Annotated in this window: 73 protein-coding genes, 3 tRNA genes and 2 pseudogenes; 11 read left to right on the top strand and 67 right to left on the bottom strand. The window is 40.0% G+C overall.

All coding sequences use genetic code 11. The annotated features are described in order from the left end of the window. The first annotated feature begins 73 nt into the window (after positions 1 to 73). Positions 74 to 1507 (top strand): transposase, encoded by a 1434-nt coding sequence (locus M1381_11385; GenBank protein ID MCL4479674.1) that lies wholly within the window; start codon positions 74 to 76, stop codon positions 1505 to 1507. Between the two features lie 262 nt (positions 1508 to 1769). On the opposite strand, the gene M1381_11380 is transcribed toward M1381_11385, so the two are convergent. The 7 genes from M1381_11380 to M1381_11350 all read right to left on the bottom strand — a co-directional run bounded on the left by M1381_11380 (position 1770) and on the right by M1381_11350 (position 12387). After that, on the bottom strand, positions 1770 to 2501 hold the full coding sequence (locus M1381_11380; GenBank protein MCL4479673.1) for a M48 family metallopeptidase: 732 nt from the start codon (positions 2499 to 2501) through the stop codon (positions 1770 to 1772). 2 nt (positions 2502 to 2503) lie between these two features. Further along, entirely contained in the window at positions 2504 to 5536 is a 3033-nt protein-coding gene (locus M1381_11375; GenBank protein MCL4479672.1) for a type I restriction endonuclease subunit R, read from the bottom strand. 4 nt (positions 5537 to 5540) lie between these two features. Then, positions 5541 to 6833: a restriction endonuclease subunit S gene (locus M1381_11370; GenBank protein ID MCL4479671.1), complete on the bottom strand. Its 1293-nt coding sequence runs from the start codon at positions 6831 to 6833 to the stop codon at positions 5541 to 5543. Continuing rightward, complete coding sequence (locus M1381_11365) at positions 6826 to 7884, bottom strand: hypothetical protein (GenBank protein MCL4479670.1); 1059 nt, start codon at positions 7882 to 7884, stop codon at positions 6826 to 6828. Before M1381_11365 ends, M1381_11370 begins: the two co-directional genes overlap by 8 nt. Next, the gene (locus M1381_11360) at positions 7865 to 8464 is read right to left on the bottom strand and encodes a hypothetical protein (protein MCL4479669.1); all 600 of its coding nucleotides are present in this window, start codon (positions 8462 to 8464) and stop codon (positions 7865 to 7867) included. The genes M1381_11365 and M1381_11360 overlap by 20 nt, the downstream gene beginning before the upstream one ends. Before the next feature lie 3 nt (positions 8465 to 8467). Continuing rightward, complete coding sequence (locus M1381_11355; GenBank protein MCL4479668.1) at positions 8468 to 9952, bottom strand: type I restriction-modification system subunit M; 1485 nt, start codon at positions 9950 to 9952, stop codon at positions 8468 to 8470. Positions 9953 to 10332: 380 nt separating this feature from the next. Then, entirely contained in the window at positions 10333 to 12387 is a 2055-nt protein-coding gene (locus tag M1381_11350) for a phospholipase D family protein (protein ID MCL4479667.1), read from the bottom strand. A 590-nt stretch (positions 12388 to 12977) separates the two neighbouring features. Here M1381_11350 and M1381_11345 point away from each other — a divergent pair. The 7 genes from M1381_11345 (at position 12978) to M1381_11315 (ending at position 17968) form a co-directional block, all read left to right on the top strand. After that, positions 12978 to 13238 (top strand): MarR family transcriptional regulator, encoded by a 261-nt coding sequence (locus tag M1381_11345; protein ID MCL4479666.1) that lies wholly within the window; start codon positions 12978 to 12980, stop codon positions 13236 to 13238. Between the two features lie 249 nt (positions 13239 to 13487). Further along, complete coding sequence (locus M1381_11340; GenBank protein MCL4479665.1) at positions 13488 to 14513, top strand: hypothetical protein; 1026 nt, start codon at positions 13488 to 13490, stop codon at positions 14511 to 14513. 158 nt (positions 14514 to 14671) lie between these two features. Next, positions 14672 to 14890: a helix-turn-helix domain-containing protein gene (locus M1381_11335; protein MCL4479664.1), complete on the top strand. Its 219-nt coding sequence runs from the start codon at positions 14672 to 14674 to the stop codon at positions 14888 to 14890. 84 nt (positions 14891 to 14974) lie between these two features. Next, positions 14975 to 15148 (top strand): hypothetical protein, encoded by a 174-nt coding sequence (locus tag M1381_11330; protein MCL4479663.1) that lies wholly within the window; start codon positions 14975 to 14977, stop codon positions 15146 to 15148. A gap of 72 nt (positions 15149 to 15220) precedes the next feature. After that, a complete protein-coding gene (locus tag M1381_11325) occupies positions 15221 to 16369 on the top strand; it encodes a hypothetical protein (GenBank protein MCL4479662.1) in 1149 nt (382 codons plus the stop codon). Next, positions 16354 to 16641: a hypothetical protein gene (locus M1381_11320; GenBank protein ID MCL4479661.1), complete on the top strand. Its 288-nt coding sequence runs from the start codon at positions 16354 to 16356 to the stop codon at positions 16639 to 16641. Before M1381_11325 ends, M1381_11320 begins: the two co-directional genes overlap by 16 nt. A gap of 256 nt (positions 16642 to 16897) precedes the next feature. Then, complete coding sequence (locus M1381_11315) at positions 16898 to 17968, top strand: tyrosine-type recombinase/integrase (GenBank protein MCL4479660.1); 1071 nt, start codon at positions 16898 to 16900, stop codon at positions 17966 to 17968. A gap of 17 nt (positions 17969 to 17985) precedes the next feature. Here M1381_11315 and M1381_11310 read toward each other — a convergent pair. The 18 genes and pseudogenes from M1381_11310 to M1381_11225 form a co-directional block, all read right to left on the bottom strand. Continuing rightward, positions 17986 to 18056: transfer RNA gene (locus tag M1381_11310), tRNA-Cys, on the bottom strand. A 117-nt stretch (positions 18057 to 18173) separates the two neighbouring features. Beyond that, positions 18174 to 18245: transfer RNA gene (locus tag M1381_11305), tRNA-Gly, on the bottom strand. Positions 18246 to 18349: 104 nt separating this feature from the next. Further along, the gene (locus tag M1381_11300; protein ID MCL4479659.1) at positions 18350 to 18580 is read right to left on the bottom strand and encodes a sulfurtransferase TusA family protein; all 231 of its coding nucleotides are present in this window, start codon (positions 18578 to 18580) and stop codon (positions 18350 to 18352) included. A 9-nt stretch (positions 18581 to 18589) separates the two neighbouring features. Then, positions 18590 to 19063 carry a DsrE/DsrF/DrsH-like family protein gene (locus M1381_11295; protein MCL4479658.1) on the bottom strand — a complete coding sequence of 158 codons (474 nt, stop codon included), beginning with the start codon at positions 19061 to 19063 and terminating at the stop codon, positions 18590 to 18592. 12 nt (positions 19064 to 19075) lie between these two features. After that, positions 19076 to 19762: a phosphoadenylyl-sulfate reductase gene (locus tag M1381_11290; protein MCL4479657.1), complete on the bottom strand. Its 687-nt coding sequence runs from the start codon at positions 19760 to 19762 to the stop codon at positions 19076 to 19078. Between the two features lie 27 nt (positions 19763 to 19789). Beyond that, positions 19790 to 21172 (bottom strand): DASS family sodium-coupled anion symporter, encoded by a 1383-nt coding sequence (locus tag M1381_11285; GenBank protein MCL4479656.1) that lies wholly within the window; start codon positions 21170 to 21172, stop codon positions 19790 to 19792. Further along, entirely contained in the window at positions 21169 to 22362 is a 1194-nt protein-coding gene (locus M1381_11280) for a radical SAM protein (GenBank protein MCL4479655.1), read from the bottom strand. Before M1381_11280 ends, M1381_11285 begins: the two co-directional genes overlap by 4 nt. Before the next feature lies 1 nt (position 22363). Continuing rightward, positions 22364 to 22675 carry a hypothetical protein gene (locus tag M1381_11275; GenBank protein ID MCL4479654.1) on the bottom strand — a complete coding sequence of 104 codons (312 nt, stop codon included), beginning with the start codon at positions 22673 to 22675 and terminating at the stop codon, positions 22364 to 22366. Further along, on the bottom strand, positions 22672 to 22971 hold the full coding sequence (locus tag M1381_11270; protein ID MCL4479653.1) for a DsrE family protein: 300 nt from the start codon (positions 22969 to 22971) through the stop codon (positions 22672 to 22674). The genes M1381_11275 and M1381_11270 overlap by 4 nt, the downstream gene beginning before the upstream one ends. Further along, the gene (moeB, locus tag M1381_11265) at positions 22968 to 23765 is read right to left on the bottom strand and encodes a molybdopterin-synthase adenylyltransferase MoeB (GenBank protein MCL4479652.1); all 798 of its coding nucleotides are present in this window, start codon (positions 23763 to 23765) and stop codon (positions 22968 to 22970) included. Before moeB ends, M1381_11270 begins: the two co-directional genes overlap by 4 nt. Positions 23766 to 23767: 2 nt before the next feature. Continuing rightward, positions 23768 to 23950 (bottom strand): NIL domain-containing protein, encoded by a 183-nt coding sequence (locus tag M1381_11260; GenBank protein ID MCL4479651.1) that lies wholly within the window; start codon positions 23948 to 23950, stop codon positions 23768 to 23770. Between the two features lie 69 nt (positions 23951 to 24019). Further along, positions 24020 to 24292: pseudogene (locus tag M1381_11255) on the bottom strand (MoaD/ThiS family protein). Positions 24293 to 24305: 13 nt separating this feature from the next. Further along, positions 24306 to 24713 (bottom strand): M67 family metallopeptidase, encoded by a 408-nt coding sequence (locus M1381_11250; GenBank protein ID MCL4479650.1) that lies wholly within the window; start codon positions 24711 to 24713, stop codon positions 24306 to 24308. Beyond that, positions 24710 to 25651: a cysteine synthase family protein gene (locus M1381_11245; GenBank protein ID MCL4479649.1), complete on the bottom strand. Its 942-nt coding sequence runs from the start codon at positions 25649 to 25651 to the stop codon at positions 24710 to 24712. Before M1381_11245 ends, M1381_11250 begins: the two co-directional genes overlap by 4 nt. A 4-nt stretch (positions 25652 to 25655) precedes the next feature. Continuing rightward, entirely contained in the window at positions 25656 to 26903 is a 1248-nt protein-coding gene (locus tag M1381_11240) for a threonine synthase (GenBank protein MCL4479648.1), read from the bottom strand. Between the two features lie 430 nt (positions 26904 to 27333). Next, a complete protein-coding gene (locus M1381_11235) occupies positions 27334 to 28179 on the bottom strand; it encodes a hypothetical protein (GenBank protein MCL4479647.1) in 846 nt (281 codons plus the stop codon). A gap of 23 nt (positions 28180 to 28202) precedes the next feature. Then, positions 28203 to 28727 (bottom strand): adenine phosphoribosyltransferase, encoded by a 525-nt coding sequence (locus tag M1381_11230; GenBank protein MCL4479646.1) that lies wholly within the window; start codon positions 28725 to 28727, stop codon positions 28203 to 28205. An 81-nt stretch (positions 28728 to 28808) separates the two neighbouring features. After that, a tRNA-Ser gene (locus M1381_11225) sits at positions 28809 to 28897 on the bottom strand. A gap of 89 nt (positions 28898 to 28986) precedes the next feature. Between M1381_11225 and M1381_11220 the strand changes: the two genes are divergently transcribed. Next, positions 28987 to 30165, top strand: coding sequence for a class I SAM-dependent rRNA methyltransferase (locus M1381_11220; GenBank protein ID MCL4479645.1), 1179 nt, complete (start codon positions 28987 to 28989; stop codon positions 30163 to 30165). An 83-nt stretch (positions 30166 to 30248) separates the two neighbouring features. Here the strand turns inward: M1381_11220 and M1381_11215 are convergent, their stop codons facing one another. The 5 genes and pseudogenes from M1381_11215 to M1381_11195 form a co-directional block, all read right to left on the bottom strand. Next, positions 30249 to 31967 (bottom strand): dihydroxy-acid dehydratase, encoded by a 1719-nt coding sequence (locus M1381_11215; GenBank protein MCL4479644.1) that lies wholly within the window; start codon positions 31965 to 31967, stop codon positions 30249 to 30251. 231 nt (positions 31968 to 32198) lie between these two features. Then, positions 32199 to 32522, bottom strand: a pseudogene (locus tag M1381_11210) (single-stranded DNA-binding protein). A gap of 16 nt (positions 32523 to 32538) precedes the next feature. Beyond that, positions 32539 to 33363, bottom strand: a complete 825-nt coding sequence (gene uppP / locus M1381_11205; protein MCL4479643.1) for an undecaprenyl-diphosphatase UppP — start codon at positions 33361 to 33363, stop codon at positions 32539 to 32541. A 166-nt stretch (positions 33364 to 33529) separates the two neighbouring features. Further along, positions 33530 to 35107: a DHA2 family efflux MFS transporter permease subunit gene (locus tag M1381_11200; GenBank protein MCL4479642.1), complete on the bottom strand. Its 1578-nt coding sequence runs from the start codon at positions 35105 to 35107 to the stop codon at positions 33530 to 33532. Positions 35108 to 35946: 839 nt separating this feature from the next. Continuing rightward, a complete protein-coding gene (locus M1381_11195) occupies positions 35947 to 37044 on the bottom strand; it encodes an MBL fold metallo-hydrolase (GenBank protein MCL4479641.1) in 1098 nt (365 codons plus the stop codon). Between the two features lie 233 nt (positions 37045 to 37277). On the opposite strand from M1381_11195, the gene M1381_11190 reads away from it, so the two are divergent. Next, positions 37278 to 39062: a long-chain fatty acid--CoA ligase gene (locus M1381_11190; protein ID MCL4479640.1), complete on the top strand. Its 1785-nt coding sequence runs from the start codon at positions 37278 to 37280 to the stop codon at positions 39060 to 39062. 67 nt (positions 39063 to 39129) lie between these two features. On the opposite strand, the gene M1381_11185 is transcribed toward M1381_11190, so the two are convergent. From M1381_11185 to M1381_11085, 21 genes are all read right to left on the bottom strand, one after another. Beyond that, positions 39130 to 39942, bottom strand: coding sequence for a tetratricopeptide repeat protein (locus tag M1381_11185; protein MCL4479639.1), 813 nt, complete (start codon positions 39940 to 39942; stop codon positions 39130 to 39132). Between the two features lie 21 nt (positions 39943 to 39963). Continuing rightward, on the bottom strand, positions 39964 to 42417 hold the full coding sequence (gene gyrA, locus M1381_11180; protein MCL4479638.1) for a DNA gyrase subunit A: 2454 nt from the start codon (positions 42415 to 42417) through the stop codon (positions 39964 to 39966). 35 nt (positions 42418 to 42452) lie between these two features. After that, the gene (locus M1381_11175; protein ID MCL4479637.1) at positions 42453 to 43418 is read right to left on the bottom strand and encodes a polyprenyl synthetase family protein; all 966 of its coding nucleotides are present in this window, start codon (positions 43416 to 43418) and stop codon (positions 42453 to 42455) included. A 1-nt stretch (position 43419) separates the two neighbouring features. Beyond that, positions 43420 to 43728, bottom strand: coding sequence for a DUF3467 domain-containing protein (locus M1381_11170; GenBank protein MCL4479636.1), 309 nt, complete (start codon positions 43726 to 43728; stop codon positions 43420 to 43422). Positions 43729 to 43922: 194 nt separating this feature from the next. Beyond that, the gene (purM, locus tag M1381_11165) at positions 43923 to 44954 is read right to left on the bottom strand and encodes a phosphoribosylformylglycinamidine cyclo-ligase (GenBank protein ID MCL4479635.1); all 1032 of its coding nucleotides are present in this window, start codon (positions 44952 to 44954) and stop codon (positions 43923 to 43925) included. A 4-nt stretch (positions 44955 to 44958) separates the two neighbouring features. Beyond that, positions 44959 to 46110, bottom strand: a complete 1152-nt coding sequence (ftsZ, locus tag M1381_11160; protein MCL4479634.1) for a cell division protein FtsZ — start codon at positions 46108 to 46110, stop codon at positions 44959 to 44961. Between the two features lies 1 nt (position 46111). Beyond that, a complete protein-coding gene (ftsA, locus tag M1381_11155) occupies positions 46112 to 47356 on the bottom strand; it encodes a cell division protein FtsA (protein MCL4479633.1) in 1245 nt (414 codons plus the stop codon). Beyond that, entirely contained in the window at positions 47340 to 48218 is an 879-nt protein-coding gene (locus tag M1381_11150; GenBank protein MCL4479632.1) for an FtsQ-type POTRA domain-containing protein, read from the bottom strand. The genes ftsA and M1381_11150 overlap by 17 nt, the downstream gene beginning before the upstream one ends. After that, a complete protein-coding gene (locus tag M1381_11145) occupies positions 48215 to 49156 on the bottom strand; it encodes a D-alanine--D-alanine ligase (protein MCL4479631.1) in 942 nt (313 codons plus the stop codon). Before M1381_11145 ends, M1381_11150 begins: the two co-directional genes overlap by 4 nt. Further along, entirely contained in the window at positions 49153 to 50073 is a 921-nt protein-coding gene (murB, locus tag M1381_11140; GenBank protein MCL4479630.1) for a UDP-N-acetylmuramate dehydrogenase, read from the bottom strand. The genes M1381_11145 and murB overlap by 4 nt, the downstream gene beginning before the upstream one ends. Continuing rightward, positions 50066 to 51442 (bottom strand): UDP-N-acetylmuramate--L-alanine ligase, encoded by a 1377-nt coding sequence (murC, locus tag M1381_11135; GenBank protein ID MCL4479629.1) that lies wholly within the window; start codon positions 51440 to 51442, stop codon positions 50066 to 50068. The genes murB and murC overlap by 8 nt, the downstream gene beginning before the upstream one ends. A 1-nt stretch (position 51443) precedes the next feature. Beyond that, positions 51444 to 52514 carry an undecaprenyldiphospho-muramoylpentapeptide beta-N-acetylglucosaminyltransferase gene (murG, locus tag M1381_11130; protein ID MCL4479628.1) on the bottom strand — a complete coding sequence of 357 codons (1071 nt, stop codon included), beginning with the start codon at positions 52512 to 52514 and terminating at the stop codon, positions 51444 to 51446. Further along, the gene (gene ftsW, locus M1381_11125; GenBank protein MCL4479627.1) at positions 52486 to 53604 is read right to left on the bottom strand and encodes a putative lipid II flippase FtsW; all 1119 of its coding nucleotides are present in this window, start codon (positions 53602 to 53604) and stop codon (positions 52486 to 52488) included. Before ftsW ends, murG begins: the two co-directional genes overlap by 29 nt. Continuing rightward, positions 53591 to 54958 carry a UDP-N-acetylmuramoyl-L-alanine--D-glutamate ligase gene (gene murD / locus M1381_11120; protein ID MCL4479626.1) on the bottom strand — a complete coding sequence of 456 codons (1368 nt, stop codon included), beginning with the start codon at positions 54956 to 54958 and terminating at the stop codon, positions 53591 to 53593. Before murD ends, ftsW begins: the two co-directional genes overlap by 14 nt. A gap of 3 nt (positions 54959 to 54961) precedes the next feature. After that, on the bottom strand, positions 54962 to 56038 hold the full coding sequence (gene mraY / locus M1381_11115; protein MCL4479625.1) for a phospho-N-acetylmuramoyl-pentapeptide-transferase: 1077 nt from the start codon (positions 56036 to 56038) through the stop codon (positions 54962 to 54964). Then, positions 56031 to 57431, bottom strand: coding sequence for a UDP-N-acetylmuramoyl-tripeptide--D-alanyl-D-alanine ligase (locus tag M1381_11110; protein ID MCL4479624.1), 1401 nt, complete (start codon positions 57429 to 57431; stop codon positions 56031 to 56033). Before M1381_11110 ends, mraY begins: the two co-directional genes overlap by 8 nt. Beyond that, positions 57428 to 58933: a UDP-N-acetylmuramoyl-L-alanyl-D-glutamate--2,6-diaminopimelate ligase gene (locus tag M1381_11105; GenBank protein ID MCL4479623.1), complete on the bottom strand. Its 1506-nt coding sequence runs from the start codon at positions 58931 to 58933 to the stop codon at positions 57428 to 57430. The genes M1381_11110 and M1381_11105 overlap by 4 nt, the downstream gene beginning before the upstream one ends. Beyond that, entirely contained in the window at positions 58923 to 60893 is a 1971-nt protein-coding gene (locus M1381_11100) for a transpeptidase family protein (protein ID MCL4479622.1), read from the bottom strand. The genes M1381_11105 and M1381_11100 overlap by 11 nt, the downstream gene beginning before the upstream one ends. Position 60894: 1 nt before the next feature. Further along, positions 60895 to 61221, bottom strand: coding sequence for a cell division protein FtsL (locus M1381_11095; protein MCL4479621.1), 327 nt, complete (start codon positions 61219 to 61221; stop codon positions 60895 to 60897). 9 nt (positions 61222 to 61230) lie between these two features. Continuing rightward, the gene (gene rsmH / locus M1381_11090; protein ID MCL4479620.1) at positions 61231 to 62073 is read right to left on the bottom strand and encodes a 16S rRNA (cytosine(1402)-N(4))-methyltransferase RsmH; all 843 of its coding nucleotides are present in this window, start codon (positions 62071 to 62073) and stop codon (positions 61231 to 61233) included. A 39-nt stretch (positions 62074 to 62112) separates the two neighbouring features. Next, the gene (locus tag M1381_11085; GenBank protein ID MCL4479619.1) at positions 62113 to 62556 is read right to left on the bottom strand and encodes a division/cell wall cluster transcriptional repressor MraZ; all 444 of its coding nucleotides are present in this window, start codon (positions 62554 to 62556) and stop codon (positions 62113 to 62115) included. 307 nt (positions 62557 to 62863) lie between these two features. Here M1381_11085 and M1381_11080 point away from each other — a divergent pair, with 307 nt between their 5' ends. Further along, a complete protein-coding gene (locus tag M1381_11080) occupies positions 62864 to 64684 on the top strand; it encodes an acyl-CoA dehydrogenase family protein (protein ID MCL4479618.1) in 1821 nt (606 codons plus the stop codon). A gap of 137 nt (positions 64685 to 64821) precedes the next feature. On the opposite strand, the gene M1381_11075 is transcribed toward M1381_11080, so the two are convergent. The 16 genes from M1381_11075 to M1381_11000 form a co-directional block, all read right to left on the bottom strand. Then, positions 64822 to 65634: a tetratricopeptide repeat protein gene (locus M1381_11075; GenBank protein ID MCL4479617.1), complete on the bottom strand. Its 813-nt coding sequence runs from the start codon at positions 65632 to 65634 to the stop codon at positions 64822 to 64824. A gap of 56 nt (positions 65635 to 65690) precedes the next feature. After that, positions 65691 to 67010: a Tol-Pal system beta propeller repeat protein TolB gene (tolB, locus tag M1381_11070; protein ID MCL4479616.1), complete on the bottom strand. Its 1320-nt coding sequence runs from the start codon at positions 67008 to 67010 to the stop codon at positions 65691 to 65693. Next, positions 67007 to 67756 (bottom strand): TonB family protein, encoded by a 750-nt coding sequence (locus M1381_11065; protein MCL4479615.1) that lies wholly within the window; start codon positions 67754 to 67756, stop codon positions 67007 to 67009. Before M1381_11065 ends, tolB begins: the two co-directional genes overlap by 4 nt. Continuing rightward, on the bottom strand, positions 67756 to 68160 hold the full coding sequence (tolR, locus tag M1381_11060) for a protein TolR (protein MCL4479614.1): 405 nt from the start codon (positions 68158 to 68160) through the stop codon (positions 67756 to 67758). The genes M1381_11065 and tolR overlap by 1 nt, the downstream gene beginning before the upstream one ends. Then, positions 68150 to 68875, bottom strand: coding sequence for a protein TolQ (gene tolQ / locus M1381_11055; GenBank protein ID MCL4479613.1), 726 nt, complete (start codon positions 68873 to 68875; stop codon positions 68150 to 68152). The genes tolR and tolQ overlap by 11 nt, the downstream gene beginning before the upstream one ends. 68 nt (positions 68876 to 68943) lie before the next feature. Beyond that, positions 68944 to 69474 (bottom strand): OmpA family protein, encoded by a 531-nt coding sequence (locus M1381_11050; GenBank protein MCL4479612.1) that lies wholly within the window; start codon positions 69472 to 69474, stop codon positions 68944 to 68946. A 969-nt stretch (positions 69475 to 70443) separates the two neighbouring features. After that, on the bottom strand, positions 70444 to 70644 hold the full coding sequence (locus M1381_11045; protein ID MCL4479611.1) for a hypothetical protein: 201 nt from the start codon (positions 70642 to 70644) through the stop codon (positions 70444 to 70446). A gap of 24 nt (positions 70645 to 70668) precedes the next feature. Next, on the bottom strand, positions 70669 to 71034 hold the full coding sequence (locus M1381_11040) for a hypothetical protein (protein ID MCL4479610.1): 366 nt from the start codon (positions 71032 to 71034) through the stop codon (positions 70669 to 70671). 17 nt (positions 71035 to 71051) lie between these two features. Beyond that, on the bottom strand, positions 71052 to 71552 hold the full coding sequence (locus M1381_11035) for a hypothetical protein (GenBank protein ID MCL4479609.1): 501 nt from the start codon (positions 71550 to 71552) through the stop codon (positions 71052 to 71054). Positions 71553 to 71566: 14 nt separating this feature from the next. After that, entirely contained in the window at positions 71567 to 72304 is a 738-nt protein-coding gene (locus M1381_11030) for an RHS domain-containing protein (protein ID MCL4479608.1), read from the bottom strand. Between the two features lie 279 nt (positions 72305 to 72583). Continuing rightward, positions 72584 to 75094 (bottom strand): RHS domain-containing protein, encoded by a 2511-nt coding sequence (locus M1381_11025; protein MCL4479607.1) that lies wholly within the window; start codon positions 75092 to 75094, stop codon positions 72584 to 72586. 120 nt (positions 75095 to 75214) lie between these two features. Then, positions 75215 to 76840 (bottom strand): methylmalonyl-CoA mutase family protein, encoded by a 1626-nt coding sequence (locus M1381_11020; protein MCL4479606.1) that lies wholly within the window; start codon positions 76838 to 76840, stop codon positions 75215 to 75217. Next, entirely contained in the window at positions 76830 to 77357 is a 528-nt protein-coding gene (gene cobO, locus M1381_11015) for a cob(I)yrinic acid a,c-diamide adenosyltransferase (GenBank protein ID MCL4479605.1), read from the bottom strand. Before cobO ends, M1381_11020 begins: the two co-directional genes overlap by 11 nt. A gap of 123 nt (positions 77358 to 77480) precedes the next feature. After that, entirely contained in the window at positions 77481 to 78815 is a 1335-nt protein-coding gene (locus M1381_11010) for a leucyl aminopeptidase (GenBank protein ID MCL4479604.1), read from the bottom strand. Between the two features lie 21 nt (positions 78816 to 78836). Further along, positions 78837 to 79058 carry a hypothetical protein gene (locus M1381_11005; GenBank protein MCL4479603.1) on the bottom strand — a complete coding sequence of 74 codons (222 nt, stop codon included), beginning with the start codon at positions 79056 to 79058 and terminating at the stop codon, positions 78837 to 78839. A gap of 97 nt (positions 79059 to 79155) precedes the next feature. Further along, positions 79156 to 81651 (bottom strand): PQQ-binding-like beta-propeller repeat protein, encoded by a 2496-nt coding sequence (locus M1381_11000; protein ID MCL4479602.1) that lies wholly within the window; start codon positions 81649 to 81651, stop codon positions 79156 to 79158. Between the last annotated feature and the right edge of the window lie 155 nt (positions 81652 to 81806).

The following is an 81806-nucleotide window of genomic DNA, read 5'->3' as shown; positions in this document are numbered from 1 at the left end:
ATTCACAGGAGGCATGATGTTAGGAGAGAAACAAAAGACAGAACCAATGTTTTACCATATCAAGGTAGAGGAAATGATCCCAGAGAATCATTTGTTACGACTTGTAGAGAAGTATGTAGATTCTGGTTTTATAAGAGATAAGGTAAAGCACTTGTATAGTCAGACTGGCCGTCCCTCCATAGACCCGGAGATATTACTAAGAATGCTTCTGGTAGGATATTTATACGGGATCAATTCTGAGCGGCGATTATGCGAGGAAGTAAATATGCATATAGGGTACCGATGGTTTGTAGGATTAAATCTCGACGACAAGGTACCAGACCACTCGACGTTTTCAAAGAACCGGCATGATAGATTTTCAGAGGGCAAAGTATTTCAAGAGATATTTGATGAGATAGTACGGCAGTGTATAACACAGGGGTTATTAACGGGGAGGCACCTTACCGTAGACAGCACGAACATAAAAGCGAATGCATCGATCAAGAGCCTTGAGCCGGTCGTGGTGGAGATGAAGCCTAAGGAATACATAGAGAAGCTTGAGAAGGAGAACCCTGTAGAAGAAAAGCCATGGGAACCCGGATATGGGAAAGCGAACCGGGGCGAGGCGATAAGCAACGATACTCACCGATCGCATACGGATCCTGATGCACGGCTTGCGAGGAAAACGTCTATGGGGGCAACGGAATTGAGCCATGCAGCTACCTATGTCATGGACAGTAAGAGCAGGATAATAATAGGGACCGATATCGGCAAGCCTGATAAGAATACGGACTGCAAGAATGCTCTTCGTCAGATACAAAGAATAAAAGATACCTACGGCATAAAGCCACAGACTCTTGGAGCAGATAAAGGGTACTGTGCCGGGGAGTTTATAGATGCTGTTCTGAAGGAGCATATACAGCCCCATATACCGATAGTAAACAACCGAAGCCGAAATGAGAAAGGAATTTATCCGATAGAGAGATTCAATTTTGATAAACAGCGTAACATATTTCTATGTCCCGAAGGGAAAGAAATGAAGTATTGGGGGATACACAAACACAGCAGGCAGCATGTCTACCGTGCAAGCAGGAAAGATTGTAAGCTGTGTGTAAAGAAAGCAGAATGCACGAGAGACCGGGCGCGGTCAGTGAGTTATCATCTCTACGAAGATTCCATAAATGCAGCGAAGCAATTAAACAAAACCATAGAATACCGGATATCCCAGCGGATGAGGAAGCGGATCGAAGAATTGTTCGGCGAGGCAAAAGAGTTTATGGGACTGAGGAGGGCTAAGTTTCGAGGCGCTGAATTTGTTAGAGAACAGATATTAATGACTGCTGCAGCACAGAATATTAAGAGAATGGTTAAAATGCTCTCAAGGAGATGGCCTCAAAAGGAAGGAATGGAGGTAAAAAAGCCCTTTCTTTCATCTCCGATGATTGGATTAGCGGATTTATTTTGCCGGTTAACCCAAAATATTAACAGAATGCAATTTGATGGATTAAATTGCTTCGAAAATACTTAGTTTTTCAACAGCCTGTCAAGTGCTGACCCCTAGTTTACCTATCAGCTGAATACCTGAGTCAAGTGTGTAGCCCTACCCCCAATTCTTTCTAGGCGTGCAGATAGTAGCTTCAGAAGCAGTTATGCTACATAAATGAGGCCAATTTGGCAAAATAACTCCGCCTCAGCCATGCTTATTCCTTTGTAAATTCTCTGCAAAATAAAACTATGTATCTTACGCTCGATTCTCGAGATTAAAAGCTCGGGGGATTTCTGGCTATTCTCTAAAACATCAAAGCGATTTTAATACCGTTTTCTCTAAGCCAGTTACGGCTGTTCTCATAATCCGGCAGAATGGATTTTACAGTCCTCCAGAATTGCGTAGAATGGTCATGCACTTTAAGATGGCAAAGCTCATGTACCACAATGTATTCAAAGACCGATACCGGCATGGCTGAAAGACGCCAGTTGAATCTTAAAATCCCTGTTTTTGAACAGCTTGCCCATCTGCTTGTCTGATCAACCACCTTTATTTTTATTGGTAAAACATTCAGATAGGGGGCATACTTTTTTATGAGAATATTGAGCTTTTTTTCTGTGTGACCGGTATACCAGTTCCGGATGGCTTCTTGCATAATTTCTCTTTGTTCTTTGCCCGCCTGCCAGTCAACAAAAATAACTAATCTTTTCCCTTCAATCTTAAAACGGGACTTATGGAGTTCAGGTACTTTAACAATTTTAAGTCGAAAATTGTGCCCGTGTAAGGGAAAAGTCTCGCCATTTTTAAATTCTTTGGGTGGATATTTCCGTGCCATTTCGAGGAAATATTTTCGTTTATCAAGTACCCACTCAACCTTATTCCTTACAAACCTGCGGACAACAGTAGTCTTGACATACGAAGGGGCTGTTACTGCAACACTCCCATTCCTGCTAATCCTGAGAGCGATCGTTTTCCTTCGCTGTGATATGCGAAGCGAAAAATGCAGCGCATTTCCTTTGTGGATTATATAGGGCATATCTACCGTTTCACCCACTTCTGGGCGAGTTCCATAAACTCTGTAGTCAAATGCTGCAGGTCTTTATCTTTACAGCCTTTTGTACGCAAGAGACGCTTTGCCTCACGGCGCATCTCTTTCTGTATATCGTCCCTTTCTGTCCATTCGACGACAGCTCGCTCCTCTATTATTCTTATGATATCCTTTGCAAGTGAGGCCATTTCTTCGTCCGTTTTAAGAGGGATTTCTTCTTGGTACTTTCTGAGCAAGCCAAAGAAAGCAAATTCCTTACTTCCCTCGAGCCCGTATTTACGTGCATTTGCGTCTTTTTTTTTCTCGTCTTCTTTGATCTGCATTAAAGAACGTAGGAGCTCGGCATCGTCTTTTCTGTCTTTTTTCTGACTTTCTATTAATTCTTCAAGCTGCTTCTGGAGAGACTCGTAATATGCCGGATCTTCTGCTGCATGTGAATTAATTGTATCACGTATTGCATATTCCAAATGGATCGCCTTTGCCTTATCACTACCCTTAGATTGAATTTTTTCTGCGAAGTCACTGGAACTGATAGTCAATGGTTCCAATAAATTCTCCATTCCTTCGGTAACTATATGAGCATGGATGAGTGCCTCAATCCTGCGACTCAAATCTTCCATGCGCAAGCTCTCATCGCGATAAAGATTCCTTGCCCCTTCTCTTATTACACCAAGGAACTTAAAATCCCTTATATACACACCTACCCTCACATCGGGCATTAAAAAGTCCATGCTCCTGGCAAATGCGCGATAAACGCTGTCAAACTCACTGCGCATCTTTTTGTTCCTCAAAATATCCATGCATTCCTGTATGATTTCCTTTGGATCTCCTTCGAAGGATATGCCCGAAAAAATTTCCATTAATGTTTTATGATATTCTTTCAGTTTCTCGAGTTCTCTCTCAACATCATCAGTGTCAAGAAATCCAACAAGATCTTCGGCATTATACATTTCAAGAGCCTTTAAGAGTCCTGTTCCAATACCTATATAATCCACAACAAGCCCGAAATTTTTCCTTGGATATGGCCTGTCAGTCCGTGCCACAGCCTGAAGCAGGTTGTGTTCCCTGAGACGGCTGTCCAGATACATCGCCTGGAGAACAGGTGCATCGAATCCCGCAAGCAGTTTGTCGCAGACGATTAAAAATGAAAGCGGATCAGCAGGATCCTTGAATCGCCCTTTCAGGGCAACTTCATCTTTATCCGTAAGAAAATATTTTTCTTTCCATTCATCTGGATCATCCTGGTCATTTATAGTCATGACTACTGCCGATATAGCAGGATCAATAAGGCGATCCAGTGCAGTCTTATATTTATCAACTGCCGCACGGGTTTCAGCCACAATCATTGCTTTAAAGCCGTTTGGCTTAATGGCCTGATTATAGTGTTCTATAATATCCAATGCGATCCTTTCTATCCGTTGAGGTGCAGAAGTCAGGGCATCGGGATTAGCATATTGCCTTTTAATGGATGCAAGCTCTTTCTTCGTTTTTTCGGGGAACAGAGCAGATAATAATGCATCAATAGATGAGCCTACTATACGCAGTGCTGCCATTCGGCTCATGTATTTTATAGGCACGGTAGCCTTGTCCTGCTCGGATTGGTATATACTGTACCTGTCCAAATATCGTTCCCCTATCGGGCTGAAAACCTTATACGTATTCCTGTATCGTTTATCCAGAGGTGTCCCGGTAAAAGCAAAGATTGCCGCGTTAGGAAGAGCTTTCCCTAAATTGAGAGCAAAACTCCCGTACTGGGTCCTGTGGGCTTCATCCGTCAGAACAATGATATTCTTTGCGGTTGAAAGAGGCTTTTCCGGCATTGTCCTAAATTTCTGGACAGTGGTCATAATAGTGCGTCCAACGCCCTCTGATAGCATACGGTAGAGTTCCCTTGAATTCTCTGCCTGGATTGTATTTGGGAAGCCACAATCACGGAACGTATCGGAGATTTGCCCGTCCAGATCCTTCCTGTCCGTTACGACAAGAAAATAAGGATTCTTAAGTCTGGCTTCATCCCTTCTGAGTTTCAGTGCAGCAAAGAGCATTGTAAGGGACTTTCCGGATCCCTGCCAGTGCCAGATTATCCCTTTCTTTTCCTTTTCATGAGTAACCCTGTCGACGATTTTCTGGACGGCAATGAACTGCTGATAGCGGGCAATCTTCTTCCCAATCTTGCCGTTATCTGTATCAAAAACGATGAAGTTCCTGATTATATCAAGAAGGTTCTGCTTCTTAAGAAGCGCTGCAATCATAACATCCTGGGATGCCGGAGTCAGAGAAAGATCATTTTTATTTATCAACTTCAGTTCAAGCATCTCTTTCACTATAGGGTGGTCATTTAGTATCGGTAATTTCTCATCTGGTTTTGCTTTCCACTCATGGAAGTTTTCCTGTTTTGCTCCGACAACTCCATATTGGGCTCCGAACAAGTTGACGCCGATTAAGATTTGATTGGTCCGGAACAAAGCGGGGATTTCTTTTTGATAGCGTACCAATTGATCCAGTGCATCCATTACCCCCGTCTCCCGGGCAACAGGACTTTTGCATTCTATAACAACAAGGGGTATTCCGTTCACAAAGATAACGATGTCTGGACGATCAAAAACCTCATGTCCCTTTATCCAGAACTGATTGACCGCAAGAAACTCGTTTCTTTCCGGGTTATCGAAATCAATAAATCTGACAGTAAGTCCCCGCCTGCCGTCTCCCGTTTCCTGCTCTATTGAGATATTAGAAATAAGCTCATGGTGAAATATTTTATTTTCCTCCAGAAGACCGGTACCCTGTATATTCGTCACATGACGGATGGCCTTATCTATAGTTCCTTCAGAAGCATCCGGATTAAATTCAATAAGCTTAGTCCTCAGTCGGCTGACCAGAACAACATCCCTCCGCGACGAACGTTCGGAATCCTCTGTCTCCTGCGGATCAAACTGCTCCCCGCGAATAAAGAGGTATCCCATTCTTTTCAACTGCTCGATTGCCGGCTTTTCCGAAAGTGTGTCTTCGTTAAATGGAGCCATAAAATTAAACCCGCACCTTCCCTGTCAGAAGTACCTGCATGAGGGCTGTTTTTATCTGCTCTAATTGGTGTTTATGCTTTTCCTCATGGGATATCTCATCATCAATAGTTGAAAGAATCTCAGTGATTTTTTTCTGCTCCTGGATTGTTGGGACCGGGATCATAAAATCTTCTAAATCACTTCGAAGAATGCCATTGATTGAAGTACCTTGGTGTGCAGCTTTGAGCTGTGGCACGTAGTAGTTTAGTATCCAGAACAAGAATCTTGGAATTACTAACTCATCATTTGAAATTATCCCAGTTATATCCTGGCTGATAGCTATGTCATATGAGGCCATAGCCAGTTTTCCTACGCCTGTCCTTGTTACAACCAGTATTGTTCCTTGAGGCACCACATTTGTGTTGCTATTTGCAACAGCCTCTTTTGTTATATGCCGTCTAATGTTTGTCACTTTTTGATCAGAGAAATCGGCACCTGTAATCCATGGAATATTGCCATGCCAATATTTTTCAGTATTTGTGTCCGGTGTACCTCCATTAATTATTTTCTTTGCTAAAGATTTAATATTTCTAATTTCCCAGTCTTTTGGTATCCTGCCAATCTCCGTTTCTTTAAAATCTTGAGTTTTTAATCGTCCTTTTTGAATTCCCTTTGTAAAAAGAATCTGCATTAAGCCCTTTTTTAGTTCTTTGGTCTTTTCAATAACAGCATCTGTCTTATCAATGGCATCATCCACTGCTGAGAGAATCTTTGCGATCAATCTCTGCTCTTTTAAGGGAGGGATTGGAATTTCAATATTCTCAAGATTAGTTCTACTAATGCGTGTTCTGGTTGTCCCCGACGAATAATTATTAACCAGAGCAAACCACTTAGAACTATTAAGATAGTAAGTCAAAAAACGTCGATCGTATTTATCGGGATCTGGACGCCAAATAGTAACATCAACTGCAGTTATACTTTGGTAATTTAATTCTGGCAGTTGACATGCTCGTCCAATTGGATCTGGCATGCGGGATATTAAAATATCTCCTGGCTGTAAAATGCTGCAATTCAATTTGTTGGCACTTTCTTCGGAAATAAATCGCATTGACTTATTAAGAAATTTGCCCACGCCTATATCCGCAATTTGCAACAAGCGAACACCAGATTTTGAATAATCCTTATTTAAAATCCAGTCACCGTCTGTTGCAATTCCAACTTTGCCTAATTGCTTTGCTTCCCAATCCACCGGAATTTCCCCTGCCGGTGTTTTTTTGAATTTCTGCTCCATGCGGAGGGTGGAGATCTGGTTACTCATGTGCGACTCCGAAAATATTGCCTAAAAATATAAGGGCTGTTTTCTGGTGCAGATCCGGCGGTAGTCCCATGGTCGGGATCCTCGGGATGTCATGTCCGCTTCGGGAGAATTCCTGGGCAATAATCTCAAGGCTGTCCTGAAGTCTTGAGCTCTTCATATAGTCTGATTCTGTTCCGAATGCCATTTCATCAACCGCCTTCCATGCAACCGATAAGGCTGAGAAGACAGCAATCCAATTGAGCCATTTAGGCGGAGTTGTCTCATCGATATTCAGTGAAGCGAGAAAATCCCACCATTTCCTGTGAGATACCCAGTATTCTACTTTCCTGCCCCTGCTTCTTGTCAATACCAAACCGGATCTCGACAGGTCTAATAAAGTCTGATGTATGCCGAGCCAGAAAAGGCCTACAGCATCGGCAATCTCCCTGGGGCGTGCCCCTTCGTGGGTCAAAAGATACAGGAGGGATTCGGACTTGGCTCCAATTCCAAAAATAGATCTTAAAAGAAAGCGCAGGTTGGCGCTGGCATTGACAGGCACTTCTTTTGCTTCTTTTTGTATGTGGATTTTGGGGCGGTTTATGGAAAATAATAAAAAATCAGGCTCTATCTTATCTCCGATAGCCAATGGATGGGGCTTTCCCGATCTCTCTTTAAAGAGCGGCTCTATGGAATCTGCTGCTGACTGTTTTTTGTATATGCCGGCACAGAATTGTGTAATGTTATGCCACTTCCGCTTATTTCCCTTGGACAAAACGTATTGAAACGCAGCCCCTACTATTTGCACGGTCTTTCTATCCTGTTTCTCAAGGATTCTTTTCAGTCTCGCCATATCAAGCCATTGTCCGTTTACCAATAACCATGCAAGGATTTCGTCAAACAGCCTGGGCTCATAGCGTCCAATCTCCAGAGAAAAGACGAGTAAAGGCTCGGGATCAATGACCCAGTCATCTTCTGCACCTGATTCACCAAGCACGCCCAGTGCAGACCACTGCCTCCAGAGAAAGGTAAGAATACGTTCAAGAAGGGCTTCTCTAAATTCTATCGGCAACATTCTTATACCCCATTTCAATAAGCATATCTTTGAGTGCGTTTCTGTAGCCCCCGGAAACATCATGAGTCATGCTCCAGCGCGCTGCATTTTCAAGCTCTTCTGCAGTAGGCTTTAAAGCAATAATATCTTGATAATGTTTGCCGCCCTGATCCACAGCAGCGTAGAGTTTAAAATGAATCTGATCGTAACGACTGATGAAGCGTACTGTAAGATACTTGCCGTACTTAAGTGTTTCTGCACGGTTCAGAACACCTTCCGGAAGTCCGAGATCCAGAGCAGATGTAGGTCCGGAATTGATCCATCCGTCCTTCAATTGAAAATCCCTTTCTACTTTCTTAGCTGCATCAACTAGGTTCTGCGGCAAAGGTTGTGCAGTCTCAAGTGTTAGTCTATCGGAAGAATTGTGCGAAACTATGGCAACCACATCAACATCTTTCGTTGTTCTCGTTACAAGTCCCAGGGCATGCAGCGCAGATCCGCCGCACACTAATATGTCAATGTGACCTTTATTAATAGCGGACAGTTGTTCCCCGAGGGCATTCAAAACCAGATCGATGTCTTCTTTGTTTTTAAATTCCATAATTTATATCTTATAGCCCAAATCTTTCAGATAGTTTTCAACCTTTTCCTCTGCCGATGCCCGTTCCCTTCTGAGTTTGGCAAGCTTATCGATGGCCTGCTGAACATCTATAGGTGACTCCTGTTCTGTAATGTCTATGTACCTCGGGATATTGAGGTTATAGTCGTTGCGCCGGATTTCATCCAGCGAAGCAGAACGGCAATATTTATCTATAACAGCATAGGAACGGTATGCACTGACTATTTTTTCGATATCCTCCTGTCTGAGCTTGTTCTGCTTTTTACCCTGAAGAAAGTCCCGCGCTCCATATAAAAAGAATACCTTGCCCTTATTATGAGCAGATTTCTTTTTGTTGATAATGAAGAGACATGCCGGAATGCTTGCCCCATAAAAAAGATTGGGCGGAAGGCCTATCACTGCCTCAACGATGTCTTCTTCCAAAATACCTTTCCTGATCTTGCCTTCTGCCCCACCTCGGAAAAGCGCCCCGTGGGGCAGAATTACACCGGCTTTGCCAGAAGGTTTGAGAATGGAAATCATGTGCTGAACAAAAGCGTAATCTCCGTAGCTCTTTGGCGGGATACCATACTTAAATCTTCCGAAAGGGTCGTTTCCTGCCATTTCGATACCCCAGTTTTTGAGTGAGAATGGAGGATTTGCTATGACAGTGTCGTACTCCATCAATTTACCTTTTTGTAACAACTTGGGTTCGCGTATGGTGTCCCCTTTTTCTATTCGTGCACCGGCAATACCGTGCAAAAGCATGTTCATCTTGCATATAGCCCATGTGCCTATGTTCCTCTCCTGGCCGTGAAGAACTATATTTTTATAATTTTGATGGACAGACTTCAGATGATAAACCGTTTGTACAAGCATACCTCCAGAGCCGCATGCGGGATCACACACATACATGCCCTCCTGAGGGTCAAGGATTTCAACCAAAAGGGAGACGATTTCTTTGGGTGTATAAAATTCTCCGCCTTTCTTGCCGGCGTCGTCTGCAAATTGGTCTATGAGATATTCATAAGCCCTGCCCAAAATATCCGGCTCTGATAAATCTTCATTGCGCAAGCTGATTTTTGAGAAGTGTAAAATTAGTTTGGAGAGTGTGGTGTCCGACAGTCTGTCCTTATCGTTGAAATCGGTAGCGGAAAGAACCCCTTCCAGAACACGATTGTGTTCTTCCAGAAGATCATTGGCTTTGTTGATGGCATCTCCAAGATTGTGAGTCAGCGTTGTAAGGTATTTCCATTGGGCCTTTGGAGGAACGAAGAATTCATGCTCATCCGGTTCTTCGTAGGCTATCTTTTTATTCTTCGTTTCTTTTAAAAGCCTATCCGCTTCTTCTTGAAAAACATCTGAAAGCCGCTTTAAGAACAGCAAACCAAAGATATAATTTTTATAGTCAGAGGCATCTATACTACCCCTCAAAATATTAGCTGATTCCCACAAATGGCTTTCTAACGTATCCAAGTCTAATTTTGGCATATAAAAAAGTCCTCTCCTTCTTATTAAATATTGTCCAGCTCTTTCCTAAAAAAAGGATAATCAATAAGAATATAAATGTCAAGTATATTACGATATTATAGTATTACATTATTATAAGATATAGTATAACTATCCTTTATAAACAGTTATTGATTACTAAATGTCTTGTAGCTTTCATTTTGACCAATGGTTTCTGGTTTCTTTCAAACCGCTCTATGTGTTCGGATACTGCTTGGAAATCTAGGGACAACCTCCATATTATTGAGAATGGGTTGTTCTTAATAAGTTTATTTCAGTTTGTAAGGAATATTTCTATGGGACGCTATTTTCATCACTCTTGAAAGACTTATCCGCATTTTATTGCAATTGTGGTCATTTTACTAATCCTTTGCACTTATCAATTTACCCAAAATTCTTTTTAATAACCCATCTCCCTCTCTCACTCCGATAAACTTGAAAAACTCTTTTTTATCAAGTCTCAACATCAATCCACTGTTGTCTTTCAGTACACCCGAAACAAGATATTCTGTGTATTGTTTTATTTGGACAGGTTGCTTAAAAACAGCATTATTATCTAATAATATTTCATTGTTATTATTTACTGCAAAATATTGTTTTTTACTGTTGTACAAGTCCCGCCACCGATTACTCCCCCGTTCATAATAACCGTCTACTTTATCTTCGTTGTACCAATCATAAGGATGTTGACCTATCTCATTAAACCACTCTTTAAAAATATTTCGCCCGTAGTATAAAAAATCATTGTTTCTGAATTCAAAGTTTATTGGTTCATTTCTGATTTTTTGAATCATTTTCCATGAGAAATCCTTAAACAAGTCGTCATTTAATTCGTTTATAACCTTACTTTTATGATTCTCTGCCTCTGCCTTCTTATCAGTGCCGAACTGTGTCTCCAATTTGATGTTATAAACCCTTCGCAACAATCTCTCCGCAATGCTATCGACATCTTCGTTTGTAGTCATGATAACAGCAGGATATTTGCGTTCTTTTGAATCACCTAACGTATTACTTACATGTATAATAAATTCCTGTCCTCTCCCCGTGTTTACAGAACCTTTTCTGCTGAAGAAATCCTTCGGAACTTCATCAATTAAAACAGGGTATAAATCTTCATAATTAAGTCGCTTCTTAATTTTGAAACCATTATCTTTAGGATAATCATCAACTTCTTTATAATTTCCCAGCAGCATATTGATTATATGTAATAACGATGTTTTCCCTGTCCTGGATGCACCTGAGATGATCAAAAATATCGGTATATCTGCCTTGACCTCTTTGCCCTTTCTTATCTCGGAGTATTCTTCCCGCATTTTCCATATAAAAGGAGACATAAAGGCATATAGTATGATCTCAAACACTCTTTTTTTGTTCTTGACCTTCTCTTCATTACTGCCTTTTACAAATCTGGCATAGGCATCTATTACCTTATTTAACTTGGCTATTTCCTGGATCAGTTTCTCTTTGTCCAATGCCTTGGACACCGGCATTGCAGAGCCATCACGGTCTTTTACAATAAGAACATGATCCTCATCTTTATAGAAAAGCTCTTTCTCATTTGTAGTGTGTGCCGGAGTAACAGGCTCTGTTGAATCTATGTATCTTTTTACAATGATGTCCCTGACCTCTTTGTTCAATCCACTCCTTGGTTGTTTGAATTCGTAGCCCTGCTCAGTCTTCTTTGAAAGAGCTTTGAAAAGTTGTACCTTGTTTTCTACCTCTTTTACCTTATAGTCTATTTCTTTTTTTTCTTCCTCTATGCTTTGGTGTATAAAATCAGCATCGGAATGCAATAAATTACCCGCATCTTCCTGAACAATGTTGATTCCTGTTTCCTCATCGATGATAATAGGGAGACCCATCCTAAACTTTTCCTTTATCCTTTCAGGTATATAGTCAATGGTATTTCGATATATTTCTTTATATCTTTTCTCATAAGCATCACATACCTCGGAACTATCAGAGCGATCATAAACGATCAATTCTTCAAACTGCCTATTCTCGTGGAGAGCACTTTGTGTGAAATTAGCAGATCCTATGATAACACGCCCTACTCTACCATCCGGGCCTTTCAATAAATAAAGCTTTGAATGGATGGCATTGTCCTTTGCATAGCGTATATTGATGTTTCCGCTTGCTACCCTTTTCTTGATCTCAAGATCGAGTTTCTGAAAAAATTCTGCTCCTTCTATTGGATCAAATTTTAAAGCTGGCCCGCCCTTGTCTATACCTATAATAAGCTCTACACGCTGAAAGTTTTTCGCAAATTCAAAAAAGAATCCTGGGCTGGAGACATAGGTTATTCCATTGAATTCCTCATAATCCGAAGAACAGAAAATATCTTCCCATTTCCCGGAAAACTCCTTGCCTTTATAAACTATATTTAAGTATTTTATAGGGAAAAGATTATCCTCCATAATAAATCCCTCTTACTTACGTAACGGTAAAGATAGCTGGTTTCTTTTAAACCGTTGAATCAGGCTTGATAATGGTTTTTTGAGAAGCTTATTTCCCATAGAAAGTTCTTTATCAGATCACAACGGATTTTTCTATAAAAATGAAGAGCCCCTTTCCCGGATGGGTACTTTATTCTCTTTATCTTATAATTAACGACCGCACCCTATTTACTCAATCTGATTCAATTTCAATGTAAGGAATGTTCCGTATTTAATTATCAAGTAATCACGTTATCCAATATCGTTGCTGAACATCGTTATTACGTTTCATAACGAAATTTCATGTAAGGAATATTCGATAATATCATTATCGAATATCGTTTCGGATTCCGATAAATCAGTAGATGATTCCGATGTGGATCGATAACAACAAAAAACCGAGAAAATCAATGACTTATACTCAGCATACTATATAACGCCCGATATTGATCATAATAGCGGGAATATCAACATGAGCTATCGAAGGTAATTTCAATGTAAGGAATATTCATATTATTTCAATAGTTGACTATTGCAAATTACCGATTACCTTTGGGGCGAGGTTAAGTATTATGTGGGAACAGCCTTACAATACATATCAAATTTTAGAGGTGCTTGCTGACAACGATCAAGATAGAATGACCGTAAACGAGCTTTCTGATGCGCTCGACATGTCTATTCAACAAACAAGCAGGGCAGTAAACAACCTATTTCGCTATCACTGGCTATATCGCAAGCGGATACCCTGTAATCACCATGCCAAAGGCTGGGTGTATGGGTATCAGATTAATTTCAGAGGCAAGGAATACCTGGATTATAAAAGAGGACTTTGATTACTTTGTTTATTATGAATTATTGCGGAATAGCTATTTCCATAACAGACATTATGGAAGGTGGTTTCTCTCAGTAAAACCTTGCCACTAATGTAGATTAGCGGTTAGCGGCTTCAGAATCTATTACTTTGTCATTTACTTTGTCATTAACGATATGATATATTTCACATTGAATAATAAGCAACGTTGGGGGGATAAAATCTTTATACTATGCAAGAATAAATTTCTATAAGGACAACAAAAAGAAATATGGGTAGGCATAGACCGGCTGATATAGAACAGTATTTAGGCAAGCGATATAACCATCTTGATAGCCAAGCAGTGAAAAATCTTGCTATGTGGGCAGGCATCAAAAGTGATGACAAACTAAAAGAGTATATGAAGAACAGCATTGAAGAAATTTATAGGCTTTATAATTTAATATTCTATTCCATGCATAAAGCACCGAGTTTTAAAAATAGACGTTCAGTAATACAAGAGATAGAAAACGACTTTAATACCGCAATCGGGAAACTCAGAAGATACCCGCAGTATATTTATTTACCCCTTTTTTCTGATTGGGAACAAAAATGGCAGGATGATTTAAACACACTAAAAAAAATAACCGATACAATAGCTAATGCCAAGAAGCGATTTACGCCTGATAAAACATTATTGAATGAAAAATTAAAAGAGGTAGAGAATCAGATAAAGAATGACGACGGATTGGATAAAAAACGATTGGAAAGATTACACGACTTCAAATCTACTATTGAATTTATGCTGAAGAAAGGTGAGCTACCAGACAACAAAGTTGACAAGAATAAGGCAATCAGAGGCGCCATTGTTGATTTGGTATTTCTCTTCATTGCGATCCAATTATTTAAATCTTTCAAAACAGAAAGTATTTTCTGTTCATTACATTTCAGATTGAACTTTAAAAATAATCAGTTTTTTGAAGTTGCAGGCGTAACAGAAATTTCACCATCGACAAGCAATAATCGCGATACTAACAATATAAACGAAATCACAAAGAAAAATCTGCTTGAGTTCATGCGGGCCGCCTTAAAATATGGGATTAATGCAGAGACTAAGCCCTACGGGGTTAAATCAATAAATGATATGCACCAAATAGAACCAAGGTTTGTGAAAAGACATTTACAGAATAAATTTTCTTTACAGCGGAGCTATACCACGACCTTGGTTTCCTCGTTAAACAAGCCTTTTCGTGCCCCGTATCTCTTTTTGGATAACAAATTCATGGATTCTTTGTTGCACTACATAAAAAAACAATAATATCTTACAGTTACCATCATTTTCATAATCCCTAATCACTACATAGAATCTCCCTTTTAAAATAAAAAACACTCCTGCCATGTGAGTACATAAATGTGTACCCGCATAGCGTGTTTCCCATCGAATCAGAATTAGGTTCAATGTGAGGTGATAATACGATGGAAACAAAAAAGTTATTACGTCCGAAGGAACTGGCGGCTATGCTGGGTATCAGCATAGCGAGTGTTTATGGGTTGTCCGAAAGGAATCTCATCCCCCACCTGAAAATATCCAAGTGTTTACGCTTCGACGGGGATTCTGTCCTCGACTGGTTCAAAAACGGCGGTTTTGAAAAAGCTAAAAGAGACGCACTACAGGGTAAACATGCCACTCATTGAGAACATGGATATTTTACGGCTTATTACTGCTTTCTATTTATTATTGGAAGCAAATCGAAGTTTAAGCAAAGGCGGGTGACAAGTATGGACAGATCGAAAATAAACAAAAACCCTGAGTCGGAAGCCGCCCCAGAAAAAGAAACAACTAAGAAAACTTATACGCCTGAAGAATTGCAAAAGGCGTACCGGGACGGCTTCAACGACGGTTTCTCAAAGGCGGATGAACTCTACAGCGAAGATGAGGAGCCTGAAGAATGAACGGTTCGGGGGTATGGAAGGCAAGTACACAGTACCCGCCTTCTTTTTCAAACAAGCGAACTTTTATAAAGCATGGGTAATTTAGAATTAGTAAAAAGAGATCATATTTATCTTCTCGACTGGGAAGCGGCTAAAACCGCCATAGCAAAATGCACCCAGCTTGATGAAGTAAAAGACATACGTGACCGCATGGAGGCATTAAGAGCGTATGCAAAACAAGCCAGAGAAGGCTTAGAGGTACAGAACAGCATTGCCGAAATCAAGCTCCGAGCGGAACGGCGGATCGGAGAGTTGTCAAGAGCGCTGCCAACACATGAGCATAGATTAAATCAGGCGGGACACGATGACCCGCCTGTCACAACAAAAACAGAGGCCCTTAAAGATATTGGCATAGCAAGAAGGATCGCTTGCCGTTATGAAGCCATTGCCGACATACCGGAAAATGCATTTGAAGAAGCAATCAAAACAGTCAAAAACCACAATCAGGAACTCACAACTGCAGGCATGTATGAGACAGCCAGAAAATTACATCATCAAAAACAAATTGAACAACAAAAAGAAAGACTAAGAGAAATTCCTGTGAGCGATTATGTCCCTGTATTGAAACATGGCGATTTCAGAGAACTTATAAAGGCCTTACCGGATAATTCCATTGACCTTATTTTAACGGATCCGCCCTACGGGAAAGGCTATATTCACTTATTATACGATCTTGCAAAGGAAGCACGGCGGGTATTAAAGACAGGCAGATTTTTGATATTCTATTACGGCAATCTGTATTTACTGAAAGCAACGGATTCTATGTTGCAGTATTTGGAATACTACTACAGCGGCTTTTTGTATCATAAAGGCGCAATAAAACCGGATTTCTCGGTCAACATGTGGACTCGAGGCAAACCGATACTGTTCTTCTTTAAGCCTCCATTAAAAAAGCAGGACACATGGATTGAGAATGTCTTTATAAGTGGGGCCCCAAATAAAATTCTTCATGCATGGGGACAATCGGAACCGACCTTCATCAAACTGATAGAGGCATTCACCAGGCCCGGGGACACGGTACTCGATCCCATGATGGGCGGAGGTACAACCGTATCCGCCTGTGTAAAAACAAAGCGTAAATCAATAGGGTTTGAGATTGATAAAAAATATTTTGAAATAGTCCAGGCATTGTATGGCAAGGCATCATCAAACAAAGGAGCTAAAGCATGGGTAAAATCATAGGTCAAAAAGAGTATGGAAAATTTAAGAGCGGACAACCCTTGAGCTACAAGGAAGCGATCCTGGCACAATGCTATGTTTGCAATGGACAAGAGGACAGTGCTGCGGATTGCCAAGCAGGGAATAGCTGCCCGCTGTATCAGTTTCAGCCGTATAACCCAAACCGCAAAAAATTGGCGAAAAGCGCACCTACAAACCTATCTGAAAAAGAGAAGGCGGAATGGGGACAGCGTATGAAGGCGGTAAGGCAGCAAAAAAAGGAATCTATAACTTAATCCGGTCAATGTATCGGAAATTTTAAGGGCATGAAAAAGCAAAATACGTGAATTGGTATGTCAAGCATGAACAGGCATAAAATAAAAGCTTTTTAAAAACGTTGTTTTCTATATCACGTTACGGAATACATCGCACATAATAACAAAAGATATAAGTCCGTATTACATGGTAGAAAGTGGTTGCATACCCCTGATAAGTGCGGTAGGGGGGACATGCACGGAATTAACCACTTTCAACGTCTCGAAAGGAGGTTAAATGAGTTTATTTAAAAGAGGCGGCAAGTGGTACGTAAGATTAAGATACAATGGCAGAGATGCATGGCAATCAACCGGCACGGACAACAAAAGGCTTGCAGAGCAAAGAGAGGCACAGCTAAAGCTTGAAATGGCACAGGAAAGATTTGGGCTAAAAGATGAAGGGAGCAAACGGAGTTTTGAGGAGCTTGCAAAAAAGTATGCAAGGGAGGATGGAATGCAAAAGGCAGCCAAAACCCAGTTAAGAGACAAGATAAGCCTGCAGCATTTGTTGCCGGTATTTGCAAACAAATACCTGAACCAGATCACCCCAAACATGATAAACGATTACAAGGTCATGCGGAGAAGTGAGAAGGCATCAGCATCTTCTATCAACAAAGAATTGGCTCTTGCAAAGCACCTTTATTATGTTGCAATAAGGCAATTTGGCTGGATTGCACATAATCCCTTTATGCAAGTACCGCTGGAGAAGATGCCCCCTGGACGGGTGAAGTATCTTCAAGAAGATGAGTATAGCAGACTGTGTGTAGCTTGTGATGAGCAGCTACGCCCTATCGTGGTTCTGGCGGTCAATACCGGCCTGAGATTGGACAACATCACGAGTCTTGTATGGCAGCAGATTAACTTTAAAAATGGGACAATAGTGGTCGAGCATACAAAAAATCATGAACGCCTCGGCGTCCCAATGAATCAAACAGTGAAGAACCTGCTGTCAGGGTTAAACAGGGTCAGGCGTATAGATACCCCGTATGTATTCTACACCCCGGCAGGCGCAAAACTGTGCAATACACTCGTGAGCAGACGGTTTAAACAAGCGAGCAAGAGGGCAGGCTTGGAAGATTTCCGGTTCCACGACTTACGGCATCACTTCGCATCTATGCTGGTTCAGCATGGCGTTGACAGATATGTGGTGCAGCGTTTACTCGGACATAAGACAGCAGCAATGACGGAGCGGTATGCGCATCTGGCACCCAATAATCTGAGAGGTGGTGTAGAAGTTTTGGATAAGGTTGGCGATGTTGTAGCAAAAACGGTAGCAGGGCAAATAGAGGGAGGGCACGAAAGTGTCTAACTCCTTGAAAAATCAAAAGGCGGCATCCGGATTTGAACCGGAGATAACGGTTTTGCAGACCGCTGCCTTACCACTTGGCTATGCCGCCATAAACCCCGTTAGAAAGGGATGCTGCTCCGAACCACGAACTTGCTATGAAGATTTGAGCTCTATCATAGTATTTCCACCATACATGGCGGGCTTTCTAACGGAGTAAATATATAAAAGCGGGCGATGGGATTTGAACCCACGACTTTCGCCTTGGCAAGGCGACGTTCTACCACTGAACTACACCCGCATAACTTTATATTTCTCTACAAATAAAATCTATAAAAGTCAAGACCTAATGATATATAGGTTTAATACGTAATTAGATACTACTGTCTCTATTGCATTTTTGGGCTAACTGGATTTTTTCAAATGCACAATAATCTTATCATCCTGATCTACAATATCAATAAGTTCATGACCGGTCATGGTGCACCAGTTTTTTATATCTTCTTTTATACCGGGATCCGTAGCAAGGATCTCAAGTGTTTCCCCTGCTTTAATTTCCTTTACTGCCTGAGCAGTCCTAAGTATCGGCAGAGGGCATAAAAGCCCTGTTGTATCTATTGTCTTATCTATCTTCATGTATTCCTCCTATATAAATAGATTGATCTTCGATTCCTGCGCCTCTTTGATATAGGTTATAACGCCTGCAAACTCATCAACGTCATCCACAAGATCTTCCTTGGCAATCCCCATCATGCCCATTGTAATTGTGCATGCTATAACCTTTACACCGAGTTGTTTTGATATTGTGTAAAGTTCTTTTACACTCGGCATTTTGTATCTCTTCATCAGCTTTTTCATCATCCACGTTCCAAGCCCAAACATATTGAATCTTGACATAGGCAGGTTTTCTGTTCCGCCCTTATTCATCCACGTGAGCATCTTCTGCATTATGCCCTTTGCATTAGCGCCAATCTTATCCTTCCTAAGCACATTAAGTCCCCAGAAAGTAAATAGCATTGTAACATCCATACCTGATGATGCAGCACCTATTGCGATGTTAAATGCTGCAATGACCTTATCCATATCGCCTGAGAGCACGATTATTGATGCTTTGTTCATATTACCTCCTTTTTATACGTGCAAACCGCATTCTTTCTTTTCAAACCCTTTCCACCTACCTGATCTTGGATCTTCGCCGGCTTTAATCGGAGCTGTGCACGGCTCACAGCCTATACTCGGATAGCCCTTATCATGAAGAGGGTTGTAGGGGATGCCGTGACCCATAACATAGCCCAGTACATCCTTGGCTGTCCACCTGACGAGAGGATTGAATTTCACTATACCAAATTTATCATCCCACTCTACTGTCTTTGCGTTCGCCCTTGTTGGTGCCTGCTCTCTTCTGATGCCTGTAACCCATGCCTTAACAGTTGCAAGTTTTCTCTTCAACGGCTCCACCTTTCTTATCTTACAGCAAAGATCAGGATTCTTCTTCCACAATTCCGGTCCGTACTTATCTGCCTGTTCTTCAAGCGACATAAGTGCCTTTACACATTCAAACTTTATGCCATATCTTTTTTTGAGTCTTTCTATAAGCTCATAAGTCTCTTTGAAGAAAACCCCGGTATCCAGATAAAAGATATTCGTATCAGGGGCCACCTTTGCGATCATATCAACAATACAAACATCTTCCATACCAAAGCTGCATGCAAAAGCGATGTCTTTATTAAACTCATTTATCGCATACGCAATGAGTTCCTCCTGGGACCTCTCCTCAAATTCATTAGCTATTTGCCCTATTTGCTCTTTCTTTATCATGTTACGTCTTCCTCCTTTTATATTATATCAGATTTTCCCATATCCAAGCACGGGATAGTAAAATTCCACTGCCAGGAATAGAATAATAATTGATATGAAAAGCATTATGAATCCTGGTAAAGCGAGTTCCTTAAGCTTTATAGCACCCGAGGAATAGGCGATCATGTTTCCAGGTGAGCTAAACGGGAATATAAATGCCATACCAGAGGCAAGTCCAATACCTATACCCATTATTACAGGATTTATACCAAGTCTTTCAGACATGCCTATGCCTACGGGCAGCAGTGCGGCAACAACTGCTGAATGGCTGACAAATTCAGTCATGATTACGGCTATAAAAAAAAGCCCTATTGTTGTGGAGATAACACCGGGAAATATCAAAGAGCTGTACGTCCCAAGCCATGCGGCTGCACCGGTTTTATTAAGCGCAAAACCTATGGATATTGCACTGCCATACATTATTATAATAGACCAATCTATACGTCTGGTAAGGTCTTCAACCTTTAATATGCCAAATACAAACAGCATAATTATGGCAATCAGCCCTATACCGGCAAGGCCTACCGAAGTGCCGTATAAAATCCATCCTGTAACTGTAAGTATAACAATACCAAGCATGATAATCTCTTCAAATCTTATAATACCGGGCGGGTTACCAAGCTCTATTGCAGGTTTGTTTTCATCTTTAAAAAAGAGCGAGATTATCCAGTAGCCTATTATAAGTAAGATAAGTGCTACAGGGAATGCAGCCTCGCTCCATTGTAAAAAGCTTATATCAATACCTTTCGTTGCTTTAAGTATAGCTATGGTAAGAGGGCCTCTTGCACCGCCAAGTAATGTTGCCAATCCACCTATCTGGGTTCCCCACATCACGCTCACGAGTTCTGATTTTTTATAACCTGTACCCGACTCGAGTACAATTGGAATAAGCATCGCAGCAACAGCATATTCCGGCATAAGCATAGAAAGAACAGCGCTCATAATATACAACCGAGCTTTCAACGGCAGCCTTCCTTTCAAAGAGATAAACCAGAGAGTGATGCGCCTTGCAACACCCGTTTTTCTCATACCTGCTGCAATTGCAAATGCAGAAAGTATGAAAAATACGGGCTCTGTAAAGAACATTTGATAAACCTCTTCCGGCCGTAATGCCTTGCTTATTACAAGGAGGACTATGCCTGTAAAACCTGTTATTGCAGGCGGTATAATATTCGTGATCCATAATATCACACATAAAAAGAATATACCAAGCGTATCATGTGCGTTATTTGATAAACCTGTAATATCCGGATGCCGTTCCCACAAGAGTAATAAACCAATTACAATAAAGAACACTGCAGGCTTATATAATTTTTGAAATAGTATAATAGAGATATGTCTTTTATCTATTAGATACTTTTGCTGTGTCATAATTCTTTAACCCTGAGTGATCTTCTTATGCGAAGCATGCCTGCTCTTATACTATCTATAGCAGTTGATCCTTCTACCATAAGAGCCATTCTGTTCTTTAGATCATTTCTGCAATTAAATATGCTTGCCTCTAATGGAGTAATGGCAAAACCAAGATGCTTGGTCCACGTAAATGGGATCTTGTTTTTACGCATAGAGCAGTAAAGAGATGTGTAAACAGGCAGTATTTCTTCAATCGATAGGTTTACAAAATACTTCATCATACTCTTATTTACAGGTCTGAATACAGAGAGTATTGGCACAACTCCTATTGAAGTAAGATACTGAATGCCTGTTATGGTTGACTCTACAGGCTCTATACCAAGAATAAGATGTGTTAATACAGTGCCTTGCGGGTATATGCCTGTTGCGTACTTAAGTGCATTAAAATACCTTTCCCTGCCATTATCTTTTGCCTTTCCCGGACACAACTCATTAAAGAGCTTCTGATCAAAGATATCTATATTAAAGCAGATCGCATCGGCGCCGGCACCATAAGCAGTATCTATCCATTCAGGATATTTTGGCGGCGATACCTCAAGCATGATCATTACATTAAAATATTTATGGATGGCTTTAATGTACTGTTCCGCAAACTCTATTCCACCATCATCCGTTCCCATATCACCAATGCTCAGAAGTATTATCGACGGCTTCTCTGTCTTGTAAATCTCTCTGATTGTCTCAAGAACATCATCTACGGAAACAGCACTGCCCTCTCTTTGCTCATCTACAACCGCAGGACAGAATGCACATGCAAGCCTCTCTCCAAAGAATCCGCATGACGGGGTTGGCGTTATAGCAAGGTACTTGCCGTATAGATTCGCTATACGGGACATTAAAATATTGTTAGAGGTTTTCTTTTTGTTAATCTGGAAATCGCCTGTTAGCTTAACAGTGACCCTGTGCTCATCAACCACTATCTCCTTAGATTCATAATCAAGCATATACGGTGAGCGCCTTGATACCTTATCAAGATAAGGTGCCCTTACTTTGATACCGTTTTTCAGCTCAAGCTCTATACCCTCTACGGTAAAGATGTAATTACTTTTACTCAATAAATCTAAAAGTACCCGGTCAACCCTTATACCCCTCAACATGATGTCGAGTTTGAGTGATACGGGATTTGATAAAATCTTACTTATGTCCATACTACCAAACCACAACAGAGTCGGAATTGAGCGTTAAATTCATTAGTTCCCCGTTTGATATAAGACCAGCTTTATCAATGCCTGTAATGGCTTTTTGGGACCGCACCTCACCCGACATACCATTTAAAAGCCCTATGCTTTCTTCCAGCGATGCCTTAAAAGCATGATCGTTTAATGCACCAGAAATGATATCAGCAGATACCCCTGTGATAACCAAAGAGACTCTGTGATTAATAGTAAGACCAAGTGCAAGCCTTATGCCGTCTTTAAGCCTTTCTAAGTTCTTCTCTTTGATAAATACTACTATCTTCATAAAGATCCATCCGCGAGAGGAATGAACTTATCAGCGTGCGTTATCATACTTGAAAGGTCATAAAGACTGCCGAACTTGAATCCTTCTCTCCTCTTAAGCCCTCTCTCTTTCGCGCTTACATCACAGAGGGTTATTTTTATATGTTTTGACAATGATAAAAAATCTTCATCATCGATCAGTAAAACCCCGTCATTGTATAAAAACAGTTCTATGCCATCACCGAAATCCTGTAAAATCTGTTTCAGGGTTTGAACTATACCCTTACCATTCAGTGCAATGAGTACACACAGCTTCATCTAACGCCACAGAACTCTTCATAATCAATAAGGGCTGTAACGGTTGGATGATCTCCGCACAGCGGGCAAGCCGGATCCTTTCTAATCTTCATCTCTCTGACTTCCATGCGAAGCGCATCATAAATTAGCATCCTGTTGATCAATGGCCTGCCGATACCAAGTATCAGCTTAACAGCCTCTGTTGCCTGAACAACACCTATAAATCCTGGCACAACACCAAGCACACCAACCTCTTTGCAGCTTGGAACCATACCTGGGGGTGGGGGCTCAGGATAAAGACATCTAAGACATGGTCCTTCGTGCGGCGAGAATACCGTGGCCTGACCCTCAAACTTGAAAATACTACCGTAGACATTTTTCTTTCCTGTAAGCACGCAGGCATCATTTATAAGGTATCTTGCGGGAAACGAATCGGTAGCATCGATAATAATCTCATAATCCTTTATTATGCCCATTATGTTGTCAGATGTAAGCTTTACGTTGTATTTGTTTACAGAAATATCGGGATTAATAGCACCGATAGTCTTTGCCGCTGAGTCAACCTTTGGTGTCCCGATATCCATTGTAGAATGGATTATCTGTCTCTGGAGATTCGATATGTCAACATCATCAAAATCAACGACACCGATAGTTCCAACACCGCTTGCTGATAGATACATGGCCGCAGGTGCACCAAGCCCTCCAGCACCTATAATAAGGACTTTTGCATTGAGCAATTTTTCCTGTCCCTTGCCACCCACACCATCAAGTATTATATGTCTCGAATATCTCTCTACCTGTATGTCCGTAAGCATTGTTACTCCACTATTGTTTGTTCTATTGGTTCAACCTTAACACCCTTCTTACTGAACCATTTAATGAGTGCCTCTACCGTTTCTCTTTTACCCTTTAATTCCATACCAACAATTCCAAAATCGCCCGATACCGTTGAGGTCCCTATGTTTATAACTACATCAAATTTTTTGCACGCCTCCCATATAATGGGTTTGTTGAGTAATCTTTTTTGGTAGGTCAGGTATACTTTTTTTTTAATATCCTTTTTTGCAGCACCGCCTGCTATAGCAGGGATGATGGATACTACATCCCCGTCCTTGATAACGGTATCAAGGTTGGATTTAAACCTTATATCCTCATCATTGAGGTATATGTTTACAAACCTTCTTATATTGCCTTTTTCATCCATGATTCTGGGACCAATGCCTTTGTAGTTTTTATCAAGATTATCCATAAGCTCTCTCAAGGTTTTACCCTCTACATTGATCTCATCTTTACCATTCGTATACTTTCTCAATGGTGTTGGTATTCTTACTGTAACTGCCATAATAACCTCCTTACTATTCTTCTATTTTTATTAATTCTTTTATAAAATCGTTTTTCGCATCCGAAAGTTTAAATAAACCTACATCCCCGATCTCTCCATGATTTACAGATGCTATAAGATAATAGTAACCTTCCCATGCATCCTCTAAATCTGTCGAAGAAGGCATTGCCGGGTGATCGGGGTGTGAATGATAGAATCCCAGAACATCCATGCTTTTCTGTCTTGCTAATTTCTCTGCCTCGTTAATATCAGATGGATCTAGGAGAAACCGATCTTCTTTTCTGTCCTGCCTTATATTCGTTCCCTTGTAAATCGTCATAACTTTATCATCCACACCGAGCATGACCCCGCACCCCTCATAGGGATACGTCTGTTCGATATGTGCTGTTATTTCATTCAAAGCTTCTTTCACGAACTTCATATCTCATCCCATAATCTCGTACTGAAATAATTAGCTCCTCCATCGGGAAAGATTGTAACTATCACAGCCTCTTCCAACTCTTTTGAAACCTGCTGCGCTGCCCAGAGCGCTGCTCCGGAAGACTCACCTACGAGCAGCCCTTCTTCCTTTGCAAGCCTGCGCACAAGGTTATAAGCATCCTCTGTTTTTACATAAATGATTCTATCGCATACACTCTTATCAAAGATTCCCGGTACTATAGAGCTCTCAAGATGTTTTAGTCCTTCAAGTCCGTGAAATGGAGAATCCGGTTCCACGCCTATGACCTGAATAGAAGGGTTAAATTCCTTTAACCTTTTACCTGTTCCTATAAGCGTACCTGCTGTACCAATACCCGCTATGAAGTGGGTAACACTTCCGTTTGTCTGTTCTATGATCTCAAGAGCTGTTGTATCGTAATGTGCAAGAGGGTTTGCGGGATTATTGTACTGATCAGGCTTAAAATACCTTTCGCTATGTTTCTCGTACTCTATAAGACAATCCCTGTAAGCACCGTCAGAGCCTTCAACAGGGTCCGTATATATGACTTCAGCACCAAATGCGTTCAATGTTTTCTTTCTTTCCTCACTGACATTTTTCGGTACGTATAGTTTAACTTTATAATCGAGGACAGCCCCTATCATTGCAAGGGCTATTCCGGTATTACCGGAGGTAGACTCGAGTATTGTTTTTGATCTTGTAAGTTTTTTTGTTTTTATCCCTTCGAGTACCATCCTTAATGCAGCCCTATCTTTAATAGAACCACCTGGATTGTATTTTTCCAATTTTGCAAATAAATTTACATTATCTTTTTTAAAGTTATGTTTCCTGAGTTCATACAAAGGTGTATTCCCTATAAATTCAAGCACAGTCCCGCTTATAACCGGCTCTATGTTATTTATTAACTTTACATGCTTCATAATATTATTTTGTTTTTGATTTCTCTTTACCTTTCATTAATTCATCAAATGCTTCTAATTTCGCAGGTATGATATTTAACGAATCAACTCTGTTAATCAGTACTTCTTGAGTTTTAAGGCCGTTACCTGTAATCAGAACAACAATGGATTCATCCTTTGGAATTTTACCATTTTCTATAAGTTTTCTTGTGACGGCTATCGTTACACCTCCTGCTGTTTCTGCAAAAATTCCCTCTGCAGATGCAAGCAGTTTTATACCATCTATAACTTCGTTATCGGTAACATCCTCTGCCCAACCACCCGTTTTATTCATCGTATCTATTGCATAAAAACCATCCGCTGGATTACCTATAGCAAGTGACTTGGCAATCGTTTTTGGGATTACAGGTCTGAAAAGTTCCTGATGCTCTTTTACTGCTGTTGATATGGGGGAGCAACCTGTTGCCTGTGCACCGTATATCTTCACTTTAAGATCAGGAACGAGCCCAAGCTCATGTAATTCCTTAAAAGCCTTGTATACTTTTGTTAGCAGGGAGCCGCTCGCCATCGGGATAACAATGTTTTTAGGAACACGCCAGCCGAGTTGTTCTGCAACTTCAAAACCAAGCGTTTTTGAACCCTCTGCATAATAAGGTCTAATATTAATATTTACGAATGCCCAACCGTATTTACCGGCTATCTCAGAGGAAAGTCTGTTTACTTCATCATAATTACCCTTAATGCTGATCACATTTGCCCCGTATACCTGCGTGTTAATGATCTTTGCCTGCTCAAGGTTATACGGGATAAATACATAACTTTTCATACCGCATGTAGCTGCATTCGCGGCTACGGAATTGGCAAGGTTTCCTGTTGATGCACAGGCAACTGTATCAAATCCAAACTCCTTTGCTTTTGATATTGCAACGGAAACAACCCTGTCCTTAAACGAGAATGTCGGATGATTCACGGTATCGTTTTTTATGTATATCTCTTTAACACCGAGTATCTTTGCAAGATTATTGGCCTTTATAAGAGGAGTAAATCCTGTATCATATCCAACAACCGGTTCTCCTTTTATCGGGAGTAACTCTTTATATCTCCACATCCCTTTTGATCGTGGTGCTATGACATCTTTTGTTAATATTTTTTTTATTTTATCATAATCATACACTACTTCAAGTGGTCCAAAGCATAACTCACAGACATGAACAGGCGATTCAGGATACACTTCACCACATTCACGGCATCTTAAGCCCTTTACAAAGCCCATATAACCTCCTTCTTTTAATCCTTAGTAGTATACTCAACTATTAAATATACATTTTTTGTTTCTTAGTCAAGTTAATAATTTAAAGCAAATACATTTGCTCTTGCAACAATTTTATAAGAAAACAGATTTCTGAGATCATTTAATCTCAACAAGGGCCGGAGCAAATATAAGCGAAGCGGGTGGACTGCTTACTTGTACACAGGTGTGCCCAGATATCCACCAGATAGCCTGTGTGATAATGCTATTTAATTTACTGGTACGCAGATGTACCATGACACTTGTGAAGTGAATTGAACAACCTTAAGGATTGATATCCAAAAAACCAGCCGTAAAACTTGGCTATCTTATCAAATAGACCTTTATGATGATTCATTTCAATATCTTACCTTTAGCCATTATTTTCAAAAGCGTTATCCTGATCAGTATACCGTTACATGAGCATGTGCCATCTATCCAAAAGCGCTTTATAATCGGTTATGTTTTTTAAAAGTGCCTCTGCCTTTGGTTTATCCCATTTAAGATAATGTGCGGCCCATGCTGGATGCTTTTCGTTTACAATCTTGTTCAGCTCTTTTATTGCTTCTGCTTTTTTGTCCATTTCAAGAAGGGTTATCGATAGATCCAATCTTGCTATGGTAATATGAGGATCGATTGCCAATGCTTTCTTTAAATACGCTTCCGATTTATGCTTATCCCCACCTGCTATCCATGGAAGCTGCCTGTACATTACGCCTAACCCATCAAGAACGAGTGGACTATTGGGTGCAAGTTTTTGTGCGGTAAAAATGTGTTTCTTAAAAGACCCAAAAAGAAATATTGAGCTTAATACACCTTTCAACTGTGAGATTCTGCCTGCATTAGCCGACCACCAGAACCAGCCGTCCCATCTGTCAGGCGCGATTTTTATAAGCATGTCAGCTTCCTTTTCCCCCTGTTCATAATAGCCCAACCGTTTGCTGTCATTATTATGAAACTCTCCAAGATTAAAATAGGATTCAGCCAGAATTACATAAGCATCAACTATCCTGTCGGTATCATTTGAATACTCTTTTATATAATTATTACATATATCAATAGCTCTCTTTAAATTCGCAATAGGTTTATCTGTCATTTGGGAAATTATATATGCATTTTTCAGGACCCCGGGCCTTGGCGCCCATTGTTTTTCCGGCTCTGGTTTATCCGTTGCCCAGCGTAGTCCGTTTGCAGCGGCAGATTTTACCGTTAATACTATCAGTATCATACTTAATACGATTAAATATCCCCCCTTTTTCATATTAACCGCTCCTTTACTTTAACCTATTTGTACTGTATCAAGGAAAACACAGGATACGGCTTTATTCTCCCACTGCCTTTTAAGCCAAGCAGCTCTATAACAAAGGCACATTCAATAATTTTTCCGCCGGACTTTTCAACGAGTTGAATAGCGGCAGAAGCTGTACCGCCTGTTGCGAGAAGATCATCAACAATGAGGACATTATCGCCTTTCTTTACAGAATCCTTGTGCATCTCTATCTCATCAACCCCGTACTCGAGTTTATAGCTCGCCTTAACCGTTTTATAAGGAAGCTTTCCTGTTTTTCTTACAAGTACAATCCCTTTACCCAGTTTGTATGCAAGAGCAGAGCCGATTATGAAGCCGCGTGCATCTATGGCAAGTATAACGTCTATATTACGGTCAATGTATCTGTTGCCGAATATATCTATTGTACGCTGGAAAGACTTTGCATCTTTAAGAAGGGTCGTAATGTCGTAAAACAGTATGCCTTTCTTTGGGAAATCGGGTATCTCTCTTATAGCCATTTTCAGATCGAATTCTTCCATTCTACACCTCCATTAAAATATATAAATTTTAAATCAACCTGCTGTATGTGATAACATTGCCGTTTGAATCTTTCAAAAATACGGAGAGGGTGGGATTCGAACCCACGGTCCCAATTGCTCGGGACACACGCTCTCCAGGCGTGCTCCTTAAACCGCTCGGACACCTCTCCTTTAGTTATACAATGAAATCATACAATAAAAAAATTGTAAAATCCTTTGTTAGTTGCTTTTTAAATATTTATGCACCATAACTATTTACATGAATATTGCATCGGTATTTCTAAAAAAAGGGAAAGAAGGCCCAATACTGCACGGTAGTCCATGGGTATATTCGGGCTCTGTAGAAAAGATTGAAGATTATAAAGAACCCGGACAGATGTGCGACATCTTTAGTTATAAAAATAAATTCGTCGCAAGGGGTTACGTAAACACAAAATCACAGATTACATGCAGGGTCTTAGCTCACAGGGCTATTGAATTAGACAGGAACTTTTTAAAAGAAAAGATAGAAACAGCATTCAATCTCAGGAAACAATTCGTAATACCATTTACGAATGCATACAGATTGATCCATTCTGAAGGTGATTTCTTGCCAGGCCTGATTGTTGATGTGTATAATAAAGGTATTGTTTGCCAGTTTCTTACAGCAGGCATGGAGTCGTTTAAGCAAGACGTTGTATCTATCCTGAGAGAATTGTTTAAGCCCGATTTTATATATGAGAAATCGGATACTTCTGCAATGGCTAAAGAAGGTTTAAAATCTATAAGACAAAATCTTTATGGTGATGTAAAATCGGAAATCATGATTCAAGAATATGGACATACTTTTTCAATAAACCCGCAATCGGGACAGAAAACAGGTTTCTTCCTTGATCAACGTGATAGCAGGTATCTTTTGGGTGAGATATCCAGGAACAAACGTGTGTGTGATTGTTTTTCATATACAGGCGGTTTTTCTGTTTATGCCGGCGCAGGCGGTGCAAAAAGTATAGTTTCTGTAGATGAATCAGTCCACGTATTTAGCATCGCAGAAAAGAATATAAGCCTGAATAATATTAACACTGCACGATTCATTCAAAAGGATGTGTTCAGATTTCTAAGGGAGACCGATTCACAATACGACATAATCGTGCTTGATCCCCCTCCGTTTGCAAGGTCAAAATCTTCAGTTAAAGAAGCATTGACAGGCTATAAAGAGCTGAACATACAGGCAATCAAAAAGCTCTCTCCTGGCGGCATACTGTTCTCCTTTTCCTGCTCTCAGGCAATAAGCACAGAACTATTCCAGCAGATCCTTTTTAATTCAGCTATAGAGGCGCGCAAAGAAATCCAGATCCTGAGAAGGATAGGCCAGCCTGTTGATCATCCTGTAAACATATACCATCGTGAAGGCGAGTATCTTAAAGGCTTTATTCTTAAGGTGATAGGCGGTATGTAGTATGGGCATTTGCTGCATACAAACATGGACACAAAAAGTGAAACGGCATTGAAAGGGTAAGCTTCCTTATTGTGTTTTTCGGGTCAATATAGTTTTCTTGGCAGCATTGCGCCTGTTTCGAACTGCCCTGCAGAAATATACCATTGTACGAGTACGCCTTCTTTTATCTTTGATGGGGGCGGGCTCCATTCTGAAAGCCTTTGCTTAATCTCATCATCGGTCAGGTTTACCGACAGTTTTCTTTGTGCAATATCAATCGAAATTAAATCACCGTTTTTCAGGGCAGCAATAGGACCTCCAACCTGAGCTTCCGGGGACACGTAACCGACATACAGTGCACCGGTTGTTGCACCTGAAAATCTTGAGTCAGTAATGACAGCAACATCGTGCAAACCAAGGCTTCCAAGTATTAACACTGTTCTAAAGTTCTCAGCAAAACCAGGTCCTCCTCTTGGTCCCTGGTACCGCAAAACTATTACATCACCCGATTCAATCTCGCCCGATAGAATTGTGAAAATAGCCTCTTGCTCATCATTAAAACATTTTGCCTTGCCTACAAAATGCCTGTTTTCTTTATGAACAATTGTATATCTGGCAAGAGAGCCGCCGGGTGCAAGATTACCTTTAAGAACAACAATGCCCCCAAATGGAGACAATGCCTTTTCAACAGGCAGAATAACTTTTTCATTTTTTATATATGTCTTTTTCAACCTTTCACCGATGCTCTCGCCTGTAACAGTCAGCCTGTTAGTATCAATCTTATCTTCAATCCTTTTCAAAACAGCCATTGGTCCGCCTGAATAATGAAGATCTACAACCGTAAATGGTCCACTTGGTCTTAAAGGAACAAAATAAGGCGTTTGATCTCCTATCTCTGTTACAGTATCAAGATTGATCCCGAGCCCGAGTGTATACGCGAGTGCAAGCAGGTGAAGAATACCATTAGTGCTTCCCGACATTGCCATTACAAGTCTGATAGCATCCTTTATTGCAGACTCGGAGACAAAATCTCTAAACCTTTTTCCTTTTTTTACAAGCTCTACAATTGCATATCCTGTCTTCTTTGCAAGTCTTACCCTTTGCATAAGATCACCTCCCGGCGTTGTTGATATACCCGGCAACGTAAGCCCCATTACCTCTGTTGCCATCTGGACGGTATTTGCGGTCGTGAGCTCAGGGCATGCACCACATGAGGTTACCCATTTATCTTCCATATCGTACATCTTGTTTTCAAATTCCTGTTCACTCATTTTACCCGATAGTGTTCTATTTACACCTTCAAGAATAACGTCGGTTGGGAATGTTGTAGATTTACCTTCGAACATCCCCGGCAGTGCAGGGCCACCGGTATAGAAGATCGTCGGCAAATCAAGCCTTGCACCGGCAAGCCATAAACCCGGGACAGATTTATCACATGTGCCGATCATTACGATACCATCTGCACCAAGATTTTTAACCTGTATTTCAACAGAATCTGCAATAGCATCACGCTGCGGCAAATCGTATAAAAGCAGGGCTGGATCGAGAGAACTATCTTTGCAATATCCGCCGCACGGTCCTATCGTGTTGAACTCGACTGGTGTTCCGCCTGCAAGATATATGCCTGCTTTAACCGCATCAGCGAGCTGTTTTAAATGAATGTGCCCGATGCCTGCATCCTGCATTGAATTGGCAATAACAATGAGCGGCCTGTCGAGTTCCTCATCCGTAAATCCACTCGCCTTATAAAAAAACCTATGGCTTTTTACTTTAGAGAATAACTCAAGTGATTTTAAAATCTGTTCCTTCGAAAGCTTTTCCATAATTCAATTCCTCTTAAAAAAAAAGAGCTTTAAAGTTGATAAGAATAGTATTTTTAGGAAAATTTGAGTGCCTGACTATGCATTTATATATTTTCGATTCGCTGTTAAATACACATTTTTTTAAAACGGCACATCATCTTCACCCGGCTCATTGTTTACGTCATTGTCATGCGGTTCCATTGTTTGCGGTTCTTGATAAACCTCTGTTGCTTGAGTATCTTGAGCCATTGATCCGAGTAACTGTATTGTAAGCGCAACGATCTCTGTTGTGCTCCGCTTCTGGTTGTTCTGGTCTTCCCACTGCCTTGTCCTGAGCTTCCCCTCTATGTATACCTGTTTGCCCTTATGCAGGTATTTACCTGCTATATCTGCAAGCTTCCCGAATGCTGTAATTCTGTGCCATTCTGTTTGCTTAACCTTTTCTCCGGTTTTGCTTGTATAGCTCTCTGTCGTTGCAAGCGAAAATGATGCAACATTCTGACCGCTCGGCAGCTGCCTTATTTCAGGCTCCTTACCAAGATTACCAATAAGTATCACCTTGTTTACATAACCCATAATACCTCCTTATACATTATCTTGTAAAATACATCATTATTAGAAATGCACCAAATATAATGCGGTACCACACAAACGGGACAAAACTGTGTTTTTTCAGATACTTTAACAGCACGCCGATAACAATATAGCTGACAACAGCTGAACCTGCAATACCCCATATAAAAGGCCTGACCTCCGATGCAGGAAAATTATGCACCAGTTTGTGAAGTTTTAACAATGAGGCACCAAGGAGTATAGGCATTGCAAGCAAAAAGGAAAAGTGCGCTGATGTCTCACGATCAAGCCCAAGGAAAAGGGCTGCTGTCATTGTAATACCGGATCGCGAAACGCCGGGGGCAAGTGCAAGTGCCTGTGCAGTTCCTATTACAATACTATCTTTAAGTGTTATCCGTTCATAAGGTCTTGTATTGGAACGGGCTACACGATCCGCGAAATACAGAACAATACCGAATACGATCATTGCAATGCCGACATTCAGAGGGTTTCTCAATACCTCTTTGACCTGCTTTTCAAAAAGATAACCAAGAATCGAACCCGGTATTGTGGCTGCGATAACGTACAGGACAAGCTTTCTATGGAAATTGCTGTACGGGTGTCTTTCTTTAATGCCTATAATAAATTCTTTTATGAGTGTAAGCCATTCTTTCCAGTAAAAACTGATCAATGCAAGCACAGAGCCTAGCTGAAGTGCCACCTGAAATGTAAGGCTGCTGAGGAATGTATTGTTCCATTTTAGCAGCCATGGAAACACTATGAGATGTGACCAGCTGCTTACCGGAAGGAATGCAGTAAGTCCCTGTACAACGCCGAGAATGAATGCCTGTAATGATTGTGTCATAGTCCAAACAATGCATAGAATATTCTTTTCATGCGATCTCCATAAATATTAAAGATGTCATAGATTTGCATTATAATTATGTCAATGGAATTCAATCACTTACCTGCACCTGTTTTATCTTTTGATTATTTTAGTTCACTCATTTAAATGCTGAATAAAAATCCCCTTATTCGGATTCGATCACGGTACTGTCTTTAACCTGTTTGTTCTTTCTGTAAATCACATTTTTTAACATAAGAGCCGGAACAATACTAAAAACAACAAACAATGCGGCTATAAAAAATGCATCGTCATAGGCGTTTATGTTTGCCCATCTTTTTAAATAGTCCCCTACGAATATGATCTTGCCTGCAATCGCTGAATTATAAAAGCTGCTGCCTTTGTCAACGGCATAAATTTTGATTCTGTTGAGTGATGCATACCATAACGGCGAATCATACGCTATGTTACCAGTATAAATTGACATATGAAAGTCCGTTCTGTTCTCTATAATAATGCCCATCATTGCAATACTCAGAGAGCTACCGATCCTCATTATAAGATTAAGTATGCCGGAGCCTAAGTTAACCTGCTCGGGTTCTAAAGAGTTTATGGTGGAGTTTGTCAGCGGTGCCATCATAAAACCTATACCGAATCCACGCAGCAGAAGGTCTGCAAAAATATATTCGTAAGTTGAAAAAACCGATAAGTAGGAAAAATAATACAATGACAATGCGGTTAATATAGTTCCCATTATCAAGGGTGGTTTGGAACCGACTTTATCGGAAATTTTTCCTGCGATAGGCATGCTCAGACTTAAAGCAAGTGCCTGAGGGATCAACATAATTCCGGTCGTAGTTGCAGAATAATTCATAATATTCTGAAAAAACATACTCATAAGGAAAACACTCCCTACCAACGCTACTGATCTCGTTATGCCCATTATGTTTGACATTGTAAAATTGTAATTCCTGAATATGGAAAGATCCATTATAGGTTTTTTTACCACAAATTCTGTTATAATGAATGAAAGAAACGAGAAATAAGAAACTGCCAATAACGATGTTATGTAACTGGACGTCCACCCTTTTTCCTGCCCTTTTTGCAGGGCAACCATAAGAGTACCTATAAACAAAGAAAATGTTATAAACCCCATAAAATCAAAATTCTTATAATATGCCAAGTCGCTTTTTGACGGTTTCAATACTGTTATACCCCAGAATAAAACAAGTACGCCTATCGGAACATTTATATAAAATAATGCTCGCCAGCCGATATGATCAATTATGTATCCAAATAACATAGGCCCTATTGCCGGTGCTACTGTAATACCGGCCCCCCACATACCAAGTGCAAATCCCCTCTCTTCTTTCGGAAACACCTCGGATAACATCGTTACACCTATCGGAGTAATAGCACCCGCTCCTATTGCCTGAATCATCCTGAATATAATAAGAGAATCAAGACTCCATGAAAAACTGCAAAGAAATGAACCTGCTACAAAAAAGATTAAACCGAATAAAAACGTCTGTTTGAGTCCGATCACAGTCTTAATCCACGTTGCGAGTAATATAAATATGGCAAAGGCAAGCATGTATGCCGTTACTATCCATTCTACCTGCTCCATGTTTATACCGAATGCCACCATAAAATGAGGCAGTGCAATGTTCATGCCGGAGCTGTCCAGTACGCTCATAAAACCGCCGATCATTACTATGACAAGTACCCACCACTTATAAGATTTATCATTATTATATTGAGCCATGTTTGTGACTTAACTTTTAGACGTTCCCTGTAAAAGAACTATTCACCCATGCAATTAAGACATAACTATGTTTATTGATATTGAGCAATCTTTTTTAAAGCATCACTCATTGTTTCTGTATACCATGTTCACTAAAAGCCATTCATGCAAGCCATTTCCGAAGACGATCCTTTTCTGGTCAGTAATTTATCGTAAAAAAAACAAGTAAACTCCATAGATCACTTACTGTATTTACATCATCATCTTGACAAATCATTATGTATAATATAAAAATAGTTACATGAAGATTTTTTTCAATGTAAGAGGAGTGAGTTATTTTTAGTGAAATGATTAATTACATTGGTTTTATATTTGATAACAAAAGTAGTACCAAAACTTTTTCTTTCGATAATTTTCTTTTTATACAAATCATTTTAATTGCCATTAATAAAATAAAAAACCTGGGGGGTGAGATATAATGGCCGCAAAGAAAAAAGCAAAAAAAGCAGCAAAAAAGAAAAAATAAAACTGCAATATCTTGATGAACCGCTTTGGGCTGAACCCTGGAAAGGGTTCAGCCTCTTTTTTTAAATAAGGGAATTCATCTTTCAACAAACATAATGTAAGATTGATATTTAACTGTCAACAAAATTTTATATCATAAATAAACTGTTATATAACAATATGTTATGAAATATAAATCATATAATTTGTTGAGTAATAGGTTAACTATCTATAATTTAATTAAATTATATAGCTATATCGCGAATCATCTATCTTACATAAAAAAATGCATAATACAATATGTTGTGTATGATAGTTTAAAACAACTATCTATTGCAGTGTTTGGGAAAAACATATTAACCCTCAAAAAATTCCGGAACCTCTACCCCTGCACCTTGATCAAGATCCAGTAAAGGCAGGTTTCTATCCAGCAATGCTTTTACAACCTTAGCTCTTATTAATATCTTTGTATTTTTATCACTTATACTGAGCAAGCTCTTTATAATGTGTCCAAATACACCTACTGCATCCGTTTTTATCTCTATAACCTTTCCATCTCTTATTATGGCTAAATCAGGGAATGTTTTATCAAGTATAAAAGATTTTAAAGCTGAGAGAATCTCTTCTTCTGGAACATGTTGTTTCAATTCATTTATAATCTCATTAAGAAGATCCTTTAATTCGCTGTTAAGCCTTGTATCCTTTATAAGATCGATTCCCACCTCAAGTGTGTACATTCTTTTTATAAATTCCTCTAAAATTTCACCCTGAATCATACCTCCGTGCTGCGGTGCAATAACTAAAGGTGCCGGAGCAAGCTTTCTGATTGAATCTATGGCAAGCTTGATAGCGTCTTTTGAAGGCATATATATTTGATGAAATGATTTGATTCCGTCCCAGTCCTTTTCCGTAACATAAAGCCCTGAGTTTTTAGCAGATAAGCCGCCAAAGAAATCACCGGAGAAAAGGATCTGTGTTTCAGGATCATATATCATACATGCACCGCGAAAATGTAAGAAAGGTGTGGGAACGAAGATTAGCCTGTGTCCTGTAGAAAGCATCACACGATAATTTAAGAAGCTTTCTACCGATTTAAAGTTATTGTCATTAAGTCCGTAAAACCTTATAAGCCTCCACGTATCCTGTGTGGCTATTATGATAAGGTTATTATTAAGTTTTTGGAGATAAGTTGCATTATAGCTGACATCGGGATCCTGGTGGTTTATGAAAACAATCTGAACATTTTTAGGGTCTCCTATAATTTTTGATAGCTTTATTGAAAGGGACTCAAAATCAACAGGCGGTCCAGGGTCTATAACAATATTTATCTTTTTGCCTCCCGCTTTAAAAACCCTTAAATAGCTGTTTCTCTCCAATATATTATTATCTCGCTGACCTACCCAGTATGTATCCGCTGAAATCTCTACCGCTTCATTTAAGGTATCATTTATCATATGTCTCCTTTTAAGGAATAAGGCTTAAAAAACCATAATTCAAAGTCTCGTAATATATAAAATTGATAATATGTGTCAAGTATTTATAAAAAAGCGTAGCAGCTTATTATGCAATACGCTATTTCTGCGTTAATGACTATATGTGGTCTTGCCGAGGGGTGTTTATTAGAATAGCTTGCTTTTTTAAATGTGATATAAATATAAAATCTATTATCTGAAAAACAGGGGGATATATGGAAGAGAATGTTGTTCACAGCCTATATAATAGGGCAAACTCACATCCTGATGAGCCTGCTTTGATGTTCAAGGTGCAAGGCAGATATGTAACTAAATCCGTAATCTGGTTTCGTGATAAGGTCGATAGATTAGCTTCAGGGCTTATAAAGCTCGGCATTAATAAAGGCGATAAGGTTGCAATAATGAGTTCGACAAGGGTAGAATGGACACTTGCGGATCTTTCCATATTATCATTAGGGGCCATCACAACAACTATATATCCATCATTACTTGAACACGATGTCAGGTACATAATTGATAATTCAGATTCAAGGATCATTTTTGTAGACAATGAGGCTAATTTAAAAATAGTATTGAAAATTCTGAAAGATTTACCAAAGCTCGTCAAAGTTATAGTATTTGAAGATACTTCTATAAAGCATGAAATGGCTATGACACTTGGACAACTGGAGCGGCTAGGGGAACAGAATTTTAAACCAGAAGAGATCAGAAGGCGTATCGATAATATAACAATGGAAGATGTTGCAACGATCATATATACATCAGGTACAACAGGCCCGCCAAAAGGGGCAGAAATTCTACATAAAAATATTATTACAAATCTAAGGGACATTTTATCACTTAGTGTAAATGAACCTGGGGACATAACACTTGGCTATCTGCCGCTCGCCCATGCCTATGAGAGAATTAATCAATTTGGAGCTGTATACATTCATATGATCTATGCGTATGCGGAAAATATTGATACTGTTGCAAAAAACATTACAGAGGTAAGACCTACGATCCTGCCCGGAGTACCGAGGGTTTATGAGAAGATATACGCACGCATAGTAAATCAGATAGAAAGCGGTTCAAAACTAAAGAAGTATTTATTCAATTGGGCTCTAGGTGTTGGGAAGAAATCGCTGCCATACAGACTCAAAAAGAAGTACGTCCCTATAAGTCTGAAATTCAAATATGGCATGGCAAATTTACTTGTATTTAAAAAACTGAGGAACGTTCTGGGTGGAAGGCTAAGGATTGCCATTACTGCCGCTGCGCCTCTGTCAGCAACCATCATTGAATTTTTTAACGCACTCGGCATACCCATATATGAAGGCTATGGTATGACAGAAACATTTGCACCCGCATCCATGAGTTATGAGGGTAATTTTAAAATAGGCTGTGTTGGTAAGCCGTTACCAAGCATGCAAATAAGGATAGCCGACGACGGTGAGGTGCTAATGAAGGGACCCGCTGTATTTAAAGGTTATTATAAAAAACCGGAAGGCACGCCCGCCATGATAGATGAAGGCGGATGGCTGCACTCGGGGGATCTCGGTGAAATAGACGAGGATGGATTTTTAAAGATTACGGGCAGAAAAAAGGAGCTGATCATAACAGCAGGCGGTAAAAATATAACACCACAAAACATAGAAAATCTGTTCACGACAGACCCATTTGTTTCTCAGTGTGTAGCTTACGGGGATAATAAGAAATACCTTGCAGCGGTGCTTGTTTTGAATGAGCAGGTTTTAACAGACTGGGCAAAGCAGAACAACATAGAATTTAAGGGTTATAAAGACCTTACACAGAAAAAACAGGTTTTTGAAATGATGAAACAGAGAATAGTAAAACTCAATGAACATCTTGCATCTTTTGAAACAATAAAAAAGTTCGTTATAGCTGATCATGATTTTACAATAGAATCGGGCGAGTTGACTCCTACCATTAAGGTTAAAAAGAATAAAGTCATAGAAAAATATAAAAAACAGCTTGACGAACTTTATGAGAAGGATTGAGCCTTTATTTGATCTATTACAGAATAGAGAACAGCATTGCTGATCTATACTAACAAGAATTGTTGCTTTATTTAATTGCTTTGTTGCTGAGCCGTTTTTTTATACTGTCGATCTTTATATTAAGCACCGTCGTTTCTATAGGTGAATTAGTTTTTAAATGCTCAAGTAAGGAAAGCGCATCCACGGATCTGCCTGTTTCCTCGTAGCAGTCTGCTATTCCAAGCGTGGCATGAAATGCGTATTTACTATCGGGATATAATGAGCATACCATCTGAAAATTTGTAATTGCTTCAGTATAAAGCCCTTTAAGGTATTTTAAATATGCAAGTTCATAAACATAATGAGCAGGGGGTTTATTGAAAATTTTTATTAATCTTTCATAACAACCAATAGCCTTTGATATATCGCCTATTCTTTCATAAGTTTCTGCGAGTTTGGGAAATATTAACTTTTCGTTTTCGTGCGAATCGGTTATCTGCAACAGCTTTTCATAAATCTCTATAGCCTTGTCAGGAGAATTTTGATGTTCCTTATAAATATCTGCTATATACATGTAGGCATTAAATGTGCGATCGTAGTGCGGATAAGTATAGACAAGGTCATAAAAATGTTCCAGGGCAGCAGGATAATCTTTAAGGTAAAGATAATCAAGCAATGCAAGCTGGTATAAGGCATTTTTCCTGTAAGGATTGTTAGGATATCTTTTTATTATGATTTTAAAATCATGTTCTGCGGCATCTATATTGTTATCCGCAGATGCATTGATTGCTTCATTGTAAAGCCTGTAAGGCTTACTGTTATCATATAAAACGCCGTAGTATAAAAGTACAAACGCTGCTAATGAGATTATAATATACAATATAAATTTATAAAATCTCATACACTATATTATTCAACAGCTTTATGCGGGTACCCCGGAGGCTTCTTCTTCATCTTTTTCTACGATAAGCGCTGCTTTTGCAACCTTTTCTCCCGGTTCAAGCTGGATAAGTTTTATTCCCTGTGTATTCCTTCCTATTATTGAAATGCCTTTAACATGCAGTCTTATAAGCCTTCCCGTATTTGTTATTATGAAGATATCATCATCCTCTTTCACTTTAAGGACTGATACAGCATCACCCGTTTTAGCGGTAACCTTTACATTTATCGTTCCCCGCCCGCCTCTGCCCTGAAGCCTGTATTGATCTATCTTTGTTCTTTTACCATATCCATGTTCAGTAACAGTAAGAACTGTTGCATCCTTCTCAAGCACACTCATGCTGATTATCTCATCATTGTCATCAAGCCCTATGCCCTTTACACCGTAAGCAGCTCTGCCTACAACTCTTACACCGTCTTCCTTAAACCTTATTGCTATACCTTTTCTGGTTGATAATATAAGCTCCTGTTTATTGTCCGTTAACCTGACATCAATAAGTCTGTCGTCCGGCTCAAGATTAATACCTATGATACCGGTTGACCTTGGTTTTGAGTACATAGAGAGCGGTGTTTTTTTAATATATCCTTTTTTAGTTGACATAACAAGGAATAGAGGTTCTGTCAGATCACGCACAGGGACATAGGTTGTAAGCCTCTCGCCTTCATCAAGTTTAATCAAGCCTATAATCGGTTTTCCGTTCGCAATCCTTCCTGCCTGTGGTACCTCATGAACCTTTAGCCAGTAAACCCTGCCTTTATCCGTAAAAAACAGTATATAGCTGTGCGCCGATGCGACAAAAATGTTTTCTATAAAATCTTCTTCCCTCACGCCGGAAGCTGTTTTACCTTTACCTCCCCTGTTTTGTACCTTATAAAGGCTTACGGGGTTGCGTTTTATATATCCCTTATTGCTTACCGTTAATATCATATCTTCATCTGCTATCAAATCCTCTACATTGAGTTCTTTTGTTTCTGAAATGATTTCTGTCCTGCGTTCATCTCCATAACGTGCCCTTATATCTTCAAGCTCTGCTGTTATGAGAGCCATAAGCTCCCTTTCATCCCCGAGTATTTCCTTCAATCTTTTTATCTGCCTTGTGAGCTCTTTAAATTCTTCTACAAGCTTTTCTGTCTCAAGAGCCGTGAGCCGCTGCAATCTCATTTCGAGTATGGCCTTTGCCTGAATCTGTGTAAAATCAAAATTTTTTATAAGATTCACTTCTGCTTCCTGCGTACTTTTTGATTTTTTTATTGTGGCTATAACCTCGTCAATGTTCTCGATTGCCTTTTTCAAACCTTCTATTATATGCAGCCTGTCTTCTGCTTTCCTTAATTCAAAAATGGTTCTTCTTGTAACAATCTCCTTCCTGAATTCTATAAATTTATTAAGTATAGTTTTGATATTCATTATAACGGGCTGACCAAGATCAATAGCGAGAAGTATAATGCCGTACGATTCTGCAAGCTGAGTATGCTTGTATAATTTATTAAGAATGATCTCCGGATAAGCATCCTTTTTTAATTCAACAACAACTCTCAAACCTTCTCTATCGGATTCATCCCTAACATCACTTATGCCGTCTATCTCTTTATTATTAACTAATTCCGCAATGCGTTCTACAAGTTTTGCCTTATTAACCATGTAAGGCAGCTCCGTAATTACAAGGTTTTGTCTGTCACCTTTTGCCTTTTCCGTAATAACCCTGCCGCGCATCTTTATGACCCCTCTACCCGTTTCATAAGCAGCCCTTATCTGGTCTACACCATATATATACGCACCCGTTGGAAAGTCAGGACCTGGGATAAACTTCATGATATCATCAATAGATATATTCGGATGTTTTATTAGTTCTATAAGTGCGTTGATAACCTCTGTCAGGTTGTGCGGCGGGATATTTGTTGCCATACCTACCGCAATCCCTGAAGAACCGTTGACAAGCAGGTTAGGAAATCTTGCTGGAAGGATGGATGGTTCTAAAAGGGTGTTATCATAATTTGGTACAAAATCTACGGTCTCTTTATCTATGTCGACAAGCATCTCAGAAACGAGCTTGTTCATCCTTACCTCTGTATATCTCATTGCTGCCGGAGGATCTCCGTCTATTGAGCCAAAGTTTCCCTGACCTTCAACAAGCTGATACCTCATTGTAAAATCCTGAGCCATTCTTACCATTGTGTCGTACACGGCTGTATCGCCATGGGGATGATATTTACCTATTACATCACCCACTACCCTTGCAGATTTTTTGTAAGGTTTATCATGAGTATTACCAAGGTCGAGCATTGAAAAGAGAACCCTTCTGTGCACGGGTTTTAACCCATCTCTTACATCGGGCAGAGCTCTGCCTATGATTACGCTCATTGCGAAATCAAGGTATGAGCGCTTCATTTCATCTTCTATATCGGCTACAATAATATTATCTAATTGCTCGGTCATTTTTTTAAACCTCCGGGAACCAGGGATTTTAAGATTTAATACTTTCTGTCAACCACACTATGTGTAAATTTTCTCATCTCATCTAACTCTAAAGATGGTGGCAAAGTATTAAGATACTGTAAAGCCTTATCGGCAAAATCCTCTGCCTTATTTTTTGTATAATCAAAGCCTTTATATTTTTTAATTATTTCGTGCACCTTTGGATAGTCTTCAAATTTACCCTTCTTTTCTATAATGACTCTTTTTAAAAAAGCTTTTTCTTTATTTGTCGCTCTTAGAAGTGCTACCGTCATTGGCAATGTTACTTTGCCCTCTTTAATGTCCGCCCATTTATCCTTCCCGGATACCTTTGACATGGAGGTATAATCAATATTATCGTCAATAAGTTGAAAAGCCATACCAATAAGAAGTCCATAACGTCTTAATACCTTTCGAAACTGTTGGCCTGCATTACCTACTATGGCACCGCTTTCACAGGATGCAGAAATGAGATGTGCTGTTTTCTTTTTCACAATTGAAAAATAATCGTCTTCTGTGAGATCCGGCTTATGGCTCAACTGCATTTGTATAAGTTCACCCTCCGCCATATGCCCGAGTACGTCTACAAAAAGCTCCAGCAAATCATGGTTCCTCATATTGGCAATTATGGAAGAAGTCCTTGCCAGTAAAAAATCTCCTACAAGCACACTATTTTTGTTACCCCATACATGATTTGCTGAAGGTATACCACGTCTCTGCTTTGCATTATCAACGACATCATCATGTAAAAGGGATGCAGAATGATAGAGTTCAACCGCTGCCGCAACCTTTACATAATCTTTTTTAGGCACATTAAACATCCTTGAACTCATTATAACAAGATAAGGCCTTATTCTTTTTCCACCGCTCCCGATAAGGTGCTGACTTATAACCGGTATCTCAGGGATACTGTTCATAGTAACAGCCTTGATATAACTGTTCACAACTTTCAGGTCTTTTGTTACTGAATCCGCACTACTCATTTTACTGGATGAATCCTATCTTTTGAATCTGTTGTTCGGGTGATAATTTTATTTCTCCGAACCTTTCTTCGTACCTCTTTAAATTCTCAGACATGGCGCTTAAAAGCCTCTTCATGTGAATGGGGCTTGTTACAATCCGGCTTCTTACCTTTCCCTGCGGTGCCTGAGGCTGAACGTATATGAAATCCATAATAAACTCCGTTTCTGTATGATTGATTAATGCAAGGTTAATATAAACACCCTGAGATGTCGGTTCATCAAGCTGTATTTGTATACCCGCTTCTTTTTTTTGCTCCTGATTCTGCTGCATATATACCTCCTTTTATTCTTACATCCTTTTTAAACAGTAAAATTATAAAAATGCAAGTATATATACAGCCAAAATAATCCTTTATGTTTACAACTCAGCTTCCATCGCCTATAAGGCTGGGGGTTCAACGATCCCCGAAAGAGACACTAAATAAACGCATGGATGTCTGTCAAGCAAAAAGTCTGCATTATGGTCTAAACAAACATCACTCTGTCTTTGCCATTTAGAAGTGGTTTCATAACACCTATAAGGTAAGCATTTTCGTGTTTTCTTTTCAACAAATTTACAACTTTATCAATATTTTTCTCAGCTACGATCAGTATCATGCCGATACCATTATTAAATGTCCTTAGCATTTCAACATCACTGATATTCCCGAGATATTTTATCATATCGAATATCGGAGGTATTTGCCATGAATCCGTTCTGATAACAGCCATAAGATTATCCGGAAACACCCTCGGCAGATTATCTATTATCCCTCCGCCTGTTATATGAGAAGCTGCTTTGATAAGATTGTTATCCGCTAAGGATAAAACCGTTTTAACATAGATCTTGGTAGGCTTTAACAGTTCTTCTCCAAGTGTACTGCCAAGTTCATCAATATACGCATTAAACTTTATCTTTTTCTTCTCAAGAAGCACATATCTTGCTAAAGAATATCCGTTGCTGTGTAATCCGTTTGAGCCCACACCGATAAGAACATCACCAGCTTTTACAGTGCCGCCGGTGATCAGCCTGTTTCTATCAACGACACCAACAACAAATCCGGCAAGATCATACTCGTCCTTTGCATAGAATCCCGGCATCTCTGCCGTTTCACCACCGATTAGAGTACAGTTTGCCTGTTTACATCCTTTAACAATACCTTTTATTATATTCTCTGCCACATTCAGTTTAAGCCTGGATGTTGAAATGTAATCAAGAAAAACCAGCGGCTCTGCACCGTTCACAATAACATCGTTCACATTCATTGCAACAAGGTCTATGCCTACCGTATCATGAACATCCATCATAAAAGCGATTTTAAGCTTTGTACCGACTCCATCCGTTGATGTAACAAAGACAGGACGTTTATATCTCTTTTTATCGTATTCGAAAAGTCCTGCAAAACCGCCGATACCGCCTATTATTCCCTTTCTCATGGTTGTACTCGTAAGTGACTTCAGCCTGTCCACAAAGGCATTACCTTTATCAACATTAACACCAGCTTCGCTGTATTTCATTATTTTAATCTGCTTTTTTTCTCAAAAATGTTGGGATATCAAGTTCATCGTTATCATACTCTGTGAGCATGACTTTTTTAACCGATTTTACAGAATCAATTTCGCCTATTTTTTTATCCGTCCTTTTAAACGTTGGGATATCCCTGTTCTTATCACCCGTTATAATAGAAAACTTGTTAGGATAAAGATCCTTCTTTTTCCTATCCCCAAAACCGGTTGCTATTACGGTTACACAAACTTTATCTCCTATATCTTCATTTATAACAGTACCGTATATTATATTGGCATTCTCGTCAACCTGCTCTTTGATATGATCACAAACATCTTTTACTTCGTTAAGGGCAAGTGATGCATCGCCTGTTATATTAATAAGTACCCCTCTGGCACCGCTGATCGATATGTCTTCAAGTAAAGGATTTGATATGGCCCTTTGAGCAGCCTCTTTTGCACGTTTATCCCCTGTTCCCTCACCGGAACCCATCATCGCCATACCCATCTCACTCATAACTGTCTTTACATCTGCGAAATCAACGTTTATAAGCCCCGGTATTGTGATAATATCCGATATCCCACGAACGGCGTGTAAAAGTACCTCATCAACCTTTGCATAAGCTTCAATCGCTGTTGTCTTATTATCAGAGATATTGAATAATCTGTCATTCGGGATAACTATGAGCGTATCAACATAATCACTCAATTCCTCAATACCTTTTTCTGCCTGTGCGATCCTTTTTTTACCTTCAAAAGAGAATGGCCTGGTTACAACCGCAACTACAAGGGCACCAAGAGATTTTGCAATCTCCGCAACAACGGAGCTTCCTCCTGTTCCGGTGCCGCCGCCCATACCCGCTGTTATGAAGATCATATCGGCACCCGAAAGAGTTTCTTTTATTTTCGCTTCATCCTCAAGCGCAGCTTCCTTCCCGATCTGCGGATTGGCTCCTGCACCAAGTCCTTTTGTTAATTTTGTACCGATTTGTATCTTATGAGAAGCCCTGTTCCTTGTCAGTACCTGCATGTCCGTATTTAAAGCTATAAAATCAACTCCGCTCATACCATGCTTGATCATCGTGTTTATAGCATTACCACCGCCTCCGCCAACGCCTGCAACCTTGATCTTTGCAGCATGATGATACTCGTTACTTAATTCAAACATTTTATCCTCCTTTTTTTATAAACAATTTTATTGCAATATTTGTAAAAAACGATCTTATCCTTTTCATTAAATCGTCATCCCTTCCACCGTAATATGTATTTGCATCATTCTTGCTTCCATAGATTACAAGTCCTACAGCGGTTGCTAAAGATGGATCTTTAACAACATCGGACAATCCACCGACCCATGCAGGAAATCCTACTCTGACAGGAAGGTTAAATATCTGTTCAGCGATATCCACAATACCGTCGAGAAGTGCACTACCTCCTGTAAGAACAATACCGGACGAGATCAATTCTTTGAAACCCGACTTATTGATCTCTTTATCAACAAGTGTAAGGATCTCCTCCGTCCTCAGTTCAATTATCTCTGCAAGTGTTTGTCTGGATATGGTTCTCGGTTTCCTATTAGCTATACCTTTAACCTCTACGATCTCCGACTTATCCACATTCGCTTTCAAGGCTGTGCCGTACTTTATTTTTATTTTTTCTGCTTCATACACCGGAGTTCTCAGACCCACAGATACATCCTTTGTTAGATGCTCGCCGCCCAGTGCTATAACGCTCGTGTATCTTATGCTACCATCGTAAAATATGGCTATATCCGTTGTACCGCCTCCTATATCCACAAGAGCTACTCCAAGCTCCTTTTCTTCCGGAGAAAGAACAGCCTCGCCCGATGCGATAGATTGGAGCACCACATCGGATACCGTCAGTCCTGACTTGTTGCACGATTTTACTATATTCATTGCAGAAGATACATTCGCTGTAACAATGTGCACTTTTACCTCAAGCCTTATGCCGGACATTCCCAGTGGATCTTTTATACCTCCCTGATCATCAATAATAAACTCATGCGGGATAACGTGAATCACCTCTTTATCTGCCGGTATCGGCATAGCCTTTGCCGCATCAATAACCCTTTTTATATCCGCTATTTTGACCTCTCTGTCTTTTATAGCTATAACACCGTTACTGTTAAAACTTTTTATGTGATCACCTGCTATGCCGGTATAAACATTGGTTATCTCGAAATCTGCCATCAGTTCTGCCTCTTCTACAGCCTGCTTTATGGCTTTAACGGTTGATTCAATATTGATAATATTCCCTTTGCTAAGTCCTTTTGATGGGGAAACCTTGCCTATACCAATGATGTCAATATTCCCTTCGTTAATTTCACCTACTATGGCACATATCTTTGTTGTACCTATATCAAGCCCTACAATTATGTTATTCTTTTTCTGCAAAGTTGTTCACCTCCTTTATTTGATTAACGGCATCTGTGCTTGCAAAGAGCTGTTTGTATTTTAAAATTCCCTCATCGGAAAACCTGAGATCTATTGAAGAAAACATCTGCATTTCACCGCCAAAGTATGTAATTATGCTGTTAAGATTTTCTATTTCAGTTCCTATTGAATCATCTCCAAACCTGATCAATAAACCATCCATGGTAATAATAGAGTAGCCGTTACTGTTTATATGAATCTCTGAAATGTCTTTAGCCGTTATAAGAGAATATTTGTCGATTGCCTGAAGAACGGATACTGCGTTAACAACCGGCCGCAATGCTTCACCTATAAATCGTCTGCCGTCCCCGGTCATCCCCGTAATAACGGGATAATTTGTTGCATTATTATCCGATACCATTTTAAATATTACCCCTTCACTATCAACATAGTAGAGGTGATCCATAAGCACCAGACAGTATGCATTTCTTTCTGAGACCGCTATTTCAATCTTGTGCGGCGGCGATTTCCTAATAGAGATACTTTTTATCCATGGTATTGTCATAATATTCTTTCTAACATTGTTTAATGAAATAGAGAATATGTTTTCTCCGAATTTAAGTCCCGAGGCACTTGCTATCTCTGATGGCTGAACCTTTTCATAACCCTTTATTTCAAGTTGTTTCAATGCAAACAATGGAGATACCATTAATAAACTTTCCGCCTGTATAAACAGCATATATCCGCCGGTTATTAACCCGGCAATCAAAGAAACATAAAGCAGATATTTCATGTATACACGAACCTTCCCGTAATTTTTAAATCTCCTGTTTGATGCTTTACGCAACCTTGAGTTAAAATCATAAGGCATAAATCTATTCACCCGTTACCCCCTTTTAGCCTTGCCGATTTCACTACACCCTCAACGAGCTCATCATATTTCATACCAATCGATTCTGCTATTTTAGGGACATGGCTTAAATGGGTAAGACCCGGCAACGTATTTATTTCCAACATATAGACCCTGCCGCCAGGCGCTGCCCTGAAATCAATACGGGAATAAAAATCACACCCAATTAAATTATGGGCTTTTAATGCATCCTCTTCTGCTGCTTTAATGACCTCTGCCGGTATTCTTGGCGGGATAAAAAACGTCTCTTTCCCTGGCGTATACTTGGAATCGTAATCGAGAAAACCGGCCGGTGTTTCGATCTCCATAGAACCGAGCACCTTGTTCCGATAAATGGCAACCGTTATATCCCTGCCTTCTATAAAACGCTCTATCAAAACACGATCACTATACTTTAGTGCAATATCTAATGCCTCCTTAAGCTGTGATGAACTTGATACTACGCTCATCCCTACGCTTGAACCTTCTTTAGACGGCTTAACGACGTACGGTAAATTTATCCCGCATTCTTCCAATACACTCTCATAAGGAATATCCGCCTTATCTATAACTATGTACGGCGGCGTAAGAATGCCGGCGCTTGTGAGGATATGCTTTGTGAGTAATTTATCCATTGCTATTGCGCTCGCTGTAACACCAGAGCCTGTATATGGGATACCCATTATCTCGAGTAAGCCCTGAACAGCACCATCCTCCCCATACCTCCCATGAAGCGCATTAAAAACGACCTGCACATCGTGTTCTCTTAACACTGCGGGTAAAGCCTTATTGACATCAATTCTTAAGACATCATATCCGAGCAAGCTGAGTGCTTTTAATACATTTTCGCCTGATTGAATTGATACATCCCTTTCAGAGGATAAACCTCCGAGTAATACACCTATTTTAGTTCTTTTATTTATACCATTCATTGATCCTCACCAACTATGATTACTTCCAACTCTAATTTTAATCCTGTTTTTTCTTTTACTTTTTCCATACCCGCATCTATTAGTGCCAGTACATCGGTAGCAGTAGCACCGCCGGTATTAATTATAAAATTTGTGTGAAGCTCCGAATACTTTGCATTTCTTACCCTCACACCTCTCATACCTGCTTCATCAAGCATCTCCCATGCCTTTTTCTTTTTTAAATTTTTAAAAATCGAGCCTGCACTTGGATAATTGAGCGGCTGGATCTGTGCCTTGTTTTTTACAATTTCTTCTACCCTTTTTTGAACCTTTACGGTAGACGATCTGCCGAGTTTTATCACTGCCGAGGTAACAATAGTGCTTGTGGATAATGCACTGCATTTCCTATAGCCAAACCCCATATCGTCCTTTTCAAACGTCTTTATCTTACCGGTTCTCTCTATGAATGTAACGGCTTCGATAACGTCCGATATGGTTTCCTTCCCGGTCCCTGCATTCATATATATTGCACCGCCAAGTGTACCGGGAATACCGGCAAGCGGCTCAATTCCTGTAAATCCATTATCCGCACAATACTTAACAATCCCTGCAAGCGGTTTGCCTGCACCAACTTTTAATGTTACAGATACGTCATCCTGATTCTCTACCTCGATTGAATCAAGAGTGTCTTTTATCCTTATAAGCGGTAGCTTTATCCCGCCATCCTTTACAAGGATGTTTGTTCCTGCACCAATAACCAAATACCTCTGGCTGTTTGACCTTGCCCAGTCAATAAACTTGAGGAGATCATCCTTATCCTCGGGAGTAAACAAACACACACACGGGCCGCCAACACACATACTCGTGTAATCCTTCATCATAACATTAAGATTAACACTGCCTCTCACCATTTTCTCTAAAACATTAAAATCAATCATTTGTTTGCAGCCTCTTTATGAGTGCATCCCCGACCGTCCATATATCACCGGCACCGAGTGTAATAACCATATCTCCAGGTTTAACAGTGCGTTCAAGTTCTTCTGCAATTTTATCCTTCCCCTGTATATATCTTACGTCTTTATAGCCCATGTCATTTAATTTACTTACAAGCTTATAAGAATTTACACCTTCAATCGGTTCTTCTCCTGCCGGGTAAATATCGGTTATGATAAGTACGTCAGCCTGATAAAATGCAGTAAGGAAATCATCAAACAAAAACATTGTTCTTGTGTACCTGTGCGGTTGAAATACGACTACAAGCCTTTTATTCCAACCATTTTTTGCAGCAGTCAGGGTAGCTTTTATCTCTTTGGGATGATGCCCGTAATCGTCAACCACGACAATACCGTTTACTTCTCCTTTTATCTGGAACCTTCGTTCTACGCCATTGAACTTTGCAATGCCTTCCCTTATCTTTTCCGGTTCGATCTCCAGTTCTGCACCAACCGCAATTGCAGCAAGCGCATTGTAAACATTATGCTTGCCTGGTATGTTTAATCTAAAACCACCATAATCAACACCTCTTACAGAGGCAAAAAAGGTTGAGTAACCTGCAAGAATAGAAACATCCCTTCCGATAACGTCAGCCTGCGCCGAAAGCCCGTAAGTAATCCTGCGCGTATGAATCTGCGGGATTATTGATGCAACATTTTCTTCATCCAGGCATAGTACGGAAAGCCCGTAGAACGGAACCTTATTTAAAAATTCAACAAAAGCGGACTTCTCACTCTCAAAAGTCTTATAGTAATCAAGATGCTCGGGGTCAATGTTCGTAACAACAGCTATCGTGGGACTCAGTCTGAGAAAACTGCCGTCGCTTTCATCCGCCTCTGCAACAAGATACTCGCTCTGTCCGAGTTTTGCGTTTGAGCCGAATATGTTCACCTTTCCGCCAACAACACTCGTAGGATCAAGCCCTGCGATTGTAAGCATGACCGATATAAGTGATGTTGTCGTTGTTTTACCGTGGCTGCCCGCAATGGCGATTGCATATTTGACCCTCATTAATTCACTAAGCATTTCGGCCCTCGGTATAACGGGAATTCCATGACTCCTTGCGTACATGAGTTCCGGATTATCGGGTTTTACTGCTGATGAGTAAACAATAACATGTGCGTCATTAACATTATCAGCTTTATGACCAATCATAATCTTTGCGCCAAGTGACCCGAGCCTTTCTGTTATCTTCGATGCCTTAAGATCTGATCCGCTTACCATGTAACCAATATTCAGGAGCAACTCGGCAATGCCGTTCATGCCGGAACCGCCTATACCAACAAAATGAATATGTTTTATTCTTTTATGCATATTAAGCCTTCTTAAGCCTCATCAATCCATCAACTATATCCTTTGATGCATCGGGTTTGGACCATCTTCTCATTGATTCAGACATTGCAATAAGCCTGTTCTGATCCGATAATAATAAATGTACGGCATCAACCACCATTGGTACACCGTCAGTATCCTTTGATATCAGTATTGCACCGCCAGCATTGGCAACCTCTGCTGCATTGATAGACTGGTGGTCGGATGCAGCATGCGGATAAGGAATCAGTATGCACGGAATACCAAACAATGCGAGTTCAAATAATGTAGAAGCCCCTGCTCTGGAGATCGCAATATCTGCCTGTAAAAATGCAGAACTCATATCATCTATAAAATCATAAACCTGTGCGTTAAAGCCGTACGCTTTATAAGCATCTTTTACCGCTTTATAATCAGCGGTACCCGTTTGGTGTATGAACAGAATTGTATCTTTTTTATCTTTTAGTCCCTGGAGCGATGATACCATCATCTTGTTTATCTGTGCTGCACCTTGGCTACCGCCGAGGATCAGTATCGTTTTAATACCAGAATTCGACTTTTTAGACGGCGTACTGCTAAACCTTACCGGCAACCCGGTAAGGACAACTTTATTTGGGGGAAAATAATTCTTTGAGACACCGAAGGATATGAATATTGACTTTGAAAACCTTGCTAAAATCTTATTGGCAAGGCCTGGGATAGAGTTTTGCTCATGAACCGCGGTTGGTATACCCATAATAGCGGCAGTAATCACTAAAGGAAAAGATGCATAACCCCCGACACCAAGCACAGCCTGGGGTTTAAATGAATTGATGATCCCGTATGATTTTTTTATTGAACCGGCAAGGAGTGATATCGCAGCCATTTTATCCACCATACCCTTGTTCTTAAAGCCTCTGACATTTAGAAGAATTCTGTTCTTCTCCGGCAAATTCCATTTTCTGCTCTCTATACCATCCTCGGTCCCAACATAGAGATACTCCATACCTACATCCCTCCTGATGATTTCTTGCACAACAGACATAGCAGGAAAGAAATGTCCACCACTACCCCCACCTGCTATAATTAACTTCATCCTCTCCATCATTTACCCTTTTTGTTAAATTAAGTATAATACCTATTGAAATGAGATTCGCAACAAGTGAACTGCCCCCATAGCTTATGAATGGGATTGTAAGCCCCTTTGTCGGAAGTAAGCCGAGTGTAACTCCGATGTTTATAATAGACTGCAGTGCTATAAACAGTGTCAGTCCAAAAACCGTTGCCTTTGTAAACACACCTTCTGCTCTGAATCCCACACTTAACATCTTATGAATTAGGTATATAAAAACACCTACAACAATCACAACGCCTATAAAACCCAGCTCTTCTGCTATAACAGAAAAAATAAAGTCCGTGTGCGCCTCGGGCAGATAAAACAACTTTTCAAAACTGTTGCCGAGTCCTACGCCAGTTATCCCGCCCGATCCGTAGGCAATTGCCGATTGTATAATTTGAAAACCGGATGTGTTCGAATGTTCCCATGGATCAAGGAACCCTTTTATACGATTGAGTCTGTAGCTTGAATGAAGCACCAGCATAACAGCTACCGGGATTACAGATACGACGGCAAAAACAAGCTGCATAATATCGGCTCCCAGGAGAAACAGTATAAAAAATACAACCGAAACTATGATGATTACACTGCCGAAATCGGGCTGCAGAAGTATAAAAAAACTCATAATACCTGTATATACAAGCGGGAGTAAAACCGGCGTTGGATTGTTTGCCCTCTGAATCTTTTCATCAAGTACATGTGCGATAAGCAGTATTAAAATAGGCTTTGCGAACTCCGAAGGCTGTACCGAGAAATGCCATAATTTTATCCACCTGTGCGATCCGCTTACAACTACACCTATGTGCGGAACGAATACGAGTATCAATGCCAGAATGATAGCTCCATACAAAAACCAGATGTATTTTCTTATTATATTTATATCAATCCCGGCTGCAACAGCAGCCGATATAAAACCGATTATAAGATAAATGACCTGCCTTTTTACAAAGTAATATTTACTACCGTATTCCTGCAGTGCATATATAGAACTTGCGCTGAAGACCATTATGACCCCGAATATACACAAACCGAATGTTGCAATGATTATTCCGCGATCATATCCCTTCATGAGCATTTTCCTTCGTTAATTTTAAGACAGCTTCTTTGAATACATCACCACGCTGTTTGTAATCCCGGAACATATCAAAACTTGAGCATGCAGGAGAAAGAAGTACTACATCTCCTGCCCGTGCATGTTCATAAGATTTATTCACTGCCTCTTCCATGTTCTGAACTACAATATAATCAACCATACCTCTAAACGTATTAAGGATATTTTCCTTTGCCTCACCCATAACGATTAAAAGTTTTACCCTGTTCTTAATCAGCTCAGAGAGCGGACTATAGTCTCCGCCCTTATCTCTTCCTCCCATTATAAGAATAACTGGTTCTGCAAAGCTCTTTAAAGCCACGCGGACAGAATCTACATTCGTAGCCTTAGAATCATCATAGTATTTTATTTTATTGATCTCCGACACAAGCTCTATCCTGTGTGATAATCCCTTAAATTTATCCAATGTTGATTGTATGCTTTCATCCTGAACATCAAGCAGCCTTGCGATTATTATTCCTGCCATGGTGTTCTGAATATTGTGAACACCATTCAATGATGGATTCTTAACTGTAAATTCTGATTTGTTTTCAGAGCCGTCAACATATATAATCTTATTATTGTTATAATAAGCACCTCTCCTGTTCCTTTTATTTATAGAGAAGCTATACGTTTTTGCCCTAATCTTATGCCTTGATTTAACGGTAATAACATCTTCCGCATTGATTATCGCGTAATCGCTCTGAGACTGGTTCATGAATATTCTAAATTTAGCCTGAGCATATTCATTCATGTTCCCGTAACGATCAAGGTGATCCTCTGTAATGTTCAAAAGTACCGAAATCCATGGTCTGAATGTGATGATACCTTCGAGTTGATAGCTCGACAGCTCAAGCAGGTATAATCCGTAACCTTGATCGTGATCTATAAGCTCTATAAACGGGGTCCCGATATTACCGCCGACCCCTGTCTTTATCCCTGCATTATTTAGAATCTGTCCGGCAACCGTAACTGTTGTACTTTTACCATTTGTGCCGGTTATGCCTATTATCTTCTTATCCGTAAATCTACATGCAAGCTCTATCTCGCTGATAACCTCTATACTCTTTGTTCTCGCTTCTGTTATCCCTTCCAATGACATCGGCACGCCCGGGCTTACGATAACATAATCAAATTTGCCTACATGCTTACCATCCCAATTATCAATTATCTTTGCATTCCACGATTTTAAAGTATTTAAATTATCAATTCCGTATAATGGCTTCTGATCAAAGCATGTCATAGAAGCGCCCTTTTTGTATAAAAAATCTGCTGTTGCAATCCCTGTCTTACCAATGCCTATTATAGCAACATTTTTACCATTTAGTTCCATTTTTTACCTTAGTTTGAGTGTAGAAAGTCCAATCAATGCAAGCAAAATAGATATGATCCAGAAACGAACCGTGATCTTTGGTTCTGACCAGCCTTTAAGTTCAAAATGATGATGTATGGGCGCCATTGCAAATATCCTTTTGCCTGTTAATTTATAACTGGCTACCTGTGTCATCACGGATAATGCCTCAAGAACGAAAATACCTCCTATAATCATAAGCAGCAGTTCCTGTTTTAATATTATAGCCGTAACCCCAAGCATACCTCCTATTCCAAGAGCGCCGACATCGCCCATGAATATTTCCGCCGGATATGTATTGAACCATAAAAATCCAAGCGATGCACCAATAACAGCACCCGCAAGAACAGATATCTCTCCGGTTCCCTGTATAGAAGTAAACATAAGATAATCTGAAAATTTTATATTACCAAGTACATAGGCATAGACAGCGTACACGCTAAAAGATGTCATAACAGGCACAATTGCAAGCCCGTCCTGTCCATCCGTCAGATTAACGGCATTTGCGGCGCCTATCACGACAAAGATTATAAACACAAAATACAGCCAGCCAAGATCGATGATAGCCTTTTTAAAAAACGGGAATGTGAGTGTAAATTTTATATCATCATATCTAATAAGCAAATATATAATGAGAATCGTGAGAAGCGTTTCTATGATAATTTTGTAACTGCCTTTGAAGCCTTTTGGATTCTTTCTTGTTAGCTTCAGGTAATCATCCATAAAACCAACTGCCCCGAATCCTACAAGCGTGAAAAGAAGTATCCATGTATAAATATTCAATATATCCATCCATAGTATCGTTGATACAACTATAGCACCTATTATGAGAAGCCCGCCCATAGTAGGAGTCCCTGATTTATTAATATGATTTTTTGGTCCATCCCTTCTTATAACCTGTGATCCCCCTATACCCGACATAAATCTCTTAAAAGCATTCCCGAAGATCAATGTTATAAGTAACGAGGTTATTACAGCGCTGAGGGTTCTAAAGGTTATATACTTAAGTACATTAAATACGATAAACTTTTTAGCCAATGGGAATAACAGATACTCAATCATGACTCCACCCTTTTAACCTTTCAAGTTCTGTTAGGATATCCTCCATGTGCATCTTTCTGGAGCCTTTTATATATATAACAGCTGAATTCCTACTCATGGTAACAAGTTCGTTTACAACCTGATCTATATCTCTTGCCTGCCTTACGTCGGCATTATTTGCTGTTGATACTATACCCTTTTTTACGTATTCGGAAAACTCACCAATAAGTATAAATTTCCTTACACCTTTCAAAGCCATAAATTCCCCGAGCTCTATATGCTGTTCTGAAGCATGTTCGCCAAGCTCAAGCATATCTCCAATAACAGCCATAATGCTATCCGGACCATATTTTTCCACTGCCGATAATAATCCCATGCTTACCGAATCGGGGTTCGCATTGTACGTGTCATCTATAACAGTTATGCCGTTATTATAATTTATGGTCTTCCCGCGTCCAGCCACAGGATAAAAATGCGTACACGCATCTTTTATGGCATCCCATTCAATGCCCAAAACCCTTGCACATAAAATTGCATACCCAATATCATACAGATAATGCCTGCCATTTAATGGGGTATACATATGCTGCTGTTCATTATTATGCAGAATGTCAAATTCCATACCTTCATTTACGAATTTAAAGGAGATAATTCTGAGTTCTGCGTCCTCAGCGAAACCTGCACTCAGTGTATCGCCCCTAAACCTATGGGCAATATCTTTGATAAAAGGATCATCCGAGTTTACTATAGCAGTAGAATATACCGACATATTTTCAAACATCTCTGCTTTTGCCTTTGCCACACCATCAATGTCTCCAAAGAATTCAAGGTGACTCCTTCCTATATTTGTGAGTATCCCGATATCCGGATCGGCTATGTTGGTAAGGCTTGCAAGCTCGCCAAACCTGCTTGTTCCGAGTTCCAGAACCCATACGTTAGTGTCATTCTCCATATTGAGTATTGATATGGGCAAACCGATAAGATTATTAAAATTGCCTTCCGTTTTACCCACATTTTTATTTGATGATAAAAGAGCCGCAACCATCTCTTTTGTTGTTGTCTTACCGTTACTCCCTGTTATGCCGATAACCACCGGGTCATGCCTGTGTCGTATACTGCCGGCAAGCTCCTCAAGTGAGGAAAATGTATCTTCAACATCAAATATGGTATTGGTATTAAATTTATTGATTATATCTTTTCTCGACCTGTTGATCACAATCCCTGCTGCCCCGCCTTTAAAGGCATCTTTTACAAAATCATGGCCGTCAAATCTTTCACCTTTTAAGGCAAAAAATAGTCTTCCTTTAAGTTTTTTTCTTGTATCCGTTGATACACCGTCTGCGATCCAGTTATCGCCGGCATTAAAAATATCTATGTTTTTTAATCCCTTCATATCATTCATTAATATTTTCATTCTAATAATCCGAAGCATCTCATGATCTCTTCCCTATCACTAAAGTGAATGGTCTTATCACTGAATATCTGGTAATCTTCGTGTCCCTTACCTGCAATCAGAACAACGTCCCCATTCTCGGCTATATCAATCGCTGCTTTTATAGCATCTTTTCTATCCTCTATTACCGTATAAAATTTTCCTGTAGATTTATTTTTCATGTCTGTGGCTTTTTTAACGCCTTTAATTCCCTGCTCGATATCATAAATTATGTTTGAGGATGCTTCAGAACGTGGATTGTCGGATGTTATGATCGTTATATCAGATAATCTTGCTGCTATATCTCCCATAATAGGCCTCTTACCTTTATCCCTGTCACCGCCACACCCAAACACTGTTATGAGCTTCTTTTTCTTTAGCCCGTCAAGCGCCCTGAGTACCTTTTCGAGTGCATCGGGTGTATGAGCATAATCAACGAATGCGTATATCCCTTTTGGATTATTTACCCTTTCAACCCTGCCCGGCACACCAGTAAGTGATTCTATCCCCTGCTTTATGTGTTGGTAGTCAACCTTTGCAACAATGGCTGCCGACACAGCCGCCATTATATTATAAATATTATAATAGCCTACCAGTGCGGAGGAAAGTTCAATTATGCCTATCGGCGTTGAAAGATTCATCTTTATTCCGTCAAGAGACACGGAGGATTCTATAAGCCTTGTATCTGCTATTGAGGATATCCCGAATTTAAGCACATGTATGCCCTTCTTTATATTAATCCTTTTTACCCATGGATCATCGCTGTTAAGAATTGCAAACTTGTTGTCCTTGTTACTTACGGGTAATATCTTTTCAAAAAGCTGTGCCTTTGCTGCATAGTAGTTTTCCATTGTTTTATGATAATCAAGGTGATCCTGGGTAAGATTTGTAAAAATGGCTATATCAAAATTAATCCCATTCACCCTGCGTTGTGATATGGCATGCGACGATACCTCCATGATCAGATCTGTTGCACCCTGAGACAGGTATTCACTCATCATCTGATTGATATCAAGTGACTCCGGCGTTGTGTTTACGGCTTTCTTCCGCTGATCCATGAATCTATAATTAACGGTTCCTATAATAACAGGCTTTCTAGAAGCAATTCTAAATATGTTCTCTATAAGGTATGTTATCGTAGTTTTTCCATTTGTACCCGTAACCCCGACGACACAAAGTCTTGATGATGGATTTTTATAGAACTCCTTTGCGAGTAGTGACAATGAAAGCCTTGGATCTTCAACTACTACCTGGCAGATACCTTGTATGTCCCTGTTATATTCCTTTGCCACAACACATGCAGCCCCTCTAATAACCGCATCGTTCTCGTATTTGATCCCATCCTTTTTTTCACCCTGGATTGCTACAAATAAATCGCCGCTCTTTACCTTTCTTGAGTCGTACGCGATGCCGGTTATGTCTTTGGGCATTTCGTTGTGTATTGATGTATAGTTTATAGCTTTTAATAGCTTTTTAAATTCCATGCTTTCCTCTCATAGAGAAATTAACTACAACAGCACCTTTTACGTATGGCGCATCGGGAGATGGGTTCTGTTTAACAGCATAACCTGTACCTTTTATTATTATGTTATCAATCCCAGCTTCTTTTGCCTGCTTTAAAACAGCCCTTATTGGCTTACCTATAAAATCAGGGACAAAACCCGTTTGTGTACTTATGTACTCTCCTATCTGATTTATGTCCGGTATGGAGGGATTACTCGAAGGCGTTGCCATAAGATTTAATTTTGATGGAACTCCAAGATACGGCAGAACCCTTTCTGCAACTTCTTTAAATACTGGGGCGGCACTATCACCTCCGTATTGATCCTTCTTTGGATCAATGAGCATTATCAGCATAACGATTCTTGGATGTTTTGCAGGGATAAACCCCATAAATGATGTTATGAATCTGTTCTTGTAGTAACCGCCTATTTTTGGAACAGGGATTTGTGCCGTACCTGTTTTGCCTGCAACCGTATACCCGTTGATCTGAGCATTCAAACCCGTACCGCCGTCATTTACAACCCGCACAAGCATGTTGGTCATATCGTGTGCAGTACTTTCCGATATTACCCTTTCCCTGATAACCGGAGGCAGTGTAACGGCTTTCCCGTCCGGCTTCATTATCTCCTTAACAATAGTCGGTTTTATCAGTATACCTCCATTTGCTATTGCGCACATAGCAACCGCGAGCTGGATAGGTGTTGCCGATACCCCCTGACCGAATGGTATTGTATCCACCGATACTCCGGACCATTTATTAATAGGATTAAGGATACCCGAAGATTCGCCCGGTAGTTCTATACCTGTTTGCTTGCCAAAGCCAAATCTCCTGAGGTATGTGTACAGAATACGCGGGCCCACCTTCTCACCTATCTTTGCTGCACCGATGTTACTGCTATATTTTATTATGTCTGCTACACTTAACAAACCAAACGACCTTCCCGCATCCTGGATTGTAATATTATAAACCCTATAATCTCCATCATCGCAAAATATGTCTTGCGTGGGGGAAATAATGCCACTATCTATGGCTGATGATATTGTAAACGGTTTAAAAATAGAGCCGGGCTCATAGCTGTCTTCAACAGAGATGTTTTTAAATGCGGAAATCGGGTAATTCATATATATGTTAGGATTAAAATCCGGTATATTTGCCATTGCAAGAACTTCACCCGTGTATGGCGACATTATAATTCCTATACCTTTTTGAGCCTCATATTTAGACACAGCATTACTTAATGCCTGCTCAAGCATGAACTGAATATTTATGTCAATGGTACTAACAACATCATCACCGGACGTTGCTCTACTCTTAAATGATTCATTCGTGTACATAGGACTGTTGTGTCCATCTACATCTATAATCGCTTTATATGGTTTACCATTAAGATAGTTGTTCAATGACAGTTCCATTCCGGCCAAACCGTTTGAATCTATATCAACGAATCCGAGGACACTGCTCGCGAGGTTCTTGTTCGGATAAAATCTTCTGTACTCTCTCAGCATGTAAATGCCATCCAGTTTATACTGCATTAGTTTTTTACCAACCTCAGGATCCACAAGTCTTTTTATCCATACAAACTGTCTATCTTCATCCATCTTTTTATAAACAGCTTCCTTACTGACTCCAAGGACATGCTCAAGAATTGCTGCGGTTCTCCACTTTGCCCGAACCTGTGCAGGATCCATATAGAAAGAATCAACAAGAACACTCTGCGTAAGAATGCGGCCGTCCCTGTCCATAATGACCCCTCTTGCGGGGATCAGTTTTACTTCTCTAGAATATTGGTGTCTTGCAATCTCAGCATATTTCCTGCCTTTAATAACCTGTAGAAAAAAAGCCTTGGACAGAACTATAGAAAAACCGGAGATGATTAGAAAATAGATTATAAATATCCTTACAGGATAATGAGTATTATGAATACTTTGCCTGTAGTCCATTCTATCTATTTAGCAGTATTACTTGATCAGGTGCAGCATAAACCAGGTGTAATTTGTTTTTTGCTATAGATTCAATTCTGCTTCTGCTCTTGAGTGTCGCCATCTCCAGATTATATTGATCCGTTTCCTGTTCCAGCTTTTGTATCTCTTGATTTAGTGATGATATCTTGTAGCCTTCTGCTATAAAGTCTATCCTGCTCCATATCAAGAATAATACAAATATAAGAACAACTGCAACTGCTGTCAGTAATTTTACCGGTGATAAACTCAGGGTATAACCCGATTGATAATCTGTAGAATGTGTATCTACATAAGCCTTTACATTCATTATACCTCCTTAAGCTACTCTCTTAACCGCCCTTAGTTTTGCACTTCTCGCCATACGATTTAAATCAAGTTCAGATTCATCCGCTGTTAAAGGTTTCGGAGTCAGCAATGTAAACGAAGGCCCGGTTATGGTTAATAGCTGTTTAAATACATTTTTTACAATTCTATCTTCAAGAGAATGAAATGATATTATAACAATTGTTCCTTCAATGTTTACAATATCTTTTACAGAATCAACAAACGATTTAAGATTTTCCAATTCATTGTTTACAAAGATCCTGATCGCCTGAAACGTCCTTGTAGCAGGATGTATGCGTGTATATCTTTTTACTACATTAGAAATTATCGCTGAAAGTGTTAGTGTGTTTTGTATGGGCCTTTTTTGACGTGCTATAACTATGGCCTTTGCAATCTTATAAAAATATTTTTCTTCTCCATATTCTTTTATGATCTTTGCAAGCTTCTCCTGCGTAAATCTGTTTACCACATCGTATGCTGTTAAGTCTGACGACCTATCAAACCGCATATCAAGAGGTCCGTCCTTTATAAAACTGAACCCTCTTGATTCATCAAAAATCTGAGAGACATTAAAACCAAGGTCTAAAAGTATCCCGTCAAATTTCTCAAACTCGCTTTGCTTAATAATGGTTTTGATATCTTTGTAATTGGCATTTACAAGCTTGATCCTTTGCTCAAAGTCCTTAAGGTTTGTCTTTGCCGCCTCAAGTGCGGATGGATCAATATCAACACAAACAACAAAACCGTCTGGCGAAGATGCCTCCAGTATAGCCTTTGCATGCCCTCCATGCCCCACGGTTGCATCAAGATAAACGCCTTTATTATGAGGTGACATATTTTTTATAACTTTATCTACTAATACGGGTACATGCATTTATACACCGTGCTCAGATATGCCTTTCTTTATGTTATGGAAATTATCTTTAAGCCTTTGATGTTCTTTACCATAAGTATCTGCATCCCATATCTCAAATGCATCGGCCATACCGATGATTATTACCTCTTCCTTTAGGCCTGCTTCTTCGCGCAGGTATGAAGGGATAAGTAATCTTCCAAGTTCATCTATAAGATAGTCAGTTGCATCACCGAGCTGAAAGCGTTTATAATCTTCTACAATGTCGAGTGTCGACGGCAGCGTGTTTAATCTATCAATTCTTTTTTTAAAGACAGCGTAAGGGTAAATCTCAAGATAGTTTAGCCCATTACTTATAATGACATGATTATCATATTCCTCGGACAGTATTTTTCTGAATGCGGATGGAACACTTACCCTGCCTTTTTTATCAATCCTATGTTTATGCCTTCCTATAAATTCCATTTGTCACCTTACAATTTTGTATCATTTTTATACCACTTTATACCACTTAATACCACTATAGTATATTAAAATGTGTTGTCAAGCTATTATTTTATGGAATTTGCTTAGTTTTTATCTGAAATCAAAGACTAACTGAAAATCGTCAATATTACTTACCCTCTCTTTCGGGTTTCACGTAATCCAACTTATAAAATGAAATATTCTCAAGTATTAAAGTACAGTGTGCTGATAAGATTTAATATTTACTTGCTTTTGATTTTTTGTATATGGTATATAATGAATGAATATTCACTCAATGGAGGAAAGTATGAGAAACGAAAACATTACAAAGCCTGTAGGCGGCGGATTTTTATTAGAGCCTGCAGCATCAAGGGACGTCTTCACACCGGAAGAATTTACAGAAGAACAATTGAGTTTTGTGGATACTGCAAATGACTTTATGGAAAAGGACGTAATGCCTTTAGTAGATCAGATGGAAGAGCATGACAAAAAGATAGACATCAATGTTAAACTTATGAAAAAAGCGGGCGAGATTGGTCTTTTGATGATAGAAATCCCCGAAGAATTCGGCGGTCTTGGCAGGGATCTCTCTACATCACTACGCGTATCCGAGAAAATAGCAAAATCAGGTGCATTTGCTGCAACAATACTTGCACACAACGGGATAGGGACACTTCCAATAGTTTATTTTGGCAATGACGAACAGAAAAAGAAGTATCTGCCAAAACTCGCCACCTCCGAGATGATAGCTGCTTATGGGCTTACAGAAACAGGCTACGGCTCCGATGCGTTAGGCGCAAAAACAAAGGCGGTATTAAGTAAGGATGGCAAATACTACATACTCAACGGAGAAAAACAGTTTATAACAAACTCAGGTTTTGCGGATCTTTTTATCATATATGCAAAAGTCGATGGCGATAAGTTTACAGCCTTTATAGTTGAAAAAAATTCTGAAGGCTTATCAACCGGAAAAGAAGAAAACAAGATGGGAATAAGAGGTTCTTCCACAAGATCGGTCATACTTAATGACGTTAAGGTGCCTGTAGAAAATGTGCTCGGAGAGATCGGCAAGGGTCATCAGTCTGCATTGGGTGTACTTGATATCGGGAGAATTAAACTCGGGGCAGCTTCTATAGGCGGATGTAAAGAGATTATGAAATTCGTAACACAGTATGCAAATCAAAGAAAACAGTTTGATCAGCCGATATCTAACTTTGGTATGATAAGAAGAAAATTTGCAGACATAATGATCAAAACTTATGCGACTGAAAGCATGGCTTACAGGACATCGGGGATGATCGATAGCAGTATCACAGCACTCGATCATAAAGCATCCGATTTCAGCAAGAAGGCTGCAAGAATATTTGAGGACTATGATATAGAAGCATCCATAATGAAGGTTTACGGATCAGAAGTACTGGGATTTGTAGTTGATGAAGCCGTGCAATCATATGGAGGATACGGTTTTATTGAGGAATACCCGGTTGCAAGGGCATACAGAGATGCAAGAATAAACAGAATATTTGAAGGCACAAATGAAATAAACAGACTTCTTATTCCTGCAACCATACTTAAGAGATCCATGAAAGGTGAACTGGATTTTATGGGTAGACTAAACGAGATCCTTGCCGAGATAAAGGCCGACAAAGTCAATAAACAAGCTGAAAACGGACTTATTGGGGTTGAAAAGCTTGCAACAGATATTGCCAAAAAAATTGCTATCTATGCAACAGGTGTTGCTGTTCAAAAATATATGTCACAATTAACAGACAAAATGTTTAATTTTGGAAGGGGCGAGTACCTTTTTGAGAATATCGCCAATATGATAATGGAAATATACGCTATGGATTCAGCAATAGCAAGGACATTGAAACTTTCAAGGATACGGGGTGAATCAAAGGTAAACATACCCATGCTCATGACAAAGGCATTTGTTTATGAGGGTTTAAACAAAGTTACACTTCTTGCAAGGTACGTACTTGGTGACACAGCAGAAGATAATGCCGAAGAATTCGGTAAATACAACAAGGCAATGTCAAGGCTTGCGTACGTATATCCACTTAATCTATCAGCCATCAAAGACAAAATTGCACAACATGCTATTGAAAATGAAGGGTACGTATTATAAGAAAATTTTATATCTTTCCGATAAGATCTATCGGGCAGTGGGTGAAGCACTCACTGCCATTTTGGACATACCGGCTGTTCTTGTCGTACGCTGGTTCGTAAAGAATGTCTTGCTTGTCAAAATTGAATAAACAAATATCAATTCTTGAGTTTCTTTAATTCCTTCCGCGCCTCTTTACTTAATCTATCATTGGGATACTTTGATATGAGTTCCTCAAAAAATAATTTTGCTTTATCTTTAGAGCCAATCTTTACAAAACTTTTGCCTATCATATAGTATGTATCCGTTATAAGGGAACTCTTTGGATATTTCTCTACAATAATCCCGTAATTCGCAATCGCAGTTTTATAATCTTTTGTATTATAAGCTATCTCACCAAGATAAAAGAAAGATCTCTCTTTCTCAAGAGTATTACCTTTCTTTGAATATTTTTCAAATACAGGCTTTGCCTGTTCAAACTTTTTGGCTTTAAACAACCTTACGGCGTTATCCAGTGTCAGTACCCTTGGCTTTATAGTGCTTTCTGTATGGTGGGTTAACGCGCGGGAAGAAACGGTTGAAAGACTCATCCACGCCTCCACCGCTGTCATTGATGTTTCAAGTGCGGATAGCCTTTGCTCTGTATCGGTATTCGAAAGCCCTGTCGCAGCAAAAACATTAAATTCTCTGCTGAGCTTATTAAATCTATGTTCTAATATGTCCATTCTATTCCTCAGATCCTGGATATCATTTTTTGTGGAATCAAGTTTTGAAAGCATATCAACCTGATTCTGTCTTACACTTGCTATCTGGGTATCAATCTTCGTATTAAGCTTTTGATTATTCAAATCAACATTTGTCTTTAGTTCCCTAAATTCTTTATCAAGCCTTATATCCTCGCTCGTCCTGATACACCCTGATAAGCTTGTAATTAAAACTATAATTAAAAACGTTGTAAATGTTTTTTTCATATATATCACTCCTGTAATTTGATCATATCAATGAATTAAAATACTTCATCTAATCCTTATTTAATAGTAATTTTATAATTTATCTTATTAGACCATGCGGGTGAACTCATATCATAAGGGGCTGAGATAATTCTATACTGATTACTCCCGTTAGCATTCATAACATACAGCTGCTGATGCCCGTCCCTTGTTGATGTAAATATTATATAATAACCGCCGGGCGACCATCTCGGGCCGGTATTATCCCCTTGATCCTCGGTTAATCTTACAAGATTGGATCCGTCCGGTTTCATAGTATAGATGTCATAAGTCCCATCTTTCGATAAACCCGAGAATGCTATACGATCGCCGGCGGGTGACCAATTGCAGGACGTATTGTACGTCCCATGAAAAGTTAACCGTTGTATATCCGAGCCGTCCGCATTCATGACATAGATCTGGGGACTGCCCGCTCTATCGGAAACAAAGGCAATGTGTTTGCCATCGGGAGAGAAACTCGGCGAAACATTAATGCCTGATGTATTGGTAAGTCTTTTCAATTCATTCCCTGCGAGACTCCTAAGGTATATCTCCGGAGAACCCTGAAAACTTAATGTCAACGCTATTTCATTATCATCCGGAGCAAAAGCAGGACTTATATTCAATCCTTTTTTATTTGATATCGTTTTTATATGGCCGCTGTTCAGATCCAGCATATATAAGGCAGGGGTTTTCCGCATATATGAAATGAATAATAATTTATTACCATTCGGGCTCCACACGGGTGAAAGGTTTATTGTATTATTATATGTAAGCCTTACCATGTTGCTGCCATCAAGATCCATTGCGTATATCTCATCTTTTCCCGTCTTTTTTGAAACAAAAGCAATCTTTGAACCTGCAAGGCCCTCATGCCCCGTAAAAGCATACACAATATCGTTTGCTATGCTGTTACCTATATACTTTACATTTGATACATTCCCTGTGTATTCCTTTGAAAGCAAAGACTTTGCCTGAACGACATCATACACAAAAGCCTTTACAATACCCTTATTGCCTCTTACAGAATAACTCATTTTTACAAGTCCCTCTGCCCCTATGTCTGTCCAATCGGCAAAATTAAACTGGCCCGGCAGTAATCCTCCGTTTTTTTCTATAAATATGGATCGCGGCAGAACTGCAAAATATCCTGATGTCTCAAGGGCATTTGATATCGTATTATGAAGGAGCTTAACGTCTTCAAGATTAGAACCAGGCTTTGCTATAGGCATTGTAACAGCAATGGGTAATCTTTTTATTGTCGGGGCGTTAATATCTATATAAACCTTTGCATAAGCACCGGATGACGATATCATTAAAAATATTATTACCAATGTGTGTACTAAATATCTTTTCATTGACAACCTTCTTTGCAACTGAATTTTATCCCTATATTTATACTATTCTGCAACCAGCTTGGTGGAAGTTGTGGTAAAGGATTCACCTTGTTTATAGCACGAATTGCCGTTTGATCAAAATAGGAATTACCCGAACTTTTTTCTATTTTAATATTGGATACTTTACCGTCCTTGTTTATAGTTATTGATACGATTGTTTCAAGCCCGTAACTTATGGCAGCCATACCGCTGGGCAGAATCCATGCATTTTGTATCTTCTCCCATACAAGCGAATAATATTGTTCTGCGGCAGAGCCGGAAGGCACACCGGAACCCTCTGCACTGTTTGATGATAATGATGGAAATTTACTGCTTTTCTGCTCCTCTTTTTTATTGCCATTATAACCTTTGAGAACATTTAAAAGCTTTTCTCTTTGCAGCTCACTGTTTATTTTATTAATAGCCGAGAGAAGATCTTTTTGGCGTGGGGCATATTTTTTCTCAATAGGTAAAATCATCTCTTTTGCGCTAATTCTCTTTGAGTGAACAACATTATTTTGTTGTACAGCAGGTACATTTTCTTGTGCAGAAGTATTCCTGCTTTCTTCCACAGATACGAGTTTTACAGCATAGAAAGGTTGATAATTTATCTCTTTAGATGGAAGTAATTCTCCATAAGAAATCACAAAAAGGAATATCAGATGTGCCGATATTGATACGGCAACTGCCTTGTAAAAAAAACTTTCATAATTATTAGCACTTTTCATTATCCATGCAGAGGTTCTGTTACCATGCCAAGTTCCTTAATCCCCGCATCCTTGATCGCGGACATAACCCTGACAACAAAACCATAAGGCACATCTTTATCGGCCTTTAGAAATACCTGCTTTTCTCTGTTGTATGCATTGATGGCTTTCAGAGTTTTTCCGAGTTCATTGAGTTTATAAGGATTCTTGTTTATATAGATCTTTTCATCTCTTGTTATCGTGATCATTATTTTTTCTTCATTTGCTTTTATGTTGTTAGCTTTTGCCTGCGGAAGATTAACCTTTATACCCTGCTGCAGCATGGGAGCTGTAACCATAAATATTATAAGCAGCACAAGCATTACATCAACAAGCGGGGTAACATTTATATCTGAAAAAGTTCTTTTGTTATTATTAAACGCCATGTTTATTGATATGCCTCTCAAATACGTTTGACATCTCAATTATAAAGGCATCCATATCATCCATAAACACTTTGATTCTTCTTTCAAGATAGTTGTACGCAAGAACAGCAGGGATTGCCGTAAAAAGTCCAGCCGCGGTTGTTATAAGCGCTTCAGAGATACCGGGTGCTACCACTGCAAGACTTGCTGATTCTGTTATCCCAATGCTCCTGAATGCAGCCATAATGCCCCATACTGTCCCAAATAGCCCGATAAATGGGGCAGAGCTTCCGGTTGATGCAAGAAACGAAAGTAAATTCTCCAATCTGTTCACTTCAACAAGTATAACCTTCCTCATTGCACGTTCTATTATATCAAGGCTTAAATGTATGTTTTCGCTTTCTTCTTCGTCAGAAGATGATGTTTTTTTTCTCATACCCGTTTTGTAGCCTATATCAAATATGGATTTCAGGTATGAGGCTGGCAGGTGCCTTGTTTCTTCGTAAACCTCATTTAATGTTTTGCCTTTTAAAAATACCTCCATAAAAAGATCGGCAGATTTTGATATCCTGTTATAGGAAACATATTTGAATATTATGATTGCCCAGCTCACAATAGACATAATAAACAAGACTATCAAAACAAACTTTGCCACCGGCCCTGCATTGAAGACCATCGACATAATTGAACTCTGGTTTTGGCCTATTATACTGTAATTTAAAATATCCGTTATCATAAATAATATACACCAGTTAAAAATATCCCCGGTAAACTACCGGGGATACACTAAAAGATATTTACCTATTACTTTGCAATATGAAACTCGTCTCTTCTGTTCATCGCCCATGCTTTCTCGTTGTTAGACGGATCGATGGGATCTGATTTACCATAGCTTATCGTTGATAAGTCTGAAGATGCAATACCAAGAGTAACGAGATAATCTTTTGCTGACTGTGCTCTTTTCTCACCAAGTGCAAGGTTATACTCCACAGAGCCCCTGTCATCACAATAACCGGCAATCTGTACCTTTACATTTGGATTTTCTCTAAGGATTTTTGCATTATTCTCAAGAATGGTCTTTGCGTCAGGCCTGATATTGTACTTGTTAAAATCGAAATGGATCATTTTAAGCTCTTTCTGAACCTCGTCCAAGGTCATCTGCTTGGTTTGCTGAGCCGTCATTGTAGATGCTGGAGCAGATGGTTGAGCTGGAGTACTAACTTCTGCCTTTGCCTGCGGCTTTGCTTCTGGTTTTACAACCTCTTTCTTTGCACAACCCGATATTACCATACTAAAAATAGTGAGTAAGCTAAATATAAATGTTACCTTTTTCATTTTTATCCTCCTTTTTTTAATAAAGATTAATACTTATTATAATAAAGTCAATAACTTGTTTATCAATTATCTCCGTAATTTAACACCATAATGCAGCATGGGGTGATATTTGAGGCAGACTTTATTTGACGCATTGTTTTACTCATTTCACGGCATTTCCCGCTTTTTTCAAATGCATTTTTTGTGCTAATGTATAACACTAAAAATTGTTAAAGCATGATCAGAATATGCCTGGATCTCTATACTCTCCAAACACCTTTCTCATCGTATCCATGATCTGGCTTACGTTTTTAGGTCAAGACGGCAATGTTTAAGCAATAAAGGAAATAAAGAAGAATTCATTGACAGGGCGAACGTGTGGGGATGACAATTTTATACACAGCATAGAAGAGGCACCCGGCAGAGAGAAATTAAAGGCAGGGAAATGCGGAAGACCAAAGAAAATGGGTATCTGTTTGAATGCATAAGTAAGGAAGCAAAGCCTCCCGGTGGTAACATGCTATAAATAGTAGTTGAGTCGAGGAACACTCGCCCAAAGTTAACCACACAAGAAAGCTAATGTTATGGAAAAAGTATACTACATCGGATTGGACATTCACAAGAAGAATATTTGGTACTGCATGAAACTCGAAGATGGCACAAAAATAAGCCAGGGAGAGGTAGCAGCTTAACGCACGGCTCTCCGTCAATGGATTGCCGGTATTCCCGGTCCATGGAAGCGACGATATTTACCAGATGGGTCTATGATTTCCTCAAACCCCATGCCCTCGAACTCAAGGTTGCACATTTCGATACCTGCGTAAGCCTGCCGAGACTGTCAGTAATCACTTTGAAATATTTATTGCAATTACAGTAGCCAGTATTCCTAAAAATATTAAGATTATAAAAAACAATACTGGTAAAAAACTATCAACCCTTTTTATTTTGTATGACCATTTTGAAATAATTCGTAAAATCATACCGCTATTATCATGGTGACGAATTATTTTCATTAATAGTATGACCCTCAAGGGATTTATTTAATAATTTTATCTTTTCTATAGCTCGCTTTTTATATTCATTTGGCTCCTTCGAGGTAAACATATTCCATTGTAGAATTTCCTGTGCTTGAGTCATACTCGCCGATGAGGTTGTTGTAGATGTCGTAGATGAATACTGTGGTAACTCCACCAGCGGTCTTGATGAGCCTTCGGTTCATGCCGTCATAGGTATATTGCCCGATGACTGCCCCGCTTGCATTCGATACCTGCGTAAGCCTGCCGAGACTGTCGTAGTTGAGGAGTGTGCCGGATTCTGTCTCTGCCGTGATGTAGCCCGCCACGTCATATCAAAGATCGGGTCTGAAGGATTCAGGCCCTTCATGTGATCAAAGACCCCTTCCATGTCCTCGAACAATCTCTTGAACAGCTTTATATCTTTCTTATCAAGAACGGCGCTCACACCTCTCTGATTGACTCTGTTGATTATGTCGGTAACATCTGTCTTTATCTCATCCGATTGGATGAGAAGACCAAGAAATACCTGTAGATCTACGTTTTGCTCGCTTGCTATGCTCAGCATTGCGTTTATGAGGGTCCTTATGTCGTAGAGGATGGAGTAGATTGCTTCTTTCTTTTAGATCGATTTCTTGTAAAAAAATCCCAGAGTGTATATTGTCTGCCATGTTTATCAACAATCATATTTTCTTCATTAACAAATGCCTTATAAAGGAAATACGGAACAACAATAGTACTTAGAAATTCTATATCATTTACAATAACTATACTGATAAAACCAAATTTATTATAAATACCTGATTTTATAATATACCAAGGAAATACAGCTACTGCACTAGATAATAAGAATAAGGGTATGTATTTACCCTTAACTCGCATCCTTTGTATTACTGCAGCTATAACCGCTCCAACTGATAAAATCAAATCTATATAGAAAGGCATGACATTAGCCGTCTCAAATTTCACCGGATTAGTAATCTTAAAAGATTTATTAAAACTTTGTAAAGATCCAGCAATAGCCATACCAAAAAAAATATAAATGATAACAACAATTCTTATTTTTCTTTTTAGCTCTTCATTCATAGTATTAATCCTTTTTATTGATTTTTATCACAGAAAGTTGCTTCCTTATAACACATATAAGTGAACCCTGCCGCATAGCTTCCTCCTCCTATATATGCCCCCGCTTCAGCTCCTGGTACGTTTGCAATTATTGCCCCAATTACTGTTCCGACACCAGTTGCGGCTGCTGTACCCTCTACAATAGTTTTATAATTTTCCATACACATAGAGAATACATTTCCATGGAATGTAGGTGTACATTTTTTCTGGTTACACTCATTCGGATTTTTTATTTCTGGTGGCTGAGGCGGTTGGGGAACCGGGGGAGGTACAACTGTCGTTGTGTTCTGCCAGCCGAAAGGATCGAAGTTAGTTAATGAGTTGTCCAATGCATATAGGTAGTCATTCAGTTTTTGTGGATTGATAGCAAACATTGATAAAAGCTCATTAAACATTGAACTCGTGTTTAATTGTGCATTTACCATTGGCTGCAATATCGGATCCGGCTCTATGTATCTTCCTATCGACGGGTAGTAGTATCGGTTCATGTTGTAATAGAGACCGGTTTCAGAATCGGCGTACATGCCAGGGAATCGGAGGTTGTTGGTTACTGTTGCTGTTGAGATAGTTGCCTGCCCGAATGGATCGTAGCTTGCCTGCCAGACTACATTCTGGTTCTGGTCGGTCATCTCTATCGGTGTGCCGAGATGGTCGAGGTGGTAGTAATAAACCTGCTCACCGGAAACCTGTGCATGGGTTTGTCTGCTTACCATGACCTATTTATTCCTATTTTCTCCATTAGCCAAAGCAGTGAAAAATATATATACATAAAAACAAGTACACTGAAGCCGCCATAAATATAATACCTACGACAATCCAATAATAATTATAAATTTTTTTACCTAACGGGTTTCGCAACAACTTATAATAATATACGTCTGGTGGTTCCATAAATACATTTAAACGTTTCAACGCACCTATCAATATAAAAAGACCTAATCCGAAGAAAGAAAAAATTGATAGTAAGAATACCAGAGTAATCACTACGTTTTTTACCATTTAATAGATCCCAAAGGTATTTCTGGACTTACAGGAAACAATGATACTCCAGGGCTGAAACCGAAACAAATAGTGCGCGGATTATTTGAAACACTTACTCCTAAATATTTACCTAATCCATATGACCATGATATAGGTTGTTCTAATGGAGGTACTGGTGGTGGATTATTTTCACATTTATTTGGCGGAGGCGGCTGAGGAGGTGCTGGGGTATAACAGTAAACAATTCCGCCACCGAATTGAGGAGTTGTAAGACCAAAATTTGTTTGAGTAGGATTATTGGAACTCCAATTTACATCAATATTATCTATGGTTCCACCAATAACCCAATACCCTAAGCCTAAGGAATCTACAAAAAAAAGCGGATCATTTAATACATATACATACTCATGCATTTGCTGGGGATTAGCAGCAAGAAATGATAAAAGCTCATTAAACATTGAACTCGTGTTTAATTGTGCATTTACCATTGGCTGCAATATCGGATCCGGCTCGATGTATCTTCCAATTGCAGGGTAATAATATCGGTTCATGTTGTAGTACAAACCTGTCTCACTGTCGGCATACATACCGGGGAAGCGGAGGTTGTTGGTTACTGTTGCTGTTGAGATAGTTATCTGTCCGAATGGATCATAAGAAGCCTGCCAGACTACATTCTGATTCTGGTCGGTCATCTCTATCGGTGTGCCGAGATGATCGAGGTGATAGTAGTAAATAGTCTCACCAGTTACCTGTGCATGGGTCTGTCTGCTTATCATAACTATGAGTAATACCATACCTCCGATGGTCAGTAAACCGATTATATCGAGCTTGCGTCTCTTGGCGTTTCTGCTCAGACGGATTATTGCAATCCCGATGAGCGGGAAAAGATAAATGAACCCGTCAATCGCTCCCATGCCCGTCATGGTACCGGTGTTCCTCAATGAAATCCCTGTAGTGCTGCAACCGGTATTGATAGTGCTGCGTACTGTATCTATAATCCCGCATCCTCTGGAAGACGATGAAGTTGTGGAGGATGAAGTTGATTCTGTTATCATGGCAAGCGGCTTACTGCCGAGGTAGATATATTCTTTTGTAGTGTTTCCTGTTGATGCATCGTACTCACCTATGAGGTTGTTGTAGATGTCGTAGATGAATACTGTGGTGACTCCGCCCGTGGTCTTGGTGAGCCTTCGGTTCATGCCGTCATAGGTATATTGTCCGATGACTGCACCAGTGGCATTCGATACCTGCGTAAGCCTGCCGAGACTGTCATATTGAAACTGCTTACCCGATACTGTTTCATTTGTGATATACCCCGCTGCATCATATAAGAATGTTGAGCCAGCAGGATTGTTGTAGTTCCAGAGCTTATTTGTGCCTGGATAGTATGAATAGTTTATTGTATTACTCGGTGTCGTTGCAGTTAATCTATTCCCTGCTTGATCGTAGCTGTAGGTTAATAAGCCGTAATCCCCGGTTGAATCCGTAAGTCTGCTGAGCGTGTCGTAGCTGTAGGTGTATGTCGTGGGAATGGTTGTGATCGTAAGGACATTCCCTGCATTGTCGTTATTGTACGCCCGGTTAATAATACTGCCTACCTGTATGTTCGTTATCTCGCCGGTTGCGTCTGTGGTAATGGTAAGCGGCAAACCGTTGCCATACGTAAGTCCTGCAAGGTCTCCGAACGGCTGGTACGTGATATTGCTCGCTATGGTTGTATTGACACCGTTTACCATTGCAGAAACGCTTGAGGGCTTGTTTGGGTCTGCTGCATACGTATAATTTACAACCCTGCCGGACGGTAAGGTTATGGATGCGAGGTTGCCGTCATTATCATACGCATAGCTTGTAACATATTGATGTCCAAGTATGCTCTGTGTTTCCTGAATAACATTGCCCCGTGCATCATAGCTGTAGGCTGTATTGCCCGAACTGTCCTGCATCCCTGTAAGCCTGCCGATACCATTGGTTATAGATGTATTGATAGGATTCTGGCCGTCGTAATAATAGGTTATCAGAGGACTGGAAGGATTAGACATGTCGATAACTGAGGTGAGACGGTTAAGGGCATCATAGGTATAATTGAGCGTCCGATTATCTGCATCCACCTTGCCTATAAGATTGCCGTTCGGATCATACCAGTACCTTGTAATCCCAGTATCAGGTGAGTTTACCTTTACAAGCCTGTTCATATCGTCATAGGTATAGTCTGCATTGTTCCCATTTGCGTCTGTCGCTGTTATAAGATCGCCTTGCAGGTTATATATATACGCGGTCTGCGCATTGGTTGATGAGATATACTGTATGACCTGACTGAGCTTGTTTAAGGCATTGTACTGGTAATTAGTTGTATTGCCATCAGGATCGGTCTGGATCACCATATTCCCGTTACCGTCATACCCATAAGTCGTTATAGCTGTAATGCCATTTATAACCTGTGCAAGCCTGTTGTATTGGTCGTTCGGGTTTAAATCCCGATTTAGGAATTTTGCAGCTATTAACAGGTGGGAATTTTGAGACATTTTTTCGTTTAAACGCCCATTCCCTGCTTACCGGGTGATGCTGTTCCCACAAAGATGATCTTTCAACCCTGTTTACCCTGATGTCTTCGAGACTTTTCCAAAAAAATTGTTAAAGCATGATCAAAATATGCCTGGATCTCTATACTCTCCAAACACCTTTCTCATCGTATCCATGATCTCACCAACGGATGCATAAACCTTCACCGCTTCAAGCACATGCGGCATAAGATTTTTATTTTCTTTTGCAGCTTCCTCAATCCGTTTAAGTATAAGTCCGACTTTTTTATTATTTCTTTCCTTTTTTATCTGTATAGTCCTTTTTATCTGTCTTTTTTCAACTCCGGGTGAAATGACGAGCGTGGGGATTGCATTTTTATCTTCCATTCTGTATTTATTAACGCCTACGACAATCTTTTCTTGATTCTCAAGCTGATGTTGATACTTGTACGCTGCATCAGCAATCTCTCTCTGAGGATAACCCTGCTTTATTGCCTCTATCATGCCGCCCATTTTATCAATCTTATCTATGTATTTATACGCATCCGCTTCCATTTGATCCGTAAGACTTTCTATAAAATACGACCCTCCTAAAGGGTCTATAACATTCGCAGTTCCGCTTTCCTCTGCAATGATCTGTTGAGTCCTTAGTGCAACCGTTGCTGCCTGTTCTGTCGGAAGTGCCAGTGTTTCATCCATTGAGTTTGTATGCAAAGATTGTGTGCCCCCGAGTACAGCAGCAAGTGCCTGTATGGTAACGCGTACAATATTATTCATTGGTTGTTGTGCAACAAGACTGCATCCTGCTGTTTGCGTATGGAACCTTAATCTTAAAGATTCAGTTTTTTTTGCACCAAACCGCTCCTTCATGATCTTTGCCCACATCCTTCTTGCTGCCCGAAACTTTGCGATTTCTTCAAAGAAATCATTATGCGCATCAAAAAAGAAAGAAAGCCTTACGGCAAATTCATCAATATCAAGCCCCTTTTCAATGCCTTTCTGAACATAAGTTATGCCATCCATAATTGTAAAAGCGAGTTCCTGAATGGCGGTTGAGCCCGCTTCTCTTATATGGTACCCGCTTATGCTGATTGTGTTCCATTTTGGAACATGTTCTGAACAGTATTCGAATATATCCGTAATGATCCTCAAAGATGGTTCAGGAGGAAAAATCCAGGATTTCTGGGCTATGTATTCCTTGAGTATGTCATTCTGTATAGTACCGCTAATAACCTTAGGATCAATACCCTGCTTTTCCGCAACTGCTATGTACATGGCCAAAAGGACTATTGCTGGCGCATTGATCGTCATTGATGTTGTTATCTTATCAAGCGGAATACCGTCAAAAAGTATCTCCATATCCTTCAGGGTATCTATTGCAACACCGCATCTTCCAACCTCTCCTTCTGATCTTGGATTATCCGAATCATACCCCATTATTGTCGGCATGTGGAATGCTACTGACAGTCCTGTCTGCCCATGCTCGAGAAGATATTTATACCTGAGGTTTGTTTCTTCTGCCGTTCCAAAACCTGAAAACTGACGCATTGTCCAGAGCCTTCCCCTGTACATGTTTTTATATATGCCGCGTGTATACGGATACTCCCCTGGATAACCGAGTCTTTGATCATAATAGAATCCTTCCAAATCTTCCGGCGTGTATACCGGATCAAGCTCTTTATCCGATATGGTTGAATACCTTTTAAGTCTTGTGCCTGTAAATTCTGTTCTGTCTGTTTTACTTTTCAATGCCGTCCCTTGCCCGCACTCCTTCGTTATAATAATGCTTTATCTCTTTCATTTCGGTTACGAGATCCGCCTTATCAATAATTGCCTGCGGTGCATACCTGCCCGTTATGATCAGTTCTACATTATCGGGTTTTAAATTAATCAGTTCGAGAGATTCCTCTATTGTCACAAGTTTAAAATCTATTGCAACATTAAGTTCGTCAAGTATTACAACATCGTACTCACCACTTGACAGTACCTCTTTTGCCTTTTTAAGTCCATCATGAGCCATTCTAATCTCTTCTTTTGAAGGATTATTTTTATTAACGAAATCGGGTCCGCCTGCCTGGATGATGGTAAGATATGGCTTAAGCATCTCCTGTGCGTTCAGCTCTCCATAGTCTATCTTGCCTTTCATAAATTGAATCATAATAACTTTATATTTATGGCCTGCTGCCCTCAAAGCAAGACCAAGTGATGCCGTTGTCTTGCCTTTTCCATTCCCTGTATAAACCTGAATAAAACCCTGCCCCTTCATTTCAGTCCCTCAATGAAGGAAATAAGAAGCCTTACACCGGCACCAGTTGCCCCCTTTGTAAAATACGGCTTTGAGCTGTCAAGATAGGCTGTGCCGGCAATATCTACGTGAGCCCATCTTGTATCATTTATAAATTCTTTTAAGAAGATACCGCCCTGTATTGCCCCCCCCCCAGCGGGACCCAGAGTTCTTTATATCAGCTACATCACTTTTTAAAAGATCCCTATAAACATCCCACAGCGGCAGTTCCCATAACCTATCACCACTTTTTTCTCCTGCTTCGATAAGCTTTTTTACAAGCTCATCGTCATTCCCCATAATACCGCTTGCCTCACTGCCGAGTGCTACAACACATGCACCTGTAAGCGTTGCAAGGTCTATGAGGTATTTTGGTTTATACTGGTCAACCGCATAGTATAGTGCATCCGCAAGGATCATCCTGCCTTCTGCGTCCGTTGATATGATCTCAACCGTTTTCCCGGAAAGCGTTTTAACGACATCCCCTGGTTTTTGAGCCTTTCCACCGGGCATATTCTCCGCCAATGGCGCTATTGCAATCACGTTAACTGGTAAACCAAGCCTTTTGGAAAGTATAGGGATCATAACGGCTGCTGCTGCCCCGGCCATATCAAACTTCATCTCTTCCATACCAGAACTTGGTTTAATTGATATACCTCCGCTGTCAAACGTAACACCTTTACCAACAACTACGTATCTATGTCCTCCCACTCTTCTTCCGTTGTACTCAACGATCACAACCCTTGGAGGCTCATAACTGCCTTTAGACACACCAACTAAAGCATTCCAACCCTTTTTAGTTAAGATCTTTTCATCAAGTACCGTTATCTTTAATCCTTCTTTTTTTGCCTTTTGAACTACAATGTCTGTAAACAGTTTTGGGGTCATCATGTTGCTCGGCGTGTCTGCAAGCTTCCTTGCCTCATTTGTTGCAGATGCTATTTTAAAGGTGCGATCTATGTTTTTTTGCTGAATTTCTTTTTTACCGGCAGAGTATAAATGAATCGTGTAATCTTTCTTGAGCTTATCATCCTCTTTTACCGTTTTAAGCTCTTCATAAGTATATTCACCAAGCACAATACCTTCTACGACAGCCTGCACCGCAGCATCTGCCGGCAAATTCTCTATTCCGGGTATTATAATTGCAATATCATCTGCACGGGTATGTTTTATCTCTTTAGTTATATCACCTCCCAACCTTCTAAATGATTCTGTATTGATTTTTTTTGTTTCAGGGAGCTGTAAAAAAGCATACCATATACCCTCCTTATCAATAAATCTTACACCATTCAGGATATTTTTTAATGGTTTATTCATCAACCTGGCAACGTCTTTATCAAGTAACTTTAAAACATCTTCTTTTCTATCTTTTACATAAGCATAGATCTTAAGCTCTGTTTTAAACTTTTTATAATCACCCGTTCCGGAAAGTATCTTCACTTATCAGCATCTCCTTTAAAATTATTCTTTATAAAACGATGGATCCACATACCTTTTTGTTACATCATACAACATACCTGGCTCACTTATCCTGTTTATAGAATTCATCTGGATATCCATCCATCCAGATTGAGTAACCAAACTTACCGATTGCTCTGAGATATCTTTTAAAACACCTCTATACACAATCCCATTTGCCAAAACCTCTACTTGCTTATTTATTAAATCTCTAATTTGTTTCATATCATACACACGTCACAGCATTCGCTTATGCACTAAATAATTGTTAACGTAAAAAACTATTATGTTATCCAATGGTTTATTTTTCCACATATACTTTTTAATGTATCGCATAGAGATTAAAATCAACTGAGCCGGCATAAATGGTACCATCCGCACCTATCGCAGGCGATGAGTCCATTCCTAATGCAGAAAGCCTATCGGCATAGAACCATTTGAGTGTCCCATTTTGATTAATAGCATACAGGTTACCGTCACTCGATCCGACATAGATCGTGCCATCAGATCCTACCGCTGGCGAAGAGTTTATATTCCCAAGTGTAGGATATGTCCAGTCAAGTGAGCCGGTCGAATAGATCGCATACAGGCTAACACCGGACCCGACATAGATAGTGCCGTTTGCACCTATTGCGGGTGATGAATAATCTATAGCACTTCCCGTGGTGTAGCTCCAGTCGAGTCCTCCATTCGGGTTGATCGCGTATAGACTGCCGCTGCTTGATTGAACATAAATAGTGCCATCTACCCCTATTGCGGGTGATGAATATATACTGCTGCCTGTAGAGTAGTTCCATCTACGTGTTCCGTCAGGATTGATCGCATATAGATTACCATCCCCGGAGCCGACATAGATAGTGCCATTCACTCCTATTGCGGGTGATGAATATATCTCGCTGCCTGTGGTGTATGTCCAGTTGAGCCCTCCGCCATTATTTATAGCATATAGATTACTGTCTCCGGAACCTATATATATAGTACCATCCGCACCTATCGCAGGCGAGGAGTACCAGATGGGTCCACCGGTTGGGTAACTCCAATCGAGCGAGCCGCTTGAACTGATCGCATACAGCTGGCCGTCGCTTGAACCGATGTAAATAGTACCATTATTCCCTATTGCGGGTGATGAATACCATATTGCCCCTCCGGTCGGGTAGCTCCAATTGAGTCCTCCATTCGGATTGATAGAGTATAACTTGCCGTCATCAGAGCCAATATAAATAGTGCCATCGCCTCCTATTGCAGGCGATGAGTATATATAGTCACCCGTAGTGTAGCTCCATTTTAGAGCGCCTGTTGTAGAGCTTGTGTTATAAGGACTTGAGCCGGTCGATTGAATATCTCTATGGAATCTGGGCCATGGACTGCTGCTGCCTACTATAACGGTACTGGTGCCGGTTACCGAGTTATTAAATCCATCGCTTACGGTTACATTTGCATTGTAATTTCCAGGGATGCCGGGAGAAGCCCACGTAGCCTGGCTTCCAGTTGTTACATTGACACCACCTATGCTCCATACGTAGCTAAGAAAATCACCGTCCGGATCGGATGCATCGCATAAAAGGTTCGCATAAGTAATAACGGGTTGAGGGGAGATAGATATGCTCGTTATAAAAGGCGGCCATTCGGGTGTTGTGCTCAAAGCAACTGAGCCGGTTACCGTACCCCCAGCTCCATCATCCACTGTTACTGTAACATACCCGCCTGTACTGTGTGAGAACGGTGCTATTATTGTAACTGTAGGACCACTCCCGGTTAATGACCATCCGGTTGTTGTTGTCCATGAGTAACTGAGCGTATCGCCGTCCGGATCGGATGCATTTACAATTACTGTTACTGTTTGACCGATTCCAACCGGATTGGGTGATGCTGTAATGCTGTTTATGGCCGGTATGCCATTCCTTTCCGTGCTTATTGCTATTGTACCAGTTACAACACCTCCGTAATTATCATCCACTGTTACTGTAACATACCCGCCTGTACTGTATGAGAACGGCGATACCACTGTGGCTGTAGTACCGTATCCTGTTATGGCCCACCCGGTTGTTGTTGTCCATGAGTAACTTGGCGTATCGCCGTCCGGATCGGATGCACTTACAACTACCGTTATTGGCTCACCAGGCGTTACAGGGTTTGGTGATGCACTAATACTGCTTATAGCTGGTGGTGTATTCACCTGTGTGCTTATTCCAATTGAACCGGTTACGATACCGCCGTTTCCATCATTCATCGTTACATAAACTATCCCGTTGTTACCGTAACTGTTTGGGGCTTTTACACTTATTTGTGCTGTGCCCTGTCCCGAGCTTATTGTCCATCCGGCAGGAGCCGTCCAGGTATAGGCTAAAGTATTGCTGTAAAGATCTGTTACCGATACCGAGATTGCCATAACACCACCTTTATTTACCGGGTTTGGTGATGCCGTGATACTATTTATCACCGGTATGCTATGTGTACTATTATTCCCTTCTGTGATTATTGGAAGTGAGCCGCTTACCCTATCACCACTTCCATCATCCGCTGTTACTGTAACATATCCGCCTGTCCCGTATGTAGATGGTGCTGCTATTGTTGCCGTAACCCCATAGCCTGTTACCGTCCATCCCTGTGAAGCTGTCCATGAATAATGGAGTACATCGCCGTCCGGATCAGAGGCAACTACAACTGCTGTCATTATGCCGCCGGGCGTTACAGGGTTTGGTGATACCTTAAAGCTGCTTATTACGGGTGAGCTGGTACCTTTAGGTCTGCCGCATCCTATTATAAAAAATGCAAAGCTTATCATTATTACCGGTAAAAGCTTAAATTTTTTAATCATAAATCTTCTCCTTTTATTTTAACCTATAGCAATATGTACTATTCGAAAACTGTATGAGCAAGTTTTACGGATCATAATTCAGCTCAAACCAGTTTTCTTGAAAAATGGTATAATAAATTTTTTATAAATGCCATAAAAATCTTCAAAAAGAAGGA

The sequence above is a fragment of the Deltaproteobacteria bacterium genome (genome assembly GCA_023382265.1).
Taxonomy (GTDB): domain Bacteria; phylum JAMCPX01; class JAMCPX01; order JAMCPX01; family JAMCPX01; genus JAMCPX01.
This window is presented reverse-complemented; position numbering and strand designations above follow the sequence as displayed.

What these genes read in the sequence shown, in the direction of transcription:
- M1381_11200 (MCL4479642.1), bottom strand. Translation starts at nt 35,107, where the DNA reads ATGGCTCAATATAATAATGATAAATCTTATAAGTGGTGGGTACTTGTC.
- M1381_11100 (MCL4479622.1), bottom strand. Translation starts at nt 60,893, where the DNA reads ATGGACTACAGGCAAAGTATTCATAATACTCATTATCCTGTAAGGATA.
- murB (MCL4479630.1), bottom strand. Translation starts at nt 50,073, where the DNA reads ATGATTGATTTTAATGTTTTAGAGAAAATGGTGAGAGGCAGTGTTAAT.
- M1381_11280 (MCL4479655.1), bottom strand. Translation starts at nt 22,362, where the DNA reads ATGGACATAAGTAAGATTTTATCAAATCCCGTATCACTCAAACTCGAC.
- M1381_11250 (MCL4479650.1), bottom strand. Translation starts at nt 24,713, where the DNA reads ATGAAGTTCGTGAAAGAAGCTTTGAATGAAATAACAGCACATATCGAA.
- moeB (MCL4479652.1), bottom strand. Translation starts at nt 23,765, where the DNA reads ATGCTTACGGACATACAGGTAGAGAGATATTCGAGACATATAATACTT.
- M1381_11285 (MCL4479656.1), bottom strand. Translation starts at nt 21,172, where the DNA reads ATGACACAGCAAAAGTATCTAATAGATAAAAGACATATCTCTATTATA.
- M1381_11360 (MCL4479669.1), bottom strand. Translation starts at nt 8,464, where the DNA reads ATGGAATTTAAAAACAAAGAAGACATCGATCTGGTTTTGAATGCCCTC.
- M1381_11290 (MCL4479657.1), bottom strand. Translation starts at nt 19,762, where the DNA reads ATGATAAAGAAAGAGCAAATAGGGCAAATAGCTAATGAATTTGAGGAG.
- M1381_11365 (MCL4479670.1), bottom strand. Translation starts at nt 7,884, where the DNA reads ATGTTGCCGATAGAATTTAGAGAAGCCCTTCTTGAACGTATTCTTACC.
- tolB (MCL4479616.1), bottom strand. Translation starts at nt 67,010, where the DNA reads ATGAAAAGATATTTAGTACACACATTGGTAATAATATTTTTAATGATA.
- M1381_11075 (MCL4479617.1), bottom strand. Translation starts at nt 65,634, where the DNA reads ATGAAAAAAACATTTACAACGTTTTTAATTATAGTTTTAATTACAAGC.
- M1381_11195 (MCL4479641.1), bottom strand. Translation starts at nt 37,044, where the DNA reads ATGATAAATGATACCTTAAATGAAGCGGTAGAGATTTCAGCGGATACA.
- M1381_11040 (MCL4479610.1), bottom strand. Translation starts at nt 71,034, where the DNA reads ATGCTGAGCATAGCAAGCGAGCAAAACGTAGATCTACAGGTATTTCTT.
- uppP (MCL4479643.1), bottom strand. Translation starts at nt 33,363, where the DNA reads ATGACACAATCATTACAGGCATTCATTCTCGGCGTTGTACAGGGACTT.
- M1381_11315 (MCL4479660.1), top strand. Translation starts at nt 16,898, where the DNA reads ATGAGTTTATTTAAAAGAGGCGGCAAGTGGTACGTAAGATTAAGATAC.
- M1381_11105 (MCL4479623.1), bottom strand. Translation starts at nt 58,933, where the DNA reads ATGGAATTTAAAAAGCTATTAAAAGCTATAAACTATACATCAATACAC.
- M1381_11270 (MCL4479653.1), bottom strand. Translation starts at nt 22,971, where the DNA reads ATGAAGCTGTGTGTACTCATTGCACTGAATGGTAAGGGTATAGTTCAA.
- M1381_11300 (MCL4479659.1), bottom strand. Translation starts at nt 18,580, where the DNA reads ATGAAGATAGATAAGACAATAGATACAACAGGGCTTTTATGCCCTCTG.
- M1381_11035 (MCL4479609.1), bottom strand. Translation starts at nt 71,552, where the DNA reads ATGAATGAAGAGCTAAAAAGAAAAATAAGAATTGTTGTTATCATTTAT.
- M1381_11355 (MCL4479668.1), bottom strand. Translation starts at nt 9,952, where the DNA reads ATGCCAAAATTAGACTTGGATACGTTAGAAAGCCATTTGTGGGAATCA.
- M1381_11325 (MCL4479662.1), top strand. Translation starts at nt 15,221, where the DNA reads ATGGGTAATTTAGAATTAGTAAAAAGAGATCATATTTATCTTCTCGAC.
- M1381_11085 (MCL4479619.1), bottom strand. Translation starts at nt 62,556, where the DNA reads ATGGAATTTATAGGAAGGCATAAACATAGGATTGATAAAAAAGGCAGG.
- M1381_11335 (MCL4479664.1), top strand. Translation starts at nt 14,672, where the DNA reads ATGGAAACAAAAAAGTTATTACGTCCGAAGGAACTGGCGGCTATGCTG.
- murC (MCL4479629.1), bottom strand. Translation starts at nt 51,442, where the DNA reads ATGCATAAAAGAATAAAACATATTCATTTTGTTGGTATAGGCGGTTCC.
- M1381_11175 (MCL4479637.1), bottom strand. Translation starts at nt 43,418, where the DNA reads ATGAGTAGTGCGGATTCAGTAACAAAAGACCTGAAAGTTGTGAACAGT.
- ftsZ (MCL4479634.1), bottom strand. Translation starts at nt 46,110, where the DNA reads ATGTTTGAATTAAGTAACGAGTATCATCATGCTGCAAAGATCAAGGTT.
- M1381_11215 (MCL4479644.1), bottom strand. Translation starts at nt 31,967, where the DNA reads ATGGAAAAGCTTTCGAAGGAACAGATTTTAAAATCACTTGAGTTATTC.
- M1381_11330 (MCL4479663.1), top strand. Translation starts at nt 14,975, where the DNA reads ATGGACAGATCGAAAATAAACAAAAACCCTGAGTCGGAAGCCGCCCCA.
- M1381_11095 (MCL4479621.1), bottom strand. Translation starts at nt 61,221, where the DNA reads ATGAATGTAAAGGCTTATGTAGATACACATTCTACAGATTATCAATCG.
- M1381_11375 (MCL4479672.1), bottom strand. Translation starts at nt 5,536, where the DNA reads ATGGCTCCATTTAACGAAGACACACTTTCGGAAAAGCCGGCAATCGAG.
- M1381_11370 (MCL4479671.1), bottom strand. Translation starts at nt 6,833, where the DNA reads ATGAGTAACCAGATCTCCACCCTCCGCATGGAGCAGAAATTCAAAAAA.
- M1381_11385 (MCL4479674.1), top strand. Translation starts at nt 74, where the DNA reads ATGATCCCAGAGAATCATTTGTTACGACTTGTAGAGAAGTATGTAGAT.
- tolR (MCL4479614.1), bottom strand. Translation starts at nt 68,160, where the DNA reads ATGGCGTTTAATAATAACAAAAGAACTTTTTCAGATATAAATGTTACC.
- tolQ (MCL4479613.1), bottom strand. Translation starts at nt 68,875, where the DNA reads ATGATAACGGATATTTTAAATTACAGTATAATAGGCCAAAACCAGAGT.
- M1381_11065 (MCL4479615.1), bottom strand. Translation starts at nt 67,756, where the DNA reads ATGAAAAGTGCTAATAATTATGAAAGTTTTTTTTACAAGGCAGTTGCC.
- M1381_11295 (MCL4479658.1), bottom strand. Translation starts at nt 19,063, where the DNA reads ATGAACAAAGCATCAATAATCGTGCTCTCAGGCGATATGGATAAGGTC.
- M1381_11000 (MCL4479602.1), bottom strand. Translation starts at nt 81,651, where the DNA reads ATGATTAAAAAATTTAAGCTTTTACCGGTAATAATGATAAGCTTTGCA.
- rsmH (MCL4479620.1), bottom strand. Translation starts at nt 62,073, where the DNA reads ATGTCACCTCATAATAAAGGCGTTTATCTTGATGCAACCGTGGGGCAT.
- mraY (MCL4479625.1), bottom strand. Translation starts at nt 56,038, where the DNA reads ATGATTGAGTATCTGTTATTCCCATTGGCTAAAAAGTTTATCGTATTT.
- M1381_11025 (MCL4479607.1), bottom strand. Translation starts at nt 75,094, where the DNA reads ATGTCTCAAAATTCCCACCTGTTAATAGCTGCAAAATTCCTAAATCGG.
- M1381_11110 (MCL4479624.1), bottom strand. Translation starts at nt 57,431, where the DNA reads ATGAAAATATTAATGAATGATATGAAGGGATTAAAAAACATAGATATT.
- M1381_11080 (MCL4479618.1), top strand. Translation starts at nt 62,864, where the DNA reads ATGAGAAACGAAAACATTACAAAGCCTGTAGGCGGCGGATTTTTATTA.
- murG (MCL4479628.1), bottom strand. Translation starts at nt 52,514, where the DNA reads ATGAAGTTAATTATAGCAGGTGGGGGTAGTGGTGGACATTTCTTTCCT.
- M1381_11030 (MCL4479608.1), bottom strand. Translation starts at nt 72,304, where the DNA reads ATGGTAAGCAGACAAACCCATGCACAGGTTTCCGGTGAGCAGGTTTAT.
- M1381_11275 (MCL4479654.1), bottom strand. Translation starts at nt 22,675, where the DNA reads ATGAAGATAGTAGTATTTATCAAAGAGAAGAACTTAGAAAGGCTTAAA.
- M1381_11245 (MCL4479649.1), bottom strand. Translation starts at nt 25,651, where the DNA reads ATGAAGCATGTAAAGTTAATAAATAACATAGAGCCGGTTATAAGCGGG.
- M1381_11220 (MCL4479645.1), top strand. Translation starts at nt 28,987, where the DNA reads ATGAATATTGCATCGGTATTTCTAAAAAAAGGGAAAGAAGGCCCAATA.
- murD (MCL4479626.1), bottom strand. Translation starts at nt 54,958, where the DNA reads ATGGAACTAAATGGTAAAAATGTTGCTATAATAGGCATTGGTAAGACA.
- M1381_11340 (MCL4479665.1), top strand. Translation starts at nt 13,488, where the DNA reads ATGGGTAGGCATAGACCGGCTGATATAGAACAGTATTTAGGCAAGCGA.
- M1381_11190 (MCL4479640.1), top strand. Translation starts at nt 37,278, where the DNA reads ATGGAAGAGAATGTTGTTCACAGCCTATATAATAGGGCAAACTCACAT.
- M1381_11005 (MCL4479603.1), bottom strand. Translation starts at nt 79,058, where the DNA reads ATGAAACAAATTAGAGATTTAATAAATAAGCAAGTAGAGGTTTTGGCA.
- M1381_11350 (MCL4479667.1), bottom strand. Translation starts at nt 12,387, where the DNA reads ATGGAGGATAATCTTTTCCCTATAAAATACTTAAATATAGTTTATAAA.
- M1381_11380 (MCL4479673.1), bottom strand. Translation starts at nt 2,501, where the DNA reads ATGCCCTATATAATCCACAAAGGAAATGCGCTGCATTTTTCGCTTCGC.
- M1381_11050 (MCL4479612.1), bottom strand. Translation starts at nt 69,474, where the DNA reads ATGAAAAAGGTAACATTTATATTTAGCTTACTCACTATTTTTAGTATG.
- cobO (MCL4479605.1), bottom strand. Translation starts at nt 77,357, where the DNA reads ATGAAGGGGCAGGGTTTTATTCAGGTTTATACAGGGAATGGAAAAGGC.
- M1381_11320 (MCL4479661.1), top strand. Translation starts at nt 16,354, where the DNA reads ATGGGTAAAATCATAGGTCAAAAAGAGTATGGAAAATTTAAGAGCGGA.
- purM (MCL4479635.1), bottom strand. Translation starts at nt 44,954, where the DNA reads ATGAAATACAGCGAAGCTGGTGTTAATGTTGATAAAGGTAATGCCTTT.
- M1381_11235 (MCL4479647.1), bottom strand. Translation starts at nt 28,179, where the DNA reads ATGAAAAAGGGGGGATATTTAATCGTATTAAGTATGATACTGATAGTA.
- M1381_11185 (MCL4479639.1), bottom strand. Translation starts at nt 39,942, where the DNA reads ATGAGATTTTATAAATTTATATTGTATATTATAATCTCATTAGCAGCG.
- M1381_11240 (MCL4479648.1), bottom strand. Translation starts at nt 26,903, where the DNA reads ATGGGCTTTGTAAAGGGCTTAAGATGCCGTGAATGTGGTGAAGTGTAT.
- gyrA (MCL4479638.1), bottom strand. Translation starts at nt 42,417, where the DNA reads ATGACCGAGCAATTAGATAATATTATTGTAGCCGATATAGAAGATGAA.
- M1381_11230 (MCL4479646.1), bottom strand. Translation starts at nt 28,727, where the DNA reads ATGGAAGAATTCGATCTGAAAATGGCTATAAGAGAGATACCCGATTTC.
- M1381_11145 (MCL4479631.1), bottom strand. Translation starts at nt 49,156, where the DNA reads ATGAATGGTATAAATAAAAGAACTAAAATAGGTGTATTACTCGGAGGT.
- M1381_11345 (MCL4479666.1), top strand. Translation starts at nt 12,978, where the DNA reads ATGTGGGAACAGCCTTACAATACATATCAAATTTTAGAGGTGCTTGCT.
- M1381_11170 (MCL4479636.1), bottom strand. Translation starts at nt 43,728, where the DNA reads ATGCAGCAGAATCAGGAGCAAAAAAAAGAAGCGGGTATACAAATACAG.
- ftsW (MCL4479627.1), bottom strand. Translation starts at nt 53,604, where the DNA reads ATGAAGGGATATGATCGCGGAATAATCATTGCAACATTCGGTTTGTGT.